We start from the raw sequence: 115,343 nt of genomic DNA on the forward strand, positions 1-115,343 counted from the left end.
AGGTGCGCAGCGCGCGGCGGGTGAGCAGGTAGCCGTCGGCGAACTGGTGCTGCGAGGGGCTGTCGCAGCGAGCGTCGGCGAGCGGGTAGTAGAGCAGCTGCGCGGCGATCCGCGGTCCGTGCCGGGCCTTGGCGAGCATCGTGACGGCGGTCGCCAGGGTGGCTCCCGCGCAGTCTCCGGCCACCGCCAGCCGGTCAGGGTCCAGGCCGAGTTCACCGGCCCGGCCGGCGGCCCAGCCGAGCAGGGCGTAGCACTCCTCCAGGGCCGTCGGGTAGCGGGCCTCGGGGGTGCGGCTGTACTCGGGGACCAGCGCGCACACGCCGGTGCCGGTGACGAGTTCGCTGATGAGGCGCGCGTGGGTCTGGGCGTCGCCGAGCGTCCACCGGCCGCCGTGCACGTACAGGAGGGCCGGGAGCGGGCCGGTGGCCGCCGCGGGGCGCACGGTCCAGAAGCCGAGCAGCCCGGACGGGCCGACGGGGGCCGCCTGGAAGACCGCGTCCACGTCGAAGTCCCCGAACCGGTCGGCCTGGGTCTCGCGCAGCGCCCGCCGTGCCGTGTCCGGCCCGAGGTCGTCGAGGGCGGGCGGGGCGGCGGACGCGGTGACCAGGCGCTGCACGACCCGGTCGAGGACGACGGCGGCGGTGGCGGTTCCGGCCCGCACGGGTGCTCCGGTGTCCTCCCGGCCTGACCCCCTCACCGGCCCTGCACCAGGTCGCGGAGCTGGTGACGGCTGCTGATGCCGAGTTTGGGATACACCTTGTAGAGGTGCGAGCCGACCGTGCGCGGCGAGAGGAAGAGGCGTTCCCCGATCTCCCGGTTGGACAGGCCGCTCGCCACCAGCTGGACGATCTGCCGCTGCTGCGCGGTCAGTTCCGCGAGCGGGCCGCCCGTCTGCGGGGCGGGTGCGGCCCCGCTGGCCCGCAGTTCGCGGCCGGCGGCGGCCGCGAGGGGGCCGGCGCCGAGGCGCTCGGCGGTCTCCAGGACGGTGGTCAGCTGGCCGCGCGCCTCCAGGGTCCGGCGGCAACGGCGCAGCCAGTGCGCGTAGTTGAGGCGGACGTGGGCGCACTCCCAGGGCCAGCGGTTCGAGGCGTGGTTGACCAGGGCGAGCTGGAAGTGTTCCTCGGCCTCCTCGTCGGGTCCGAGGACGGCGCTCGCGTGGTGCAGCAGCAGTGTCATCCGGGTGCTGGGCCGGTCGCCCTGGTCCGTGCGCACCCGGTCCAGGATCGGCAGGGCCTCGGCGGCCCGGCCGGTCCGCTGGGCCGTGACGGCGAGTTCGGCGATGCTCCGGGGCGCCAGGAAGGGGTGCAGCGGCGAGCCGTCGGCGGTGAACAGGCCGCGCAACCGCCGCCAGCCGTCGTCCCAGTCGCCGCGGGCCATGGCGGCGAGGCCGCGGGCGCGCAGCAGGCGGGCGTGGGTGGCCCGGTTCTCGTCCAGGGGGACGGCGCGCCAGACGGCGGGGGTGAGCACGGTCTCGGCGGGGTGGGTGTCGCGCAGCGCCCGCAGGGTCAGCGCCTGGGTCTCCAGGTCGGCGCGCAGGCGGGGCAGGCGCAGGACCGCCGCCTCGGTCATGGCGTGGTGGAGCACGGTCCGGGCCTCGGTGAACCGGCCGACGGCCAGGAGGGTGTCCACCAGGCCGAGCACCGACCGGCCGCGCGGGCCGAAGGCGCGGGCGGCGCGCAGCCGGTCGTCGTCCAGGCGGGCCTGTCCGAGGTCCAGGTCGGCCTCGTCGGCGTACTGGGCCACCAGGCCGGCCGGTGCGTCCCTGCCGCCGAGCGGGGTCCGGGCGGGCCGGCCGAGGCCGCGCAGCGCAGCGGTGGCGGTCTCCGGCCGCACCACCACGGCGACCAGCGCCTCCACCGCCCGCCACGCGCCGGGCCCGTCCAGGCCCTGGAGGATCCCCGTCACGCCCCGTCCGGCCCCGGCGTCCGCATGCTCCGCCCACCCGGCCGCCTCCGGGCCGCCGTCCCCGTCCGTTCCTCGGTCCCCGTCCCACGGGTCTCCCGGTCCACTGCCGTCGGGCCGTCCCTGCGTTCCGGGCTCGGCCGCGCGGGCGCCGGGCGGGGCGGCCGGTTCCGGGGGTTCGGGGGCGGTGGAGCGGCGGGCCCGGTCCAGGAGGAGGGGCAGGGCCGTGCGGTGTTCGGGGAGACCGGAGCGGTCGGCGACGTCCGCCGCCAGGGCGACCAGGTCGAGCGCGAGCCGCGGGCCGACCAGCGGAAGGTGCTCCGCGGCGGCGGCCAGCACCTCGAAGGCCTCGCGCTGGGCGGACTCGTGGCACAGCGCGGAGGCCAGGGCCGCGGCCGCCGTGCAGACGGACTCCGGCCCCGCGGACTCCTGGAGGAGACGGCCGTACAGGTCCCGTACCCAGCCGGGGTCGCCCACCGCGCGCGCCGCCGTGAGCGCCTCGGCCAGCCGTCGGGCCCGGTCCGTCCGCCGGGGGCTGAGCCGGGCTGCCTGCTCCAGGGCGCGGGCGGCCTGTACGGCGTCGCCCCGCCGCCAGGCGGAGGTCTCCAGCGCGGCGGCCACGCGCGCGTCGGCGCCCACGGTGGCCGCGGCCAGGTGCCGGGCCCTGGCCTCCGGCAGGACGGCCACCTCGGCGAGGTCCCGGTGGGCCCGCTGGCGCTCGCCCGCGGGATGCCGCACGTACGCGGCCGACCGTGCCAGCGGATGCCGGAAGACGAGCCGGTCCTCGGTCACCGAGACGAGTCCGGCCGCCTCCGCCGGGGCCCACACCGCCAGTTCACCGGTGCCCAGGGCCGTCATGACGGCGGCCACGGTCTCGCCGGGTCCGGCGGCGGCCGCGTACAGCAGGGCGCGCCGGGTGCCGGCCGGGAGCGCGTCCAGCCGTACGCCGAAGACCGGCTCGGCGGGCGCGTGCCGCACGGTTCCGGTGCGGCCCAGTTCGGCCAGGGCCAGCGGGTTGCCCTCGGCCTCCGTGAGGATGTCCAGCCGGTGCCGGCCGGTGGGCGGCGCGGGCTGCCGGTCCAGGAGCGCGGCGGCCGACGCGTCGTCCAGCGGGCCGAGGCTCAGGATCTCGGCGCCGGGCGGCAGGGCGGGCAGGGCGTTCTCGCGGCGGGCGGCGAGCAGGACCGTCAGCGGCCGGCCGGTCAGCCGGCGGGCGGCGGCGAACAGCGCGCCGACGGTGGCACGGTCGCACAGGTCGGCGTCGTCCACGCACACCAGGAGCGGCCGGGTGGCGGCGAGCCGGTCGAGCAGCGCGGTGAGCGCGGTCCGCAGCGCGTCCTCGTCCGGCCGCCCGGCTCCGTGGAGCACGGCCGTCAGGACCTGCCGGGGCGCCTCGGGCAGGGCGGCCGTCTCGTCCGGCGTCAGCGGCGCGAGGAGCTGCTGCAGACAGGCCCGCGCGTCCCGCGGGTCACCGGCCCAGCCCTGTGTGGAGAGCACCCGCACGCCCTGGCCCGCGGCCAGTTCGCGGACGCGCCCCAGCAGGGCGGTGCGCCCGATGCCCTCCTCGCCGAGGACCAGCAGGGTCTGGGGTGTGCCGGGGTCGCGTGCCACGCACCGCAGGATCCGCTCGATCTCGCCGTCCCGGCCCACGACGGAGGCCTCGGCGGTGACCGCGGACTGCTGGGGTGACTGGACCGGCATGCACATGCTCCCGCGATGATGGACGTTCTCCCTGGCCAAGCCATCATCGCCGAGACCGGGCGGCCACGCTTCTGTCACATGACCAGTCACCCGCGGTCGCGGCCGCCGGAGCGACCGCTGGCAGGATGGCGGTACCGGAACCCCGGCCCGGCGACCTCGGCGGTCCCGGAGTCCCCACGCCCCTGACGCCCCCCCCGACGCCCCCGACGCCCCCGACGACAAGGACACGCACCGCTCATGCGCACCGGCACCGACCGCCCCGCCGATCCGGTCGTCCTGGGCCGGGCCGCCGAACTGGCCCGGCTCGACGGGCTCCTCGGGGCCGTGGACGGCGGCGGCCCCCAGGTGCTGGTGCTGACCGGGGAGCCGGGGGCGGGCAAGAGCACCCTCGTGGACCGGGCCGCGGAACGCGGGCGTGAGCTGGGCTTCGGGATCCTGCGGGTGCGCGGCAGCGAGGGCGAGAGCGGCCTCGGCCTCTCGGGCGTGCACCAGCTGCTGCATCCGCTGCTGCCGGGCGACGGTCTGCCCGCGGCCCACCGGGACGCCCTGGACCGGGCGTTCGGCCCCGGCGCCGCGGAGTACGAACTGAGGCTCGACCAGTTGTCGCTGTGCGTCGGCGTGCTGGCGCTGATCGGCGCGGCCGCGGCACGGCGGCCGTTGCTCCTGCTGGTGGACGACGCCCAGTGGCTGGACCTCGGCTCGGTGGACGTGCTGGCCTTCCTCGCCCGGCGGTTGGAGGGCAGGCCCGTGGTGCTGCTGCTGGCCGCCCGCGAGGAGGGTGTGCCGGCCCGCTTCGACCGGGACTTCCCCCAGCTGACGGTGGGGCCGCTGAGCCGGACCGCGGCCGGACAGCTGCTGGACGCGCAGCCGGACCCGCCCCGCGGCAAGGCGCGCGCCGAGATCCTTGGGCAGGCGGCCGGCAATCCGCTGGCGCTGATCGAGCTGCCGCGGGCGCTGGCCCGGGGCCGTGTCGCGGGTGCCGTGGATGCCGGAGCGGGCGCCGGGGGCGCGGCTCTTCCGCTCACCGCGCGGCTGGAGAACCTGTTCGCCGCCGACCTGGCCGGCCTGCCCGCGCCCACCCGGCAGGCCCTGCTGCTGGTGGCCGCCGCGGGTACGGCGGACCTGACCGACCTCATCAGGGCCGCGCCGGAGCTGGACGTGGTCCGGGCCCTGGATCCGGCCGAGCGGGCGGCCCTGGTCAAGGTGGCGGACGGCCGGGTGCTGCCGCGGCACCCGCTGGTCCGCTCGGCCGTCTACCACGCGGCCTCCTTCCACGAGCGCAGGCAGGCCCACCTGGCCCTGGCCGCGGCGGTCGCGGGGGAACCGGACCGCCGCGCCTGGCACCTGGCCGCCGCGGCGACCGGCCAGGACGCGAAGGTCGCCGACGCCCTGGCGGAGAGCGCAGGACGGGCCCGGGGCCGGGGCGGGCACGCGGCGGCCGCGACCGCGCTGGAACGCGCCGCCGAGCTGACCCCGGATCCGCAGCTGCGGGCGCGGCGGCTGCTGACGGCCGCGCAGTCGGCGATGTTCGCCGGTCACCCGCAGTGGGTCGGCGAGATGAGCGGCCGGGCCGGCGAGCTGTCCGACGATCCCCGGCTGCGCGCCGAGGCCTCGCTGCTGGGCGGCTGGGCCCTCGGGGTCACGCTCCGCCACGAGGACGCGCTGGCGCTGCTGCTGGGCGTCGCCGAGGCCACCGCCGGCTCGGCTCCGGGCCTGGCGCTGGGCGCCCTGAGCACCGCCGCGACGTCCGTCTACAACACCGGCTCGCCCTACTACCGCGCCGAACTGGGCCGGATCGGCGCGCTGATCGAGGGCGACGGCGATCCGGCCGGCCGCGCCTGGGCCCTGGCGGTCGCCGAGCCGCACCGTGAACGGCCGCTTCTCATGGGCCACTTGGCACGGGCGTCGGCCGAACTGGGCCGGGAGGAGAGCCTCGGGAACCTCACCGCGGTGGGCGGCACGGCCTGGATCCTGGACGAGACCGAGCAGGCGGTGCGCGTCCTGGGACGGACCATCGACGTCCTGCACCGGGCGGGCAGCGCCGGTACGAACGCGACCGTGACCCAGGCGCTGGCGCTCGCCCTGTTCGAGAACGGCTCGTGGGCGGCGGCCGAGGAGGCGGCCGACGAGGCGTTCTGGATGGCGACGGAGGCCGGCGCCGACAACGTGACGGTGGGCGCCCGCATCCTGCGGGCCACGCTGTGCGCGCTGCGCGGCGACCCGGTGGCGGCCAGGACCCGGGCGGCCGAGGCGGTACGCGGAGTGGATCTGCGCAGGTCCGTGAGCCTGCAGGTCCGGCACCGGCACGCCGTGGGCATGGCCGCGTTCGCGGCGGGCGACCACGCGGGCGCCTACGAGCAGCTGCGGGCCGTGTTCACCCGCGATTTCCGGCCCGCACCCGTCCACTACCACGCCTCCCTCTACTACCTGGGCGACCTGGCCGCCGCCGCGGTCCGCGCCGGCCGGTCGGACGACGCCCGCACGGTCGTCGAGGCCGTGACGCGGGACCTGGCGCCCGACCCCTCGCCGCGCCTCGCGGCCGTCCTGCACCGGGCCACGGCTCTGCTGACCGACGGCGACGACGCCGAGCGGGGTTTCCGGGCCGCCGTCGACGGCCCCGGCACCGACTGCTGGCCCTTCGAGAAGGCGCTCGCCCACCTCGACCTCGGCGAGTGGCTGCGCAGGCGCCGCCGCGGAGCGGAGGCCCGTCGGCATCTGGGGGCGGCGCTGGAGTGCTTCGAGCGGCTGGACGCCCGCCCCTGGACCGAGCGGGCGGCGGCGGAGCTGCGGGCGGCGGGTACCGCGGGGGCCGGCGCACCGGCCGGTGAACTCACCCCGCAGGAACGTCAGATCGCCGAACTGGCCGCCCAGGGCCTGACCAACCGCGACATCGCGGCCCGGCTCTTCCTGTCGCCGCGCACGGTCGGCTACCACCTGCACAAGGTCTTTCCGAAGCTGGGCATCACCGCCAGGGCCCAGCTCCGGGACGCCCTCACCACGGAGCCGGAGACCCCGCGGTGACCGTCCACCCGGCGTGAGCCGTTCGCTGCGGGAGGCGAGGTGCCGGCCCTGCGGGACGGCGGCGCCGACGCGTGCGGTTGTCGTCCTCCGTGCGGCACGGGATCCTGAGGGAGCACGAAGGGAAGCGGTGCCCATGGATCGTTTTCCGAATGCTGCCGACGTCGAATTCCACAGCCCCCTGGATCTCACCAGGGCCGCGGCCGCGGTGCTGGACGAGGACGGCCGCGTCTCCGGCTGGAGTGCCGCCGCCGAGCTGCTCCTCGGCCTTCCGTCGCGGGAGGTGCTCGGCCGGCCCGCCAAGCGGCTCCTGGCGGCGGATCCCGGTCCCCGGCTGTCCGCCTTCTGCCGGGCGCACCGGCCGCGCAGCGCGGTCCTGGACCTGCGCCGCGGGGACGGACACACCGTGCGCGCCGCGGTGACGCTGAGTCCGCTCACCCACCGGGGTGCGGCCGCGACCGTGGTGGTGGCGGCGGAGCTGACGGCGCTGCGCGGCTGGGAGGCCCAGCTGGCGATGCTGGAAGGGCTCGCGACCGAGTCCTCCGTGGGCCTGACCATCTTCGACACCGACATGCGCGTGGTCTGGGGAAACGTCTCCACCGACCTGGAGCTGGACGGGATCGCCCAGTACGTCGGCCGGCCCGCCGCCGACCTCTTCCCCGAGGGCGAGTTCATCTCCCGCCACCACCCTCCGGACGAGGACCAGGTCATGGAGCAGGTGCTGAAGACGGGCGAACCGATCCTCGGCATGCACTACCGCGGCCGTGCCCCCGCCGACCCGGTGCGCGAGCACGTCTGGTCCTGCTCGTACTACCGGCTGGTGGACGCCCGGGGCGAACCGCTGGGGCTGTTCGAGGAGTCCCTGGACATCACCGACCGCTACCGCGCCCAGGAACGGCTGTCGCTGCTGGTCCGGGCGGGAAAGCGGATCGGTGCCTCGCTGGACGTGCGGCGCACGGCGGCCGAGCTGGCCGACGTGGCGGTGCCGCAGCTGGCCGACGAGGTGCTGGTGGACCTGCCGCCCGCGGTCATCGAGGGACGGCAGCCGCCGACCCGGTCGGCGCCGGGGCACAGCCTGCTGCGGATGCACGGCCGCACCCCGGAGGAGTTCGGGACCAGCCCGGTCTCCTATCCGCCGTCGTCGCCGCAGGCGCTGAGCCTGGCCACCAACCGGCCCGTCGTGGACACCTCGCCGTCACCGGGCGAGCAGGTCACGGCCGCCCGGCACGCCGACCTCTTCGTGCCGCTGCTCGCCCGTGACGCGGTCCTCGGCCTGGTCACCTTCCGGCGCGTCGACAACCCGGACCCCTTCGGGCCCGAGGAGCAGACGCTCGCCGTGGAACTGGCCGAGCGCGCCGCCGTCGGCATCGACAACGCCCGCCGCTACACCAGCCAGCACGCGGCCGCCCTGGTACTGCAGCGCAGCCTGCTGCCCCGGCGGCTGCCCGAGCAGAGCGCGGTCGAGGTGGCGTACCGCTACCTGCCCGCCGACAGCCGGGTGGGGGTGGGCGGCGACTGGTTCGACCTGATCCCGCTGTCCGGCGCCCGGGTGGGGCTGACGGTCGGCGACGTGGTCGGCCACGGGGTGCACGCGGCCGCGACCATGGGCCGGCTGCGCGCCACCGTACGGACTTTGGCACTGCTGGACCTGGACCCGGCCGAGCTGCTGACCAGGCTGGACGGTCTGGTGGCGCAGGACTGCGAACCCGACGCGGCCGACACCCTGAGCGACGAGGCGCTCGGCGTGACCTGCCTCTACGCGATCTACGACCCGGTCGGCGGCCGCTGCGTGTGGGCGAGCGCGGGCCACCCGCCGCCGATCGTGGCCGACGCGAGCGGCTCGGTGGCGCTGTCCGCGCCGGCACCGGGGCCGCCTCTGGGCCTGGGCAGCCTGCCGTACGAGAACGTCGAGCTGAGCCTGTCCGACGGCAGCGTGGTGGCGTTCTTCACCGACGGTGTCGTGGAGGACCGGCGCACCGACATCGACAGCGGCATCGACCGGCTCGCCCATGTGCTCACCTGGCAGCGCTGCCCGCTGGAGGAGCTGTGCGACCGGGCGATGTCGACGCTGCCGCCGGGGCCGCAGGCGGACGACGCCACGCTGCTGCTGGTGCGCACGCGGCGGCTGGGCCCCGATCACGTGGCGGACCTGGAACTGCCGCCGGATCCGGCCACGGTGGCGGACGCCCGCACGGACACCGAGCGCCAGCTGGACGTCTGGGGGCTGTCCGACCTGTCCTTCACCGCCGCGCTGGTGGTCAGCGAGCTGGTCACCAACAGCATCCGGTACGCGACCGGTCCGGTGATGCTGCGGCTGATCAGGGACCGCAGCCTGCTCTGCGAGGTCTCCGACAACGCGCACACGGCGCCCCATCTGCGACGCGCCCGCCGCGACGACGAAGGCGGCCGCGGCCTGTTCCTGGTCGCGCAGGTCTCCCAGCGCTGGGGCACCCGCTACACCGCGTCCGGGAAGACCATCTGGGCGGAGCTGGCCATCCCCTGACGGCCGGACCCCGCGCGTCCGGCGCCTCCGCCCGCCGGCCGCCGACCGGTCAGTCCTGCGCGGCCGCCGCCACGGGCGCGACGAACAGGGCGCGGACGGCCGCGCGCACCTGGGCGGCGACCAGCTCGGGGGCGGAGGCGTCGAGCTTGCCGTCGAGGTGCAGGAACGCCAGGCCGTGGACGAGGGCCCACACGGTGGTGGACAGCGCGTCCGCGTCGGCGTCCGGGAAGGCGCCGCGCACGATGCCGTGGACGTACGCGGAGATCGCGGCGGTCGCGGCGACCCGTTCCTCGCTGTCCGGGTCGCAGGGCTCCGCGAACATGACCCGGAACAGGGCCGGGTGGTCCAGGGCGAAGCGGACGTAGGCGACGGCGACCGCGGCCAGTTCGTCGGGGGTCGTGGGCGAGGGGTGCGCGGCGAGCAGGTGGCCGGCGAGTTCGCGGTAGCCCTGCGCGGCGACCGCGGAGACCAGCGCGTCACGGTCCGCGTAGTGGCGGTAGGGGGCCGTCGCCGAGACGCCGGCCCGGCGTGCCACCGCCCGCAGCGAGAGTCCGGCGCTGCCGTCCTCCTCCAGCAGCTCCCGGGCCGCGCGCAGACAGGCGGCGCGCAGGTCGCCGTGGTGATAGGTGCTGCCCGCCTGCGACATACGCCACACTCCCTCATGTTTGCATCGCTCACATCACTCCTCTAATGTGAACGCTGCACACATTGTACGGGATCGAGATCGAGAGGGGAACCCGGATGACCAGCGAGTTGTTCTCGCCGTTGTCCCTGCGCTCCGGGCAGGTGCTGGACAACCGGATCGCCAAGGCGGCCATGGAGGAGAACATGGCCGGCGCCGGCCAGCTCCCCGACGAGGTGCTGTTCGGCCTGTACCGGCGCTGGGCCACGGGCGGCACCGGCCTCCTGATCACCGGCAACGTCATGGTCCACGCCGAGGCGCTGACCGGCCCCGCGGGCGTGGTGCTCGACGAGGCCGCGCCGCTGGAGCCGTTCGCCGAGTGGGCCAGGGCCGCCAAGTCGGGCGGCGGAGCTGTGTGGATGCAGATCAACCACCCGGGCCGGCAGATCGGCTCCGACATGCCCGGCGTGGTGTGGGGACCGTCCGCGGTCGCCGTGGACCTGGGCCGGCACAGCGGCCGTTTCGGCCGGCCCGTCGCCATGTCGCCGGAGCAGATCGGGGCCACCGTGACCCGGTACGCGGTCACCGCCCGGCGCGCCGAGCAGGCGGGCTTCGACGGCGTGGAGATCCACGCCGCGCACGGCTACCTGCTCTCGCAGTTCCTGTCCCCGCTGGTCAACCGGCGGACCGACGAGTGGGGCGGGTCGCTGGAGAACCGGGCCCGGATGCTGCTGGACGTCGTCCGCGCGGTGCGCGCCGCCGTCTCCCCGTCGTTCGCGGTCGCCGTGAAGCTGAACTCGGCCGACTTCCAGCGCGGCGGGTTCGACGCCGACGACGCCCGCCAGGTGATCGAGATGCTCGCCCCGCTCGGCGTCGACCTGGTCGAACTGTCCGGCGGCAGCTACGAGAGCCCGGCGATGTCCGGCCGCCCCGCCGACGCCCGCACCCAGGCCCGCGAGGCCTACTTCCTCGACCTCGCGCGGGACCTGGCCGGGACCAGCCCGCTGCCGCTGATGCTCACCGGCGGCATCACCCGGCGCGAGACCGCCGAGCGGGTCCTCGACGGCGGCGTGGCGGTCGTCGGGATGGGCACGGCCCTCGCCGTCACCCCCGACCTGCCCGACCGCTGGCGCCGGGGCCGCGAGGCGGACGCCCGGCTCCGCCCGGTGACGTGGTCCGACAAGTCCCTCGCCGCGGCGGCCTCCATGGCCCAGGTCCGCCACCAGATGCGCCGCATCGCCCGCGGCAGCCGCCCCGCACCGCACACCCACCCGGCATTGGCCCTCCTCGCCGAGCACCGCACGCAACGCCGGGCCCTGCGCCGCTACCGCACCTGGCTCTCGACCACCCGCCGGCCGGTGTAGCCGGACCGGACGGCGGCGAGAGCCCGCGAGGGCCGCGGACGCGACCGCGACTGCCCGCCGGTCCGCGCGCCGGTCCGCCCGCCCGTGCGCGCGGCGCGGACGCGTACCGGTTCCCTGCCGAACCCGCCTCAGCTCTTCCTGTCGTGGCGGCTGACGACCACGGTGACGGGTCCTCCGTCCGCCTCGGCCTCGACCAGCCGCACGATCACGACGCTCCTGCCGTCCGGGCTCCGGACGCAGAAGGGACGCTCGTCGGCCAGCTCGTCGAACGGGAGCGTGGTCACCGGCTCCGTCTCGATGCCCCGCACGCAGTCGGCGGGGCTCAGCACGTATCCGGCGGCGGCGAAGGCGTCGCTGTCCTCCGGCAGGACGAACTCGCCGTCGTCCACCGCCAGATACCAGGTGGCGGTCTCGGCCGGTACGACCTTCCCGGCCGCGAGATCGAATTCGTAGTCGGCGTCGGGAGCGGTGAGTTCGGCGTCCGCGTAGTCCGGCACGTACCGGGGCCCGGCCGGAGACCCGGAGGGCACGGAAGGGTGCGGCGAGGACGGCCGGGGCGCGGGGCGGTGCGGTCGCCCGGAGACGTCCGAGGAGTCCCCCGCCGCGGTCTCGCGACGCTCCAGCAGGTAGCAGGCCGTGCCGGCGAGGACCACGAGCAGCGCGACCGCGAGCACCCCCACGGCCCGCCGCCGGCGGCGTCCGCGGGCAGGGCGCGGGGCATGGTCCGCCCGGTCACCGCCGTCGGCGGCCGCCCGGCCGCCGGCCGGCACCGTGGGAGTCCGTGCCGCGCGCGTCGGCTGGGCGTGGATCCGTTCCGCTGTACGGCCGTACGCCGCGACCTCGTGGCTGACACCGCTCGGAAGCCAGCCGTCGGTGAACTCCAGGCGCCCGCCCAGGGCGGGGTGGGTCCGCACGGCGTCGATCAGCTCGCTCGGGGCGGGCCGGTCCCCGGGGTGCTTGGCCAGACAGCACCGCAGCAGCCCGGTCAGGCCCGGAGCGGTCCGGGACAGGTCGGGCTCCTCGTGGACCACCCGGTACAGCGCGGCGGACTCGGGGCCGCTTCCGAAGGGCAGCACGCCGCCGGACACGTAGGCGGCGAGCACGCCGAGGGCGAAGACATCGGTCGCCGGGGTCACCGTCCGGCCCGTCGCCTGCTCCGGCGCCATGTACGCGGCGGTGCCGATCCGGAGCCCGGTGCCGGTCAGCCCGGTGGCGTCGGCGGCGCGGGCGATACCGAAGTCGATGACGCGGGGCCCGTCCTCGGCGATGAGCACGTTGGCCGGCTTGAGGTCCCGGTGCACGACCCCCGCCCCGTGGACGGCCTGCAGCGCCTCCGCGATGCCCGCCACGAGCAGCAGCACCGTGCGCTCCGGCAGCGGGCCGTGCCGCTCCACCACCTGCTGGAGCGAGGGACCGGGGACGTAGGAGGTGGCCAGCCACGGCGTGGGGGCGTCCACACCGGAGTCCACCACCTGCGCGGTGAACAGGCCGTGGATGCTCCGGGCACTGGCGACCTCGCCGGCGAAGCGCCGCCGGAACTCCGGGTCCGCGGCGAACTCGTCCCGGACCGCCTTCAGGGCGATGGGCCGCCCGCCCGGCGTGTGCGCCAGGTACACGACCCCCATGCCACCGGCGCCGAGCCGCGCGTGCAGGCGGTATCCCCCGATCTCACGGGGGTCGTCGGCCGTGAGATCGGCATGGGCGGACCGCGCCCCGAAGGACTGAGTGGACATGCGGTGACTCTTTCGGCGAGAGGGACCGAGGCGGCGTACGGGCAGCGGCCGACGCCGCGCGGCACGGCACGGCGGCCGTCGGGACGGTTCGAGGGAACGATCGTGCCGTCTACTGAAGTTTCAGTCAATACGGTGCCTCGACGGCCGGATCAGCGCACCTTGCGCCATCCGAGCGCGACGGGCCCGCGGCACAGAGCGCCCATATGCCCTGTGAGCGCAGAACACCACCCACTTTCTTTGACTGAATTTTCAGTCTGTGCCAGAGTCGAGGAAACGCGACCGGATCCGTCCGGCACCACCCCGCCAAGCCCGCCGTGCGGCCCGACCCGCCGGCGGCTAGCTTGGCCCCAACACCATCCCCGGAGCTCACCGTGCCTCCTCTTCCCCCCACGCGCCGCACCGCCCTCCGCACGCTCACCGGAATCGGTGCCGCCGTCCTCGGCGCCTCGGCCTGCGGTCCCGGCGACGACGCTGCGGGGACCGCGGGCACCTCCGACGACCAGGGCACGGCGAGGAAGGGACCGCGCATGGGCGCCGAGTGGGAGAGTCACGCACGCACCTTCATGTCATGGCCCGCCCTGGAGTCGGTATGGGGCGAGGACCTCCCCTACGTGCGCGAGGACATCGCCCGCGTCGCCCGTGCCGTCGCGGAGTACGAGTACGTCGTGATGATGGCCAGGCCCGACCAGCACAAGGCCGCCCAGAAGGCGTGCGGGCGTGCCGTCGAGGTCGTCCCGCTGGAGGTCGACGACCTGTGGGCCCGCGACACCGTGCCGCTGTTCGTGACGGACGGCGGCCGGGTCACCGGCGTCGACCTCGGCTTCAGCGGCTGGGGCGGCAAGCAGGTCCACACCCACGACGCCCGCGTCGGAGCCACGCTCCTGGCGAAGTACGGCGTCCCGCGCCGGCAGGCTCCCTTCGTCGCCGAGGGCGGCTCCTTCGAGACCGACGGCGAGGGCACGCTCCTCATCACCGAGAGCTCGATCGTCAACGACAACCGCAATCCCGGGAAGAGCCGGGACCGGATCGAGGCCGAGATCAAGGAGACGCTGGGCATCGAGAAGGTGATCTGGCTGGCCGGCGTGCGCGGCCAGGACATCACGGACGCGCACGTGGACAGCCTCGTACGGTTCGCCGCCCCCGGCGTGGTGCTGCTGGACACGGCGCACCCCGACACTCCCCCGGACTCCTGGTCCCGCTCGTCCGACCAGGCGAGGTCCGTGCTGAGCAGGGCGACCGACGCCAAGGGCCGGCCCTTCGAGATCATCGACCTGCCGCAGCCCGACCTGTACGAGATCACCGGCGAGGGCGACGACTTCGTGTCGACGTACGCCAACTTCTACGTCGCCAACGACTCCGTGTTCATGCCCAGGTTCGGTGACCGCAAGGCCGACAAGCGGGCCCGGAGCATCCTCCAGGAGCACTTCCCCGACCGCGACGTCGTGCAGGTCCGGATCGACACCATCGCCTCCGGCGGCGGCGGGATCCACTGCTCGACACACGAGGAGCCCGGCAAGCCGGCCGACTGACCGGAAGTCCGCCGGCACGCGTGGTGCGCGTGCCGGCCGGACTTCCGGACGTCCGCCGGTGCGGACGACGGACGGGGCCGGGACCGGCGGTCAGGCGGCCGGCTGCTGCTGGGTGACGCAGTGGACTCCGCCGCCTCCGGTGCCGAGGCTGTCGATGTCGAGCTGCTCGATCGTACGGCCGGGGTAGAGGCGGGCCAGGGTCGCCTTCGCGGCCTGGTCCGCCGACGTGTCCCCGAACTGGGCGGAGACGACGGCCCCGTTGCAGACGTAGTAGTTGGCGTAGGCGGCGAGGAAGTTCCGGTCGGTGGACCGGATCCGGTCGTAGTCGGGGCCCTGGAGCTTCGTCACCGCCATCGCGGTACCGGTGGCCGACCTGGCCGTGGAGAGGATCTGGTACTGCTGGCGGGCGTCCTTCGCGAACGCGTCGGTGTCCGACGCGAGGGGCATCTGGACGAGCGCCCTGCCGGGGGCGAGGAAACGGGACGTGGCGTCGACGTGGTCGTCGGTGATGTCCTGGCCCTTGACGCCGTCGAACCAGATGACCTTCGTGGCGCCGTACGCGTCGCACATCGCGCTCTCCACCTCGCTCTGCGACATCCCGGGGTTGCGGTTGCCGTTCACGAGGCTGCTGCGGGTGGCCATCAGGGTCCCGGCACCGTCCTGCTCGACGGCGCCGCCCTCGCCGACGAGGTCGGCGTAGGTGAAGGGCACGCCCGCGTAGGCGGCGATCCGCTCGGCGACGAGGGCGTCCTTGGCGTGGGTCTGCTTGTTGCCCCAGCCGTTGAAGTTGAGGCCCACGGCGTCCAGGCCGCCGGAACCGTCGGTACGGAAGACGGGCCCCGTGTCGCGCATCCAGCAGTCGTCGACGGGAACGGAACCGATGACGGTGACCGTGGAGCCGCACATCGAGCGGGCCTTGGCGACGGCGGCCGAGTTGGCGCACATGACGACCGGTTCGTACTTCGCGATCGTGCGGGCGATCAGGGCGATGTCGGCCTGGACGCCGCTCAGGTCCCTGCCCCAGATCGCGGTGCGGTCCGGCCAGGCCATCCACGTACGGGTGTGCCGCACGTCCTCGGCGGGGGCCCGGAAGGCGCCCGCGGCCCTGGCGGACCCGGCCAGGCCCTGGGCGGTCGTGGCGACGGCGGCGCCGACGGCGGTCAGACCGGCCGCCGCGAGGAATCCGCGCCGGTTCAGGCCCGGACGTGCGTGGCGGCCGGCGGTGTGATCGTTCATGGTGAGCCTCCTGCTTCGACTGGTTCTGCTGGTCTGCTGGTCTGCTGGTCTGCTCGTTCGGCTGGTCTGCTGGTTCTTCTGGTGCGCGAGGTGCGGCTGGTGCGGCTGAGTGGTGCGGTGGCACCGGTGGGCGGGCGCGTGCGGGCAGGTGTCCGCCCACCGGAGGACATGAGGGCGCCGCCGGGGAGCGTCAGAGCGCGCGGCGGGCGGCGGCGATCGCCCGGGGGTCCCAGCCGGGGCGGGGCACCGACTCCAGCAGGAGCCGGGTGTACGGGTGCTGCGGCGCGGCGAGCACCTCGGTCGTGGGGCCCGCCTCGACGACACGGCCTCGGCGCATGACGACGACCTCGTCGGTGACGCACCGGACCACGCCGAGGTCGTGGGTGATGAACAGGTATCCGGTCCGGGTCTCCTCCCGGATGTCGGCCAGCAGGTTGAGGATCTGCGCCTGGACGGAGACGTCGAGGGCGGCGACCGCTTCGTCGAGGACGAGGACGGCCGGTTCCACGGCGAGGGCTCGGGCGATGGCGACGCGCTGGCGCTGGCCGCCGGAGAGCTGCCCCGGCCGGGCGTCGGCGGCACGGGTGCCCAGGCCGACCTGGTCGAGGAGCCCGCGGATGCGCCGGTCGTGGTCGGTGCCGGGGAAGTGCAGGCGCAGGGTCTCGCGCAGGACCTGTTCGACGCTGGTCCGGGGATCGAGGGAGAGGTAGGGGTCCTGGAAGACCATCTGGACCTCTCGGGCCCGCGCCAGGCGCTGGGCCCGGCCGCGGGGGCCGCGCGTGCCGCGGTCCCGGCCGTGGACGCGGACCTGGCCGGCGTCGGCCCGTTCCAGTCCGACGACGATGCGGGCGGTGGTGGTCTTGCCGGAACCGGATTCCCCGACGATGCCCAGGGAGCCGCCCTCGGGCAGGGTGAAGGACACGTCGTCGACGGCGCGGACGTCGGCGAAGGCGCGGTGCAGGCCGGTGACCTCGAGGACGGGTTCAGGCATCGACGGGGCTCCCTTCGAGACGGCCGGTGTGGTGGCAGGCGGCCCGGTGGTCCGGCAGACCGGGTGCCGGTACCGGCTCGGGGACCTGCCGGTCGCAGACCTCGGTGGCCAGCGGGCAGCGGGCGGCGAACGGGCAGCCGCGCAGCTCCTGGCGCAGGTCGGGAGGCCGGCCGTCGATGGCGGCGAGCCTGGCCGCGGGTGACGCCAGGCGCGGGGTGGAGGCGAGCAGCGCCGCGGTGTAGGGGTGCCGGGGGCGCGCGAACAGGGCGTGCGCGGGGCCGCTCTCGGCGATCCGTCCGGCGTACATGACGTAGACGCGGTCGCCGATGGCGGCGGCGAGGTCGAGGTCGTGGGTGACGAAGAGCAGTCCGGTGCCGAAGCGTTCGCGGAGTTCGGCCAGGAGCGCGACGACCTCGGCCTGGGTGGTGACGTCGAGGGCGGTGGTCGGTTCGTCGGCGAGCAGGAGGGCCGGGTCTCCCATCAACGCGGCCGCGATCATGACGCGTTGCAGCATGCCGCCGGAGACCTGACCGGGGTATTTGCGCAGCGCGGAGGCGTCGAGGCCGACGGCCGCGAGGAGTTCGGCGGCCCGCGCGACGGCGTCCGGCCGGCTCATGCTCCGGGTCAGGGTCACGCTTTCGACGAGGAAGTCACCGATGCGGCGCAGCGGGTTGAGAGCGGCGCGGGGGTCCTGGAAGATCATGGCCACCGTGCCGGTGCGCAGGGCGCGCAGCTGGCCGGCGTTCATGGTGAGGACGTCCCGGCCGCCCACGCGGACGGTGCCTTCGACGGTGGCGCCGGGCGGCAGCAGGTTCAGGGCGCTGCGCGAGGTGAGGGTCTTGCCGGAACCGGACTCTCCGACGAGGGCTACGGTCTCGCCCGTGCCGACGTGCAGGTCGACGCCGTCCAGGACCGGGCGGGCGGTGCCGGGCAGGCTGATCCGCAGCCCCCGGATGTCGAGTGTGTACGGGGATGCGGTCGGGTCCACCGGGTTCACGGGGTCCTCCTGGCGACGCGGTCGGCCCAGCGTTCGCCCACCACGTTGAAGGCGACGACGGTCAGCACGATGAACACGCACGGCCAGATCGCCGACAGCGGGTAGCCGTTCTGGACGGCGGTCTGGCCGTCGAAGACCATGCGGCCCCAGTCCGGGGTGAGCGCGGGGATGCCGAGGCCGAGGAAGGACAGGCCGGCGAGGTCCATGAGGGCGTATCCGAAGTTGATGGTGGACTGGGCGAGGACGACGGGGGCGATGTTGGGCAGGACGTGGCGCAGGCAGATCTGGAGCGCCGAATGGCCCTGGACCCGGTAGGCGTTGACGTAGGGGCGTTCGCGTTCGGCCAGGACGAGGGAGCGGGTGAGCCGGCTGACGTAGGGCAGGTAGGCGATGGAGAGGGCGACGACGGGGGCCGTCAGGCCTTCTCCGTAGACGGCGACTACGAGGATCGCGAGGAGCATCCCGGGGAACGCGAAGACCAGTTCGGTGGTGCGTGACAGCACCGAGTCGAGCCAGCCGCCGCGCCAGCCCGCCGCCGTACCGACCGCGACACCGGCGGCCGTGGAGAAGACCACGACCCCGAGCGGTCCCAGCAGCGAGGTGCGGGCGCCGAGAAGGAGCCGGGAGAAGGTGTCGCGCCCGGCGGCGTCGACGCCGAGCCAGTGATCCGCGGACGGAGCGGCCATCGCGTTGCCGAGGTCGACGGCGTTGGGATCGTGGGGAGCCACCCACGAGGCGAGGACCGCGGCCGTGGTGACCAGGGCGACGAAGACGAGGCAGACCAGGTACAGCGGGGATCCGGCGGCGTGGATCCTGGCGAGGCCGGGGCGGCGGGTCAGGACGGCGGTCATACCTGGGTACTCCTCGTTCCGAGGGCGATCCGCGGGTCGACCAGGGGCAGCAGCAGGTCGACGATCAGGTTCACGGCCATGAAGAGGGCGACGACGATCAGGGAGACGGCCTGGACGGTCGGGAAGTCCTTGGTCGTGGTGGACAGTTCGAGGAGCTGGCCGACGCCGCCGATGCTGAAGGCGGTCTCCACGAGGATCGTGCAGATCAGAAGGGTGGAGACGATCAGTCCGCCGGTGGTGAGGACGGTCCCGAGGGAGTTGCGGAAGACGTGGCGCCTGATGACGTCCCGTTCCGGGACGCCGCGGCTGCGGGCGACGGTGACGTGTTCGCTGTGGAGGACGTCGAGCATGGTGGAGCGCGTCACCCGGGCGAGCATGCCGATCAGGTAGAGCGCGAGGGCGACCGCGGGGAGCGTCAGGTGCCAGAGCCGGTCCGCGAAGCCGTCACCGGCGCCGCTGGTGGGGAACCATCCGAGCTTCACGGCGAACAGGCCCTGCAGCACCACGGCGGCCACGAAGGACGGCGTCCCGACCGCGAGCGTGGTGCCGACCAGGACGGCGGAGTCGATGCCGCCGCCGCGGACGGCGGCGATCCAGCCCAGCCCGAGGCCGATCACCGCGACCACGGCCAGCGCGGCCGCGACGAGCAGCAGGGTGGTGGGGAGGCGGTCGGCCAGCAGTCGTGAGACGTCGGTGCGGTAGGTGATGGACCGCCCGAAGTCGCCGCGCAGGACGTCGCCGAGCCAGTCCAGGTAGCGGACGAAGAACGGGTCGTCCAGGTGGTACTGGGCCCTGACCGCGGCGAGCGCCTGCGGTGAGGCGGAACGCCCCGAGAGCAGGAAGTCGGCGGGGTCGCCGGGCGCCAGGTACGTGGCGCCGAACACCAGGAAGGACGCGCCGAGCAGGGTGGCCGCCATCTCCGCGAGCCGGCGGACGGCGAATCTCAGGAAGCTCACTTCGCGGCCCCCACATCGGCGGCCCACGGGTAGTACATGTACGCGATGGTGGTGGGGGCTCCGGTGATCCTCTTGTTGAGGAAGACCGACGTCGGCCACTCGGCGACCGGGATCCACAGCACCTCGTCGGCGGCCTGCCGCTGCAGCTCGGCCTCGATCCGCATCCGGGGCTCCCGCGGGTAGACGGCGGTGGCCCGGTCGACGAGTCCGTCGTAGCGCCTGTCGCTGTAGCCGGCGAAGTTCAGGTAGGCGCCGGTCCGGAAGTTCGCCAGCAGGTCCAGCGGGTCGCTGATGTTGTAGTACGAGGTGTACGGGAACAGGTCGATGCCCTCGCGTGCCCCGGGGTCGGTGAACAGCGCCGTGAAGGCGTTCGGTGCGATGGTCCGCAGCCGCATGTTCAGGCCGATCCGGGTGCCGGCCGCCTGCACGGCGGTGGCGAGGAGGGAGACGTCCTGGCCGATGGGGCTGGTGGCGACGGTCAGGGTCTTGCCGGTGGCACCGGCCTGCTTGATCAGCGCCTTGGCCTTCTCGATGTCCGGCTTCGCCGACGGCAGCCCGTCGAGGGCGGCCCTGCGGGTCGGCTCCGAGGCCCCGGCCCAGACGGCCCGCGGGGTGATCGAGCCGGTGCTGGTGCCCGCGCCGCCGAGTCCTGCCCTGACGAACCCGGACCGGTCCAGGGCCAGCGACAGCGCGCGGCGGACGCGGACGTCGCCCAGCGGGCCCCGCATGTCGGTGACGTCGACGTTGACCGTGGTCAGTCCCTCGCCGAAGTACAGCGAGCCCGCGCCGCTGCCGCGCAGGCGGCCGTAGCTCTCGGTGGGGATCAGGTAGCCGCCGTCGGCCTCGCCGCTGAGCAGGGCGTTGGTGCGTGCGGACGGGTCGGTCAGGATCCGGAAGACGACCTTCCGGGACTTGGCCTTCCTGCCCCAGTAGCCGTCGAAGCGGTCGAGCTCGATGGACTGTCCCTTGCGCCAGGCGCCGAGCCGGAACGGCCCGGTGCAGTCGAGTCCGCCGGAGGTGCCGTAGTCCCGGCCGGCCGCCTCGACGCCCGCCTTGGAGGCGACGACGCCCGCGGCGGTCGCCATGTACTGCGGGAACTGGGAGTCGGGCCGCTTCAGCCTGACCGTGACCTGGAGCGGTCCGGTCTTCCGTACGGAGGCGACGTTCTGGAAGACCTGGGCCCAGGCCGCGGCGTTCCTGGGATCGCGCTGGCGGCCGAGGCTGTAGACGACGTCGTCTGCGGTCATCGTCCCGCCGTTGTGGAACCGCACTCCGGCGCGCAGGTCGTAGACCCAGGTCTCGGGGTCGGGGTTGGACGCCTTCCGGGCCAGGCCGGGCTCCATGGTGAGCCCCGGTGTCCAGCGCATCAGGCTCTCGCACACGTTGGACAGGACGGTGTTCTGCGGGTAGTCGAACGCCGCCGTGTAGTCGAGCGTGGGAGGTTCCGCGTAGACGGCCCAGGTGAACGAGTCGATGTCGCCGCGGGCCGCGGGCGTGCCGGCCAGGAGCCTGAACTCGCCGCCGGCGCCGGGGTCCCGGGGCGGGCCGGAGCAGGCCGGGAGGGCGGCCAGACAGGTCAGGGCGGCCGTCGCCATGGCCGTCCGCCGGCGTCTGCCGGGGAGACGTCTCCTGCCGCGGAGTCGGGGTGTGGTCATCGTCGCGCTCTCATTCCGGGGGCGAGGGCCGGCGGACCGCCGCAGCGGACCGCCGGGAGCAGTACGTGCGGTTCAGGAGGTGGCGGGTACGGCGGGGAACTGCTGGGTGATGCAGTGGACACCGCCGCCGCCGAAGGCGATCACGGGCGCCCGCACCCCGACGACCTTGCGCCCGGGGTACGCGTCGGCGATGACCGCCAGGGCGTCGTCGTCCTGGGGGACGCCGGCCACCGGGACGACGACACCTCCGTTCGCCACGTAGTAGTTCAGGTACGACACCTCGACGCGGCCCTCGGCCAGGTCGACGAACGCGGTCTGCGGGACGTCGACGATCTCCAGGGAGCGGCCCCGGGCGTCGGTGGTGGCCTCCAGCACGGCCCGGTTGGCCCGCATCCTGGCGTAGTCGGGATGGCCGGGGTCGTCGGGCAGGGAGACGACGACCTTGCCGGGAGCGGCGAACGCGCAGACGCCGTCCACGTGGCCGTCGGTCTCCGTGTCCAGGAGACCGCCGTAGGGAAGCCACACGACCTTCTCGACGCCGAGCCGGGACTTCAGCTCGGCCTCGATCTCGTCCCGGCCCAGCCCCGGGTTCCGGTTGGGATGCAGCAGGCACTGCTCGGTGGTGATCAGGGTGCCCTCGCCGTCGACGGTGATCGCCCCGCCTTCGAGGATCATGTCGGAGGCGATGCGTTCGACACCGAGGTGGGCGAGCAGCAGGGCGCTCACCCGGTCGTCGGAGTCGTACGGCCGGTGCTTGCGGCCCCAGGCGTTGAAGCGGAAGTCCACCCCGGCGCGGTTGCCGTCGCCGTCGAGCACGAAGAGCGGGGCGGAGTCGCGGAACCACGAGTCGTCCTGCGCCAGCTCGACCACGGCGACCTCCTCGCCGCACCTCGACCGGGCGTCCGCGCCGTGGCCGGGCGGCGCGACCATGGTCACGGGCTCGAACCCGGCGATGGCGCGGGCGACGTCCGCGTACTCCTCCTTCACGTCGTCCAGCACGCTGCCCCACAGGTCCTCACGGACGGGCCAGGCCATCAGACACGCCTCGTGCGCGGACCATTCGGCGGGCATACGGAATGCAGTCATCACGGATCTCTCTTCTCGGTCCAGACTGAAAATTCAGTCAAGACAATGGGCAGGCCTGTGCCAGGACGCCGGGAGCGGCGTCAGAGGAAGTACAGGCGGTTCAGGGAGACCTCCTGCGCCGGCCCGGAGCGGACCGGCTCGCGATCGAGGGTCACGAGACCGTCGCGCGGGTCGACGTCCACCCGCCCGAGGCGGGCGTTGCGGATCATGTCGGCCGGGCCGATTCCGCGGGTTCCCCGTACGGCCACGCGCCGGCGCCGGGTGGTCAGCGCGTCGTACGGCGAGCCGGACGACCCCGCCTCCGCGGCCGCGCGGCTGACGAAGGCGACGGACAGGTCGGCGGGAGCGGCCCCGTGGGCGCCGAACAGCGGGCCCAGGACGAGCGGTTCACAGGTGTCGGTGGCGGCGTTCGGATCGCCCGTGACCCCGTAGGCGGGGAAGCCGTTCTTGATGACCATCTGCGGCTTCGCGCCGAAGAACGGCGGACGCCAGAGCACGATGTCCGCCATCTTGCCGACCTCGATGGAGCCGACCTCGTGGGCGAGGCCGTGGGCGATGGCGGGATTGATGGTGAGCTTGGCGATGTAGCGCAGGACGCGGGCGTTGTCGTCGTCCGGGCCGTCGCCGTCGAGGGGGCCGAGTTCGGCCTTCATCTTCGCGGCCGTCGCGAAGGTGCGCCGTACGGTCTCGCCCGCCCGGCCCATGCCCTGCGCGTCGGAGGAGGTGATGCCGATCACCCCGAGGTCGTGCAGGACGTCCTCCGCGCCCATCGTCCCGGCACGGATCCGGTCACGGGCCATCGCCGCGTCGCCCGGCAGGTCCGTCTTGAGCGCGTGGACGGAGACGATCATCCCGTAGTGCTCGGCGACGGCGTCCCGGCCGAACGGCAGGGTCGGATTGGTCGAGGAGCCGATGACGTTCGCGACGCCCGCCATCTTCAGCACGTTCGGTACGTGCCCGCCGCCGCAGCCCTCGATGTGGAAGGCGTGGATCGTGCGGCCCTCCAGCACGCTCAGGGTGTCCTCCACCGACAGGCACTCGTTCAACCCGTCGCTGTGCAGGGCGACTTGCACGTCGTGGTCCTCGGCCACCCGCAACGCCGTGTCGAGCGCCCGGGTGTGCGCGCCCATGTCCTCGTGCACCTTGAAGCCGCAGGCCCCGCCCTCGGCCAGCGCCTCGACCAGGGGCGCCTCGCGGGAGGCGGATCCCCGGGCCAGGAAGCCGACGTTGACCGGCCAGGAGTCGAAGGCACCGAAGCCGAGCCCGAGCGCCCAGGGCGAGTTGACGCCGACGCCCCAGGTCGGCCCGATCTCCTGGCCGATGACCGTGGTGACGCCGGAGGCCAGTGACGCCTCCATGATCCGCGGGGAGAGCAGGTGGACGTGCGTGTCGATCGCGCCGGCGGTGGCGATCAGCCCCTCGCCGGGGATCATCGTGGTGCCGGTGCCGACCACCACGTCGACGCCGTCCAGGGTGTCGGGGTTGCCGGCCCGCCCGATCGCGTGGATCCGGCCCTCACGGATGCCGACGGACACCTTGCGGACGCCGAGCACGGCGTCGATCACCAGGACATTGGTGATGACGACATCGCAGGTGTCACGGACGGCCGCGGCCTTCAGGTGCATGCCGTCCCGGGCGGTCTTGCCGAATCCGGCCAGGAACTCGTCGCCGTACGCCTGCGCGTCCGACTCCACCCGTACGACGAGTCCCGAATCCCCCAGCCTGACCCGGTCCCCCGCACGCGGTCCGTGCACGGTGGCGTACTCGTGCGGGTCGATGTGCCGGCTGCTGCCCGGCGCGCAGTGGTCGCTGTGCCTGCCGGGCCGGCTCACCGCCCCGCTCCTTCCGGCACCACGGCGCCCAGGTAGCCGCCGGCGACGGCGCGCCGCAGGGCCTCCGCCTTCGCGCCGGGCGCGTCCAGATCCCCGTCGACCAGGCCCGCGAACCCGATCGCGATCCGGCTCCCGCCCATCGGCACGAGACCGACCTCGACGACGGCGCCGGGGTCGAAGCGGGTGGACGACCCGGCCGGGGCGGCCAGCCGCATGCCGTACGCGGCCGCGCGGTCGAAGTCCAGGCGGGGATTCGCCTCGAAGAAGTGGAAGTGGGAGGTCACGCTCACCGGGACCGCGGCCGTGTTGCGGACCGCCAGGACGACGCCCGGCTCCGGCCGGGAAAGGACGTCCGTGTGGGGCAGGACGGCGCCGGGTGCACCGTCTTGGTGCTCCACGTCGCCGAACGGAGCGCTGATCACGGCTAGGCGGGTACCGTCCTCGAACACCGCCTCGACCTGGATCTCCGTCACGACGTCGGTGACGCCGGGGAGCACGTCGTCCGGGCGGAGCACACCGCGGCCGCGCGCGACGGCCTCCGCCAGCCGCACGCCGTCGCGGGCGGCCTCGCACACCGTGTCGGCGATCAGCGCGGTCGCCTCCGGCACGTTGAGGCGCAGCCCGCGCGCCAGACGCGTCCGCGCGAGTTCGGCGGCCGTGAAGAGCAGCAGCCGGTCCCGCTCGGTGGGAGTCAGAGGCATGCCGTCCCCCGGCTCTCGGACCTGGTCACACGCATGAGGTCCCGTCCCTTCTCAGGAGTGTCGGACGTGGGGTACGCCGCCCACAGTGACACTGACTGAAATTCCAGTCAAGATTCCGGTCACGGGGATGTGTTTTTCTCCGGGAACCTCGCGCCGGGTCTCCCCCACCCTTGGACGGGAGGCCGCGCCACGGCCGAACGGGCACGCACAGATCCCCCCTCGGGGGTTGGCATCTCCTCGCCCTCGCCCTCGCCTCAGCGGAAAGCCGGGAGGGCGGCGGACGACCGACGGCGGCCGGATCACCCCGGCCGGCCCCGACAGCACAGCGCGGGTACCGGCACGGGACCGGTGCCGGTGCGGGTGCGGGTGCGGGTGCCGATACGGGCGGTCAGCGGCCCAGTCGGTCGACCTCGGCTTCGACGGCCTCGCTCATCAGGGTCCGCGCGTGGGCGATCGGGAGCATGCCGCTGAGCCAGCGCATGCTCAGCCCTTCCATCAAGGCGGTGAGCCGCTCGGCGGCGGCCGCGAGGGCGGCCGCCGAGGCCATGGGCCGCACCTGGCCGAGCAGGGCCGCCACGTCCTGGACCCACACCAGGGTGGCCCGCGCCAGGTCCTCGCGCAGGACCTCGTCGAAGACGGCGCTCGCCCGCAACTCGCCCCAGGCGCTGCTGTTCTCGCGGACCTCGGTCGTGTCCTGGAGCTCCAGCAGGAGCGTCTGCTCCAGCTCCTCCCGCGGGCTGAGCGGCTTCCCGTCCGGATCGACGTGGGTCGTGTAGCGCTCCGCCCGGTCGCTGATGAACTCGAGCGTGCGGCGCAGCACTCCGGTGCGGTCCTTGAAGTGGTAGTAGATCAGCGCGGTGGAGACGCCCGCCTCTTCGGCCAGTTCCTCCACGCGCAGTCCACGGACCCCGCGCCGGGCGATCACCCGGGCCGCGGCTTCCAGGATCTGAGTGCTGCGAGATGCCATGGCCTGAACCTTATCCGGCGCCTTTCCCCGCACGGAATCACGCCCGGCGGCGCATGCAGCGATCTCTAACTAAGAATTCAGTCAGTATGCGACACTGGCATGGTTCAGACCACTCTGGAGAGGATCACGTGGCGACGGACCGCCGTAAGGCCATCTTGGAAGGCGCGGCCCGCCTCATAGCCAGGCGAGGGGTCCGCGGGCTGCGCATGGAGGAACTGGCAGCCGAGGCCGGGGTCTCCACCGCGCTGATCTACTACTACTTCAAGGACCGGGCCGGCACCCTGCGTCACACGCTGGAGTTCATCAGCGACCGCGCCGAACGCTACACGTCCGACGAGGACTTCACCGCCGATCCGCACGACGCCCGCCACGAACTCGAACAGTCGCTGCTGCTGGAGTTCCAGGACACTCCCGAGGTCCGCGAGAACAGCACCGCGTGGGGCGAGCTGCGCGCCAGCGCGATCTTCGAGCCGGACCTGCGCGGCGATCTGGCCGGGGCCACGCTGACCTGGATCCACGAGGTCGCGGCGCTCCTGGGCCGCATCAGCCCGACGGCCGCCGCACCGACCCTCACGGCGTCCGCGGAACGACTCACCGGACTCCTGGAGGGACTCAGCACCCGCTGGCTGAGCGGCGCCCTCCCCCTGCCGCACGCCCACCGCCTGGTACGAGAGGCGGTGTCCGTCGAGATCCGGCACCTGAACCGGCAGGAGGACGCCTGAGCAGGGCCTCAGACGCCCTTCGCCACCGGCTCCAGAATCGCCACGCACTCCACATGATGCGTCGTCGGAAAGGTGTCGGCCTGAGCGAGTCACGGGAAAGACCAGGTCAGAGCAGCTTTCTCGGCTCGCCGCGCAGGGTGAGTGCGCCCGGAGCGTCAAACGAGCGTCACGGTCGACAGCCCATCCCGCCCACACTCCAGACCAACTGGCTCGCAAGGAATCTGCCTCATGTACTGATCTACGAGTACTGCGGTTCAGCTCAGTGGCTCGAAGAACGGGCGACCTGGCGCGAAGTTGCGAGAACACACCGTCACGTCCTCGCGCCTGAAGTAGGCCAGCAGCCATTCGCCGAACGTCATCTCGTGCAGTGTCCATGCCGGACTGTCAAGTTCCGCCACCACGGGCATCAACTCACCCCGGAAAGAGCCGAATTGCCTGACCGTCACCCTGCCTGACCGTCCGGATTTCCTCACACCTCAGCGGGCCACACCGTCTCCATCGCGCCGCAGTCGGCGTCGTACACCCCATCCGCCAGAACGGCGAGTTGCGCGTCTTCAGCCGCCGGTGCCGTCCTGGCGATGCGAGCAACCCTGAAGCGCATGACGGCTTCGGGGTCGCGCAACCACTGCTTCACCCGGCCGGGGAGCCTGGCAGCAGGGGCACGAAGGGCGAGGGTCACCGCCGCCTCGACCAGGCAGGCACGTGCGAGTGCGTGTGGCTCAGCTGCTTCGGCTGCGAGTAGCAGGTCCACGTCGGCCGTCCACTCGACGGACGCGTCGCCCATCAGGGCCGCGGCCATGGACCGCACCTCCGGGTCACCGTCCGTCAGCGAGGGGCGGACAGCGCTGAGGCCCTGGGCCAGGAGTTCCGCCACGGCGGTCTCCCAACCGACCTCGGCGTCGTACAGCCAGGGCTTGGAACTCCATTGTTGTTGCGCTTCCCACTCGCCCAGAGCACAAGCGGTCGCATCGAGAACGCCCAACACATCGGCCACCCATTCGGTACCGCTCTGTCCCAGCAATCGCAGAAGTCCCTGCACCGCTTCCGCTGCCGTGGCCTCGATCGACGTTCCGCCGGCCACGCAGGCCTCTTGCAGTACGCTCCAGGCCGCACGCCTGGCCGCGGCCCGATCGTCCGCCTCGGCCAAGGTGCGCAGGAGGCTCGGGACGTCTGTTGGCGTCACACTCTCTCCGTCTCTCCGTCCGAGGTGCTGTCGGCACAGCCGCTTTAGAAGCTGATACCGAAGTGATTCAGAACGTCTTGACACATGGCACATGGACTGGCCGCAGTCGCATGCAGATCGGCGGTCTCGGACACCACAGATTTCACGAACTGAGTCCTCATCGAGCCACCGCGGATTCCTGCTTCGCCCTCGTTGTTGAACGCATCGATCAGACAGCCGATCTCAGCGCAGCCGCGAGTTTTGAGGCCAGCATCGTCAAGGAGTTTCTGAAACTCCGCCGAAGACAGTCCGTGCTGGTTCGTGCAGTAGTACACCTCTCCGGAGGGAGAGGTGTACTCCGAAGCGTATTGCACGCTCTTCTGGCCCGCCCGGCCCCGCATGGAGTCGGAGAAATTCGTCAGCGGATCGACGTCAGGGCCCGCCGGTGCGCGGTCGCAGCCGCCGTTCGCGCCCTTCGGCTTACGCCCCTTGCCGCTGCCGCCGCCGTTCCCGGCGATCGCGGTCTGCGGCGTGTTCGTGGTCCCTTGGGGCAGGGCGCCGCCCCTTGGCAGGCAGCTGCCCGGGGTGCCGCCGCTGCCGCACCGGCCACCTTCCGGTGCGCTGCCGTTGATCTGCGGAGCCGTCGGCTTGGCCGCCGCGTCCGTGTACACCTTGACCGTGCGGCCGAGGTCGATCAGCGGCTGGGCGTCGATCTTCCAGGTGTGCTTGGTGGGACTGTTCCACCACCTGTAGGCGGTGGTGCCGTTGTCGTAGTAGGTCCACTGGCGGGTGGTGGTGTAGCTGTAGGAGTCGGTGCGGGTGTACAGATAGGTGTCGTCGAACCACTTGGTTGTGGTCTGCCAGGCGGTGGTGGACTGCGTCGTCTTGGTGCCGGTGACAATCGGCTTGGTGGGATGAGGCGGCTGCTCGGTCGGGGTTTTGTCGGGCTTGGTGCCGTCGGCAGGCGGGACGACGTACGGATCGTCTGAGTAGTCGCCGAGTGACGTGCCCGACGCGGCGGCCTGTCCGAGCAGGTACGTCCCCCCGACCACGACGGCCACCCCGGCGATGAACACGACCTCTTCGGGGATGCCGGCCACCACGACGACGCCCTCGACGACCTCCGGCGCCACATCGGCGACGGCCCCCGCCGCCGCTCGGGTGAGGGCTTCGGCGGCTTCGACGACGTCACTGCCGGTCACCGCTTTCAGCGGATTCAACAGGGTGCCCAGGCTGAAGCGTCCGGTGGGGTCGGAGAGGCTGGTCGGGTTGGCGTTGCCGTAGAGATACGCATTGGTCGACGTGGCGGAGGTGAGGTGGGTCGTCTCCGGATCGTGGGAGGCGAACGTGCCGGTGGTGGGGTCGTACCAACGGGCCTCGGCAGCGACTCTGCCCGTGGTGTCCGTCCAGCTGCCCTGGTAGCCGACGCTCGGCTGGGACCCGGACGTCTGGGCGGTCACGTTGCCGAAGGCGTCGTAGGCTCGCGAGGAGGAGACGTCGCCGAAGTCCAGGCCCAGTTCGGCCACCACGTCGCCGTGGCTGTCCTGCATCAGACGCTGGGCGGAGTCGGTGCCCTTCTTCGCGGACAGCAGCGAGCCGTCCTGGGACCGGGCGTAGCTCCAGGTGCCGTCGCTGCTCGGTTCCGCGTCGGTGCCGCCGTAGGTCAGGTGCTGGGTGCTGGTTCCGGTCGCGGCGGTCAGCAGCCGGTCGAGGCTGTCGTAGGAGTAGGTGTGCTGCCCGTCGCCGACCAGCCGGTCGAAGGAGTCGAAGAGCGACGCCGTGTCGGTGGTGGTGCCGTCGCTGGTGGTGCTGGTACGGGAGAGGGTGTCGCGCGCGGTCCAGGTGTAGTGGGTGCTGGTGTCGCCGGGTCCGGCGGCGGAGGTGACACGGTTGCGTTCGTCGTAACTCGCGGTGGCCTTGCCGGTTGTGGTGTCGGCGGTGCCGGTCCAAGAGGTACTGGCCGTGCGGTTGCCGACCGCGTCCCAGGTGTAGTCGGTGCCGGTCGGGGTGGATCCGGCGGCCGAGGCGAGGGTGGCGGAGCGGGTGAGCCGGTTGTCCTCGTCGTAGGTGTTGGTGGTGGTGCCGGTGGCGGTCAGATGACCCGAGCGTGTGGTGGTGAGCAGGTTGCCGTTCTTGTCCCAGGTGTAGGCGATGGAGCTCTGCTGGTCCTGGAAGGGCGCAGCGGGGACCACGGTCTCGGACTTGAGCCGGCCGAGCCCGTCGTAGGCGAGGTTCCGTGTCGGGTAGGAGCCCTCGCCCGCGGCGGTGCCCGTGATCTGCCTCACCTGGCCGGCGGCGTCCCGGTCGTAGGAGACAGTGTCGCCGGTGACGCTGTCGGTGAGGCTGCCAACGTCCTCCAGGCCGTTGTAGCCGTAGGTGACGGTGGAACCGGGGTCCTGCTGCACGCTGAGCCGGCCGAGCGAGTCGTAGCGGTAGCTGGAGCTGCCCTGCGGTCCGTTCGCGCTGAGCAGCAGGTTCCGATCGTCGTAGGAGTAGGTCTCGTTGCCACCGGACGTGCCGGCTGTGATCGTGCGCCCGTCGGCGTCGTAGGCGAAGGTGCGGCTCGCGTCCCCGCCCTCGGCGCCGGTGGCGGTCTCACCGGTGATCCGGCTGAAGCCGTCGTAGGTGTAGGTGGTGGTGACGCCGCCCGGCTCGGTGACGGTTTCCGGGCGCTTGAAGTCGTCGTAGGTGTAGCTCGTGGTGCGGTCGGCCGTGGTGGTCTGACCGGTGGTGGCGGGCTCGACCCTGGTCAGCGGCAGTCCGTTGGTGCCGTAGGTCTCATAGGTCGTGTGGGTGTCGGCGTCGGTGACCCGGGTGGCGTCGCCGAGGACGTCGTAGCCTACGGCGGTGACCGGCGCCGCGGCCTTGGTCCCGTCGGCTGCGGTCGGCGCCGGGTCGGTCAGGGACGTCAGCCGGTTCTCGGCGTCGTAGGCGGCCTGCCAGACGTTGCGGTTGGGATCGACGACTGCGGTGGCGTTGCCGGCGGCGTCCATCGTGTAGTCGGTACGGGCGAGTTCGGTGCCGTCCTGGTCGTAGTTGACGACGGCGCTCGGGCGGCCGGCCAGGTCGTACTCGTTCTCCGTGTACCGGCCCAGCGGGTCCGTGGTCCGGATCAGCCGGCCAGCCAGGTCGTACCTGTAGTTGGTGCTGTCCCGGCCCGTCTCGGACTGCGAGGACAGTTCACCGGCCGCGTCGTAACCGTACTTGGCCTCGAAAGTGGTCCCGGAGATCGTCTGCCAGCTGCGCAGCAGCTCACCGAAGTCGTCGTAGCTGTACTGCGTGATGTCCTGGTCGGGCGTGGCGGTCCCGTTGCGGACGACCTCGTCCAGGGTTTGCGCCCGGTCCATGTCGTCGTAGGTGTGAAGGGTCTGCGCGCCGGTGGGGGTGATGCTGGACAGCAGGTTGGAGTCGTCGTCCCAGGCATAGGTGTAGCCGCCGTAGGACAGGTTGGTGTTCTTGTCGTACGGGGTAGCGGTGTGGACGCGGTTACGGGAGTCGTACGTGTACACCGTCCTGCCGGACCGTACGTTGTCGGTGAGCACGTTGCCCGCCCAGTCGTACGACCAGTTGCCGCTGTTGCCGTCCGGACTGCTGCGCGATGTCAGGTCGCCCCGGGTGTCGTAGTACATCGTGGTGGTGGCGCCCGCGGGATTGCGTATGCCGGTGGTCTCGCTGAAGGCGTTGTAGGCGTAGGTGGTGACCGGGGAGGTCCGGACGGCCGCCGCGCCGGTGCCGCTCTCGGTCATCACCGGCGGGTCCGTCTTGGTGGCCAGCCGGCCCATGGCGTCATAGGTGAAGACCGTGGTGTACGCCGGGTTCGGTGCGGCGGTGGAGGTAAGGGACGCCACCCCGCGCGGGTCGGTGACGGTCAGCACCCGGCCGAAGGCGTCCCGGGTGTACTGGGTGACCAGGTCCTTGCCGGCGGCCAGGTGCACGCCCGACTTCAGCAGCGCCCCGGTGCTGGTGTCGTAGACGTTGGTGGCCGACTCGGTGCGGGTACCGTTGGTGACGGAGGTGCCGGTGAGCAGCCCGGCGGGGTCGTAGCTGTAGGTGGTGGCCCGCTTCAGACCGGCCGGATCGACGGTGGTCTTGGTGTTCTCGTTGGCCGCGTCGTACCCGTAGGTGGTGGTGCGGGCGGCGCTTCCGCCGCCCTCTGTGTCACTGGTGAGGTTGCCGGCAAGGTCGTAGTCGTAGCTGTGGAGCAGGACGTCGCGGCTGGACGTCGGGGTGTCCGGGTCGACGTGGGCGATGTAGGTCTGGGTGAGCGGCAGGTCGTCGTGGGTGTAGGTGTACGAGACGACGTGGCCCTTGGCATCCCAGTAGTCCGACAGGCGGCCGGCGTTGTCGTAGTCGTACGCACTCAGCCGCACGTTGCGGGTGGCCGCGCCGGAGACGCCGGGGGTGTCGGAGTACGCGGGCATGTTGACCGCGGAAAGCTGACCGTGCGAGTCGTACGTGTAGTGGGTCTGCACACCATTGCCGTCCCAGGCGTCCGCAACATGGCCCACGCCGTCGTAGAGCCGCCGGGAGAGTACGTGGCCCTCCTGGACGATGCTGGTCAGGCGGTCCTGGGCGTCGTAGGTGTAGGTCTGGGCCCGGGCGTCGTCAGGATCACCCTCCGCTACCAGGATGTCGTCGGACTTGAGGGAGGCGAGGTTGCCGTCCTCGTCGTAGGTCCGGGTCACGTCGGACTGGTCAAACAGCCCGAGGATCGGGTTGTAGACGTAGGCGCCGACTTCCGCGGTCACGCGGCTGTGCGTGTCGTACGCGTAGGACGTTGAGTATCCCGTACCGCCCACGGTGGTGGACACCGTCTGGTGGTTGACCGTCCCGAGCGGGTTGTAATAGCTGTTCACGACGCCACCACCCGGCGTCTGCTCCATGGTGCGGTCGCCGTAGCGGTCATAGCCGTAGCGGGTGACATGCCCGTCCGGGTCGGTCACGGTGGCGAGCAGGTCGCACGGCTGGGTGCTGCCCGCCGGCGCGGAGGGGTCGTTGACGACCGCGGGTGCCGTGCCACCGTCGCAGGTGTACGCGTATGTCGTCTTCGCGCCGTTCGGGGCAGAGGCGGTGGGCGGCGTGGTGCGGCTGCGCAGCAGCTCACCGTCGTACGTCATCGTCGTGGCATGGTGGTTTCCGTCCGCGACGGACAGCGGGTTGTGGTACGCCGTCGAGTCGTACTCGTAGTGGGTGTTGACGATCGTCCCGCCGGTGTCGCGGTAGCGGTTCTCGTCCTGGAGGCGGCCGCTGATCGAGTCCCACAGGTACTCGGTGATGTTGTCGTTCTCGTCCATCAGTGAGGTGACTCGACCGAGAATGTCGTACTGCCAGCTTCTGGTGTTCCCGTGCGTCGGGGTCGTGCCGCCCCTCCAGCGCGACCACAGCCGACCCAGGTCGTCGAACTCGTACCAGAGGTTGACGCCCGTCGGGTCTGAAGTCTCCACCACCGCAGTGGCGTTGGTGTCGCCGGCCGGCGGGTCCATGCGATGGTAGAACCAGGTGTCCCAGCCACCGCTGACCAGGTCGGAAGGGGTGCTGAGGGTGTAGAGGTAGTCACCCTGGTAGGTGAGCTTGGTGGTGTTGCCGGCCTTGGGGCGGTCGACCTGGGTCAGCCGGGGGACGATGTGGGTGGAGTCAGTGGCACCGTAGGTGTAGGAGGTGCAGCGCGGGGTGGGCTCCGCGTCGCAGACCGTCTTGAGCTGGTTGCCGCTGTAGGTGTAGTTCCAGGTGTTGTAGCGGTCCGTTCCCGTGAGGGAAGTGCCCGCCGACACAGCGGTGATGTGGCTGCCGGTCCAGGTCAGGTAGATCGACCGCTGCGAGGGCGTCTGGTGGATCTCGGTGATGTGGCCGCCGCTGGAGGTGAACTGGAGCTTGCTCCCGTCCGCTGAGAAGAAGGCGGCGATGGGCGACTTGCCGGTGCTGCCGGCGAACTCCGCGGAACTTCCGTCGGAGAAACGCAGCCACGTGACGGTGGTGCCGAGCGTCCCCTCGAACTTCACCGAATCGCCCTCACCGTACGAGGGGGCCCACGTGCCGTCAGGGTCCTTGCCGAACTGGATCTGCTTGCCGTCCTTGAACGTCGCCTTGGCCCACCCCTCCGCGGCGGGCTGGACCGCCATGTCCAGGAGCGACGACCACCCGGTACCGAAGGCGCCCGAGGCGGTTGCGGCGCTGTTGTACACCCGTCTGACGGCCAGCGGTTGTTCGCCGCCGGGGACGGGCACGCTGAGATCGGTTTCGTCTCTGGTGTAGTTGCCGGCGAAGAGCCTGACGCCGGCCGGATCCAGGCTCGCAGAGTCGACGCCGTACTGTGCGCCGCCCGTGGCCGGAGGGACGACCGGGGTGAACGGGCTGGCAGCGGACCAGGGGGCGGTCACCGAGTCCTTGAACCTGGCCCGCCAGTAATAGGTGGTGTTCCACTTCAGGTAACCGGCGGGAACCGGCCAGTAGGAGGCGGCGTCGAAGCTGTCTCCCATGGCGACGGCCTGCCAGCCGGAGTCATGGCAGCCGGTGGTGGCCGCGGCGTTCGCGCACACCTGGAACTGGGAGTAGACGGTCGCGGTCTTGTCCGCAGAGAGATTGGCGTCCAGTTCGGGGGTGAGCGTGGCGACGGTCGCGTCCCACTGCGGGTAGGCGAGTTTGCCGCTGGGTGCGCTGTGCGGGATGGTGAACGACAGGGCCGCGGAGGCCGGAACGCCGTGCGCGGTGAACCACTTGGAGTCGTCGTACACCGTACTGACCGCGAGGTCCCACGCCAGTTTGAAGGCGCCAGCCGGAAGTGGCTCGACATAGGCGAGGACGCGTACGGAGGCACCGACCTTCACGGTGGTGGTGATGTCCGCGCCGTAACCGTTGAAGCTGTAGACGGAGTTGTCTGACCTATACAGGTGATAGCCCAGGTAGACGCTGTTCGCGGCCCAGTTCGTGGTCGAGGTGTTCTTGACCGTCACCCACATGTACCCGTCGACATCGTGCGCGGGCTGCACGGCGAACGGTGCCTCCGGCACGTAGGTGGCGCCGTAGATCGTGGTCGCGGCGGCGACCGCCCGACCGGACGCGGGGTCGGCGGCCACGGCCGCGACGGCTCCGGTCACCGCCGTGGCGTCGGCCCCCTTGGCGGTCGACGTCCCTGTGGTCGCCGTGCCGGAAGCCGACGCCGCGGGCTCCGGAGCATCAGCCTTGGAATCCCCGGCCGGTGCGGAGGCATGGGGCAGCCGGTCCAGCGTCGGCCCCGTCGTCATCCGCTTCAGACCGGAAGGGTGTTTCGGCAGCAGATGCGCCGTGCGCAGCTCGGCGGTTTTCGACGCGGCCCTGCGCCCGGCGGCGGATGCGGGCGTCCGGCTTGGCGCGTGCGCGGTGTTACGTTCCTTCAGCCCGTCTTCGAACGACGAAACCGCCTTGTGCCAGGCATCGTCCGCCTTTCCCTGACTCTGCGTCGGGCGGTCGGGGTCAGGACGCGGGGTCGCCGACACCTGACCCGGCGGCAGCGGATCGGAGACCGTGGGAACCGCCGACGCGGTACCCGGATACAACCCCAGCAGGCCGCCCACCAGGGCGAACACCACTGCGAAAACAAGACGTGCACGGCCGACCGTCCGACGCACGGGTAGCCCCCCCCAGAACACAGTGATCCCGAACGCGGGGAGCCAATCACCGCATGTACATGTGCAGAGAGGTATTGATCGCCCACCAAGTGAACAGACTTCGAACAACCGTTGGGGATCCTGAGGACGGCCGGCCCCGAGCGACGTCAGGCCAATGAAGGGGCACCTCATCGGGACGAGCGTCAGGAAATCGCCCGTAGTGCGCACACGCAAAACGGCAGGTCAGCGGCCCTTTTCGGCAGGCTCCAGAATCGCCACGCACTCCACATGATGCGTCATCGGGAAGATGCACAAATTGGGCCAGCCCGGAGAACATACATACGTGCGTCACCGCCGCAGACGTGCGCCAGGGACACCAGGACCACCACCACATCCCTGGCCGCAGCGTACTCGGCGGCAACCCGAGCAGCCCACGGCGGCGCGAAACGCTCGCAATGCGGTCGCAGCGCTGCGGCGCCTCGACGAACGGCGCTCCCGCTGCCCGCCTCACGCCCGCTGCGCTCCTGCCGCCAGCACCCGCCGATTCCCGATAACGGCGCCGGTGACGGCGTTGATTCGCTCACGCGCGTCGTGCGTCCGCCTGCGTCAGGGAGTAGCGCACCGTGTGCGAGTCGAACACCCGCCGCGAGCCACCGTTGCGTGCTGGGGCATCGTGGGTTCGAGGGCACCTTTGGGGCTCCTGTTTTCAGTCATCCTATTGAGGTGTGGTCCGTGTCGCACCACTGGATGAAGGCCGTTGATACGCAACTGATCAGCCACACCTTACTTCCCCTTAAGTATCTCTTTATGTTTCGATTACTCACGCGCGGTTTATATGCCACCTCTCGACTTTCCCTTGGCATTTTCTTTGTTCAATCGCTTTCGGCCGTGGGGGCGTCGACTCACGGTCAATCCCTGCGAAAAGTTCCACGCCGCGACTACCTTGGCGTCGGCGTTCCGAACGTGTGCGCGAACCGGCAGGGGCGATGGCTCCTCTCCCGGCACTCCGCAGCCGGCTGGGAGCGCGCTGCGAGCGGTGGGGGAGATCGTGCTGGAACGGCGCCATCTACCCACCTGTGACGTGCTTTCCGAGGGGGGTTTCACGCATGTCGAAACTGAGAGCAAACCTGCGTGCTGTCACGGCTGCTGCGGTCCTGACCCTAGGCGCGATGGCCGCGCCGCAGGCGGTGGCCGTCGGCCAGCCCGCCGTTTCGGTCTCGCAGAGAGCCGACGCGGCCACACGGGCTCTTGTCCGGGCCGCCCCACAAGCCGCGGTCGCGGCCGCTACCGTCTGCGGATCCGGTTACACGCTGTTCCGAGCTGTTGCTCTTCCCCAGGATGTGGATCCCAGCCTGCGGCTGGCAACGCTGTACTCCTACGAGAACGCCGGCAAGGGATGCGCCATCCTCGACAACAACGTCGGGAAGTCGCAGTACATGTACCTGCACGTGTGCAAGGTGGACGGCACCGGTTGCGACACGGACTCCGGGAGCTTCAGCGAGTACGCCGGCCCCGTCAACGTCGCCAGCTCTGTCTGTGCGCCCGTGACAGCGAAAATGGGCCAGAGCTCCAGCAGTTTGTACATCAACTTCACGTCCGAGTATATGTTCAGCTGTGACTGACCACCTGCCCGGAAAGAACCGGGCCTCCGCGCAATTCCTGTTAATAGTCCTGGCAGTGGCACCACTTACTCTGACTGCCTGCGGTACCCAGACGAGCCACCAGCCCGACGGCTCCTCCTCGCTGCGGTCCTCGGTAACTGCCGGGGCGGCACCCAAGCCGTCGGCCACGGCCGACAACCTCAGCAAGGCAGCACAGAAAGCAGCTGCCCAGCGCGCGGCCGCCGCCCCCAGCGGAGATCCCGTCAGCCCGACGAACACCGCTGTCCCGGGCCCCGGTGACTACGGGTTCGGCAAGGCCGCGGCCGCAGCAGCGGGGGGCGAGGTCATCGCGTACACGCCGCGTTTGGAGTCGGGACGGGTCGTCGTGCCGCTGACCATTCAGAACACCGACGACAAACGGATGACTTACACAGTCACCGTGACAGTCGTGGGCGGCAAGCGAACATCCCCCTTCTCCGTGACCACGAAGGCTGACGGCATTTGGCCGGGAACCACGTGGCCGACCAAGGTGGACATCACAGCTTCCGGCCTCAAGGAGGCGGCGAAGGGTTCGAAGTTCAGCTTGAAAGTCGTCAAGGGCGACCCGTTCGGCAACGCCCAATGACTCGTCATGCGCGCCTCGCACCTGGCGCCTGCCACGGGCGCTCCACCCCTTCGTAGTTCCGCAACCGGCCAAGGAACCCGAGCAGCCGAGTGCGTCATTGCCCTCGGCTGCGTCCAGGGAGCCATTACAGGCGTCGGAGCCGACAGTCTCGTTGTCGCAGCACGGTAAGACCAGGGTCTTGTGCTACGGCAAGACGGAAGTGGATGTCATGTCCGAGGGCGACGGCGTGTTCACGACCGTCACAGTTGTCAACTGCGTGCACGGACCAGTCCGTTACGACATCGATGTCAGCATCGACGGCGCTGTCGACTGGGTCGCCTCAAACAAGTCTCTAGCCGAAGGCCTGTCCACCCACAACGTCAAAAGCCAGGCCACTACTGCGGGCGGACCACACCTCGGACACCCATTCCGCAGCAATCAGAGATCCAAGCCAACAACTGCAACGGCTGTACTGACCACTTACTGGAAGGACAAACCGGTAGATCATGCGCTCCGCATCACAGGGAAGAAGACGGTGGGGACAGTCATCCGCACTGGTTATCGCCGCAGCAACCGCGTTGATCGCTTCCACCTTCACCACGGGCGCCGCACAGGCGGCGATACCGAACCGGCTGAACAAGTCAGCGCAGAAACAGGCCGTCACACCAGAGAAGGAGTCCACGTCGGCGGTCCCCCTGAAGGATCGTGACACCGTTCTTGGAAGGGGCTGGAAAACCTCCGCAGACCGGGCCGTGACCGCTGTCGCCGACAGCGACGGCCTCCATCTCTTAGTTGCCGACAGCAGGAACGGCTACAGCTGGAAGACGGCAGCCGTACTCAGTGAGCCCCAACTGCCGGCCGACACCTGGATCGGCAACAGTTGCGTCATGGACGATGCCTACGCGGCCGTCGTCTACGCGCCCCGCACCTTCACGAACAAGCCCGACCTGATGATGGGCGGTGCGTTCACCGCGATCGTCGACCTGGACGACGGCAGCGTCACCAAACTGTCGTTCACCGCGTCCCTGGCCTACTTCGACCCCACGTGCAACCCGGCCACGCACACCGCCGTCTTCACCGCACTGCGCGACACCAAGACCCGCCTGGTCACGGTGAACACGAAGGGCACCACGATCGCGGACACCACCGCCGAGGGCGAGATAACCTCCGCCGTCCCCACTGGGGACGGTGAAGTCGCCGCCGCCGGGAACCGGCTCGTGCACGTCGACCGCAAGGGCACGACAGCACAACTCGCGACCACGAAACACGCTCCGTACGGCATCCATGTGACCGGTGACGGTGCGGTCGATTACATCGACCGCACCAGCGGCACCGACGCCCGCATACAGACCTACGCGCACGGCAAGAAGACGACTGTCGCGAGCGGCAGACTCGACGCGATGAACCTGCGTCAGGGCACCGACGGCACGGTCTACCTCATGGGAAAGGCCCGCCACCGGAAGAACTACGCGGCCAGCGGCATCAAGGCACTGAACGTCTCGCCCGACGCGGAACTCTCCACCCGCGGGCGCCTCGCAGTCGACCCGGTCGTCTCCCCGGCCGTGCGGGCGGGCGTCGACAACGTCAAGAACGCCGGTGGCGACTCCACCGGCACCTCAGCCAGGGAACCCGCGGCTAAGACGACTTCGGGCCACAGCAGCCATGCTCTGACCGTCACGGGTACGGTTGCAGGCACGAGCCGACACACGAAACAGCAGATCGCCGAACCCGGCAGCACCGCGGGCGGTAGGCCGTCACCGGCACTGACCGGCTCCCCGAAACCTCAGCTGTCCACGATGAGCATGCTGACCACGGCCGACGACGATGCCAGGGCGCACGACCCCGTCGACACCGATGCCTGGTGCTCAGTGCCCCGCAATGACGTCAAGACCCAGGCCCTCCAACCGACACCGAACCAGGTCGAATGGGCCGTGGACATGGCCGTCCGGAACGATCTGCGCTCCGGCTACCTCACGCAGGGCGGCTGGCGCTCGCAGACGGGGCTCGGCACCATCGACCCGCAGGGCATGTTCCCCGCACCGACACTGACCGGAGGCGGACGAATACCCGCCCAGGTCCAGTTGGGCATCCTCGCCCAGGAGTCGAACCTGTGGCAGGCCGAATCCGGCGCCATCCCCGGCCAGACGGGCAGCCCGCTCGCCGCCGTCGACGGCTACTACGGCCACCAGACAGGGGGAACCCTCGACGAGTTCTGGACCATCCACTGGGACAAGTCCGACTGCGGATACGGCGTCGGCCAGGTCACCGACGGCATGCGCAAGGCCGGCTACGAGAAGCCGGGCGAGACCTCCCGCCCGGTCAGTACGCAGCGCGCGATCGCCATCGACTACACCACCAACATCGCGGCCTCCCTCTACATTCTCGCCGACAAGTGGAACGAGGTGCACCAGTCCGGTCAGACGATCGCCGTCAACAACGACGACCCGGCCAAGCCCGAGAACTGGTTCACCGCCGTGTGGAACTACAACCTCGGCTTCAACAAGAAGGCTGACGCCGGAACCAACGGCAACTGGGGCCTGGGCTGGTACAACAACCCCGCCAACCCCGTCTATCCCGCCTCCCGGCTTGCCTTTCTGAACACCGACCTCGACCCTCTGGCCGCCCGGGACGCCGCGCATCCCCAGAACTGGCCCTACGAGGAGAAGGTGATGGGGTGGGCCGCCTGGTCGCAGGACACCGGCCACTCCTATGCCACCTCGGGCCGCCAGGACTGGCCCGGTGAGTCCGGCTTCTCCTCCGCCGGGTTCTACCCCGCCACCTGGAACGGCACCACCGGGACCGTCATCGACCCGGCCAGCGGCAAGTACCGCCGGGCACGCATCTCACCGCCGCTCGACGCGTTCTGCAACACCAAGAACAACTGCGACGCGGCCAACCCACCCGACTGCCCCGACGCCGCCTGCTACGCCCAGTACTGGTGGCACGAGTCCAACGTCACCTGGAAGTCCGACTGCGCCTCCAGTTGCGGCTTCGAGCACATCAAGTACCTGACTCTGGTCAGTGAGCCCGGCCGCGGTTACCGCCTCCAGTACGGCACACCCGTGTGCTCCGGCGCCCCCTCGGGAGCGAAGGTCGTCGAGTCCGTGCCGGCAGGAACCGACACCTGGAGCGACTGCGGAACGACCGGGACGGACGGCTCTTTCCAGTTCACCTTCTATCCCGACCCGAACGCGACCGGGCCAGGCCTCGGGCAGTACGCAGCGAAGGCCGACCTGCACCAGATCGGTGGCGGCTACGACGGCCACTTCTGGTACGCCCATGAGCGTTCCGCCGATCAACTGGGCGGGGAGCAGGGCAAGATGACCGTCGACGGCTCGTGGAAGCTGAGCGGGCCTCTCGGCAAGAACCAGGCCATGGTCTATGTGAACATCCCAGATACGGGAGCGCAGACCCAGGGAGCGGTCTACGAAGTCGTCACCGCGCTGGGCATCGAGAAGGTGACGATCGATCAGTCCGCGAACTCGTCGAACAAGTGGGTCGCCCTCGGCGCCTTCCGCTTCAACGGCATGACCCCCGAGGTAAGGCTTTCGAACACGACCAGCAATGGAACCGCGGACAAGGACATAGCCTGGGGTGCGGTCGCATTCGTTCCCGGTGACTTCGACGTGCCCGGGGGCAGGATCGCAGGTCTGGAACTACCTGATCCGGACGACAATGCACCGGACGTCGACTTCATCGATGACGACCAGCAGAAGCAGCCCACCCCCGTCGGTCTGGAGTCCAATCCGCTGTTCCGCTCGCTCACGGGGGACGACTCGTGTTCCGGAAGTCCGGGAAGCGGTCAGGGCCGCCAATGCGTCACTTTCAAGCCGCTGGCCAAGCCGACGGCAACGGTGGGAGTCACCCCTGCCGTCAGTGTTCCCTCCACGACGCTGGTCACATGGTGCGCTCAGGCAGGTCTGACACAGACCTACACGATTGAACGCCGTGAGGGGTGTCTGGCGTTCACCACGTTGGTCCACTGGACGAAGAAGGACCCGGACGGAGCCGTGGAGACCGCTTCCGCCGCATTCAACGTGTTCGTCGAAACCCAGACGGCGAACTCGGCGACGTTCACGGAACGCATGTCGATCGTTCCCGTTGATATGGATGCCGTTCTCGGCGGCGTATCAGTGGACTACTGGGACAGCCCGTGCACTCCTGACTGCGACACGGCATACACGACGAACTGGAGTAACGCTACGTGGGCCAGTGTGCTTGACAACCACTGGGCCAGTGCGACAAAGACAAACACGTGGAACGCACCGACAGCCGGCACCTCCCAGGAGTTCGATCGTGGCGTGTATCTGAGCTTCAAGGCCGAAAGTCCCGATTGGAAGGGCCTTGTTCCGGTCGACAAGCCCGAGGTGGCCCTGTTTGACCAGGTCCGCTGTGACAACGGGGTGTCAGTTCCGAACTCAACCGGTTGCATCTTCGCCAAGCACATTCCGACCTTCACTCTGAACACCGCGAAATACCCTGCTGCTGCCGCTTACTACTGGCTGCTGAGGGAGGAGTTGCCGTCGCACCCGGGCAGTGAGGAACACAGGACGCCGCTCCACAGAGAGAGGGACGGAACAGTGCGGGAAGCGAACAGGCGGAAGGTGTGCCCCGCGTCCTTCACGCCCAACACCAAGGCGACACCCCAGGCGACGAAGAACAGTCCCGACGGCCGACAGTGTGACGAGTTTCCGTTTGCCGCGACGAAGGAGAGCGGTGGCCAGATCATAGATAATGGTAAGGAATGCGTCCAACTGTATGCCCAGAAGAGCGACAGTGACGGGAAGTGGCGCCTGTACCCGGACGAAGGCTACCCGCCGCCGACATGGAAGGAAGTCTGTGGCCGGGCTTCGATGTCGGCGAAACAGAACGAGGACGCGGGGCGGGGCCTCTCAGCCTTCTATACGATGGCGCGCATGGCCGACAATGACGCTTTCTACATCAAGGCGCCGTCAGTGGAGGGCTGCCGACCCGATGAGATCTGCGTGGTCACCCCGTAATTCCTGACCCGCTTGGCAGGGCGGCGGTCCGGCGCGTACACGCATCGGACCGCCGCTCACTTCTACGCCCACCTCACGAAGGCTTGGTCATCGCTGCCGGAGAGGCGAGGTGTTACCGGATCGGCATAGCCGTTCAGGCGGATTTCCGTCCCGTCGGTCAGGGCGGAGAGGAGATCCTGGAACATGTGCGCCAGGCTGTCCCACACCTTCACCGGGCCGTCTGTGTCACCGGCTTGCAGGCCATAGAGCACGTTTCCGAACCGGTCTCCATCGCGGTGATCGACGATGAGCTTGCCTCCGGTGATGTCCGTGGCGATGGGAACCCATCGGACGTGGAAGACGTATCCATACATCCCGTCATAGATGTCACGCAAGCCGGGATCTTCCGACTCGTTCTCGTCGATCCACTCCGCGATCGCTTCTTCCAGCGCTCGTTGACCTGCACACATCGCCGTCGCGTCGTGCAATACGAACCCTTCGGGGAGAATGACGCCGGGGCCGTTATGGCCCTTCGCGGCCGTGACGCCGTCGTGACGTTCCAGCCACGCCACCAGATCGGGATGCAGAGGGAACCGGTAGCCGGCGATGGCATCGATGTCCTCCCGCGTAGCCGGTGAGTTCAGGGCGGCGTGGTCAGCGGGTGCGTTTTCCTCCAGCCATGCGTCGAGGCGGTCGAGCACAACGTTGAGGTCGTCAGTCATGTGCGAACTCTACGAGTTGCAGGTGTGGTTCACCCTTGTTCCTGGCCCCGCGGTGCCGTGGCACCCATGCTCAGCTCGCCACCGGGTCCGGGAAAGCGATGACGACCGCTTGTCGCTCAAGGGGAAGCCGACGGACATGCCTGCGTTCTGCTCATAGTCGCGAAGGATGACACCGTGGAGGGTCGACCGCCGCTCGACACCGTGTCCTTTATGTCCGGGTGGACGCTTGTCCGATAAGCGCCGCAGGGTCTGGCGTGGTCCACAGCGGGTCGCGGCGACGACCGAAGAGGCGTTCCGTATCCCTGGACGACTACTACGCGTCCGGCGCTCCGGGCCGGAGACCTTCACCCTGCATGTGTGACGGCGGACAGCATCTGCGGCACCCGCAGTTGCCCGACCTGCCGCTGCCCGGACCTCGAGGCGGCCGCAGGCCGCATGCTTCGGGCGGAGGCAGCCTGGGAATCCTCGCGGGATCTCGCGGGGGGGGGCTCAGGGAATGCGATGCGTACGTTGCGTCAGCGCACGCATCACGTCCTGTGGACATTCCTCGAAGCATCTCGTCACGCTGGGTGCCGCCGGGCGTGGGGCGACGGACAGTGCGTGACGTATGTACGGAACGAGAGGTGGCCGCGCATGACGGGCGGTATCGACATCATGGCCGATGCATCGACGGGTAGCCGGCCGGCGGTGAGCTGGATCGTGAGCCCGATCCCTCGGACAGTCTGCGGACATTCGGTGCGGTGGCCCGGGCGCTGCGCGAGCATGCGGGGTACAGCAGGGCCGAGTTCGCGGAGCCGGTCCGGTACTCCAAACACAAGGTCACGTCCTTGGAGTTGGGGCGGCGGCTGGCGGTCGAGTCGTATGTGGAGCGGTCCGAGGAACTGCTGGGGAACACCGGGGCGCTGGGATGCGGGGCTGGCCGGCCTGGTTCCGGCAGTGGGCCCGCTGCGCGGGGAGCCAAAGGCGATCCTGCCGGCCTCCCAGATGGTCAAGATGCCGGTCCCGGGCTATGTCATCGAGGACCCCACGCTCGCGGCAGTGGTCGACGAGCAGCATGCCGACCGGCTGTGCCAGGCGCTGGCCGGACGCCACGTCGGCGACTACCTCCCCCATACGGCGACCGCATCTCCCATCGCCGACCCGGACGACAACGCACTGGAGGTCGCCGCGCTGACGACGCAGGTGCGCAGCCCCCTGCTCTCCACCGCGCCGCCCGCGACAAGCCAGGCCAAGAGACCCAAACCACGTGGGCTGCCCTGCTGCGGCCCAGCAGCAAGGAAACGTGAGAATACGAGGAAGCCGGCCAGCTCGCCTCCGCACCTGTTCCAGGCCCTCCAACGTGCGCATGTCATCCGGCATCGTCCGCCTTGACCCGTTCCCACCTCCCAAACAGGTCGAGCCGAAAAGAAATATCAGAAGGCTGCAGGTCAAGGGCGTTTTCCAGTGGGCTCCAGAATCGCCACGCACTCCACATGATGCGTCATCGGAAACAGATCGAACGCCCGCAGCGTCCGCACCCGGTAACCGCCGTCCCGGAAGTACCCCAGGTCGCGGGCGAGGGCGGCCGGGTCGCAGGCCACGTAAGCGATGCGGCGGGCGTTCAGGGACGTCAGGTGGGCCACCGTCTGGCGGCCGGCGCCCGCGCGGGGCGGGTCGAGGACGATGAGGTCGACCTCGGTGATGCCGGTGCGGGGCAGGACCGACTCGACCTTGCCCTGTTCGACGCGGACCCGCGGGAAGCCCGCGAGGTTGTGGCGGGCGTCCTCCACCGCTCGCTTGCCGGACTCGATGCCCAGCACCGCGCCCTTCTCGCCGAGGCGGTCGGCGAGGGCGCCGGCGAACAGGCCGACGCCGCAGTAGAGGTCGAGGGCCATCTCGCCCTTGCGCGGGAGGAGGCCCTGCATGACCGCGGTGACCAGGGTGTCCGCTGCCTTCGGGTGGACCTGCCAGAAGCCGCCGCTGCCGACCCGGTGGGTGCGGCCGTCGGCGCGCTCGCGCACGAAGCCGCGGCCGTGGACGCGGTGGATGCCGCCGTCGTTCTCGTCGACCCGCATGACGGAGACCGGCCGGTCGAGTTCGACCAGGGGCAGGCGGGCGCCGGGGCGGGGCTCCAGGATCACCATGCGGTCCTGCGACCCGGTCGCGGCGATCGCGTCCACCGACGCCATGCCCGACCAGTCGCGCTCCTCGATGCCGAGTTCGGTGACGCCCGGCGCCGCGATCATGCAGTGCTCGATCGGCTCCACCTCGTGCGAGCGGTGCCGGCGCAGCCCCGCGTTGCCGTCGGCGTCGACCGCGTACTGCACGCGCGTGCGCCACTGCGGCACCTCGCCCGGCGGCAGCTTGTCGCCCTCGGCGGGCATCACCGTGCCGTCCCAGCCAGCTTCCTCCGGGGTGAGGCCGGCCAGCCGCTGCAGCTGCTCGGCGATCACCTCGCCCTTGAGCCGGCGCTGGGCGCCCGGCTTGGCGTGCTGCCAGTCGCAGCCGCCGCACCGGCCGGGGCCCGCGTAGGGGCAGGGGGCCTCGACACGGTCCTTGGACGCGTCCACGATGTCGACCGCGTCGGCGCGCAGGAAGCGCGCCCCCTCCTCGCCCTCGGTCACCCGGGCCACCACCCGCTCGCCGGGCAGCGCGTGCCGGACGAAGAGCACCTGGCCCTCGGCGGTCCTGGCGATGCAGTGCCCGCCGTGCGCGACCGGGCCCACCTCGACCTCGTACTCCGTCCCCACCAGAGATTTCTTCGGTTCTGCCTGCATGGCGGGGTGACTCCAGATCAGCGAGAGGGGGTACGGCCGCGCGCGGGCCGACGACAGCCCACCAGTCTACGTGCTCGCGGCGGGCGCCGACCCCGGCGCGGGCGCCCCGCCCGGTTCACCCGCCGCTGTGCTCCTTCGCCCGGTGTTCCGCCGGACCGCGCCGGACGGCACCCGGGGCGTTCCAGTCCTGCCGCTTGCGGGCCCGGTTCCTGGCGGCCTCCGAGGACGCCAGCTGGTAGGGCACCGAGGTGACCATCACACCGGGGGTGAACAGCAGCCGGCCCTTGAGGCGCAGGGCGCTCTGGTTGTGGAGCAGGTGCTCGTACCAGTGACCGACCACGTACTCGGGGATGATCACGGAGACCGCGTCCCGCGGGGACTTGGCGCGCAGGCCCTTGACGTACTCGATGATGGGCCGGGTGATCTCGCGGTAGGGCGAGTCCAGGACCTTCAGCGGTACGTCTATGCCGCGCCGCTCCCACTCCTCGCGCAGCGCCTTCGTCTCGGCCGGGTCGACGTTGACGGTGAGCGCCTCCAGGGTGTCCGAGCGCATCAGCTTGGCGTAGGCGAGGGCGCGCAGGGTGGGGCGGTGGATCTTGGAGATCAGGACGACGGAGTGCACGCGCGACGGCCGGACCAGGTCGTCGTCGGGTTCCGGGGGAGCCGAGATCTCCTCGGAGACCCGGTCGTAGTGCTTACGGATCGCGGTCATCGTGGCGTAGAAGATGCACATGCCGAGCAGCGCCACCCAGGCGCCGTGCGTGAACTTCGTGACCAGGACGACGACCAGCACCAGGCCGGTGAAGAAGGCGCCGAACGCGTTGATCGCGCGGGAGCGGGTCATGTGGCTGCGCTTGGCCGGGTCCTTCTCGGCCGCCAGGTGGCGGTTCCAGTGCCGGACCATGCCGGTCTGGCTGAGCGTGAAGGACACGAACACGCCGACGATGTACAGCTGGATGAGGCGGGTCGAGTCGGCGCCGTAGATGACCACCAGCAGGGCGGCGGTGCCGGCGAGCAGCACGATGCCGTTGGAGAAGGCGAGGCGGTCGCCGCGGGTGTGCAGCTGGCGCGGCAGGTAGCGGTCCTGGGCGAGGATCGAGCCGAGCAGCGGGAAGCCGTTGTACGCGGTGTTCGCGGCCAGGAACAGGACCAGGGCGGTGGCGGCGGCGAGCACGATGAACAGGAAGCTGCCCTTGCCGAACACGGCCTCGGCGACCTGGGAGATGACCGGGTTCTGGACGTAGCCGGAGCCGACCCCGACGCCGTTGTGGATCAGGTCGGTGGCCGGGTTCTCGGCCATGCGGACCTTGGTGACCATGGCGAGCGCGATGATGCCGCAGAACATGGTGACCGCCAGCAGGCCCATCATGGCCAGCGTGGTCGCCGCGTTCTTCGACTTGGGCTTGCGGAAGGCCGGCACGCCGTTGGAGATCGCCTCGACGCCGGTCAGGGCCGCGCAGCCGGAGGAGAAGGCGCGCAGCAGGAGGAAGACGAGCGCGAAGCCCGCCAGGCCCTGGTGCTCGGCCTTGATGTGGAAGTCGGCGGTCGGCGCCCGCATGGTGTCCCCGAGGACCAGGCCCCGGAAGGCGCCCCACGCGATCATGATGAAGACGCCGCCGACGAACACGTACGTCGGGATCGCGAAGAGCTTGCCGGACTCCTTCACGCCGCGCAGGTTCATCAGGGTCAGCAGCACGATCACGGTGACCGCGCAGAAGACCTTGTGCTCCACGACGAAGGGGATCGCCGAGCCGAGGTTCTCGATGCCGGAGGCGATGGAGACGGCGACGGTCAGGACGTAGTCGACGAGCAGGGCGCTCGCCACGGTGAGGCCGGCCTTGTTGCCGAGGTTGGTGGTGGCGACCTCGTAGTCGCCGCCGCCGCTCGGGTAGGCGTGCACGTTCTGCCGGTAGGAGGCGACGACGGTGAACATCAGCACGATGACCGCGAGCGCGATCCAGGGGCTGAAGTGGTAGGCCGACACACCCGCGATGGACAGGACCAGCAGGACCTCCCCCGGCGCGTAGGCGACGGAGGACAGCGGGTCGGAGGCGAAGACGGGGAGGGCGATGCGCTTCGGCAGGAGCGTCTCGCCCAGCCGGTCACTGCGCAGAGCGCGCCCGATCAGAATCCGTTTGGGCACGTCGGTCAGTTTGGACACGAGAGAGGATCGTAGGCCTTTCACCTGCCAGGTCTCCAGCCGCAGGGCGGGATCTGCCTCCCGAGTGAAAAAGGTGACGGCTGGAACTGCGGATTCCGCAGCTTACGCCCGATCCGTGCCTAGATGACAGATCCCGCCTGTCATCGCACTTCGGAGGTCCCATGCCCGCGACCGCAGAACTGATCGGTGCCGCGGTGACCCTGCTCGGCCTCGGAATCCTCACCGCCTGGAGCGTGCGCAGCATCACTCGGCGATGACCTTCGCCGAGGGGTGCCCGGCCGGGACGGTGCGTGTGTAGCTTGGGCGTCGGTCTGAGACCCTGATGGGGCTGAGCAGTAACTTTTGGACACCGGAAGGACGGTCGTGCACATCGTCATCATGGGCTGCGGCAGAGTGGGTTCCGCTCTCGCCCAGACCCTGGAGCAACAGGGGCACACGGTCGCCGTGATCGACCAGGACCCCACCGCCTTCCGCAGGCTGGGCCCGGGATTCGGCGGCCGCCGGGTCACCGGGGTCGGCTTCGACCAGGACACCCTGCGCGAAGCGGGCATCGAGGAGGCCGGCGCCTTCGCGGCCGTCTCCAGCGGCGACAACTCGAACATCATCTCGGCCCGGGTGGCCCGCGAGATGTTCGGCGTGGAGAACGTCGCGGCCCGCATCTACGACCCGCGCCGTGCCGAGGTCTACCAGCGCCTCGGCATCCCGACCGTCGCCACGGTCCGCTGGACCGCCGACCAGATGCTGCGCCGGCTGCTGCCCTCGGGCGCGGAGCCGCTGTGGCGCGACCCCACCGGCGGTGTGCAGCTCGCCGAGGTGCACGCGTCCCCGAAGTGGGTCGGCCACAAGATCAGCACGCTCCAGGAGGAGACCGGTGTCCGGGTCGCGTTCCTGACCCGGCTCGGCGAGGCGATGCTGCCGACCTCGCAGACGGTGCTGCAGGAGGGCGACCTCGTGCACGTGATGATGCGCACGGACGACGTCGACAAGGTCGAGGCCGCCTTCGCCGGGGGTCCGGAAGAGGAGAGCGGTCACTGATGAGGGTCGCCATTGCCGGAGCCGGCGCCGTCGGCCGCTCGATCGCGGGCGAGCTGCTGGAGAACGGCCACGAGGTCCTGCTGATCGACAAGGCCCCCACCGCCATCTCGGTGGAGCGGGTCCCGCAGGCGGAGTGGCTGCTCGCCGACGCCTGTGAGATCACCTCCCTGGACGAGGCGGCGCTGCAGCGCTGCAACGTCGTGATCGCCGCGACGGGCGACGACAAGGTGAACCTGGTCGTCTCGCTCCTGGCGAAGACGGAGTACGGCGTTCCGCGCGTCGTCGCCCGGGTCAACAACCCGAAGAACGAGTGGCTCTTCAACGAGTCCTGGGGCGTGGACGTCGCCGTCTCCACCCCGCGTCTGATGTCCGCCCTGGTCGAGGAGGCGGTGAGCGTCGGCGACCTGGTCCGGCTGCTGCGCTTCAGCCACGGGGACGCGAACCTGGTGGAGCTGACGCTGCCCGAGGAGTCGGCCCTGGCCGGTACCCAGGTCGGCGACGTGGAGTGGCCCGAGGACACCTCGCTGGTCACGATCATCCGCGGCACCCGGGTCCTGACCCCGTCCCGCGAGGACTCCCTGGAGGCCGGCGACGAACTCCTGTTCGTGGCGGCCCAGGCCCGCGAGGAGCAGCTGGAGGACCTGCTGTCGGTGCGGCGGGAAGACGTCTGACACGGCGGTACGCACGAAGGGCGCCCTCCGTGGTGGAGGGCGCCCTTCGTGCGTTGACAACCCGGCGCTACCTGCGGTGGCGTCCGCCGGAGGGCTCGCCGTTCTCCGCGGCCAGTGCGGCCTTGCGCTCCTCCTCGGCCTTCTCCTCCGCCTCCATCTCGGCGAAGACGTCGATCGGCGGCGGCGCCTTCGCGAGGAAGACCCAGGTGAGCCAGACCGCGAGCAGGAACGGCGGGATCTTCAGCGCGACCAGCACCCAGCCGAGCTGGGCGGTGTTCGCCCACCAGTACAGCGGGAAGAGGACCGCGCACTTGGCGAGCAGGATCAGGCCCCAGGCCCAGCTGGCCTTGGCGTACGCCTTCTTGCGGCCGGGGTTGCGGGTGCGCCAGGAGAGGTTCTCCTTGAATACCGGACCGAGGATCAGGCCGATCAGCGGCACCCCGCACAGCGTGGTGATGATGTAGGCCACCGCCAGACCCAGCGTGTAGAGCATGCCGGGCAGGTAGAAGTCCTTGGCGTTGCCGGTCATCATCGCGAAGACGACGCCGAAGGCCACGCCGAAGACGCCGCTGAAGGCGTGCTTGACGGTGTCCTTCATGACCAGGCGCACCACGACCAGCACCACCGAGACCGCGAGGGCGGCGATGGCCGACCAGTGCAGGTCCTTGTTGATGGTGAAGATCGTGACGAACAGCAGGCCGGGCAGCACCGTCTCGACCATGCCGCGCACGCCGCCGAAGGCCTCGAACAGCGCGGCCTCGGTCACCGCCCGCGCGTCGTCCGTGGCCTGGGTGTCTTCGGTCGGCTTGTCGAGCGACGTCACCGGCTACTCCCTACCGAGGGGTCTCAGTTCGTACTTGGGGTTGAACAGCACCCGGCGGCCCCGGCTCAGCGAGATCCGGCCCGACGCGATCAGCCTGCGCCCCGGTTCTATGCCCACGATGGAGCGCCTGCCGAGCCACACCACGTCCAGCGCCGCGGAGCCGTCGAACAGCTCGGCCTCCAGGGCCGGGACTCCGGCGCGCGGTCGCAGGGTGACCGTGCGCAAGGTACCAGTAACGGTGACGATCTGCCGGTCCTGGCAGTCGCCGATCCGGATGCAGCCCGCCGTGTCTGCGTCCTCGCGAAGCTCCTCGGACTCCAGGTCCTCCTGCGACGAGGACAGCCGGCCCAGCATGCGCCGGAACCGGCCGGCCGGCTTTTCGGAACGAGGGACAGCACTCATGTCTGAAAGCCTACCGGGGCTCGCCGGCACCGCCGTAGCGCAGCTCACGTCCCGGCTCACTTCTCGAAGCGGTAGCCCATTCCCGGTTCGGTGATGAAGTGCTCGGGGTGCGAGGGATCCGCCTCCAGCTTGCGGCGCAGCTGCGCCATGTACACCCGGAGGTAGTTGGTCTCCGTCCCGTACGACGGCCCCCACACCTCCTGCAGCAGCTGCTTCTGGCTGACCAGCCGGCCGGTGTTGCGGACCAGCACCTCCAGCAGGTGCCACTCGGTGGGGGTCAGCCGGACGTCCTTGCCCGCCCGGTTGACCTTCTTGGCGGCCAGGTCGACGGTGAAACCCGCGGTCTCCACCAGCACGTCGTCCTCGCCGCCTCCGGCGACCGGCTCGGCGCGGCGGACGGCGGCCCGCAGCCGGGCCAGCAGTTCGTCCATGCCGAAGGGCTTGGTGACGTAGTCGTCGGCGCCCGCGTCGAGCGCCTCGACCTTCTCGTCGGAGGAGTGCCGGGCGGACAGCACCAGGATCGGCACCCGGGTCCAGCCGCGCAGCCCCCTGATCACCTCGACGCCGTCCATGTCGGGCAGACCGAGGTCGAGGACGACCACGTCGGGGTGGCGGGAGGCGGCCAGTTCCAGGGCGGTACGGCCGTCGGGGGCCGCGTCGACCTCGTACTTGCGCGCCTTGAGGTTGATCACGAGGGCGCGCACGATCTGCGGCTCGTCGTCGACCACGAGCACACGGGTCATGAGGCCTGCCTTTCCGGTTCCGCCCCGGCTTCCGCCACGGGTCGTGCTGCCGCGCCGGCCGGTCCTGCCGCGCGGAGGGTGAGGACCATGGTCAGGCCGCCACCGGGCGTGTCCTCGGCGTCGAGGGTGCCGCCCATCGCCTCGGCGAAGCCCCGGGCGACCGCGAGCCCCAGGCCGACCCCGGCGCCGCGCGGAGCGTCACCGTAGCGCTGGAAGGGCTCGAAGATGCGTTCTTTGGCCTCGTCGGGCACGCCGGGCCCGCGGTCCACGATCCGCAGCTCCACGCGGTCGGCGATGGCGCTGGCGGAGACGGCGACCACATGGCCGGGCCGGTCGGCCGGGCTGTACTTGACGGCGTTCTCGACCAGGTTGGCCACCGACCGCTCCAGGAGGCCGGCGTCGGCCTCGACCATCGGCAGGGTCTCGGGGACGTCCAGTTCGACGCTGCCCTCGGGCACCCCGACCAGTGCCATCGGGACCACCTCGTCGAGGTCGGTCTCCCGGACGATCGGGGTGACGGTGCCGGTCTGCAGGCGGGACATGTCGAGGAGGTTGCCCACCAGGTGGTCCAGCCGGTCGGCGCCCTCCTCGATGCCCTCCAGCAGCTCCGCCCGGTCCTCGTCGGACCACTCGACGTCGTCCGAACGCAGCGAGGACACCGCCGCCTTGATCCCGGCGAGCGGGGTGCGCAGGTCGTGGCTGACAGCGGCCAGCAGGGCGGTGCGGATCCGGTTGCCCTCGGCGAGCGCGCGGGCCCGCTCGGCCTCCTCCTGGAGCCGCCTGCGGTCCAGGACGACGGCCGCCTGGGCGGCGAAGGCGGCGAGCACCCGGCGGTTCTCGGCGGGCAGCACCCGGCCGGTCAGGGCGAGGGCCATGTGGTCGCCTATGGGTACGTCGACGTCGGCGTCCTCGGGCCGCGCCAGGGCGGGTCCGACGCCGGCCCGGCCCGCGCAGCTCCACGGCTCGACGTCGCCGGCCCGCTCCAGGAGGGCGGCGGACTCCATGCCGAAGGTCTCCCGCACCCGCTCCAGGAGTTCTTCGAGGCCCGTCTCGCCTCTGAGCACGTTGCCGGCGAGGAAGGAGAGGATCTCGGACTCGGCGCGCAGCCGGGCGGCCTGGTGGGTGCGGCGGGCGGCGAGGTCGACGACGGAGGCGACGGACAGCGCCACTCCGAAGAAGACCACGATGGCCACGATGTTCTTCGGGTCGGCGATGGTCAGCCGGTGCAGGGGCGGGGTGTAGAAGTAGTTCAGCAGCAGGGACCCGAAGGCGGCCGAGGCGAGTGCCGGGAAGAGGCCGCCGAGCAGCGCCGCCGCGACCGTGAAGGTCAGGAAGATCAGCATGTCGTTGGCGAGGCCGAGGTCCACGGTGTTCAGGACCACCGCCATGACGGCCGGGCCGGCCAGGCCGAACAGCCAGCCGGCGATGATCCGGCCGCGGCCGAGCCGGGCGCCGCGGGCCACCGGCAGGCCGCGTCCCTTGGCGACCTCGCCGTGGGTGACGATGTGGACGTCGAGGTCGGGGCCCGACTCGCGGGCGACGGTGGCACCGACGCCGGGCCCCAGTACGTACTGCCAGGCCTTGCGCCGGGAGGAGCCGAGGACGATCTGGGTGGCGTTGACACCGCGCGCGAAGTCCAGGAGGGCCGCCGGGACGTCCTCACCGACCACCTGGTGGAAGGTCCCGCCGAGATCCTCCACCAGGGTGCGCTGGACGGCGAGTTCCTTCGGGGAGGCCGAGGTCAGACCGTCGCTGCGGGAGATGTAGACGGCGAGCACCTCACCGCCCGCGCCCTTCTCCGCCAGCCGCGCCGCCCGCCGGATCAGCGTCCGGCCCTCGGGACCGCCGGTCAGCCCGACCACGATCCGCTCCCGCGAACCCCAGATCGCCGACACCCGGTGCTCACTGCGGTACTGCTTCAGATACGCGTCCACACGGTCCGCGACCCACAGCAGCGCCAGTTCCCGCAGAGCGGTCAGATTGCCCGGCCGGAAGTAGTTCGACAGCGCCGCGTCCACCTTGTCCGACTGGTAGATGTTCCCGTGCGCCATACGCCGCCGCAGCGCCTCGGGAGACATGTCGACCAGCTCGATCTGGTCCGCCCGCCGCACCACCTCGTCCGGCACCGTCTCCCGCTGGCGTACGCCCGTGATGGACTCCACGACGTCACCCAGGGACTCCAGGTGCTGGATGTTGACGGTGGAGACCACGTCGATCCCCGCCGCCAGCAGCTCTTCGACGTCCTGCCAGCGCTTGGCGTTGCGCGAGCCGGGGATGTTGGTGTGGGCGAGTTCGTCCACCAGGGCGACGGCGGGGGCGCGGCGCAGGACGGCGTCGACGTCCATCTCCGTGAAGGCGGTGTCCCGGTACTCCAGTTCCTGGCGCGGGATCTGCTCCAGGCCGTGCAGCATCACCTCGGTGCGCGCCCGGCCGTGGTGCTCGACGAACGCGACCACGCAGTCCGTGCCGCGCTCCACGCGCCGGTGGGCCTCCGCGAGCATGGCGTAGGTCTTGCCCACGCCCGGTGCCGCACCGAGATAGATCCGAAGCTTGCCGCGTGCCATGGTCCCATTGTCTTCCGCTTACCGCCGCCTACGCAGCGTCGACCTTACGGCCAACGGTCCCGGTCAGCGGGTCCGGCGGTCCGGCGGCGGGCATCTTTGACAGAACCCTGATGGTGCCCCGCGGGCCTCCCGGCACCGGCCGCGGGGCACCGGGGCGGCTCAGTTGGGGTTGTCGCCGTGGGTGAGGGTCTCCCAGGCGACGAACAGGTTGTTGCTGCCCGCGGGGCGCTGGTTCTGGGTGAGCGTCTGGGTGTTGGTCATGGCGATGCCCAGCCGGTTGTGGAGGGCGTTGTAGCCGACCTCGGTGACGGGTCCGAGCCCGAGGTTCAGCGAGCCGCCGCAGAGCCAGCTCGGGACGGCGGTGCCCAGCTGGTACTTGGCCTGGAAGCCGAGCGCCTGCCGCAGCCGCTCGCCGACGTCCGTGCCGTACAGGTCCTGGCCCTGGATCCGGCTGGTCTCGGCGACGTGCGAGATCGAGGAGATGCCGTAGCCGGTGTGCGTGAAGTCCCGGCAGGTCTCCTGGGTGAGGCCGGTGACGAAGGTGGACTGGCCCTGCCAGTAGGAGACGATCTTGGCGGTGGTGTCGAGGTTCTGGCTGGGCACGGTCTTGGGCACCGACCCGTCGGAGGCGAGGTAGACGTAGGCGGCCGTGCGGGTGCGGAACCTGGCCATGGCCGAGTCGTACGACGCCTTGTCCTCCAGGAAGACGGAGATGCCGACGGCGGCCTCCGTCATCGTCAGCTCCCAGTTGCCGTTGGAGTTGGAGCCCTTGATGACGGTGGGGAGGTAGACGTTGCGCAGCATGGTGGCGAACCGGCCCTCGTTCGCCCAGCCGCCGGTGTACGTGTACCGGATGATCTCGGCGGCCTTGGGCCAGGAGGAGCCGGCCCAGCCGGTCTGCAGGGGCGCGTTGCTGTTGGTGTGGCTGGTGATGGTGGCCGACCAGGCGTCCATGATCTGGATCGCCTTCTGGGCGTAGCGGGCGTCCTTGGTGATGTACCAGGCGAGGGCGTCGGTGTAGGCGGCGATCGCGTCCTCGCGCTCGTCGGTGCACCCGTAGTTGGGGTTCGAGTAGGACCCGCACTCGACGGTCGCCCGGGGCTTGGGCGTCCGGTTCAGGTCGGCGTACTTGCTCGCCATCATCTGGTCGTAGGCCGACTTCCAGGGCTGGGCGCCGGCCAGCACCTCGGTGCGGGCGAAGTCCAGCTGCGCCTTGGAGACGGTGACTCCGGGGTGCACGAAGGTGCTGGGGGCCGAATGGGCGGCGGGGGCCGTGAAGACTCCCAGGAGCAGGGCTCCCGCGGCCGCGAGCAGGGGGATGCGACGCACAGCGACTCCGTTCTACGTTCTCGTATGTGAACCTGGAGCGCCTCTGTGAACGAAGGCGTGCCGAGACCGTAGGTACGGACCAGACTTCCGTCAAGGTGTGAAGGAAGGGTCGGCCGTTCACACCCGCGCCTGCGGGCATGTGAAAGGGCCGCACCCGCAAGGGGTACGGCCCTCCGTCGCGCGTCGCGCCGTCAGCGGACCTCGGTGATCTCCGGTCCGCGCTGGAGCTGGCCCATGCCGCCGGAGAAGCGCGAGGACTCCTCCTGCTGAACGCCCTCGGGAACCATCTGGGCGTCGTTCGGCAGCTTGAGGACGATCGGGTCGCGGGGGGCCATCGGGCCCTCGCCACGGACCACGACGGTGTCCCGGAAGATCTGCTCCAGGAGCCCGGCGGCCTGCGGCTGCACCGCGCCCTGCCCGGAGATCACACCGCGCAGGAACCAGCGCGGACCGTCCACACCGACGAACCGCACGACCTGGTAGCCGCCCGTGCCGTCGGGCAGCTGGACCGGCACCTGGGCACGCAGCTCCCAGCCGAGCGGGCCCTCGACCTCGTCGACGATGCCACCCTGCTGGGTGATGCCGGAGCCGATCTCCTCGCGCACCTCGCCCCAGATGCCCTCGCGCTTGGGCGCGGCGAAGGCCTGCAGCTGCACGGCGCTGTCCTTGAGGACCACGGTGGCCGCGACGATCGCGTCGCCCGCGACCTCGACCCGCAGTTCCATGCCGTCGACGCCGGGCACGAACAGCCCGCCGAGGTCCACCCGGCCCTCGCCCGGCTCACGCACCTCGGTGGCGTCCCACGGCCCGTCGGGCCGGGGCTCCGGCTCCAGGCGTACGCGCTCGCGCTCGCCCTCGTCCGCCTGGGTGTCGATGCTGTCGACGACCTGCTCGGCCTCGCCGGCCGCGTCCTCGGCGGCACCCTTCTTGTTGCGACGTCCGAACACGTCACTGTCCTTCCCGGTCGGATACGACCGAAGCGTATCGATTCCCACCCGTCCGACCGCCCTCGGCGGCCTGACCGCTTGTGCCGCTCACGTCGCCCACCGCGGCATGCCCGCCGGTGGACCCGAAGCCCCCCTCGGCCCGCGCCGAATCGGGAAGCTCCGCCACCTCCTGGAAGCGGACCCTCTCGACCTGCTGGACGACCAGTTGGGCAATCCGGTCGAAGCGCTCGAACCGTACGGCCTCGTACGGGTCGAGATTCACCACGATCACCTTGATCTCCCCACGGTACCCGGCATCAATCGTCCCCGGGGCATTCACGAGGGCCACACCGCACCGGGCGGCGAGCCCCGAACGGGGATGCACGAAGGCCGCGTACCCCTCCGGGAGGGCGATCGACACCCCCGTGGGCAGTACGGCCCGCTCACCGGGCTTCAGCTCGCGCGCCTCGGTGGTCCGCAGATCGGCTCCCGCGTCACCGGGGTGCTCGTACGCCGGAAGCGGTACGTCCGGGTCGACGCGGCGGATGAGGACGTCGAGAGGGTTCACGCGGGGTGCGGGGTTCACGGGTTCACCTCGAAGGCGCGGGTGCGCCGGATCCGGTCCGGGTCGTTCATGGCGGCCTTGATCTCTTCCTCGCGGCCGTGGTCGGTGAAGTGCTCGACCGGGACCTCCACGAAGAGGGCCTCGGCACGGACGGCGACGGGTCCGTCGGGGGCGTCCAGGCGCCCGGTGGCGGTCGAGTAGATCTTCCGGCCGGACACCGCGGCGACCTCGGCCGCCAGGTACAGCGTGGTGCCCACGGGCACCGGCCGTACGAAGTCCGTCTCCAGCCGTCCGGTGACGGCGATCTTCCGCAGCAGCCAGTTCAGCGAGCCGAGCGTCTCGTCGAGCGCCGTGGCCAGCACACCGCCGTGCGCCAGGCCCGGAGCACCCTGGTGGGCGGCCCGGACGGTGAACTCGGCGGTGAGGGAGACCCCCTCGCCGGCCCGCACCTCCAGGTGCAGCCCGTGCGACTGCCCGTGGCCGCACCCGAAACAATGTTCGTAGTGGGCGCCGATGAGCTCGCCGGGCGCGGGGGCGTCGGGGTGCCGCACCGGTTTCCGGGCACTGGCTGGAGGCTGAAGAGCTGCGGAACTACCACTCACAGGCGCAGACCTTACCCGCGCGTCCGGTGAATCAGGACACCGTGCCAAGCTTGGCTCCATGCAGCTCTCCGCCACCCCGTACGAAGAACGCCTCACGGCCCCCCGGTCGTGGTGGTTCCTCAGCTTCCTGATCGGCGTCTCGTGCGCCCTGGTCCTGCTGCCGTTCGGCACCCTGCCGACGCTCGGCGGCCTGGTCGGCGGCACGGCGGCGGCGGCGGTGGTGGCCAGTTCGTACGGCTCCCCGCGCATCCGCGTGGTGGGTGACCAGCTGATCGCGGGCGAGGCGAAGATCCCGGTGTCCGCGCTCGGCACGTCGGAGATCCTGGACCCGGAGGAGGCACGCGCCTGGCGCACGTACAAGGCCGACGTCCGCGCCTTCCTCCTGCTGCGCGCCTACATCCCGAGGGCGCTGCGCGTGGAGGTCACCGACCCGGCGGACTCGACGCCGTACCTGTACCTGTCGACGCGGGAGCCGGAGGCCCTGGCGGCGGCGATCGAGGCGGCGAAGCGGGACCGGTAGGTCCCGGCCGCACGAGCGCCGGCCGCCGTCAGCCTCCGAAGTCCTCCGGCAGCTCGGCGATCGGCAGCGGCCGCGCCGGTTCCTCCAGCGGCGGCAGCTCGGGCAGTTCGTCCCAGGGCACCTGGATCTTTCTCAGGTCCGCCCGGATCCGCGCCGCGAGCTTCTTGGTGTCCCGGCGGTTCATGACCGCGCCCACCGCGGCGCCGACCATGAACGGCATCAGGTTGGGCAGGTCCCGCACCATGCGCTTCATGATCTGCTGGCGCAGCTCGCGCTTCATGTGCCCGCCGAGGGCGCCGTTGATCGTCGACGGTTTCATCACGTCGATCCCGCGCTCCCCCGACCAGGAGGCCAGGTACGCGGTGCTGCGGTCCTTCAGGTTTCCCGGCGGCCGTACGCCGTAGACCTCGTGGAGTTCGGCGATCAGCTTCAGCTCGATGGCCGCGACCCCGGTGATCTCCGCGGCCAGTTCGGTCGGCATCGCGGGCGGCACCGGCAGCATCGCCGCCGCGCCCACACCGGCACCGACCGCCGAGGTCCCGCCCGCCGCACCCGCCACGAGCTTGTCGGCGAGCTGCTCGGGTCCGAGATCCGGGAACTGCCGGCGCAGGGTCGCGAGGTCGCGTACGGGGACACGAGGGGCGATCTCGATGATCCGGTCCGCGAGGTAGGCCAGCCCCGCTCTCGCCCGGCTGCCGCCCTTACGGGCGCCTTCCCGGGCCAGATTCACGGCCTTGTCGCGGATGCCCCCGGCCCGTCGCCTGGCGACGGGCGCGGGCTGCTCCGCCGGCGCCGGGAGGTCACCCCGGTCGGCCGCCGGTTCGAGCGAGGCTCCCGGATCGGATGAGCCTCGCCCGTCGTCACGCGCGCGCGGGCCGTCGGACGGCCCCGAGTCCGCTCCCTTCAGGGGGAAGCGGCGCTTCCGGGGTGGGGTCGAGCCAGTCATGCCCGACCCCTCCTCAGTCGCAGTCGCGGCAGATCGGCTGACCGTTCTTCTCCCGGGCCAGCTGGCTGCGGTGGTGCACCAGGAAGCAGCTCATGCAGGTGAACTCGTCCTGCTGCTTGGGCAGCACCCGGACGGCCAGCTCCTCGTTCGAGAGGTCCGCGCCGGGCAGCTCCAGGCCTTCGGCGGCCTCGAACTCGTCCACGTCCACGGCGGACGTGGACTTGTCGTTCCTCCGTGCCTTCAGCTCTTCAAGACTGTCCGAGTCGACGTCGTCGTCGGTCTTGCGTGGAGTGTCGTAATCGGTTGCCATGGTCGCTCTCCCCCTCTGGGTGTCTGCGGTGTCTCCAGCGCACGTAACGCGTGAGAGGCCGGACTTGTGCCCGACCTGAGGCGGAGATTTTGCCTCACATCAAGGTCTGTTACTCAATCGACACCCAACCGGATCCCCCGAGAGTGATCGGGTTGAATGGCGATGGGGACCGTACACGGTCCTCACGAGGCACCTCAAAGGCGCCTCACCCTGTACTTCCCGTGATCAAGACACGTGAAAACAGGGATTTTCCCGGCTTTATTCCCCCAGCCATGATCACGGAGAGTGGATGACCGGAAATCCGCCCTTGTGATCGATCACACATGGGGTACCACGACGCACCGACCGAAAATTCCGCGCAAAGCGAACATCCGCCGCGTGTGTCGCGATCTTGTAACACGTCAGACCGGCAAGGTGACCCTCATCACGAGACCACCGCCCTCGCGGGGCCGTGCCGCGATGTGGCCGCCGTGCGCCCGGGCCACGGACCGGACGATGGACAGGCCGAGGCCGACGCCCTTGTCGCTGCCCGTGCGTTCGGTACGGAGCCGCCGGAACGGCTCGAACAGGTTGTCGATCTCATAGGCCGGCACCACCGGACCGGTGTTCGACACGGACAGTACCGCCTGGCCGTGCTGGATATCGGTGTCGACCTCGACCCAGCCGTCCTCGGGCACGTTGTAGCGCACCGCGTTCTGCACCAGGTTCAGCGCGATCCGCTCCAGCAGGACGCCGTTGCCCTGCACGACCGCCGGCTTGCGTACGCCTCGGATGGTCACGCCCTTGGCCGCCGCCTCGGCGAGCACCTGGTCGACGGCCTGGGTGGCCACCTCGGCCAGGTCGACCGGTTTGCGCTCGACGATCTGGTTGTCGCTGCGGGCGAGCAGCAGCAGGCCCTCCACGAGCTGCTCGCTGCGTTCGTTGGTCGCCAGCAGGGTCTTGCCGAGCTGCTGCAGTTCCACCGGCGCGCCCGGGTCCGAGAGGTGCACCTCCAGGAGCGTGCGGTTGATCGCCAGCGGCGTGCGCAGCTCGTGGGAGGCGTTGCCGACGAAGCGCTGCTGGGCGGTGAAGGCCCGCTGCAGCCGCTCCAGCATGTCGTCGAAGGTGTCCGCCAGCTCCTTGAGCTCGTCGTCCGGGCCGTCCAGTTCGATCCGGCGGGACAGGTCCGAGCCGGCCACCGCGCGGGCGGTGCGGGTGATCCGGCCGAGCGGGGACAGCACCCGTCCGGCCATCGCGTAACCGAACGCGAAGGCGATCACGGCCAGGCCCAGCAGGGCCAGCAGCGAACGGCTCAGCAGGTCGTCCAGGGCCGCCTGGCGCTGGCGGTCGACGCACTGGGCGATCGCGGCGTTGAACTCCGAGATCTGCAGGTTGGGCGTGCCCGTGATCGCCGCGCAGTTGTCGCTGGAGACCCTGATGTTGGAACCGTCGATGATCTTGAAGAAGGGCTGGTTGCCGGTGCTGATCGCCTGCGCGGCGAGCAGGTAGATGATCGACAGCAGCAGGATGCCGGCGATCAGGAACATGCCGCCGTACAGCAGCGTCAGCCGTATCCGGATGGTGGGCCGCAGCCACGGGAAGACCGGCTGCGGCCTTCTCGGGTCCCAGGTCGGCTTCGGGGGTGCCTGCGGAGGTGCGGGAGTGGTCGCCACGGCCGTCAGATCCGGTAGCCGGAACCGGGGACGGTGACGATGACGGGGGGCTCACCGAGCTTGCGGCGCAGCGTCATCACGGTCACCCGCACGACGTTGGTGAACGGGTCCGTGTTCTCGTCCCAGGCCTTCTCCAGGAGCTGCTCGGCGGAGACCACCGCGCCCTCGCTGCGCATCAGCACCTCCAGGACCGCGAACTCCTTGGGCGCGAGCTGGACCTCCTTGCCGTCGCGGAAGACCTCGCGGCGGTTGGGGTCGAGCTTGATGCCGGCGCGCTCCAGGACCGGAGGCAGCGGCACGCTGGTGCGGCGGCCGAGGGCGCGCACGCGGGCGATCAGCTCGCTGAACGCGAAGGGCTTGGGAAGGTAGTCGTCGGCGCCGATCTCCAGGCCCTCCACGCGGTCGCTGACGTCACCGGACGCGGTGAGCATCAGCACGCGCGTGGGCATGCCCAGCTCGACGATCTTGCGGCAGACGTCGTCGCCGTGCACGAGGGGCAGGTCGCGGTCGAGGACGACCACGTCGTAGTCGTTGACGCCGATGCGCTCCAGGGCGGCCGCACCGTCGTACACGACGTCGACGGCCATGGCCTCCCGGCGCAGTCCGGTGGCCACCGCATCGGCGAGCAGTTGCTCGTCCTCGACGACGAGTACGCGCACGTCGCTTGTCCTTCCTCTGTCCACCCGCGTAGCGCGCACCGGCGCACGCGGGCAGGGGTCTGCTCGGGGTGTAGGACCTCCATCCTGCCCTTTTCGGCCATAAGTCGGCAGTAAGGCAGGGACGGCGACGGCGGGATCCGCGCCGCCGGACGGGAATGCGCGATTTTCTCTTCGGGTTGAGGTTTCCAGCGAAGGGAGCGGGGGGAGGACGGCATGTACACCCCGCGATCACGCTCTGCATGTGCCGCAGCACCATGCGGTACGTACGTCGCCGCTACAGCAGAGTGGACGATGGGGGTGTCCGGCACCGTCGCCGCCCAGCCGGGCAGCGCTGGGCACCCGCGTGAGACGTGATCGCCCCTTCAACGGCACACCCCCGTGCCACCGACCCACGACCCAGGACGAGGGGGCGCAGCATGGACGCATTCACCACAGGACTTCTGCAGCGCATAAAGGCGACCGAGTCCGACATCACCCGGGCTCGTGACGAGGGCGACGACTTCCTTGTCGAGGTGGAGCAGGCCGAGCTCGACGACCTGCACCGCCTTGCCGCCGAACATGGCGTGGAAGTCGGCGTGACCAGCGTCTGACAGTCCCGCATCAGCAGCTCACCGGCACAGGAGCAGGGCCCCGGCGAATCCAGCGCCGGGGCCCTGCTTATGGGGTGACCCCTACCCGCGCTGACACGTTCGACTCATCGGGATCGCGGAAACCGGGAAACCGGCCGGTCTCCCCGCCTCCGGCGTCCCGGTCTCGGTTGGGGTCAGGCGTCCGGGACTCCGTCGTGCCAGGCGCCGAAGGTGTCCAGCAGCCGCTGGAGCGGCTCGAAGACCCCGGGGGTGGCCGCCACCGTCAGGTCGCGGGACGGACGCTCCCCCGGCCGGCCGCCCGTGAGGGCGCCCGCCTCGCGCGCGATCAGGTCGCCCGCGCCCCAGTCCCAGGCGTTCAGCCCGCGCTCGTAGTACCCGTCCAGCCGTCCGCAGGCGACGTCGCACAGGTCGATCGCCGCCGACCCGCTCCGCCGCACGTCCCGCAGCAGCGGGATCAGCCGGGCGGCGACCTCGGCCTGGTGGGTGCGGACCTCGGTGACGTAGTTGAAGCCGGTCGACACCAGTGCCTGGTCCAGGGGCGGCGCCGGGCGGCAGCGCAGCTCCCGCTCGCCCTCCCAGGCGCCGGTCGCCCAGGCCCCGCCGCCCCGTACCGCGTGGTACGTCTCGCCGCGCACCGGTGCCGCCACGACCCCGGCCACGGTCTCGCCGTCCTGCTCGGCCGCGATGGAGACCGCCCAGGTCGGCAGCCCGTACAGGTAGTTCACCGTGCCGTCGAGCGGGTCGATCACCCAGCGGATCCCGCTGCTGCCCTCGGTCGACGCGCCCTCCTCGCCGAGGAAGCCGTCGTCGGGGCGGTGAGCGGAGATCAGGTCGGTGATCAGCTTCTCCGCCGCGATGTCCATCTCGGTCACCACGTCGATCGGGCTGGACTTGGTCCGGGCCACGGCGAGGTCGGCCGGGCGGCCGTCCCGCAGCAGCTCGCCCGCGCGGGCGGCCGCCTCTCGGGCGAGCCGGAGCAGATCGGTGTGCAGGGCGTCGGTCACGGGGCTCCTCACGCGTAGGGGCTGTCGGCGCCGGCCGCGGCCGGACGGGGGGCGCGCGCCGGGCAGCAGCCGACCGGGCACAGGTTGTGGCTCGCGCCCAGCGCGCCGAGCGCGCACGGCGTGACCGCCCGCCCGCTCTCCACGCCCGCGCGCTCCAGGACCAGGTCCCGGACCGCGGCGGCGAACCGCGGGTCGTCCCCGACGGTCGCGGACCGCCGTACCGGCAGACCGAGCTCCTCGGCCTTGGCCGTGGCCTCGGTGTCGAGGTCGTAGAGGACCTCCATGTGGTCGGAGACGAAGCCGATCGGGGCCATCACGACGGCCGGGACCCCGGCGCCGTGCAGCGTCTCCAGGTGGTCGCAGATGTCGGGCTCCAGCCACGGGATGTGCGGGGCGCCGGAGCGGGACTGGTAGACGAGCCGCCAGGGGTGGTCGACGCCGGTGCGCTCGCGGACCGCGTCGGCGATCAGCTGGGCCACGTCCAGGTGCTCCTCGACGTACGCGCCGCCCTCGCCGTGGGCCTCCGGCGGACCGGAGGTGTCGGCGCCCGCGGTCGGGATGGAGTGAGTGGTGAAGGCGATGTGGGCGCCCGCGCGGACGTCCTCGGGGAGGTCGGCGAGGGACCGGAGCACCCCGTCGGTCATCGGGTCGAGGAAGCCGGGGTGGTTGAAGTAGTGCCGGAGCTTGTCGATCCGCGGCGGTTCGAGTCCCTCGGCCGCCAGTTCGGCCAGCGAGTCCGCGAGGTTCTCGCGGTACTGGCGGCAGCCCGAGTAGGAGGCGTAGGCGCTGGTGGTGAGCACCAGGACGCGGCGGCGCCCGTCGGCGACCATCTCGCGCAGGGTGTCCGTCAGGTACGGCGCCCAGTTCCGGTTGCCCCAGTAGATCGGCAGGTCCAGGCCGTGCTCGGCGAAGTCCTTGCGCAGGGCGTCCAGCAGGGCGCGGTTCTGGTCGTTGATCGGGCTGACCCCGCCGAACAGGAAGTAGTGCTGCCCGACCTCCTTGAGACGTTCCTTCGGGATACCGCGCCCGCGCGTCACGTTCTCCAGGAACGGAACCACGTCGTCCGGACCTTCCGGGCCGCCGAAGGAGAGCAGGAGCAGGGCGTCGTAGGGGGTGGCATCGAGCGCGTCTGACATGGGGCGATCCTGCCACCCGGCACTGACGGCCCGGAAACAGGAGGGTGAAGAGTCGGATTCAGGAGATTTATCCCCCGTACCGACGGGGTGTAACCGGGGCACCTCACTCGTAAGCTGTATCCACCGCATTCGCGCCTTACCCAGCCTGTCGGAGACCCACGTGCCCAGCCCCTATCGCGCCCTGTTCGCCGCTCCCGGCACCAAGGGCTTCTCCACCGCGGGCTTCGTCGGCAGGATGCCGCTGTCCATGATGGGCATCGGCGTGGTCACGATGATCTCGCAGATCAGCGGGCGGTACGGGCTGGCCGGCGCGCTCTCGGCCACCATCGCGCTGTCCGCCGCCGCGGTCGGCCCGCAGGTCTCCCGGCTGGTCGACCGGCACGGCCAGCGCCGTGTGCTGCGTCCCGCGACGCTGCTCGCGCTGGCGGCGGCGGCCGGGCTGCTCCTCGCCGCGCACTACGGGTGGCCGGACTGGGTGCTGTTCGTCTGCGCCGCCGGGATCGGCGCGGTGCCGAGCCTGGGCGCGATGATCAGGGCCCGCTGGGCGGCCCTGTACGGGGGCACGCCCCAGCTGCACACCGCGTATTCGTTCGAGTCCGTCGTCGACGAGGTCTGCTTCATCTTCGGGCCGATCATCTCCATCGGCCTGTCCACGGTCTGGTTCCCGGAGGCGGGGCCGCTGCTGGCCGCCTGCTTCCTGGCCGTCGGCGTCTTCTGGCTGACCGCCCAGCGCGCCACCGAGCCCGCGCCGCACCCGCGCGAGCACCACACCCGCGGTTCGGCACTGCGCGCGCCCGGCCTCCAGGTGCTGGTGGCGACCTTCACGGCCACGGGCGCGATCTTCGGGGCGGTGGACGTGGTGACCGTCGCCTTCGCCGACGAACGCGGCCACAAGGGGGCCGCCAGCGTGGTCCTGGCGCTGTACGCGGCGGGCTCCTGCCTCGCCGGCGCGGTCTTCGGTCTGATGCGGTTCGCGGGCAAGCCGGAACGCAGGTGGCTGCTGGGCATATGTGCGATGGCCGTGAGTATGATCCCCCTCCTACTGGTCGGAAACCTGCCGCTTCTGGCCGTGGCGCTGTTCGTTGCGGGCCTGTCCATCGCACCGACGATGATCACGACGATGTCCCTCATCGAAAAGCACGTACCTCGCGCGAAGCTCACCGAGGGCATGACCTGGGTGAGCACCGGCCTCGCGGTCGGGGTGGCGCTCGGCTCCTCGGTCGCCGGCTGGGTGATCGACGCGGCCGGGGCCCGCGCCGGGTACGGGGTTCCGGCCGTGTCCGGGGCCGTCGCGGTCGCGGTCGGTTTCCTCGGGTACCGCCGGCTCAACAGGCCGGTCACGGGTCGGGGAGGCACCGTTGAGCAGTACAGCGAGCGGGAAGAGCGGCACGTGGCGTAACTGGGGAGGGACCGTCACGGTCAGTCCCGCGCGGGAGGTCACGCCCGCCTCCGTGGACGAACTGGCGGCGGCGGTGCGGCAGGCGGCCGAGGACGGCCTGAAGGTGAAGGCGGTCGGCAGCGGCCACTCCTTCACCTCGATCGCCGCGACCGACGGCGTCTCGGTCCGCCCTCAGCTCCTCACCGGGATCCGCCGGATCGACCGCAAGGCCATGACCGTCACGGTCGAGGCGGGCACCCCGCTCAAGCGGCTCAACATCGCCCTGGCCCGCGAGGGCCTGTCGCTGACCAACATGGGCGACATCATGGAGCAGACGGTCTCCGGGGCCACCAGCACCGGCACCCACGGCACCGGCCGCACCTCCGCCTCGCTCGCCGCCCAGATCAGGGCACTCGAACTGGTCACCGCCGACGGCTCCGTGCTCACCTGCTCCGACCAGGGGACCGAGGAGGAGCGCGCGGTGTTCGCGGCCGCGCGGATCGGCCTCGGCGCGCTCGGGATCGTCACCGCGATCACCTTCGCCGTGGAGCCGCTCTTCCTGCTCAGCGCGCGCGAGGAGCCGATGCCGCTGGACCGGGTCCTCGCCGAGTTCGACCAGCTCTGGTCCGAGAACGAGCACTTCGAGTTCTACTGGTTCCCGCACACCGGCAACACCAACACCAAGCGCAACAACCGCAGCGCGGGGCCGGCACAGCCGGTGGGGCAGCTGGCCGGCTGGTTCGAGGACGAGTTCCTCTCCAACGGCCTCTTCCACGGCGTGCAGCTGCTCGGCCGCGCGGTGCCCGCCGTGGTGCCGACGGTCGCCCGGATCTCCAGCACGGCGCTGTCCGCGCGGTCCTACACGGACATCCCCTACAAGGTCTTCACGTCTCCGCGCCGGGTGCGGTTCGTGGAGATGGAGTACGCCGTGCCGCGCGAGGCCCTGGTGGAGACCGTGCGCGAACTGAGGGCGATGGTCGACCGGTCCGGCCTCCGGGTCAACTTCCCGGTCGAGGTGCGCACCGCCCCGGCCGACGACATCGCCCTGTCCACCGCCTCCGGCCGGGACAGCGCCTACGTCGCGGTGCACATGTTCCGGGGCACGCCTTATCAGGCGTACTTCACCGCCGCCGAGCGCATCTTCACCGCGCACGGGGGCCGTCCGCACTGGGGCAAGGTGCACACCAGGGACGCGGAGTACTTCGCGAAGGCCTACCCGCGGTTCGGCGAGTTCACCGCCCTGCGGGACCGGCTCGATCCGGACCGGCTGTTCCAGAACGACTACTTGCGGAGGGTTCTGGGGCAGTAGCCGGGGAACCGGTCGGCGACGGGACCGCGTCCGGCTGCTCGCCGACGGACCCGCTCGGGGACGGCGTGGGCGTGGTGGCCCCCTCGCTCGCGGGTGTCCCCGCCGGGTCCGGGGAGGACGAGGGCGACGGAGTGGGCGAAGCGTTTGTCCCGGCGCCGGACTTCGGGCCGGAGGAGTGGGACGGGCCGGGGGAGCCGGAGGGGGCCGACGGCTTCGACGGCCCGGCCTTGCCGCCGGTGACGGCGCCGCTGACGGTCGTACCGGAGCCGCCGCTGAAGCTGCTCCCGGAGACCAGTTCGTAGGTCGTGATGCCGGCCATGGCCACCGCGAACACCAGGGCCGCCGCGAGCACCGGACGGCGCCAGGTCCGGGCGCGGGCGCGGTAGACGGTGCCCGCCGTGAACTCGCCGGGCGCCGGGGCCGCTTGCTCCCGGGGCCGGGGCGTCACCGTCGCGTCGCGCAGCTGCTCCCCGGTGCGTCTGAGGAAGTGCTGGAACAGCGTGCCGCCGCAGGTGGCGATCACGCTGACGACGCCGGCGCCGAGGATCGTGCCGTACACCCCCACGGACGAGGCGAGTTTGGCGGCCACGACGGCGGCCACCGCGCTGCCCGCGACCTGGGCCACGCTCAGGTCGATCCGCTTGACACCTCCCGTCACCTCCTCTCCCGCACTGGTCTGGTCACCGGAACCGGGCCTTTCACGCATTCCCGAACCTTGCCTGCCCTTCCCGTACTTGTTCGACCGACTGCATGAGAAAGGGACGTACGGACGAAACCATTGGTTCCGTTTCTGCCGATTCCGTGAAGTACGCCACGTTCAAGATCGTCGGGAATGGGCAACCGGCGGCCGGGGAAGGCTCGTTGCCAGAAGTTGGGCGGCGCGCCAATCCACGCACGTGGCCCGAATGGAGTACTGTTGCGAGCCCTGGGTCCGGCCTCCCGCCAGGGCATCCGCGGCCTCGCAGGACCGCCGGGAGGGGGCTAGTTGCACAGGGTGACGGAGTTGGTCACTTAGCGTTGCGAATAGGTAACCGTGCCATAACGGCGGACCCGGGCCCATGCCCGACACGCCGGGCAACTCGGCAAGGTTGTGGCAGGCTGCACCCGGGCAGGCCACACTCGACTAGCGGAAGCAGCGACGCACGTGACGTCGGCAGGCACCACCCGGGAGGTCCCCATGCCCGAACTGCGTGTCGTGGCCGTCTCCAATGACGGCACACGGCTGGTGCTCAAGGCTGCCGACTCTACGGAATACACGCTTCCGATCGACGAACGGCTCCGTGCCGCCGTGCGCGGCGACCGGCCCCGGCTCGGCCAGATCGAGATCGAGGTCGAGAGCCATCTCCGGCCCCGAGACATCCAGGCGCGGATACGGGCGGGCGCGACCGCGGAAGAGGTCGCCCAGCTCGCCGGGATCCCCGTCGACCGGGTGCGGCGCTTCGAGGGTCCGGTACTGGCCGAGCGCGCCTTCATGGCCGAACGAGCCCGCAAGACACCCGTCCGCCGGCCCGGCGAGAACTCCGGTCCGCTGCTCGGCGAGGCCGTGCAGGAGCGGCTGGTGCTGCGCGGCGCCGACAAGGACACCGTGCAGTGGGACTCCTGGCGCCGCGACGACGGCACCTGGGAGGTCCTGCTCGTCTACCGGGTCGCGAGTGAACCGCACTCGGCGAGCTGGACCTACGACCCGCCCCGGCGGCTCGTGCAGGCCGTCGACGACGAGGCGCGCTCGCTGATCGGCGAGTCCGACGACCTCGCCGTGCCGGAGCCCAGCTTTCCGTTCGTACCGCGGATCGCGCGGCTGCCGCGTGACCGTCCGCTGGACCGTTCCGGCGACCGGGACCGGCCGAGCCTGCCCGCGCAGTCGTCCGAGCCTCTCGAGGAGACGACGAGCGAGCGGGACTCGCTGACCAGCCTGCTGGAGGCGGTGCCGAGCTTCCGTGGCGACATGGTGGTCCCGGAGCGGCCCGCCGAGGCCGTCCCGGAGGAGCCGCCCGCCCCGGAACCGGCGGCCGAGGAGCCCCCGGCTCCCGCGGCCTCCGCCGGCTCCGCCTACGCGGACGTCCTCATGCCCCGCTCGGTCGGCAGCCATCGCGACCGGCTGATCGGCGCCACCGACCGCCAGGCCGAGGCCGACGGCGTCCGCCCCGGCCGCCGGGCCGCGGTGCCGAGCTGGGACGAGATCGTCTTCGGCACGCGGCGCAAGAAGCAGGAGTAGCCGGGAGCGGCCCGCGCCGCACGACCGGCAGGAGGAGGGGGCACGCGCGCGTGCCCCCTCCGTCCGTCGTCCTACTGCGGGTCGGGGCCGACCGCGACCGGACGGGACGGGTCCGCCGACCACTCCGACCACGAACCGACGTACAGCGCCGCGTCGATGCCCGCCACGGCCAGCGCCAGCACCTCGTGCGCGGCCGAGACGCCGGAACCGCAGTAGACGCCCACCGGAGCAGCCTCCAGGGCGCCCAGCGCCTTGAAGCGGTCACGCAGTTCCGCCGCGGGCAGGAAACGGCCGTCCGGGCCGACGTTCTCGACGGTCGGCGCGGAGACGGCGCCCGGGATGTGCCCGCCGATCCGGTCGACCGGCTCCACCTCGCCCCGGTACCGCTCACCCGCACGGGCGTCCAGCAGCACACCCGCACGGGCCAGCGCCGCCGCCCCGTCCGCGTCGAGCAACTCCAGCGCGCCGGGCGCGGGTTCGAAGTCGCCCTCGGCCGGCTCCGCGGGCTCGGTCGAAAGGGCGCCCGCCCAGGACGGCAACCCGCCGTCCAGCACACGCACGTCCGGGTGACCCGTCCAGCGCAGCAGCCACCAGGCGCGCGCCGCCGCCCAGCCGTGCCCGCCGTCGTACACGACCACCGGCCGGCCGGCCGAGACACCCGCACGGCGCATCGCCGCCGCGAAGAGGGCCGGGTCGGGCAGGGGGTGCCGGCCGTGCTCGCCGGGCGCCGCGGCCAGTTCCGTGTCGAGGTCGACGTAGCGGGCGCCCGGCAGGTGCCCTGCGGCGTACTCGGCCGGGCCGTCGAAGGCCGCGCCACCCTTGGTGGTCAGCTGCCAGCGCACGTCCAGCAGCACGGGCGGGTTGGGCCCGGCCAGGTCGTCGGCGAGTTCGGTTGCGGTGATGATGGCTTCCATGGCCTCATCCTTACGCCAGGGGTGGCCGTGGCGTCCAGGTACGGCTACTCTGCTCGGCCGGACAGGCTCGATCACCCGGCGTGCGGGATCGGGCACATGCTGTACGGCTGATGGCCACCCGGCGGCAATCGACCGGAAACGGGCGAGAATCGGCAGACCAGGCATCCTCGCGGCGAAGGCCGCCGCCACCGCCTGGGCGCGAGCCGCCACGGAGGGTGCGAGCATCGGCACGGGGCGTGCCCGCGGCAGCGGCACCGCCGGTCCAGGGAGCGGAAGCGACACGGCCACCGCGAGGGGCCGAGGAGAGAGTGACGATGACCGAGGTAAGGGGATCGGCCGGCCCGAACGGCGGTGCGCACGCCCGGCGCGCGCCCGGCACCCCCTGCTGGGTGAGTCTGATGGTGCACGACTTGACCGCGACCGAGGAGTTCTACGAGGCGCTGTTCGGCTGGGAGTTCCAGCCCGGTCCGCAGCAACTCGGACCCTACGTCCGGGCGCTGCTCGACGGGCGGGAGGTCGCTGGCATCGGGCAGCTGCCGCCGGACCTGCACCTGCCGATCGCCTGGACGCCGTACTTCGCCTCGGAGGACGTGGACCAGACCGCGGAGACGGTCCGGCTGTGCGGCGGCACGGTGGGTGTCGGCCCGCTGGACGCGGCCGAGGCCGGGCGGATGGCGATCGGCTCCGATCCGTCGGGGGCGGTGTTCGGGATCTGGCAGGCCTCCGCCCACCTCGGCACGGCCGTCACCGGCGTCCCCGGCACGCCCGCCTGGAACGAACTGCTCACCTTCGAGACGGCGAGCGTCGCCAAGTTCTACGAAGCGGTCTTCGGCTACGAGGAGGAGCCGGTGGTGTCCGCCGACTTCGACTACGTGACCCTGCACGCCGAGGGCCGCCCCGTGGCCGGCATCCACGGCGTCGGCCTCGCACTCCCCCGCGACCGCGGGCCGCACTGGCTGACGTACTTCGAGGTGGCCGACGCCGACGCGGCCCTGCGCGAGGTCGCCGGACTCGGCGGACGGGTGCTGAGACCGGCCCGGGACAGCGACCACGGGCGGGTCGCGACGGTGGCGGATCCGGAGGGGGCGGTGTTCTCGGTGATCGAGGGGCCGCGCTGAGTCAGGTCGTGACCGGCAGGACGTCCGGGGACAGGGCCGCCGCGCGGGCCGACGCGGCGGTCATCCGGCGCCGGTGATGACGCCGGCACAGCACCTCGTAGCCGACCTTCCCGGCCGATCCGTTGACGTCACCCACCACCACCTGCGCCCCCTCGACGACCATCTCCCCGCCCACCGTGCGGGCGTTGTGGGTGGCGCGGGCGCCGCACCAGCACAGGGCCTCCACCTGGAGGACCTCGACGCGGTCGGCCAGCTCCACCAGTCGCTGGGAGCCGGGGAACAGCTTGGAGCGGAAGTCGGTGGTGATGCCGAAGGCGTAGACGTCCAGGCCCAGGTCGTCCACCACGCGGGCGAGCTGGTCGATCTGGCCGGGCGCCAGGAACTGGGCCTCGTCGGCGATGACGTAGTCCGCGCGGCCGCCCTGCGAGAGGTGGTCGACCAGGTAGGCGTAGAGGTCCTGGCCGTCCTCCACCTCCACGGCGTCGGTGACCAGGCCGAGGCGGGAGGACAGCTTGCCGTGGCCGGCGCGGTCGTCCCGGCTGAAGATCATGCCGACGAGACCGCGGGCCGACCGGTTGTGCTCGATCTGCAGAGCCAGCGTCGACTTCCCGCAGTCCATCGTTCCGGAGAAGAAGACCAGCTCGGGCATGGGGAGGTGAGCACCTTTCGGGGGCGGTGGGGTCAGGGGCGCTAGGAGCGTACTTCGAGCAGCGGGACGAGCTGTTCGACGGGGGTCATGGAGCCGTGGTTGCCGACCATCGCCGACTCCTTGGGCTCCCGCTCGGAGGCGATGATCAGGACGTCGTCGTGGGCGGCCGCGACGACGTCGCCGATCCGTCCGCGGACCCGCTCGTCGAACCGGTCCGGCGGGCCGAACCAGCCGGCCGCGATCGCCTCGTCCCGGGAGGCCACCCAGAACTGCTCGCCGAGCACCTCGCGCCAGCAGGTCAGCACGTCGTCCGCGGCGCCCGGGACGGCGTACACGTGCCGTGCCCGGCCCTCGCCGCCGAGCAGGGCGACACCGGCGCGCAGCTCCCAGTCCTCGTCGAAGTCGATGCGGTGCTGCTCGTCGAACGGCACGTCGAGCATGCCGTGGTCGGCGGTGACGTAGAGCGCGCTGCGCGGCGGGAGCTGCTCGGCGAGCCGCTGCACCAGCCGGTCGACGTGCATCAGCTGGCCGCGCCAGGTGTCGGAGTCGACGCCGTAGCGGTGCCCGGCGCCGTCCAGTTCGGCGTAGTAGGTGTACACCAGGGAGCGGTCGCCCGCGGCCAGTTGCTCCGCCGCGAAGTCCATCCGTTCCTCGCCGGTGAGCCGTCCGTGAAACGTTCCGCCGCTGAGCGCGACCTTGGTGAGCGGGGTGTGCTGGAAGGTCGGCGAGGAGACCTGGGCGGCGTGCACACCGGCGTCGGCGGCGAGCTGGAAGACGGTGGGGTACGGCTGCCAGGCGGCCGGGTCGGTCCACGGCTGCCAGCGCAGCTGGTTCATCAGCTGGCCCGTGGCCGGGTCGCGGACGGTGTAGCCGGGCAGGCCGTGCGCGCCGGGCGGCAGGCCGGTGCCGACGGAGGCGAGCGAGGTGGCGGTGGTCGCCGGGTAGCCGGCGGTGATCGGGCGTCCGGTGCCGCCGCGCGAACTGCCGAGCAGCGAGGCCAGGAAGGGCGCCTCGTCCGGGTGGGCCCGCAGCTGTTCCCAGCCCAGGCCGTCGACCAGGAAGACGCAGTTGCGGTCGGCCGCGGTCAGTTCCGTGATCGCCGCGGTCATTCCCGGTACGGCCATTCCGGCGGCCAGGGTGGGCAGCAGGTCGGAGAGGGAGCCGCTGCCGTACTCGGGCAGCGGGGCGGAGCCGAGGGCGAGCGGTTCCGGATGGTCCCAGGCGGCGTAGGCCATCAGTGCGCGACGTCCGCGGTCGCCTCGGAGATGGCCTGGGCGAAGACGAGCGCCTGGCGCACCGTCTCCGGGCCGTCCCCCGCCTCGCTGACGCGCAGGCTCAGGTCGTCCGCCGTGGAGTTGCCCGTGTAGCCGTGGTCGGCCTCGCAGTTGGGGTCGCCGCAGGCGGCGGGCTCCAGGTCGATGCGCGAGACGGCGCCCCAGCCGATGGTCAGCACGATCTCGCGGGGCAGGGTGCCGGGCGTGTACTGCTCCGGGTTGGCGACCACCCGGCTGACCACGACCGACGAGATCCGGCCGAGCTTGACCGACTCGGTGGAGGTGGTGGCGTACGGCGTCGGGGAGGTGCTGTCGGCGGCCTGCTCGTCGGTGTGGCTGACGATGAAACGGTTGCCGGTGAGGACGAGCACGGTCACGTGCCGCCGCACCTCGTTCTGGTCGAACGTCGTCTCCTGGTGGACCAGGTACGACCGGATCGGCTCGCCGCCCACGGCGGCCTCCACCGCCTCGGCCACGAGGGCCGGGTAGTAGCCGCTGCGCTCGATCGCGACGCGCAGCCCCTGGGTCGTCGTACTGGTCTTGGCCATGGCGTCCATCCTAATCCGTGGGCAAGGGGGGTCCGGGCCAGTCGGCGCACCCTGGTGCAAACCCACCACGGGGCCGGGTGCGGCGGTCAGTAGGCGGGCAGGGTCCGCGGCCCCAGGTCGTCGCGGGCCGGCGGGGGCGCCAGCCGGACGGTGGCACCGAGGACGCTGACGCCGTGCCGGGCGACCACGACCGGCTCCAGGGTGACCGCGACCACCTCGGGGTGGTCGTCGACCAGCCGGGAGACGCGCAGCAGCAGTTCCTCCAGGGCGGGCGTGTCCACGGGGGTCGAGCCGCGCCAGCCGAACAGCAGCGGCGCGGTGCGGATCGACCGCACCAGCGAGGTCGCGTCCCGGTCGGTCACCGGGACCAGCCGGTGGGCCGTGTCGCCGAGCAGCTGCGAGGCGGCGCCGGCCAGGCCGAAGGACAGCACGGCTCCGGCGGCCGGGTCGATCACGGCCCGTACGACGGTGTCGACACCGCGCGGTGCCATCCGCTGCACGACCGGGCGCAGTTCCCCGGGCGGCCCGAACAGCTCGGTCAACTCGGCGTACGCACGGCGCAGTTGCCCTTCGTCCGCCAGGTCGAGCCGGACGCCGCCGAGGTCGGCGCGGTGCCGCAGGTGCGGGGCGGTGGCCTTGAGGGCGACCGGGTAGCCGAGGTCGGCGGCGGCGCTCACGGCGGCCTCGGGGGTGGGCGAGGGCAGGGACTGGTGCACGGGGATGCCGTACCGGCCGAGGAGCGCGCAGGTCTCCTCGGTCCCGAGGGTGAGTCCCTCCCCGCGCTCCAGCAGCGTGCCGATCAGCTCGGCGGCCCCCTTCTCGTCGATGTCGTCGTACTCGGGCACCTTTCCGGGGTCCACCGACTCGCGCCGCCACTGGGCGTACTTCACGGCCTCGGCGAGCGCCCGGACGGCACGCTCGGCGGCCGGGTAGGCGGGGATCAGCCGGGAGCCGGGCTGGGCGGCGGGCGGCCGGACGTCCTCCGTGACGGCCGCGGGAGGGGTCCGGGCGGCGCCCGGTACGGCCGGTGCCGCGCCCGGCCGTACCGCGGACCCGACGGACGGGGAGGCGGGCGGCTGCACCGTCGGCGCCGCGGGCGGGGTGTCGGCGGCCGGCTGCGGGGTGGCGGTGCGGGGGCGCTGGGGGCCGCCGAAGGCGCCGGGTGCCATGACGTGCGGCTGCGGCGCGGTGCGGCCCGCGGCCGACAGCGCCTCAGCCAGCCCGCCGAGTTCGACGTGCACCACGAGCACCGGCTTCCCGTGCGCCCCCTCGGCCGCCGACCGCAGCGCCTCGGCCAGTTCGCCGTCCCCGACCGCGCCCTCGCCGATCGTGGGGATGGCCGTGACCACCACCGCGTCGCACGTGTCGTCCGCCAGCGCCCGCGACAGCGCCCGGTGGAAGTCCGCGGGGGTCGCCGTGGTCGTCAGGTCCAGCGGGGGTGCCGGGCGCAGGCCCTCGGCCAGACAGCGGTCGTAGGTCAGCAGTCCGAGGGACTCGGAGTTCCCGAGGATCGCCACCCGGGGGCCGGCCGGCAGCGGCTGCCGGGCGAGCAGCAGTCCCGCGTCGACCAGTTCCGTGATGGTGTCGACGCGGATCACCCCGGCCTGCCGCAGCAGCGCGGACACGGTGGCGTGCGGCAGCCGCGTGGCCCGCACCGCGTGGCCCTGCGGCGCCGATCCGGCGCTCTGCACCACCACCAGCGGCTTCGCCGCCGCCGTGCGCCGCGAGAGGCGGGTGAACTTGCGCGGGTTGCCGATGGACTCCAGGTACATGAGGACGACGTCGGTCTCCGTGTCGTCGTACCAGTACTGCAGGACGTCGTTGCCCGAGACGTCCGCGCGGTTGCCGGAGGACACGAAGGTCGAGACGCCCGTGGTCCCGGTGACACCGCCGCCGCGCCGGTGCAGCCGGGACAGCAGGGCGATCCCGATCGCGCCTGACTGGGCGAAGAGGCCGATGCGGCCGGGGCGGGGCATCTCGGGGGCGAGCGAGGCGTTCAGCCGAACGCCGGCGGCGGTGTTGATGACGCCGAAGGCGTTCGGGCCGATGATCCGCATGCCGTACGTGCGCGCGTGCCGGACGAGTTCGCGCTGGCGTTCTCGGCCGTCCGGGCCGCTCTCCGCGTAGCCGGCGGCCAGCACGACGAGACCCTGGACGCCGTGTTCGCCGCAGTCGGTGACGACGCCCGGGACCTGCTCGGCGGGGACGGCGACCACGGCGAGGTCGACCGGCCCGTCGATGTCGCGCACGGAGCGGTGCGCGGGCACGCCGTCGACCTCCTTGAGGTCGTCGGGGTAGGCCTGGTTCACGGCGTACAGGCGACCGGTGAAGCCGGCGTCGCGGAGGTTGCCGAGGACGCTGCGGCCGACGCCGCCGGGCGCCCGGCCGACCCCGATCACGGCCACGGAACCGGGGGTCAGGAGCCGTCGGACCGAGCGGGCCTCCGCGCGCTGCTCCCGCGCGCGCTGGACGGCGACCGAGCGGTCCGTGGGCTCCAGGTCGAACTCCAGCCGGACCACGCCGTCCTCGAAGCTGCGCTGCTGGGTGTAGCCGGCGTCCGTGAACACCTTGATCATCTTGTTGTTGGCGGGCAGCACCTCGGCGGCGAACCGGCGGATGCCGCGCTCGCGCGCGACGGCGGCGATGTGCTCCAGGAGGGCGGAGGCGACGCCCCGGCCCTGGTGGGCGTCCTGGACGAGGAAGGCGACCTCGGCCTCGTCGGCGGGCGCGGAGGCGGGCAGGCCGCCGGGGCCGATGCGGTCGTAGCGTACGGTGGCGACGAACTCGCCGCCGATGGTGGCCGCGAGTCCCACCCTGTCCACGAAGTCGTGGTGCGTGAAGCGGTGGACGTCCTTGGCGGAGAGCCGGGGGTAGGGCGCGAAGAAGCGGTAGTACTTCGACTCGTCCGAGACCTGCTCGTAGAAGCTGACCAGGCGGTCGGCGTCGTCGACCGTGATGGGCCTGACGCGCGCGGTACCCCCGTCGCGCAGCACGATGTCCGCCTCCCAGTGGGAGGGGTACACGTGCCGGTCCTGTCGGTCCGCCGGGGTCTGCATGGGCCCCAGAGTACGGCTCGCGTCCGACACGGGCGCGAGGCAGTCTGTGGGGGACGGGAGCCGGTCCGAGGCCGCGGTCCGGCTTCACGCCCGTGCGGGCTTCCGCCCGCTCCGGGCATGCTTCACGATATGGGAAACTGGTCTAGACAACCCTGAACACCGAAGGGCAGCATCACATGGCTGAGCGCCGCGTCAACGTCGGCTGGGCCGAGGGCCTCCACGCCCGCCCCGCTTCCATCTTCGTCCGAGCCGCCACGGCCACAGGCGTCCCGGTGACGATCGCCAAGGCCGGGGGCGACCCCGTCAACGCGGCCTCCATGCTGGCTGTGCTGGGCCTGGGCGCCCAGGGCGGCGAGGAGATCGTCCTCGCCTCCGACGCCGAGGGCGCGGACGCCGCCCTCGAACGCCTGGCCAAGCTGGTCGGCGAGGGTCTCGAGGAGCTCCCCGAGACCGTCTGAGCGCCACGGCGCCCGCACCACCGAGGCCGCGTCACCCCTGCGGGGGCGGCGCGGCCTCGCCGTTGCCGCAGCACTGTCCGTGGGCGGCCTCGCCGTGCCCGGCACGCCTTCCGCCGGCACGGCCTCGCCGTACCCGGCAGGCGCGCTTTTCACCGGGGGCGCCGGATTTCCCGCTCGGAGATCAGGTTCCGCGCCGGGCGCACGGAATTACAGGCAGGGCGCACTTCATTACGCGCCTGGGCACATCAAAGGCGCGCCCACGAAATTCCGGACGCGCACGAAATAAGGACGGCAGAGCCCGGCAGCGGGCGCCGGAAATACTGCTCCACCGAATAACATCTCTTTGTATACGGTGCCCGTGTTAATGCCGCGGGCCCGACATGTTTACGGGATGTTGCGAAGTCCTCACACCACCGGCCCGGTCCAGGCCGCCGGGAAAGCGCAGCCGGTGGGAGACGCCGGACCGCTCGGTGTGCAGCGCGGTGATCGCCCGCGCGCGCTCGCCGTCGCCGCGGGTCACCGCGTCCACGATGGCGCCGTGCTCGGCCCAGGACTCGACGGGATCGGGCGCGGCGTCGACCACGTACATCCAGGCGATCTTGTGCCGCAGCTGGGTGAGCGCCGAGGTCAGGGCCTGGCTGCCGGTGGCCTGGGCGAGCGTCTCGTGGAACCAGCCGCCCAGGGACCGCAGGTCCTCGCTGCCGCCCCGGCGGGCCCGCTCCTGACCCAGCCTGACCAGGCCGCGCAGGACCTTGAGGTGGGCCTCGGTACGGCGCTGGGCGGCCCGCAGGGCGCCGAGCGGCTCCAGGAGCAGACGCATCTCCAGCAGGTCGGCGGCCTCCTGCTCGCTCGGTTCCGCCACGCACGCGCCCGCGTGCCGGCGCGTCACCACGAACCCCTCGGCCTCCAAGGTGCGCAGGGCCTCGCGGACGGGGACGCGCGAGACGCCGTAGCGACGGGCCAGGAGTTCCTCGGTGAGCCGGCTGCCGCGCTCGTGGACGCCCGCGACGATGTCGTCCCGGATCGCCGTGCATACCGAGTGCGCCGGAATACGCATGTCCGACCTCCGCCTTAATCCCCGTGAAACGCCGTCGAGTGGCGCCCGTTCCGTGACTCTATTGCAATGAGCGGGAATTTCCGACGGCGGCCCTGAATCCATGCATATTTTTTGGACACCGGACCCACGAAAACGACGAAAGCCCCGGCTCGGCGGCCGGGGCTTCGGAGACTGTCGTCGGAACGCGTCAGACGTTCACACCGTGCTTGCGGAGGTAGGCGACCGGGTCGATGTCCGAGCCGTACTCCGGGGTCGTCCGGGCCTCGAAGTGGAGGTGGGGTCCGGTCACGTTGCCGGTCGCGCCGGAGAGGGCGATCCGCTCGCCGGGGGTGACCTTCTGGCCCACCGAGACGCCGATCGACGACAGGTGACCGTACTGGGTGTACATGCCGTCGGCCATCTTGATGACGATCTGGTTGCCGTACGAGCCGCCCCAGCCGGTGGAGACCACCGTGCCGGTGCCGACCGCGTGCACCTCCGTGCCGGAGGCGGCGTGGAAGTCGATGCCGGTGTGGGCGCCGGAGGACCACAGCGAGCCGCCGGTCTTGTAGCCGGTGGAGACGTACGAGTCGGATATCGGCACGACGAAGGCGTTGAGACGCTTGCGCTCGGCCTCCCGTGCCGCGCGCGCCTTCGCCTCGCGCTCCTTCTCGGCCTTCGCCGCGGCCTTCTTGCGCGCGGCCTCCTCGGCCGCCTTGCGCTCGGCGGCGGCCGTCTGCGCGGCGGCCTGGGCGTCGATCCGGTCGGCGACCGAGTCGCTGACCGTGATCACCGGAGTGAGGCCGGTCTGCTCGACGGAGTTCTCCGCGGCGAGCGCCGGGGCCGCCGAGACGGTGCCGATGACACCTGTGGTGGTGAGGGCCGCGATGCCGGCGGCCTGCGCGGTGGTGCGCTTCACCCGGCCGGGACGACGGTGCTTCCCGGAGGCGCACATGAACGCCATGTAGAGGCTGGTCCTTTCCTTCCCTCTCGCCTACCGGGTTAGCTGACGGGTTCGGAGCAGGAAGGTCTCCTACGGGCCCCCTCGCGGCTCGCGCGGGCGCCCGATTCACCCCAGGGACTGCATGGGTCCCCGGCTCCCCTGGCTCGCGCCGTACGGGGACTCGGCGATGACTGTCCGGTGCCGCGGGCGCGGCGCAGTTCGGCGGACAGCCCGGAAGAACCTACGAGGGCGTTCTCGCAATCCTCAAACGGATCAGGGTTTTTGTCGCGTATCCCACAGGGCAGACAGGCAACCTCCGCATCAATACGGACATTTCAGAGCCCTGGTGACCGGTGGGTCACCAGGGCTCCGGACGCGCGTGCCGTCACTCGGCGGCGACGACCGTCACTTCGCCGATGCCGAGGGCCTCGACGGGCTCCTTGATCTGGGCCGCGTCGCCGACCAGGACGGTCACCAGGTGGTCGCCGGGGAAGGCGTTCACGACGGCCGCGGTGGCCTCCACGGTGCCGGTGGCGGCCAGTTGCCGGTAGAGCGTGGCCTGGAAGTCGTCGGGCAGGTGCTGCTCGACCTGGTCGGCCAGGGTGCCGGCGACGGCCGCGGCCGTCTCGTACTTGAGCGGCGCCACGCCGACCAGGTTCTGCACGGCGACGTCCCGCTCGGCGTCCGTGAGGCCCCCGGAGGCGAGGGTGCGCAGCACCGTCCACAGGTCCTGGAGCGCCGGACCGGTGTTCGGGGTGTCCACGGAGCCGCTGATGGCGAGCATCGAGGCACCGCTGCCGTCGGGAGCCGACCGCAGCACCTGGCCGAAGGCGCGGACGCCGTAGGTGTAGCCCTTCTCCTCGCGCAGGACGCGGTCCAGGCGGGAGGTGAGGGTGCCGCCGAGGCAGTAGGTGCCGAGCACCTGGGCGGGCCAGACGCGGTCGTGCCGGTCGGCGCCGACGCGGCCGATGAGCAGCTGCGTCTGGACGGCGCCGGGACGGTCCACGATGACGACGCGGCCGGTGTCGTCGGCGGTGACCGCGGGCACCGGGCGGGGCTCGGCGGCGGTGCCGCGCCAGGCGCCCAGGGTCTCGCCGAGCAGGTCGTCCAGGTCGATGCCGGTCAGGTCGCCGACGACGACCGCGGTGGCCGTGGCGGGCCGTACGTGCCGGTCGTAGAAGCCGCGCACGGCGGCCGCGTCGATCTTCTCGACGGTGTCCTCGGTGCCCTGGCGCGGCCGGGACATCCGCGCGGTCGCCGGGAACAGCTCCTTGTAGAGCTGCTTGGCGGCCCGGCGGCTGGGGTTGGCCAGCTCGTGCGGGATCTCGTCGAGGCGGTTGCGGACCAGCCGCTCGACCTCGCTGTCGGCGAAGGCGGGTGCCCTCAGCGCGTCGGAGAGCAGCCCGAGCCCCTTGCCCAGGCGGGAGGCGGGTACCTCCAGGCTGAGCCGGACACCGGGGTGGTCGGCGTGCGCGTCCAGGGTGGCGCCGGCCCGCTCCAGTTCGGCGGCGTACTCCTCGGCGGAGTGCTTGTCGGTGCCCTCGGAGAAGGCGCGCGCCATGATCGTGGCGACGCCGTCCAGGCCGGTCGGCTCGGCGTCCAGGGGGGCGTCCAGGAGCACCTCCACGGCGACGACCTGCTGGCCGGGGCGGTGGCAGCGCAGCACGGTCAGCCCGTTGTCCAGGGTGGAGCGCTCGGGGGCGGGGAAGGCCCACGGCCGCGCCTCGCCCGGCTGGGGCTGCGGATGGAAGTCCATGGTGGCGAGCTCGGTCACTTGGCCGTCTCCTCGTTGTTGTCGCCGGCTTCGACCGTGGCCTCGGCCTCGGGGTCCTCGGGAACGTCGGCGTCCTCGACGGTCTCCGGGGACTTGGGCTCGTAGACGAGCACCGCGCGGTTGTCGGGGCGCAGGCGCGCCGCGGCGACCTCCCGGACCTCCTCCGGGGTCACCGCGAGGACACGCTGGACGGCCGTCAGGGCGAGCTGCGGGTCGCCGAACAGCACGGCGAAGCGGCACAGTTCGTCCGCGCGGCCCGCGACCGTGCCGAGCCGGTCCAGCCACTCGCGCTCCAGCTGGGCCTGGGCGCGCTCCATCTCCTCGGGCGTCGGGCCCTCCTGGGCGAAGCGGGCCAGCTCCTCGTCGATGGCGGCCTCGATGACCGGGACCTCGACGTCGCCCGAGGTCTTCACGTCCAGCCAGCCCAGGGAGGGCGCGCCGGCCAGGCGCAGCAGGCCGAAGCCGGCGGCGACGGCCGTACGGTCGCGCCGGACGAGCCGGTTGTACAGGCGGGAGGACTCGCCGCCGCCGAGGACGGTCAGGGCCAGGTCGGCCGCGTCGGACGCGCGCGTGCCGTCCTCCGGGAGCCGGTAGGCGGCCATCAACGCGCGCGCGGGCACCTCCTCCACGACGACCTCGCGCAGCTGCTCGCCCATGACCTCGGGGAGCGAGCCGTCGCGCGGGGCGGGCTTGCCGTCGTGGGCCTCGATGGAGCCGAAGTACTTCTCGATCCAGGCGAGGGTCTCCTGGGGGTCGATGTCGCCGACCACCGAGAGCACGGCGTTGTTGGGCGCGTAGTAGGTGCGGAAGAACGCCCGCGCGTCCTCCAGGGTGGCCGCGTCCAGGTCCGCCATCGAGCCGATCGGCGTGTGGTGGTAGGGGTGGCCCTCCGGGTAGGCGAGCGCGGTGAGCTTCTCGAAGGCGGTGCCGTAGGGGACGTTGTCGTAGCGCTGGCGGCGCTCGTTCTTGACGACGTCGCGCTGGTTCTCCATCGACTCGTCGTCCAGGGCGGCGAGCAGCGAGCCCATGCGGTCGGCCTCCAGCCAGAGGGCGAGCTCCAGCTGGTGGGCGGGCATGGTCTCGAAGTAGTTGGTGCGCTCGAAGCTGGTGGTGCCGTTGAGCGAGCCGCCGGCGCCCTGGACTAGCTCGAAGTGCCCGTTGCCCTGCACCTGGGCGGAGCCCTGGAACATCAAGTGCTCGAAAAGGTGAGCCAGACCGGTACGTCCCTTGACTTCGTGCCGGGAACCGACGTCGTACCAGAGGCAGACCGCCGCGACCGGGGTCAGGTGGTCCTCGGAGAGCACCACGCGCAGACCGTTGGCCAAGCGGTGCTCGGTCGCTGTCAGGCCTCCGGAGCCTGTCTCGGCCGTGGTCGTGTGACCCATGGGCATGTACGTCCCTTCACTCGCGTCACTCACTCGCGGACGCCGTCTCGGACCGCGGTTCTTCTGCCAGTCCTGCCACTGTATGCAAGCGCGCGGGGACCGGGCGAAGTTCCCGCACCACGTACGCCCACAGCGGATCGCGTAGCCTGCGTCCGACTCGCCCGCGCACGCCACCGAGGCACCGGGGCGGGCCGCGGAGACCGGGTCCTGGCCCGGCCTGTCAGTACCGCGGTCCACAATGGTCAGCGTCAGATCCCGTTCACGCATGAGCAAGGAGCCGGCAGCGATGGCCCGCCGCAGCACGAAGACCCCGCCGCCCGACGACTCGTACGAGGAGAGGATCCTCGACATCGACGTCGTGGACGAGATGCGCGGCTCCTACCTCGAGTACGCGTACTCGGTCATCTACTCGCGCGCTCTGCCGGACGCCCGCGACGGCCTCAAGCCGGTGCACCGCCGCATCGTGTACCAGATGAACGAGATGGGCGTGCGCCCCGACCGCGCCTACGTGAAGTGCGCGCGCGTGGTCGGCGAGGTGATGGGCAAGCTGCACCCGCACGGCGACGCGTCGATCTACGACGCGCTGGTGCGCATGGCCCAGCCGTTCTCGATGCGGGTCCCGCTGGTCGACGGCCACGGCAACTTCGGCTCCCTGGGCAACGACGACCCGCCGGCCGCCATGCGGTACACCGAGTGCCGGATGGCCGAGGCGACCAGCCTGATGACCGAGTCCATCGACGAGGACACGGTCGACTTCACGCCGAACTACGACGGCCAGGAGCAGGAGCCGGTGGCGCTGCCCGCCGCCTTCCCCAACCTCCTGGTCAACGGCTCCTCGGGCATCGCGGTCGGCATGGCGACGAACATGCCGCCGCACAACCTGGGCGAGGTGATCGCGGCCGCGCGCCATCTGATCCGGTACCCGAACGCGGACCTGGACGCGCTGATGAAGCACGTGCCGGGCCCCGACCTGCCGACCGGCGGCCGGATCGTCGGCCTGGACGGCGTGCGGGACGCGTACGAGACGGGCCGCGGCACCTTCAAGATCCGTGCCACGGTGGCGGTGGAGACGGTCACGGCCCGCCGCAAGGGCCTGGTCATCACCGAACTGCCCTTCACGGTCGGCCCCGAGAAGGTCATCGCCAAGATCAAGGACCTGGTCAACTCCAAGAAGCTGCAGGGCATCGCGGACGTCAAGGACCTCACCGACCGCGAGCACGGGCTCCGCCTGGTCGTCGAGATCAAGAACGGCTTCGTGCCGGAGGCGGTCCTGGAGCAGCTCTACAAGCTGACGCCGATGGAGGAGTCCTTCGGCATCAACAACGTGGCCCTGGTCGACGGCCAGCCGCTCACGCTCGGCCTGAAGGAACTGCTGGAGGTCTACCTCGACCACCGGTTCGACGTGGTCCGCCGCCGCAGCGAGTTCCGCCGCACCAAGCGCCGCGACCGCCTCCACCTGGTCGAGGGCCTGCTGACGGCCCTGGTCGACATCGACGAGGTCATCCGGCTGATCCGCTCCAGCGAGAACAGCGCGGAGGCCAAGCAGCGCCTGATGGAGCGCTTCTCGCTGTCGGAGATCCAGACCCAGTACATCCTGGACACCCCCCTGCGGCGCCTGACCAGGTACGACCGCATCGAGCTGGAGGCGGAGAAGGAGAAGCTCACCGCGGAGATCGCCGAGCTGACCCGGATCCTGGAGTCGGACGCGGAGCTGCGCAAGCTGGTCTCGGGGGAACTGGCCGCGGTGGCGAAGAAGTTCGGCACCGAGCGGCGCACGGTGCTGCTGGAGGCCTCGGGCGCGCCGGCGGCCGTGGTTCCGCTGCAGGTGGCCGACGACCCGTGCCGGGTGCTGCTCTCCTCGACGGGCCTGCTGGCGCGCACGGCGAACGGCGAGCCGTTCCCGGAGGACAGCGACGGCAAGCGGGCCAAGCACGACGTGATCGTCTCGGCGGTCCAGGCGACCGCCCGCGGCGAGATCGGCGCGGTGACCTCCACCGGCCGTCTGCTCCGCGTCAACGTGGTCGACCTGCCGCAGCTCCCGGAGACGGCGAGCGCCCCGAACCTCGCGGGCGGCGCGCCCCTGTCGGAGTTCCTCTCCCTGGCCGACGGCGAGTCGGTGGTCTGCCTGACCACGCTGGACGAGTCCTCGCCGGGTCTCGCCCTCGGCACCGAGCAGGGCGTGGTCAAGCGCGTGGTCCCCGACTACCCGTCCAACAAGGACGAGCTGGAGGTCATCACCCTCAAGGAGGGCGACCGGATCGTCGGCGCGATCGAGCTGCGCACCGGCGAGGAGGACCTGGTGTTCATCGCGGACGACGCGCAGCTGCTGCGCTACCAGGCCTCCCAGGTGCGCCCGCAGGGCCGTCCGGCCGGCGGCATGGCGGGCATCAAGCTCACCGAGGGCGCCAAGGTCATCTCCTTCACGGCGGTGGACCCGGCGGCCGAAGCGGTGGTCTTCACGGTGGCCGGCTCGCGCGGCACGCTCGACGACTCGGTGCAGACGACGGCCAAGCTGACCCCGTTCGACCAGTACCCGCGCAAGGGCCGCGCCACCGGCGGGGTGCGCTGCCAGCGGTTCCTGAAGGGCGAGGACTGCCTGGCGTTCGCCTGGGCGGGACCGGTTCCGGCGAAGGCGGCCCAGAGGAACGGCACCCCGGCCGAGCTGCCGGAGATGGACCCGCGCCGGGACGGCTCCGGCGTGTCGCTGGCGAAGACGGTGTCGGTGGTGGCGGGGCCGGTCTAGGAGCCGTAGGCCTCGAAGTCCTCTTCGGGGCCCTCTTCCAGGCCCTGTACGTAGCGCAGGACGCCCCACATGCCGTGTTCGTCGGCGTGCGGGGCGTCGCTCGTGCAGGCGTCGAGTTCCTTGCGCAGGGCGGCGCCGTCGATGCCGGAGCCGATCAGCACGAGCTGGGTCAGCCGCTCCTCGTCGCGCGGCCAGGGCTCGGGGTAGAAGCGCAGGAACCGTCCCACGGCGTGCACGGCGTAGCGGTTCGCGCTGTCGTGGGGCCCGAAGTCGACGTATCCCTTGATCCGGTAGAGCCCTTCGGGCCTGCTGTCGAGGAAGGCCATGAGCCGGCGCGGGTCGAGGGGCCGGCCGGAGACGAAGGACAGCGTGTCGTAGCGGGTGTGCAGGTGTCCCGCGTGGTCCTCGCCGTCCCGGTGCGTGTGCAGGTCGTCGAAGGACAGCTGGCCGACGCGCTCCTCGCCGGGCCGGCAGTCGAAGAGGAACTCGGGGTCGACGCGGCCGTAGGTGGCCGGGACGACGGCCGCCCCCTGGTCGCTGAGCGACCGCACGAGCCCGAGGACCCGCTCGCCGCCCTGTCCGGCCCGGTCCAGCTTGTTCACGACGACCAGGTCGGCGAGGGCGAGGTGCCGGTCGATCTCGGGGTGCTTCGCGCGCGTGGCGTCGAACTCGGCTGCGTCGACGACCTCGACGAGGCCGCCGTAGACGATGCCGGGGTGTTCGCTGGCGAGCAGCATCCGGACGAGTTCCTCGGGCTCGGCGAGGCCGCTCGCCTCGATGACGATCACGTCGACGCCGGTGGCCGGGCCGGCGAGCCGTTCCAGGTAGTCGTCCAGTTCGCTCGCGTCGACCGCGCAGCACAGGCAGCCGTTGCCGAGCGAGACGGTCGAGTCGCCGAGGGCGCCGGCCACGGCCATCGCGTCGATCTCGATGGCCCCGAAGTCGTTGACGATCGCCCCGATCCGGCTGCCTCCGCTGCGGTGCAGCAGGTGGTTGAGCAGCGTGGTCTTCCCGGAGCCCAGGAATCCGGCGAGCACGACGACCGGGATCTGCTGGGGGCTGCGGCGGTGCTCCAACGGGGGCCTCTTTCGTGCGTACGGCGGTCCGGCCGGTCCAGGATAGGAAACGCCCGCCGCCATCGCGGCCCGCGCCCGCCGTGCCGCGCCCGCCGGGTCCGGGCGGGCCCGCCGTGTCCGGCTCGGCGGCGGTCCGTGCCTACCGGGTGGCGGCCGGCGTCCTCGGCTCCGGGCCCACGTACCGGGCAACCGGCCTGATGATCTTCGAGTCCGCCGCCTGCTCCAGGATGTTGGCGCTCCAGCCGACCACGCGGGCCGCCGCGAACGTCGGGGTGAACATCTCCCTCGGCAGGCCGCAGAGTTCCATGACCACGCCCGCGTAGAACTCGACGTTGGCGTGGAGTTCGCGGCCGGGCTTCAGTTCGGCGAGGATGCGCTCCACCCGGCGCTCGACCTCGACGGCGAACGCGACCCGGGGGCCGCCGAAGTCCTGTGCGATCCCACGCAGCATGCGCGAACGCGGATCCTCCGTACGGTAGACGGCGTGCCCGAAGCCCATGACGCGGTCTCCGGAGAGGACCCGGGCCCGGATCCAGGGGTCGATCCGGTCCGGCGTCCCGATGGCGTCCAGGGTGTCGAGCGCCCGGCTGGGCGCGCCGCCGTGCAGGGGCCCCGACAGCGCGCCGACCGCCCCCACGAGGCAGGCCGCGACGTCCGCGCCGGTGGAGGCGATGACCCGGGCGGTGAAGGTTGACGCGTTGAATCCGTGGTCAATGGTTGAGATCAGGTATTGCTCGACCGCACGGGCACGCCGGGGGTCGGGTTCGGAACCCGTCAGCATGTACAGGTAGTTGGCCGCGTACGACAGATCCGCGCGCGGCTCCACCGGGTCGAGTCCGCGCCCGAGCCGGTACAGCGCGGTCAGGAGCGTCGGTACGGCCGCACAGGCGGCGACCGTGTCGGCCCGCCGCAGGTCCGCGTCGATGTCGTACACCGGCCGGAACCCCCGCGCCGCGCCGAGCAGCGAGAGCGCGGTGCGCATCCCGGCCAGCGGCCCGGAGCCGCCGCTCGCCGCGGCCACCGCGGGCAGTGCCGTGCGGACCTCGTCGGGCAGGTGCCGCAGCGCGGCGGTCTCGGCGGCGAAGGCGGCGGAGCGTGCCGCGTCCGGCAGTCCGCCGTGGACCAGGAGGTGCCAGACGTCCTCGAAGCCGCGGGTGCGGGCGAGTTCGACGGCCGAGTACTGCCGGTAGTGGTAGAAGCCCTCGGCCCCCCGGACGTCCCCGACCTCGGTGTCCGCGACGACGACACCGGCGAGCCCGCGCGGCACCTCCACGAGGGTCGACGCGCTCCTGTTGACGGCCATGACGTGCCTCCGCTTTCTCTCCCTGAACTTGATCCGACTGTCCATGCTTGACTAGATCTCTGTCAATATTGATTGAATCAATACATATGGAACGCGGCTACGGTGGCGCCATGCGCGATCAACAACCCGCTCCCGGCAGCCCCGCCCGGCGGCTGAGCACCAAGGAGACCGCCGAGCTGCTCGGAGTGAAGCCCGAGACCGTGTACGCCTACGTGAGCCGCGGCCAGCTCAGCAGCGCGCGGGCGCCCGGCGGCCGCGCCAGCACCTTCGACGCCGCCGAGGTGGAGGCGCTCGCCCGGCGCAACAGGCGGGACGCCGCCGGGACTTCGGGCGCGGGCGCAGACCTGTCCGTGCGCACCCGGATCACGCTGATCGAGAAGGACGGCTACTTCTTCCGCGGCGTCGACGCCACCGAACTGGCCGTGCGGCACTCCTACGAGGAGGTGGCCGAGTGGCTGTGGACGGGCCGGATGACGCCGGGCGCCACCCTCACCGCCCCGCGGGCCGCCGTCGCCGTGGCCCGGCGGGCGGTCGACGCGCTGCCCGAGCACACCTCCCCCACCGACCGCCTGCGGGTCGCCACGATCGCCTCGGCCGCCGAGGACCCCCTGCGCTTCGACCTGTCCGAGGACGCCGTCCTCGGCACCGCGCGGGCGCTGATCCCCACCATGGTCGCGGCGCTGCCCGCATGGCGCGAGAACCGGCCCGACGACGGCCCGCTGGCCCTGCGGCTGTGGCACCGGCTGACCGGCATCGACCCCGGTGACACCGCGCTGCGCGTCCTGGACACGGCGCTCGCCCTGCTCGTCGACCACGACCTGGCCGCCTCCACCCTCGCGGTCCGGCTCGCCGCCTCCGCACGCGCCCACGCCTACGCGGCCGTCTCGGCCGGGCTCGGCGTCCTCGAAGGTCCGCTGCACGGCGCCTCCAGCGGCCTCGCCCACCGGATGCTGCTGGACGTCCTCGACCGGGGCACCGCGGTCCCGGTGATCGCGGACGAGCTCCGTGCGGGCCGCCGCGTCCCCGGCCTCGGCCACCGGCTCTACGAGGGCGAGGACCCGCGCGCGCGGGTCCTGTTCCGCCTCCTGGAGGACGTGCCCCGCGCGCAGCCCGCCCTGCTCGCGGCACGGGACGTGGTCGCCGTGACCGCCCGGCACGCTCCGCTGCACGCCAATGTGGACCTGGCGCTGGCCGTGTTCACGGCCTCCTGCGGCATGCCCGCCACCGCGGGCGAGACGATCTTCGCCGTCGCCCGCACGGCGGGGTGGATCGCCCACGCCCTGGAGGAGTACGGGGAACGCCCGCTGCGGATGCGCCCCAGCGGTCACTACGTCGGTCCGAGGCCGCCGCAGCCGCTGCCGGAATAGCCCGGGCGGGGCGCCCGGCGGGCGTGCCGGACGGGGCCGGAAGTCATCCGGGGCGAAGTCAGGTTAGGCTCACCTCTGTGAGTAGGTGCACAACCGTCTCCCGGCTGCTGGACGAGCCCGTTTCCGGCACCGCGGCCACCGCGACGACGTGGCTGCTGCTGGAACAGCCCGGCCCGTGGGGCGCCAAGGCGCTCACTTCGAGCCATCTGGACCCCTTGCTCGGCCGCGCCCTGGAGGCCGCCGCCCAGGGGACCGGCGTGCGGGTCGCGCTCATCCGCCGCCCCGGCCGCCACGCCGACCCGGGCACGCCCGCCGTACGCCGGGTCTACGCGGCCCACACGGTTCCCGGCAACGTCTGGCTGCACGCGGCCGCCATCCGCGACCCGGCGCGGCTGCTCGGCCTCGACCTCGCCGCGCTCGGCGCGGGCGACCACCGTTCGTTCGGCACGGCGCTCGGCGGCCGGCCGCACACGGGCGGCCCGCTCGCGCTCGTCTGCACCAACGGCAAGCGCGACCGCTGCTGCGCCCTGCTGGGCCGCCCGCTCGCCGCCGAACTGGCCGCGTCCGGCGTGCCGGGCATCTGGGAGGTCACCCATCTGGGTGGTCATCGCTTCTCGCCGACGGTCCTCGTGCTGCCGTACGGCTACGCGTACGGCCGTGCCGAGGCGCATGCCGTCAAGGAGGTCCTGCACGGCGCCCAGGAGGGCCGTGTGGTGCTGGACGGCTGCCGCGGCCGCTCCGCCTGGGAACGGCCCGCGCAGGCGGCCGAGCTGGCCGTGCGCGAGGCGGTGGGCGAGTACGCGGCGGGCGCGCTGAGCGTCGTACGGACCGAGGGGTCGGCTCCGCGCTGGGACGTCACCGTCGCCCACACCGACGGCCGTCGCTGGCGGGTCGGCGTGGCCCAGGGCGCCTCGCTGCCGCCCCGCGCGGAGAGCTGCGGGGTGTCGGTGCTCGGGTCGCCGGCCCGGATGGACGTGGTCTCGCTGCGGCAGGCCGGGACGGCGACGGCGCTGGCGAGCTGACGCGGCCGCGGAACCGGACGGCCCCGGCGGACGATTTCCCCAAGAAACAGTCAAGAGATCCGCGCCACACCCCCTGTGACCGGGCCCGCACCCCCACGTACCGTCATGGGCATGAGCCCCACTCCTCCCGCACGCCGCCTGCGCATCGGCCTGCCGCGACGGGCGTTCTCGCAGGTCCTGCTGATGCAGGTGGTGATCGCCGCCGGCGTCGCGGTGCTGGCGACCGGGCTCTTCCTGGCGCCGCTGAGCAAGCAGCTCGACCAGGAGGCGATGCGCCGGGCACTGGCGATCGCGCAGACCACCGCACAGGACCCGCAGATCGCCGAGGGCGTCCTCACCACGCGGCCGAGCACGACCGGCCCGGTGCAGCGGGAGGCGGAACGGATCCGGAAGGCCACCCACGCCGAGTACATCGTGGTGATGGACCTGCGGGGATTTCGCTGGTCGCACACCACGCCGTCGGAGATCGGCCGGCACGTCTCGACCGACCCCGGGGAGGCGCTGGCCGGGCAGGACGTCATGCAGATCGACAACGGCACCCTGGGCCGCTCCGCGCGCGGCAAGGTGCCGTTGTACGACGCGGAGCACCGGATCATCGGCGCGGTCTCGGTGGGCATCGCGTACGACAGCGTCCGGGCGCGCCTGCTCAGCGCCATCCCCGGGCTGCTCGCCTACGCGGGCGGTGCGCTCGCCGTCGGTGCGCTGGCCGCCTGGCTGATCTCCCGGCGGGTGCAGCGGCAGACCCGCGACCTGGCCTTCTCCGACATCTCGGCGCTGCTCGCGGAGCGCGAGGCGATGCTGCACGGCATCCGGGAGGGCGTCGTGGCGCTGGACCGCGGCGGCCGCATCCGGCTGCTGAACGACGAGGCCAGGCGCCTGCTCGGCATCGGCGACGAGGCCGTCGGCCGGTCCCCGGACGAGGCGCTCGGCGAGGGCCGTACGACCGACGTGCTGGCCGGCCGGGTGACCGGCACCGATCTGCTCACCGTGCGCGGCCACCGGGTCCTGGTCGCCAACCGCATGCCCACCGACGACGGCGGTGCCGTCGCCACCCTGCGCGACCGCACCGAACTGGAGCAGCTCGGCCGCGAACTGGACTCCACGCGCGGGCTGATCGACGCCCTGCGCGCCCAGGACCACGAACACGCCAACCGGATGCACACCCTGCTCGGACTGCTGGAGCTGGAGATGTTCGACGACGCCGTGGACTTCGTCGGAGAGGTGGTGGGCGACCACCGGGTCACCGCCGAACAGGTCACCGAGAAGATCCAGGACCCGCTGCTGGCCGCCCTGCTGGTCGGCAAGGCCACCGTCGCGGCGGAGCGCGGGGTCGCCCTGTGGGTGTCGGACCGCACCCGGCTCCCGGACCGGCTGGTCGACCCGAGAGGGCTGGTCACGGTCGTGGGCAATCTCGTGGACAACGCGCTGGACGCGGTGGCCGGCACTCCGCACGCGCGCGTGGAGGTCGAGTTGCGTGCCGAGGGCCGCGCGGTCGTCCTCACGGTGCGCGACACCGGGCCCGGAATCCCCGCGGAGCAGCGGGAACTGGTCTTCACCGAGGGGTGGTCCACGAAGAAGCCGCCCGCGCACGGCAAGCGCGGCATCGGGCTCTCGCTGGTGCGCAGGCTCGCCGAACGGCAGGGCGGCAGCGCGGTCGTGGGCGAGGCGGACGGCGGGGGCGCGCAGTTCACGGTCGCGCTCCCGGAGGCACTGACCGGGCCGGAACCCGTGCTCGTCCCGGCCGCCGAGGAGACACGATGATCGAGGTCCTGGTCGTGGACGACGACACCCGGGTCGCCCGCGTGAACGCCGCGTACGTCGAGAAGGTGCCCGGCTTCCGGGTGGCGGGCGAGGCCCACAACGCGGCCGAGGCGCTGCGGCAGCTGGGGGCGCTGCCCCGGCTCGACCTGGTCCTCATGGACCACTACCTGCCCGACGACACGGGTCTGGCGGTGGTCCGGGAGATGCGCAGGCGCGGCCACCAGACCGATGTGATCATGGTGACGGCGGCCCGGGACGTGTCGACCGTGCAGGCGGCGATGCGGCACGGGGCGCTGCAGTACCTCGTCAAGCCGTTCGCCTTCGCCGGGCTGCGCGCCAGGCTGGAGGCGTACGCCGACCTGCGGCGCACCCTGGACGGCGGCGGCGAGGCCGAACAGGCCGAGGTGGACCGGATCTTCGGGGCGCTGTCCACGACGTCCGAGCCGGACCTGCCCAAGGGGCACTCCCCCACCACCGCCGAGCTGGTGCGCCAGTCCCTGATGAACGCCTCCGGGCCGCTGTCGGCCCAGGAGATCGCCGAACGGACCGGCGTGAGCCGCCAGACCGCCCAGCGCTACCTGAAGCTCCTGGAGCGCACGGGACGGGCGCGGCTGACCCTCAAGTACGGCGACGCGGGCCGCCCGGAACACCGTTACGTGTGGGCGACCCGCGGCTGAGGCGTCCTACTTCGCAGCCTCGACGAACTCCGTGGTGTAGGTCTTGCTCAGGTCGACGTCGGCGTTTTGGATGTTGGTGTTGAACGCCTTGAGCACCTTCTCCACGGTCTCCGGGCCGTTCTCGGGCATCACGCCGTCGTCGGTGAACATCGGCAGCGTGCTCTTGATCGACTCCGTGTAGAGGGCCTTGTCGCCCTGGGCGTAGTCGGCGGGCATCCTGGCCGCGATGTCGGCGGCGCTGTGCGTGGACATCCACTTGAGCGTCTTGACGAATGCATTGACCAACTTCTGGACGGTCTCCTTGTGACCGTTGACCCAGTCCGTCTGCATGTACAGGCTTGACGACGGGTAGGGCCCGCCGAGCGCCTTCTGGGACCCTTCCGGCGTCCGCATGTCGACCAGGACCTTGCCCGCCTTCTTGTCCAGGATGGTCGCGACGGTCGGATCGGTGGTCATGCCGCCGTCGATGGAACCCTGCTGGAGCGCCGAGATGAAGGTGGCGCCCGCGCCGACCGCGACCGGCGAGAACTCGCTGACCTTCACGCCGTTCTTGACGGCGAGGTACTTGGTGAGGAAGTCGGTCGACGAGCCGAGGCTGGTGATGCCGAGCTTCTTGCCCTTGAAGTCCTTGGGCGAGGTGATGTCACCGGCCGCCTTGGCGGAGACGACCTCCACCTCACCGGGGGCGTGCGAGAACTGCACGACGGACTCCACCGCCTTGCCCTTGGTCTGGAGGTCGAGCGTGTGGTCGTAGAAGCCGACCGTCCCCTGGACCTGCCCGGCGACGAGCGCGGTCTCGGCCTGGACACCGGCCGGTTCGGTCAGCAGCTCGACGTCCAGGCCCTCGGCGTCGAAGTAGCCGAGCCGCTGGGTGAGCATGGCCGGCATGTAGATGACCTTGTCCAGGCCGCCGACCATGATCTTGACCTTCGTGCCCTTGCCGTCACCCTTGCCGGCGGAGCCGCTGGAGGTGGTGCTCGCCGCGTCGTTGGCGCAGGCGGTGAGGGAGGAGAGGGCGAGCAGGCCGGCGGCGGCCAGGGTGGAGTATCTGGCGGACTTGCGCATGACGGTTCACGTCCTTGTGAGAAGGCGGTGCGGGAGGTTCGGGGGGCGGGTCAGCTGTCGGAGTCCGACGGCTTCCAGCGGAAGATGCGGCGCTCGGCGAAGGTGAGCAGCCCCTCGGCGGCGAGCGCGACGACGGCGAGGATGACCATCGCCGCGTACACGCCGGCCGCGTTGAAGGTGCCCTGCGACTGCGCGACGAGCAGGCCGATGCCCTTGGTGGCGCCGATGTACTCGCCGACGATGGCGCCGATCAGGGCGAAACCGAAGCTGACGTGGAGGCTGGTGAAGATCCACGAGGTGGCCGACGGGATGACGACCTGGAGGGTCACCCTGCGGTCGCTGGCGCCGAGGATCCGGGCGTTGGCGACCAGGTTGCGGTCGACCTCGCGGGCGCCCTGGAAGGCGTTGAAGAACACCGGGAAGAAGACCAGGACGACGGCGGAGGCCACCTTGGAGGAGGCGCCGAGCCCGAACCAGATCACGAAGATCGGGGCGAGCACGATCCTGGGGATCGAGTTGAGCACCTTGATGTAGGGGCCGAGGACGTCGGCGAGGAAGGCGATACGGCCCAGGGCGATACCGCAGACCACACCGGCGACGACCCCGATGACCCAGCCGAGCAGCGCCTCGTACAGCGTGTACCAGATCTGCTCGCCCAGGGAGCCGAGGGCGGTGCCGTGGGTCACCCAGGTCCAGACCTGGTCCCAGATCTTCGAGGGCATCGAGAAGTTGAACGGGTCGATCACCTCGGCCCGGGACAGCACCTCCCACAGGCCGAGGACGGCCACCAGGAGCAGCACGCGCACGGCGAACACGACCGCCTTGCGTCTGCGGGCGGCCTGGGCCCGTGACCGGGCGCGGTCCGGGGTCTTGGCCGTGTCGACGACCGGTGTGCTGAGCGTCTCAGGCGACATGGGCGGCACCCCTCTCACGCGTGATGCGGACCTCTTCGCCGAGGGACTCCCAGATCTCGCGGTAGATCTCGATGAACCGCGGCTCCAGACGTACCGACTCGACCTTGCGGGGGCGGGGCAGGTCGATGTCGAAGACCTGCTTGACGGTCGCGGGCCCGGCGGTCATGACGACGACCTTGTCGGCCAGCGCGATGGACTCCTCCAGGTCGTGGGTGACGAACACGACGGAGGCGCCGGTGCCCTCCCACAGTTCCAGGAGTTCGTCCGACATCAGGGCCCGGGTCTGCACGTCGAGCGCGGAGAACGGCTCGTCCATGAGCAGGATCTCGGGGTCGTTGACGAAGGTCGCGGCGAGCGCGACGCGCTTGCGCTGGCCGCCGGAGAGCTGGTGGGGATAACGGTCCTCGAAGGCGGCGAGTCCGACCCGGGCCAGCCACTCGCGGGCCTTCTCCTTCGCCTCCGCCTTGGGCACGCCACGGAAACGGGGCCCGGCCATCACGTTGGACAGCACGGTCCGCCACGGGAAGGTGGCGTCCTGCTGGAAGACGAATCCGACCTTGTCACCGACGCCGGCCACCGGCGCACCGGCCACCAGAACCTCGCCCTGACTGGGCTCCTCCAGACCGCTGACCAGGGTCAGCGTGGTGGACTTGCCGCAACCCGTCGGCCCTACGACGGCCACGAACTCACCACGCCCCACGGTGAGGTCGAGGTCGCGGACCGCCGTGTGCAGACCCCCCGACGGGGTCTTGAAGATCTTGCTGGCGCCCCGCAGCTCGATGGCGGGGCTGGTGTCTGCGTTCATGGGCCGGGACGGTAGGTGTGACCCGGACCACGGCAGCAGTCTTCTGGGCGCAAGCCGTTCTTTTGCTCGCAAGCATCTGTTGTGCTCGTTTTGCGCGCGCTAGAACTGCGCAGACGAAACACGGGCTTAACGCTCGCCGGCCTTGAAGGAGAGGCCTGATGATTGACGTCCTGGTGGTCGACGACGACTTCCGCGTCGCAGAGATAAACGCCAAGTACGTGGGGAAGGTTCCCGGCTTCCGGGTGGCCGCCCGCGCGCACAGTGCCGCCCAGGCCCTCGCCGCGGTGGAACGCGGCACCATCGACCTGGTCCTGCTGGACCACTACCTGCCGGACCGGACCGGCCTCGAACTCGTCCACCTGATGCGGGAACAGGGCCACGGCACCGACGTCATCATGATCACGGCAGCCAGCGACGTGACCACCGTCCAGAAGGCGATGCGGCTGGGCGCCCTGCACTACCTGGTCAAGCCGTTCACCTTCGCGGCCCTGCGCACCCGCCTCGATTCCTACGCGGCCCTGCGCCGCACCGTCGACCGGGTCGGCGGCCGCGGGCTGACCGGCCAGGAACAGGTCGACCGGATCTTCGGCGCCCTGCGCACCTCACCGGCCCCGTCCGCGCCCGGCCTGCCCAGCGGCCACTCCGAACCGACCACCGACCTCATCTGCGGCGTCCTGCACCGCGCCGCGCACCCGCTCTCCGCTCACGAGGTCGCGGCCGAGACCGGCCTGAGCCGGTCCACGGCCCAGCGATACCTCCGTCACCTGGAGCAGGTGGGCCGGCTCCGCCTCTCCCTCAAGTACGGCGACACCGGCCGCCCGGAGCACCGGTACGCCTGGGTGGCGCCGTAGCGGCCGCGCGACGGGTCACACGGCGCCCGCCCCGGTCAGCGAGCGCACCTCGGTCTCGGCCTGCTTGGCCTCGTCCGGTACCTCGTCCGAGGTGACGGTGCCGAGCCAGCCGGCGAGGAAGCCGAGCGGGATGGAGACGATCCCCGGGTTCTGCAACGGGAAGTACTGGAAGTCCACGCCCGGGAACAGCGCTCCGGGACTTCCCGAGACCACCGGGGACAGCACCACCAGTCCCACGGCCGGCACCAGCCCGCCGTATACGGCCCACACCGCGCCGCGGGTCGTGAAACCTCGCCAGAACAGCGAGTACAGCAGCGCGGGCAGGTTCGCCGAGGCGGCCACCGCGAAGGCCAGCCCGACCAGGAAGGCGACGTTCATGTCGCGGGCCAGCAGGCCGAGGGCGATCGCCACCACTCCGATCACGACCGCGGCCTTCCGCGCCACCCCGACCTCGCTGCGCTGCTTGGCGTGCGGCCTGCGCAGCGAGGCGTACAGGTCATGGGCGACCGACGCCGACGAGGCGAGCGTGATCCCGCCGACCACGGCGAGAATCGTCGCGAAAGCGACCGCGGCGACGACCGCGAACAGAATGGTCCCCCCGGTGGAGCCCACGCCGCCGCCCAGATCGAGCGCCAGCAGCGGGACGGCCGTGTTGCCCGCCTCGTTCGACGCACGCACCGCGTCCGGGCCGACCACGGCGGCGGCCCCGAAGCCGAGCACGATCGCCATCAGGTAGAAGCCGCCGATCAGGCCGATCGACCAGACCGTGGAACGCCGGGCCGCACGGGCCGTCGGCACCGTGTAGAAGCGCGACAGGATGTGGGGCAGCCCGGCCGTGCCGAGCACCAGCCCCAGGCCGAGGCTGATGAAGTCCAGGCGTGCGCTCCACCCGCCGCCGTACTTGAGTCCCGGCGCCAGGAACGCCCTGCCGTGTCCGCTGCGGTCCGCCGCGGTGAGCAGCAGCCTGTCGACGTCGCCGTGGAAACGCAGCAGCACCAGCACGGTCAGGGCGACCGTCCCGCCCAGCAGCAGCACCGCCTTGACGATCTGGATCCAGGTGGTCGCCCGCATCCCTCCCAGCGACACGTAGATCACCATCAGCGCGCCGACCCCGATGACCGTCCACACCTGCGCCGCCTCGCTGGTCCGCCCGAGCAGCAGCGCCACCAGGCTTCCCGCGCCGACCATTTGCGCCACCAAATAAAAGACGGACACGGTGATCGAGGAAGTTCCCACCGCGATCCGCACCGGCCGTTCCCGCATCCGGGCCGCGATCACGTCGGCGAGCGTGAACCGTCCGCAGTTGCGCACCAGTTCGGCGACCAGGAACAGCACGACCAACCAGGCCACGAGGAAGCCCACCGCGTACAGCAGGCCGTCGTAGCCGAAGAGCGCGATGAGTCCGGTCACGCCGAGGAAGGAGGCCGCCGACATGTAGTCGCCCGCGATGGCGAAGCCGTTTTCCATCGGGGAGAAGAGCCGGCCGCCGGCGTAGAACTCCTCCGCCGAACCGTGCCGCCGCCGGCTCACCCACGTGGTGATCCCGAGCGTCACCGCGACGAACGCGCTGAACAGCAGAAGGGCCAGGGTCTGGTGATTTCCCGTCATGACACTCCACCCCGGGCGCCCCGGGTCAGCTCCTGGGTGTCCCACCGCAGTTCCAGCGCGGCGCGGTCCCTGCGCAACCGCGCGTGCCGTGAGTAGGCCCAGGCGAGCAGGAACGTGCTGAGGAACTGTCCGAGGCCCGCGACCATCGCCACGTTCACCGCCCCCGCGACGGGCTTGGCCATCAGTCCCGGCGCGGTCGTCGCCGTCACCACGTACCCCACGTACCAGGTGAGGAAGACGACCGTGCCCGGCACCACGAACCTCCGGTAGCGGCTGCGCACCTCCTGGAAGGCCGCACTGCGCTGCACCTCCAGGTACACGTCACGGGCGCGCACCGCGGCGCCCTCCCGCTCGGTCCGCGCGGCCGGCACGGCGGGCACCGGCACCCCCGGACCGTCCGACTCGCCCCAGCCGGAGGCCAACGCGTCGTACCAGGGATCCTCGTACGGGACCTCGCGGGGGGCCGCGCCGAAATCGCCCTGGTCGTGGTCGTGCTCGGCTGAACTCTCGGGACCGCCCCCGCCGTCGCGGTGGCGACCATTGCTTGACTGCATGCCCAAGGATGGACAGACCGGGAAGATCCCCGACACTTCTTCCCGGGGCTCTTCACCCCATCAGGTGACTCAATTCCCTGGTGGGCGCACCAGTCCCTTGCCATAGGCGTAACGCACGGCCTGCGCACGGTCCTTGAGGCCCGTCTTGGCGAACAGGTTGTTGATGTGCGTCTTCACCGTGGCGGTGGAGACATGCAGCCTGCGGGCGATCTCCTGGTTGCTGAGTCCCTCGGCGATCAGCACCAGCACCTCGGTCTCCCGCGCGGTCAGCCCGTCGGGCGCCTCCGTCGCCGCGACCGCCGGTTCGGGCTGCGACAGTCTCTCCAGCAGCCGCCGTTGGATGCTCGGCGACAGCCCGGCGTCTCCCGAGAGCACGCTGTGCACCGCCCGCACGATCTCGTCGCCGCCCGCGTCCTTGGTGAGATAGCCACGGGCACCGGCCTTCAGCGCCGGGAACAGCGACTCGTCGTCCGCGAAGGTGGTCAGCACCACGACCTGCGTCCCCGGATACTCGGACCGGATCCGCCGGGTCGCCTCCACCCCGTCGCAACGCGGCATCCGCAGATCCATCAGCACCACGTCCGGGGCGAGTTCGGCGACCAGCCGCACCGCTTCCTCCCCGTCCCCCGCCGCGCCGACGACCTCCACGCCGGACAGCAGCCCCAGAAGCATCACGATGCCTTCCCTGACCACGGTCTGATCGTCGGCGACCACCACCCGCGCGGTCTTCGTCTCGCCCTCTGTCATACGGGCACCCTCAACGTCACCGCGAACCCCTCGTCCTCACGCCCTGCCTCCAGCGACCCGCCCAGCAACTCCGCCCGCTCCCGCATACCGAGCAGACCGTATCCGCTGCCCGCGCCGGTGAGATCGCCGGGACGGCCGCCCGTGTCCCTGACGTTCAGGGTCACTTCGTGCTCCTGGTAGTCGAGCCGCACCTGGACCTTGGCGCCGTGGGCGTGCTTGCGGACGTTGGTCAGCGCCTCCTGCGCGACGCGTCGTACGGTCTGCGACGCCTCCGCCGGCAAGCCCCTGCGTTCGCCCGTGACGGTGACCTCAGCTCCGTCGGTCGACGCGACGATCTCCGTGAGGAAATCCTCCAGCGGGGTCATCTCGCCGCGCAGGGCGGACAGCGCCTGCCGGGTCTCGGCCAGTCCGTCCCTGGCCATCCCCCGGGCTGCCACCACCCGTTCGAGGATCTGCTCCCGGTCCGCCCCGCGCTCGATCAGCAGCCGCGCCGCCTCCAGGTGCACCATCTGGGCCGAAAGGCTGTGGGCCAGCACATCGTGGATCTCCCGCGCGATCCTGGTCCGCTCCGCGAGCGCAGCCGACTCCGCCTCGGCCGCTCTCGCCGCGCGCTCCTGGGTCAGCATCCGCTGCGCGTGCCCACGGGCCTCGGCATCGAGCCGCATCACGTAACCGGCGAGAGCCAGTCCGACGACCGTGGCCGCGGTGGTCAGCCACACGTCGTTGTTGAAGGCCGAGAACGAGGCCAGCGCCACCGATGTGACGGGTACCGCGACGGCGATCGGCAGCCGCTCCAGGGCGGAGATGCCGCATCCGCACCAGATCACCAGCGCGGGTCCCCGGAATCCGCTGGCCTCCGCCAGGACCGCGATGGCCAGGAGGACGCCGATGAGGACCAGGGAGGGCAGGAGCCGGTGGCTGTATGTGGTCCGGTAGAAGCCCCAGGAGGCCACCGCGGTCACGCCGACACCCGCCACCGCCGCGACGATCTCCCAGCCTCGGACGTGTGATCGGCTGAAAGCACCCCACAGCAGCAGTGCGAGGACCACCAGACGCACGGACCAGGCCAGCATGCGCCGGGGCTGGGAGATCCCCGCGCGGCCCAGCGCCTCGCGCGAGGGCCAGCGCGTCCAGACGTTCTCCGTCACACGCTTTCCTTCCTGGTGACCCGGGCCATGCCGTCACGGTACGCCCGGGCGGGTCCGCTCGCGGGGGTGGCGGAGGGGAGGGACTGCGCACGCCAGACGAGGATGCCGGCGCGGACGAGAAGGGTGACCGCCAGTCCGAGCATGAGGGCCGAGCTGTTCTGGTGGACGCCGATGAGCAGGCCGAGGCCGACGAGACCGACGCGCACGGCTATCCCGAGGAACCAGACCATCGCACTGGCCTTGGTGCTCTTGGTCCAGACAGCCCCGTCGGGCTCCGTCCACACGCGGGTGGTCCAGGCCCACGCGGCGCCCATACCGAGTGCCACCAGCAGTTCCGCACCGAGCAGCAGGGCGGACGCGGTGCGGTGGTGGTTCTCGAGTATGCCGGGGTCGCGCAGCGCGACGACCGCGAGGATCACGGGCAGCAGCCACCAGCGCCGGCCGGTGTCGATCCGGCGGGCGCGGAACTGGCGCACGATCACCACCACGACGACTGCCACGATCAGCAACGCGTTGACGAGCCCGGGCATCAGAGCCTCCGTGAGCGGGAAGGGGCGGCGCCGGGAGCGGGAGCTGCCGACACCACCGACGCTACGGAAACACGCAGGTCAGCAGATCGGAGTGTGGGTGGATCACGGGTGGAATCCAGCGAGCGGAATCCCTCCACCCGCGGGTGGAGAGCCAGGCGCGGAGCTGCACGGAGCCGTACGAGGACGCTGGCTCCGTGCGAGGACGCTGGCTCCGTGCGAGGGCTGCGCGGGCCCGACCCGGCAGGGCCGTGGCCAGATGTGCCACTCAGCGGATGGGCTGCTCATCGGACACCCCATGAGCAGCCCGGCGGGCAGGCGGTCGAGTACCGCCCGGGACACGGTCGTCTGCCGCCCGGGACACGGTTGTCCCACATGGCTCGGGCGGCGCCCGCCCCGTCACGGAGCGCACGCCGCCCTCGTCCCACATGCAGTGCCGACCGGCGTCCCGCCGCCCCGCCCGCCGTCACGGGCCGGACGCGGCGGGCGGCTACGCGTCGATCCGCGACCGGTCCAGCGTCGCCGCCGAGCCGGAGATGAACTCCTTCCGGGGCGCCACGTCGTTGCCCATCAGCAGGTCGAAGACCTGCTCGGCCGCTTCGAGGTCGGAGAGGTTGATCCGGCGCAGGGTGCGGTGGCGCGGGTCCATCGTCGTCTCCGCCAGCTGGTCGGCGTCCATCTCGCCGAGACCCTTGTAGCGCTGGATGGAGTCCTTGTACCGGACGCCCTTGCTCTGGAGCTCCATGAGCTTCTCGCGCAGCTCGCGGTCCGAGTACGTGTACACGTACTTGTCCTGGCCCTTCTTGGGCTGGACGATCTCGATGCGGTGCAGCGGAGGCACCGCGGCGAAGACCCGGCCGGCCTCGACCATGGGCCGCATGTAGCGCTGGAACAGCGTCAGCAGCAGGCAGCGGATGTGGGAGCCGTCCACATCGGCATCGGTCATCATGATGATCTTGCCGTAGCGGGCGGCGTCGATGTCGAAGGTGCGGCCGGAGCCAGCCCCTATGACCTGGATGATCGCGCCGCACTCGGCGTTCTTGAGCATGTCGGTCACCGAGGACCGCTGCACGTTGAGGATCTTGCCCCGGATCGGCAGCAGCGCCTGGAACTCGGAGTTCCGGGCCAGCTTCGCCGTACCGAGCGCGGAGTCCCCCTCGACGATGAAGAGCTCGCTGCGCTCGACGTCGTCGCTGCGGCAGTCGGCGAGCTTGGCCGGCAGGGACGAGGACTCCAGGGCCGTCTTCCGGCGCTGCGCGTCCTTGTGCTGGCGGGCGGCGATGCGGGTCCGGGCGGCCGCGACGACCTTCTCCATGACCACGCGGGCCTGGGCGGCCGAGTCCCGCTTGGTGGAGGTGAGGAACGCCTTCAGTTCCTTGGTGACCACGTTGTTCACGATCCGGCGGGCCGCCGAGGTGCCGAGGACCTCCTTGGTCTGGCCCTCGAACTGCGGCTCGGCGAGGCGGACGGTGACGACGGCGGTCAGGCCCTCCAGGGCGTCGTCCTTGACGATGTCGTCCTCGGCGACGCGGAGCAGCTTCTTGGCGCGCAGCACCTCGTTGAGGGTCTCGCGCACGGACTGCTCGAAGCCCGCCATGTGGGTGCCGCCCTTGGGCGTGGCGATGATGTTGACGAACGACCTGAGGGTCGTGTCGTAGCCGGTGCCCCAGCGCAACGCCACGTCGACGCCGAGTTCGCGGGTGACCTCGGTGGGGGTCATCTGGCCGTGGTCGTCCAGGACCGGGACGGTCTCCTTGAAGGTGCCCTGCCCGGAGAAACGGAGGACGTCGCAGACCGGCCGGTCGGTGGCCAGGTACTCGCAGAATTCACTGATGCCGCCGTCGAAGCGGAAGGATTCCTCGCCCTTGCTGCCGTCCGCGCCGAGACCGTACTCGTCCCGGACGACGATGGTCAGGCCCGGCACCAGGAAGGCGGTCTGGCGGGCCCGCTGGTGGAGGGTCTCCAGGGTGAGTTTGGCGTCCTTGAGGAAGATCTGGCGGTCGGCCCAGTAGCGCACGCGCGTGCCGCTGCGGGTCTTGGGGATCTTCTTGGTCTTGCGCAGCCCGCTCTTGGCCTCGAACTTCGCGTCCGGGCCCTCACCTGCGAAGGCGCCGGGGACGCCGCGGCGGAAGCTGATGGCGTGCACCTGGCCGCCGCGGTCCACCTCGACGTCGAGCCGCGCGGAGAGCGCGTTGACCACCGAGGCGCCGACGCCGTGCAGGCCGCCGGAGGCGGCGTAGGAGCCGCCGCCGAACTTGCCGCCGGCGTGCAGCTTGGTCATCACGACCTCGACGCCGGACAGACCCGTCTTGGGCTCGACGTCCACGGGGATGCCTCGGCCGTTGTCCCGGACCTCGACGGAGCCGTCGTCGTGGAGGATGACCTCGATGTGGTCGCCGTAGCCGCCCAGGGCTTCGTCCACGGCGTTGTCGATGATCTCCCACAGACAGTGCATCAGGCCGCGACTGTCGGTCGAGCCGATGTACATACCGGGGCGCTTGCGCACTGCCTCGAGGCCCTCGAGGACGAGCAGGTGCCGCGCGGTGTAGTTGGAGCCGTCCCGGTCTGCTCCTGCCAGCAGCGCTGTGGACGGCACGGACGTATCGGCGGTCACGCGGTTCGCTCCTCGCTGAATTTCAGTGGAGCCCCTTTTGGGTAAGGGGCCGGCTTCGGTCGCCGTTCAGAGGGTACCGAGGCCTGGTAGAGCCGTTGTAACGCCACCCTCGTCGCGAACTCACAGTAGTCCAGGGTCGCATACGTGTTCGATCCCTCGATGGAGTGAAGTACATATCACGTTCCCTTCGAGGCATGAACCATTTAGGCTCCGGGCACGTCCTCACAAACAACCGGCAACCCGGCCGGGAGGATGAGACCGACCGAACCGCGCGAACCCGTAAGCACCGAAGACGACGCAATACGGCACATTCGCCGCCAACCGGCAGCAGACGGCCACCTCGAAAGAAATTTTTCGAGGAGAAGCCCCGAGCGGGAACGTTTTCGGGCTGGTTGGATGTTGACCCTGGTACGACAGCTCGTCGAGCTAGAGAAGAGGCGACGTGACTACTGTTCTGACCCCCGCGAGCCACCTGACGGCCGCCGATCGCTGCGACCGCTGCGGCGCCCAGGCATACCTGCGCGTCGTGCTGCTCAGCGGCGGAGAACTGCTCTTCTGCGCCCACCACGGACGCAAGTTCGAGCCGGAACTCAAGAAGATCGCCGCTGAGATACAGGACGAGACGGAGCGGCTGACGTCCGTTCCGAACACCGCCTCCGAAGATGAGCGCTGACCTCTCGCACACACGACGAGCCAGCTCCGGCCCAGACCGGTGAACGGGCGGTCGCTCCCCCAGGGGAAGCGGCCGCCCGTCGTCATCTGCCCGCAGCGGCCCTCAGGAGGGCTCCTGCGGGCTTCGCGAGTCGTTGAAGGACCCGTCGGGCCCGAGCGCCCTCACGACCTCGGAGACGCGCGTGTAGACGCCGGGGCTCCCCGGGCGTCCACAGCCGCTGCCCCACGACACGAGCCCGATCAGCCGCCCCTTCGCCACCAGCGGTCCCCCGCTGTCGCCCTGACAGGCGTCGGGGCCGCCCAGCGCCTCTCCGGCGCACACCATCGAATCCCCCCGGTAGGTGCCGTCGGCTCCGCCGGGGTAGGCGCGCTCGCACGTCTCGTCGGGCAGCACGTGGACCTCCGCGGCGTAGAGCCGGCGCGCGTAGTCGCCGCCGCCCGTGATGTCGCCCCAGCCGGAGACCAGGGCGGTGGTGCCCGGCGAGTAGCCGGCGTCGCCATCGGCGGCCATCTTGACCACGGCGTCGGCCGGCAGCTGCCGCGCGAGCGTGAGGACGGCGAAGTCGCCGGTGTTCGCGTCGGCGTCGTACCGCGGATTGACCCGGGCGACGGTCACCGGGATCTCCTGGCCCTGTGTCGACAGCAGGTCCGTGCGGCCCGCGATGACCTTGAGGTCCCGCACCGGGCCGCCGGGCCCTCCGATCACGTCGTCGGCGAGGCAGTGGGCCGCGGTCAGGACCGTGGTCCGGCCGATCGCCACCCCGCCGCAGAACTGGCCCGCCCGGGTACCTCCGAACCGGTCACGACTGGACAGCGCGACCGTCCAGGGAGCCTGCGAGACGTCGACGGGGAACCCGCCGACGACCACGCTGTCGGCAACGGCAGGAGGTGGGCCGGCCAGCGGTATCACGGCGGCGACGGCCGCCAGGACCAGTGGTCGGATCAGGGCCGGGGCAATGGGACGGCGCATGCACGTTCCTCACTCTGAGTGGTGTCAGGACACCCAGAGTCATCCAGCGCAGCGCGGCCCGCAGCCCGAAGGCCCGGCCCCCCATGGGGAGACCGGGCCTTCGACGTCGTACGACCGCGACCTAGTCGAGGTAGTCGCGCAGCACCTGCGAACGCGACGGGTGGCGCAGCTTCGACATGGTCTTGGACTCGATCTGGCGGATGCGCTCACGCGTGACGCCGTAGACCTTGCCGATCTCGTCGAGGGTCTTCGGCTGGCCGTCGGTGAGACCGAACCGCATGGAGACGACTCCGGCCTCGCGCTCGGACAGGGTGTCCAGCACCGAGTGCAGCTGCTCCTGCAGGAGCGTGAAGCTGACGGCGTCGGCGGGGACGACGGCCTCGGAGTCCTCGATGAGGTCACCGAACTCGCTGTCGCCGTCCTCGCCCAGCGGGGTGTGCAGGGAGATGGGCTCACGGCCGTACTTCTGGACCTCGATGACCTTCTCGGGGGTCATGTCGAGTTCCTTGGCCAGCTCCTCCGGGGTGGGCTCGCGGCCCAGGTCCTGGAGCATCTGGCGCTGCACGCGCGCGAGCTTGTTGATGACCTCGACCATGTGCACCGGGATACGGATGGTGCGGGCCTGGTCGGCCATGGCGCGGGTGATCGCCTGGCGGATCCACCAGGTGGCGTACGTGGAGAACTTGTAGCCCTTGGTGTAGTCGAACTTCTCGACCGCGCGGATCAGACCGAGGTTGCCTTCCTGGATGAGGTCCAGGAAGAGCATGCCGCGGCCGGTGTAGCGCTTGGCGAGGGAGACCACCAGACGGAGGTTGGCCTCCAGGAGGTGGTTCTTCGCGCGGCGCCCGTCCTCGGCGATGATCTCCAGCTCGCGCTTGAGCTTGGGCGCGAGCTTGTCGGCGTTGGCCAGCTTGTCCTCGGCGAACAGACCGGCCTCGATGCGCTTGGCGAGCTCGACCTCCTGCTCGGCGTTGAGCAGCGGGACCTTGCCGATCTGCTTGAGGTAGTCCTTGACGGGGTCGGCGGTGGCGCCGGCCGCGGCGACCTGCTGCGCGGGCGCGTCGTCCTCGTCCTCGTCGGACAGGACGAAGCCCGCGCTCTCGGTGCCCTCGGGCTCCTCGGCACCCGCCTTCGCCTCTTCGAGGACCTCGTCCTCGAGAAGCTCGGCGTCGTCCTTCTTTGCGGCGGTCTTCTTCGCCGGCACCGCCTTCTTCGCGGCGGTCGCGGTCTTCTTCGCGGCGGCCTTCTTGGCGGTGGGGGCGGCCTTCTTGGCGGCGGCGGCCCGCTTCATGGGCGCCTCCTCCTCAGCCGGGTCGTCGGCTGCCGAGGGGGACACGGCGGGAGCGGCCGTGGCGGTGGCCTTCCTGGTGGTCACCGCCTTCGCCGCGACGGTCTTGGTGGCGGCGCGCTTGGCCGGACTCTTCGCTGCGACGCTCTTTCGGGTGCGCTTGGGCTCCGCGGCACTGACCATCAGCGTCACACCCTCTTCCTCAAGGATCTGGTTGAGGCTGCGCAGTACGTTCTTCCACTGAGTGGCCGGAATCTGGTCAGCTTCGAAGGCCCGACGCACATCGTCGCCGGCGATCTGCCCCTCAGCCTTTCCCCGCTCAATGAGAGCCATGACAGAGACGGACTCGGCGATCTCCGGCGGGAGCGTACGGGATGTGCTGGCCGACACGAACAACCTCTCGGAACGTTGGAAAACGGCTTCCGGCCCCGTCCTGGACGGACTGGAGCCGACCGCCGGCTTGGGGATGGGCCGACGGCGCGGGCGGGGGGCCGGGAAGATACACAGCGCCATGAATGGCGTCCGTATTCCCTCCGCGGCTGTCACCTATTAGGTCATCGCGCTGTTCGCAAGAGCGTTACGCCCAATCTACGTGGCCCGAGTCACACCCCGTAAGCGTTCAAAAACGGTCAGACATGGACAGAGGTTGTCGTTGATGATCTCTCCGGGCCGTTCGGACGCCTGCTCGCGCACCGTACGACCGCTCCGGAGCCCGCTGTCCCGGACCGCTCGACCGCTCTGGCTTCCGTCCCGCGGGTGCCGCGCCCGTCCCCCCGCCGGACCCCGCCGGAGCCCTGAGGGATCCGGCGGGGTCCGGCGGAAGCGGGATCCCGGGTAGACGGCGCCGCCGGAGCGCGGAGCCGACCGAGTGCACCGCTCTCAGCGCGGGTCAGTGCTCACGCGGGGCGGGAACCACGCGCTCGACCTCGGGGTGGACGGTGAGCAGCTGCCGCATGGCCGACTCGGCCGCCGTGCCGTCGCCGGTGCCGAGCGCGTCGACGATCCGCGCGTGCTGGGCCAGCGAGGTCTCGTTCGGCCGCTCGCAGCCGGTGACGGGGCCGCCGGAGACCTGGAGGGCCGACGTGACGATGCCGGAGAGGTGCTCCAGCATGCGGTTGCCCGCGATCTGGATGAGCATCGAGTGGAACTCGGCGTCCGCGCGCGAGAAGGTCAGGGCGTCGCCCTGCGCCATCGCGTGGCTCATGATCTCGACCATGTCGGACAGGCGCTGCTGGACGTCCTCGCGCCCGTGCCCGGCGGCGAGGCGGGCCGCGAGCGGCTCGATCGTCCAGCGCAGCTCGTTGAGCTCGCGGCGCTGGTCGTCACGCTGCGGTCCGAAGGCCCGCCACTCGATGATGTCGGGGTCCAGGAGGTTCCAGTCACTGACCGGACGCACGCGCGTGCCGACGTTCGGGCGCGCGCTGACCAGGCCCTTCGCCTCCAGGACCCGGAGGGACTCACGGACGACGGTACGGGAGACCTCGAATCGCTGGCCGATCTCCTCGGGCACCAGCGGGCGGTCCGCGCCCAGGTCGCCCGATACGATCATCTGACCGAGCTGTTGGACGAGCTGACCGTGCAGTCCGCGGCCGCGGCTGCCCGCGGCGCGCCGGCCCACACGGCCGAGCTCCGGTTCCGGGCCCTCCCAGGAGGGCGCACCGACCCGATCGGTGACGGGGGCATCCACGTACGGGTAGCGGTCGAGTTCGCCCGGGCCGACCAGACCAGAGTCTGCGGAGCGGGCGGCGGTCATCATGGTGTGCGCAAGGGTACTCACGGATCCTTTGTCGGCGTTGCCTCCAACTCCCTTGAGGTCTTTGGTGAAAAGCACACGAAAGGGTGATCGCTCACCCCATCGCAATTGACGCCTTATCAGAAAGAAATGGACTTTCTTCGGGGAGTTGTGCGCGCGGGAGGATCGGAAGCGCCCGGTCCGTGGTCATCGGAGCCTGGTTCGCAGGGTGGTGCACAGGTAGGCGCAGAGCAGCGCGGCAAGCGACAACGCCATTGCCCCGCCCACGGGTTGGGCCACCACCCGGACCGCCGCGACCAGATATCGCTCACCTCCGAAGGGCCACTGCAGCAGCAACATCTCCCGCATCCGCACCGGGAGTCCGGCCGCCATCCGCACACCTGACCCTTGCAGCGCCTTGTGTACGACGGGCACGACGAGTACGGGTACGGCGAGCACCGCGGCGAGGCCGGCCGTGGTGGACCGGAAGATGCCGGCCGCCAGTACGCCGGCCCAGGCGCAGCCGACGATCAGTCCGAACCAACTTGCGGTCATCGGAAGCCAGTCCGCGGGAACCTTCGCGAGTTCCCCGCCGTAGACGAGATAGAGCATTTCGGCGTCGCAGCCGAGGGTGAGGAACGAGAGCAGTACGGCGGTGGCTCCGGAGACCGTCAGTTTCGCGGTGAGCAGCCCGAGCCGACGGGGCACGGTGCCGCGGTCCGCCGCCAGCGCGGGGTGGCGGAACTCGTCTCCGAAGGCCAGCGCGCCGAGCAGCCCGGCGCCGAGCGCCGCGGGCGGCAGCGGCAGTTCCTGCGGCCAGGCGGCGAACAGCCGGGCCTGCGGGGTGTGCCCGAGCCGGGCGAGCAGCACGGCGATGAGGGCGGACACCATCAGGACGGCACCGCAGGTGACAAAGCCCGCGCCGATACCGGCGGCCCGGCGCAGTTCGTAACGCAGGGGACGGAGCGGTCCGGTGGCGGACCGTACGGCGATGGCCGGCGGGAGCTGGGAGGAGTCGCCCGGCGAGGCGGTCAGGGACCGCCACCCGGACCCGGCCGAAGCGGGGGTGGCCACACCTTCGCCGGTCGATGCCGTCTGCCGGGGCTTCCTGGTGAAGACCTTGGCGATCAGGGCTTCGCGACCGTGCGGCTGTTCGACGGGAGGCCGAGCGGGCCCGGCTTCGGAGGTTTCGGCGGGAGTCGGTGACTGCGAAGAGGCGGAACGGGCGGAGGAACCGTCCTGGAGCGGGCGGAACGACGATCGCGGGGACACCGCGGAGCCCTGCGGTCGGGTGGCCGCGGTGACTCCCGTCTGGTGAGCGGCGGAGACGGCGGCCGTCTGCGCGGCATCGGCGGCGGAGGGCGGCTGGGCGGGGACCGTGGCGGAGATCAGGTCGGGGGCCGAGGCATGGTTCGGGGGTTCGGGTGCCGTGGCCGACCCGGCGGGCGACGACGGTGCGCTCGACGCGGGCCGGGCAGCCGCGGAGGTGCCTGGCATCCGGGCGGCGACGGTGGCGGCCGGGGCCTCGGTGTCGTCGGCGGCGTCCGGACGTTCCGCGCGCGAAGACCCGGTCGCGGCCGCCGTGTCGTCGGCACGTACGACAGTGGTTCCGTGCGGCTGCCGCTCCGCTGCGACGGGGTCCTGCGCAGGATGCGAGGCCGGGTCGCTGCCCGGTTCCTGATCGGTCGTGCACGACGGGCCGACCGGCCTCGGCCCGTTCGACGCCCGAGGCTGCGGGGTGACCGGCGAACCGCCGGTGTCCTGCCGTCGATCGGTGCCGGGCGTCTCCCGTGGATCGGCCGCCCTCTCGCCGGCCGCCCGGCGCCCCTCCATCGCGGCCTGCTCGTCCGCAGCCGACTGCCGCGCGGCAGCCTCCGGTACGGCGTCCGACGGCGGCTCCACTCCCGCGCCCGCACCCATGTCACCCACCTCGTCGGCGAGTTGGTGAACGAGGATGCCGTGGCGGAACGCGGCCTCGCCGACCTCCGCCGTCGTGCTGCCGTACACCGAGAGGCGGTTGCCGCCTTCGCTGACGACCTCCACCGAGCGGTGGGCGGTACGGGCCTCCTTGGTGAGGAGGGCGGCGAGCCGCGCCGCGTGGGGGCTGCGGACCGCCACGCGCGGGCGCAGCCGGGTGCGTGCGAAGTCCGTGGCCTCCTGGTCGGCGACGAGCCTGCCGGCCTTCAGGGTGACCACGCGGTCGGCTGCGCGGGCGGCCTCCTTGGAGTCGGAGGTGGCGAACAGGACCGTGCCTCCCCGCGCGGCGTGCGCCCGGAGCATGCGGTGCAGCCACTGGCCCTCACGGCTGGAGAGGCCCTGCGCGGGTTCGTCCAGGACGAGGGTGTGCGGGTCGGGAAGCAGGGCGCACGCCAGGCCCAGCCGTCGGTCCACGCCGCGCGACAGCGTGCCCAGGCGCTCCTCGCGCAGGCTGACGAGCCCGACCGCTTCGAGTACTTCGTCGGCACGCCTGGCCGGAACTCCGGTCGCCGCGCACAGCATGCGCAGGTGCCCCCGGACGGAGCGGGCCGGATGTCCGGGAACGTCACCGAGGAGAACGCCGACCTCGCGTGAGGGGTGGGCGATGCGGTGCAGGGGACGGCCCTTGAAGTAGGTGAGTCCACGGCCCTGTTGGAGTTCGAGCATCAGTCTGAGCGCCGTGGTCTTTCCCGCGCCTGTCTCGCCCAGGAGTGCGGTGACGCGGCCCGCGCGCGCTTCGAAGGTCACGTCGTCGACGGCGGGCGGGTGCGCCTTGCGGGGATTGCTGGTCAGTCCGAAGGCCTCGATCACCTTAGGGAAGATAGCGTGGAATGACCGTTTTTCCAGTTATAGAGGGGTTTAACTCGGTGGTGTTCGCGCTGTCGGGCGGTCAGACCTCCGGTCGCAGCATCGGCGGGTTGAGGAGAGTCGCACCACCGGCGCGGAAAAGCTGGGCCGGACGGCCTCCCTGACGGGTCGTCGTACCGCCCGTGGGGACGAGGAAGCCGGGGGTTCCCGTCACCTTGCGGTGGAAGTTGCGCGGGTCGAGCGCCACGCCCCACACCGCCTCGTAGACCCGGCGCAGTTCACCGACCGTGAATTCGGACGTGCAGAACGCGGTGGCCAGGGACGAGTATTCAATCTTGGAACGGGCGCGCTCCACCCCGTCGGACAGAATCTGGGCGTGGTCGAAGGCGAGCGGCGCGACGGGCTCACCGTCGCGCTCGTAGCCGGTCTGCGCGAGCAGTTCCTCGACCGGCGCCCAGCGCGCGTTGCTGGCGTCGCCGCCCGCTCGGGGTGCGGGCAGGTCGGGGGCGAGGGCGAGATGGGCGACGCTGACCACCCGCATCCGGGGATCGCGCTTGGGATCGCCGTAGGTCGCCAGCTGTTCCAGATGGGCCCCGCCGTCCTGGGCGGAGGCTTCCGGGTCATGGGCGCGCAGCCCGGTCTCCTCCGCGAGTTCCCGCGCCGCCGCCTGCGAAAGGTCCTCATCGGCCCGTACGAAGCCGCCCGGCAGGGCCCAGCGCCCCTGGAAGGGCTGCTCGCCTCTGCGTACCGCCAGCGCGCACAGGGCGTGGCGGCGCACAGTCAGCACGACCAGGTCCACGGTGACGGCGAAGGGCGGAAAGGCTGACGGGTCGTAGGGCATGCGGTGATCATAGTCGTCTGCCTGACGATAAACACTCCCTTCGCAGCTCGCTTCGACAGCTGATCCACTTCGCTCCGGTATGCCCCGCGCGGTTCGTTCCCGCGGACGTCCGACGCCCGGCCGCCCGCTCGTCGCGGCGGTCGCGTCACACGCTCCGGCCCGGGTCACGCCCCCAACTGCAGGCCGTTCGCGGCCTCCTCGACCATGGCCAGACCGAGTCGGCTGACCCGTATCGAGAACGGTGCGCCGGCCACCCGCAGGCCGGTCAGCCCCAGTTCGCCCAGGGGTGCGCTGCGGACGGGTCGCAGGGTGACGGTCCCGGCCGGGGCATCGGGACGGATGCCGGCGAGCGTGGCGAGGAGCAGCACCCCGGAGGCGGCCGCCGTGGCCGCCGGGCGGCAGGCCGCGGGATGCGGAAGGGGCGCGCTCCCGTCGGTGCGCTGCTCACCGGCGAACATCTCGGGCAGCCGGTGGCCGAAGTGCTCGGCCGCCGCCAGCAGGCCGCGCAGCAGCCCGCCCGCCTCCTTCTCGTAGCCCGCTGCGGCCAGTCCGGCGACGGCGAGTGCCGTCTCCTGGACCCGGACGGCTCCGGACCGGTGGCCGAACGGATTGTGTCCCGTCTCCTTTGCGCCGAGTCCGCGCAGCCCCCATCCCGAGTCCATGGCCGGACTGCCGAGCAGCCGGGCGAGTTGCTCGGTCTGCACCTTGTCGAGCAGGCCGACGGCCGGTGCACCGGCGCCGAGCAGGCCGGTGTCGAGCAGGTGGACGGCGGCGGAGCCCAGGTGGGTCAGGGCCCGGCCGTCCGGTGTCAGCGCCGCCACCGGGCGGCCGCCGCCTGCGTCCGCGTTCCAGAAGTCCTTCCGGAACGCCGCTCTGAGCTCACTCGCCCACTGCCGCAGCCCGGTGCCGCCCGGACGGTCGTACGCGTCGAGGAGGTCCGCGCCGAGCAGCGCGGCCCGGTGGGCGTGGGCCTGGATCTCGCAGCGCACCGGGCCCTCCGGTTGCGGGTCGCCGAGGTAGGTGTGGTCGCCCGCCACGGTGCGCAGCCACGTCAGGCAGCGTTCGGCCGCGGGCAGCAGTTCCCGGATCTCCTGGTCCGGGAGCCCCCAGCGGCGGGCCTCCGCAAGGAGTACGGGGAAGAGCAGCGTGGCCTCCGTGCCCGTGCAGCCAGGGGGCAGATGGGTTCCGGCGTCGCGGCGCGGGCCGGGGATCATTCCGGCCTGCGATTCCGGTCCGCGCAGCTGGGTGCGGGCGAGGGTGCGCAGGGTGCCCGCGGCGAGGCGGGTGCCGAGGGGCAGAGTCATCCGGGCGGCGGCCAGTGCCTCGGCCGGGGCCAGGCCGCAGCGCCAGGGCGCCCCGGCCCCGAGGTAGGTGTCGGAAGGATGGGCGGGGTCGCGGAGCAGCAGTGCCTGAAGATCCTCGATGCCGGTCCTGAGCAGCGCCACGGCTCTCGGGTCGTCACCGGTGGCCCTGGCGGGTGCCAGCGGGCTGGTGGCGGCGCGTCCCACGGCGCGCAGCGGACCTGTGCGGTCCGCACGGACTCGCAGTTCCACGCTCACCGTGCCGCCCGGGGGCAGGTCGAACTCCCAGCGCAGCAGTCCCGCGGAGGCCAGTGCGTCGGCCGGTGACGGGTGCGCCGTGACGGACGACGTGGCGGTGGGCGTGGTCCAGCGCAGTCCGGAGTCGTGGACGCCGGCGGCGACTTCGGGGCCGGAGCTGCCGGAGGCGATGGCACTCAGCTCCGCCAGGTCGGTGCCGAGGGCCACCTCCAGGGGCAGACGCAGGGGGTGTCGCGCGGAGCTGCGCAGGGTGATGCGCTCGGTGCCCTCTGCGTGGCGGACCCGCTCCACGACGACGTCCGGATCCGGGCCTGCCGCCGGAGATACCCGCAGGGCACCTACGAAACGGGCGCTGTCGGCGCCCGTCATGCGCGCCAGCACGGGGAGCGGTTCGCGGCCCGCGACCCGGACCTGGCAGCGTGCGAGCAGTCGCCGGCCGGCCCGGTAGAACCCGTCCAGGCCGCGGCCGTTCAACTGGCCCTGTTCCGTGGAGATGGCGAGGCCGGGCAGCGCGACGCAGATCAGCGCGGCGTGCGTCGGCGGCAGCCCCTCGGCCGGCCCCGGACTCTGGGCACCTGATGGGGATCGCGGAGGTCCGGGTCGAGCCGTGCGGTCGCGCGGCTGTCCCGGCAGACCCTCCGCGACTGGAAATCGCGGCGAGGGGCCGTCTCGGAATCGGTGCGCGTCGTCGGCGACGGAGGACTGAGTCAGGTGCTGCATGGAAGGCTCCTTCCGCGCTCCGTGCGCCCGGGACGTGCCGGGCGACGGGCGGAGGGCTCCGGAGGGACAGGGGACGGGCGGCGGCACGACCCGTCCAGGCGTTCCGCCACTCAGGTGAACGGAGCAGGACTCCTCCTGGTCACGCATCCGCCCGCCGAACCCGGTCGGACGGCGGTGCGAGACCGCACCCGGCTCGTCGCCCCGCCGGCGCCTGCGGGCGCCGAGGACCGACGATCCGCTGCCGGGCCGGCCAAGAGGTGAGCGGTCGCGGAACCGCTCCAGTCCGACGAGGATCCGTGCCCAGCGCCGGACAGCACCGCCCCGAATCCGTCCCTGTGCCGCCAGTGATCGGCCCCCGTTCACTCGTCGTCCTCGCCGCGGCCCTTGCGGGCGGGTGAGTCCTCCCGCGCGGTCCGGCCGCCCCGGAGGCGGGTCCTGTCCGCATCTCGGGTGCGCTTGCCCGCGCCGGGTCCGGACACCCCGGGGCGGGTCCGGGCGGGTCCCGCTTCTGTCGGGCGCGGACGGGACCTCTGCGGCCGCGGCAGCCGCAGGTCGGGGCCGCCCTCCGGGCGTGGGCGGCGACGGCGTCGGGTTCCGGGCGCGGCAGGCGCGGTCGGTTCGAGGCCGTCGGCCGGGTCGACCGGGCCGATCTGTCCGAGGCCGTCGATCGGGTCGATCGGGTCTTGGGGGTCGCTCACATCGTCCGCGGCGGTGGCGCCGATGGCTGCCGGGCTTTCCGCCGGCTCGCGGACCATAGAACCGGTGGACTGTGTGGATCCCGCGCGCAGGCAGCGGCGGATCGACTCCGGGTCCAGGCCCTCGTTGCAGGCGCGGTGCAGCAGGCGGGCGAAGAGGTACTCGGGATCCGCGCCCAAGGCCATCGCCAGCGCCTCCCGCGCCTCCAGTTCGTCGCCGGTCGACCATGCGACCCAGCCGGCCAGGGTCAGGGGCGCGGCGGCGTGTTCGCCGTACGAGCCGACACAGCGGCGGGCGAGGGCTCGCCACAGGCGCAGGGCGGGTCCGGCCTGGTCGCCCTCCATCCAGGCGGCCGCCCGGTCGCGGGTGACGCGGTCCTGCAGCCCGAGGATCAGCCGCGCGGCCTCACCGTGGTCCAGCAGGGCGTCGTCGCGGAGGTCTGCCTGGTGGATGCCGGACACCGGGACGGCCGCGGCATAGCGGTCCTTGAGCTGCTCGGCGAGGGCGAGTGTCTCCTCGGCCACTTCCGCGCGCGACACCTCGTCGAGAATGCGCGGCACCATGGCCATTCCGGCGCGGTCCAGGGCGGCCTCCTGTTCCGGCGCCGCGCCGCTCTCCCAGGGCTGCAGCCTGGCTCGCAGCTCGCGCAGGGTGCCGCGCACCTGGATCCCGGCGTAGGTGGCGGCTGCCGCGAGGACGGAGGTGCCGGGCAGGCCCATGGGCGAGCCCTCCGCAGGACAGCACTCGTCCGCAGGGCAGCAGTACGACCAGAAGCGGCCCTCGGACACGCACAGCGCCTCGATCACCGGCACGTCGAGGCGACCGCACTCG

Annotated in this window: 87 protein-coding genes, 1 pseudogene and 1 riboswitch (2 of these 89 cut by a window edge); of the genes and pseudogenes, 27 read left to right on the forward strand and 61 right to left on the reverse strand. The window is 71.6% G+C overall.

The window, feature by feature from the left end; genetic code table 11:
* A protein-coding gene (locus tag ACIQOE_RS12890; protein ID WP_401411364.1) for an alpha/beta hydrolase crosses the window boundary here: on the reverse strand, positions 1–661 show its 5' portion. The gene continues 305 nt to the left of window position 1, outside the view; 661 of the gene's 966 nt are visible here — the first part of the coding sequence; it begins with the start codon at positions 659–661; the stop codon falls past the left edge of the window.
* 32 nt (positions 662–693) lie between these two features.
* Positions 694–3,603: an AAA family ATPase gene (locus ACIQOE_RS12895; RefSeq protein WP_401411366.1), complete on the reverse strand. Its 2,910-nt coding sequence runs from the start codon at positions 3,601–3,603 to the stop codon at positions 694–696.
* A 237-nt stretch (positions 3,604–3,840) separates the two neighbouring features.
* On the opposite strand from ACIQOE_RS12895, the gene ACIQOE_RS12900 reads away from it, so the two are divergent.
* Positions 3,841–6,624, forward strand: coding sequence for an AAA family ATPase (locus ACIQOE_RS12900; RefSeq protein ID WP_401411369.1), 2,784 nt, complete (start codon positions 3,841–3,843; stop codon positions 6,622–6,624).
* A gap of 133 nt (positions 6,625–6,757) precedes the next feature.
* On the forward strand, positions 6,758–9,124 hold the full coding sequence (locus ACIQOE_RS12905; protein WP_401411371.1) for a SpoIIE family protein phosphatase: 2,367 nt from the start codon (positions 6,758–6,760) through the stop codon (positions 9,122–9,124).
* A 49-nt stretch (positions 9,125–9,173) separates the two neighbouring features.
* Here the strand turns inward: ACIQOE_RS12905 and ACIQOE_RS12910 are convergent, their stop codons facing one another.
* Positions 9,174–9,770: a TetR/AcrR family transcriptional regulator gene (locus ACIQOE_RS12910; protein ID WP_401411373.1), complete on the reverse strand. Its 597-nt coding sequence runs from the start codon at positions 9,768–9,770 to the stop codon at positions 9,174–9,176.
* 95 nt (positions 9,771–9,865) lie between these two features.
* Here ACIQOE_RS12910 and ACIQOE_RS12915 point away from each other — a divergent pair, with 95 nt between their 5' ends.
* Positions 9,866–11,110 (forward strand): NADH:flavin oxidoreductase/NADH oxidase family protein, encoded by a 1,245-nt coding sequence (locus ACIQOE_RS12915; RefSeq protein WP_401411375.1) that lies wholly within the window; start codon positions 9,866–9,868, stop codon positions 11,108–11,110.
* Between the two features lie 128 nt (positions 11,111–11,238).
* Here ACIQOE_RS12915 and ACIQOE_RS12920 read toward each other — a convergent pair whose 3' ends face one another.
* Entirely contained in the window at positions 11,239–12,843 is a 1,605-nt protein-coding gene (locus tag ACIQOE_RS12920) for a serine/threonine-protein kinase (RefSeq protein ID WP_401411377.1), read from the reverse strand.
* A gap of 371 nt (positions 12,844–13,214) precedes the next feature.
* Between ACIQOE_RS12920 and ACIQOE_RS12925 the strand changes: the two genes are divergently transcribed.
* On the forward strand, positions 13,215–14,372 hold the full coding sequence (locus ACIQOE_RS12925; RefSeq protein ID WP_365575772.1) for an agmatine deiminase family protein: 1,158 nt from the start codon (positions 13,215–13,217) through the stop codon (positions 14,370–14,372).
* 90 nt (positions 14,373–14,462) lie between these two features.
* Here the strand turns inward: ACIQOE_RS12925 and ACIQOE_RS12930 are convergent, their stop codons facing one another.
* The 10 genes from ACIQOE_RS12930 to ACIQOE_RS12975 all read right to left on the reverse strand — a co-directional run bounded on the left by ACIQOE_RS12930 (position 14,463) and on the right by ACIQOE_RS12975 (position 25,644).
* Positions 14,463–15,608 carry an agmatine/peptidylarginine deiminase gene (locus ACIQOE_RS12930; RefSeq protein WP_401411379.1) on the reverse strand — a complete coding sequence of 382 codons (1,146 nt, stop codon included), beginning with the start codon at positions 15,606–15,608 and terminating at the stop codon, positions 14,463–14,465.
* 190 nt (positions 15,609–15,798) lie between these two features.
* A complete protein-coding gene (locus tag ACIQOE_RS12935; protein WP_401411380.1) occupies positions 15,799–16,599 on the reverse strand; it encodes an ABC transporter ATP-binding protein in 801 nt (266 codons plus the stop codon).
* Positions 16,592–17,596: an ABC transporter ATP-binding protein gene (locus tag ACIQOE_RS12940; protein WP_401411382.1), complete on the reverse strand. Its 1,005-nt coding sequence runs from the start codon at positions 17,594–17,596 to the stop codon at positions 16,592–16,594. The genes ACIQOE_RS12935 and ACIQOE_RS12940 overlap by 8 nt, the downstream gene beginning before the upstream one ends.
* Positions 17,593–18,447: an ABC transporter permease gene (locus ACIQOE_RS12945; protein ID WP_401411384.1), complete on the reverse strand. Its 855-nt coding sequence runs from the start codon at positions 18,445–18,447 to the stop codon at positions 17,593–17,595. Before ACIQOE_RS12945 ends, ACIQOE_RS12940 begins: the two co-directional genes overlap by 4 nt.
* Entirely contained in the window at positions 18,444–19,403 is a 960-nt protein-coding gene (locus ACIQOE_RS12950) for an ABC transporter permease (protein WP_365560300.1), read from the reverse strand. The genes ACIQOE_RS12945 and ACIQOE_RS12950 overlap by 4 nt, the downstream gene beginning before the upstream one ends.
* On the reverse strand, positions 19,400–21,058 hold the full coding sequence (locus ACIQOE_RS12955; RefSeq protein WP_365560302.1) for an ABC transporter substrate-binding protein: 1,659 nt from the start codon (positions 21,056–21,058) through the stop codon (positions 19,400–19,402). The genes ACIQOE_RS12950 and ACIQOE_RS12955 overlap by 4 nt, the downstream gene beginning before the upstream one ends.
* 72 nt (positions 21,059–21,130) lie before the next feature.
* The gene (locus ACIQOE_RS12960) at positions 21,131–22,144 is read right to left on the reverse strand and encodes an agmatine/peptidylarginine deiminase (protein ID WP_401411386.1); all 1,014 of its coding nucleotides are present in this window, start codon (positions 22,142–22,144) and stop codon (positions 21,131–21,133) included.
* Positions 22,145–22,224: 80 nt separating this feature from the next.
* The gene (locus ACIQOE_RS12965) at positions 22,225–23,976 is read right to left on the reverse strand and encodes an urease subunit alpha (protein ID WP_365560306.1); all 1,752 of its coding nucleotides are present in this window, start codon (positions 23,974–23,976) and stop codon (positions 22,225–22,227) included.
* On the reverse strand, positions 23,973–24,677 hold the full coding sequence (gene ureA / locus ACIQOE_RS12970) for an urease subunit gamma (RefSeq protein ID WP_401411388.1): 705 nt from the start codon (positions 24,675–24,677) through the stop codon (positions 23,973–23,975). The genes ACIQOE_RS12965 and ureA overlap by 4 nt, the downstream gene beginning before the upstream one ends.
* Before the next feature lie 388 nt (positions 24,678–25,065).
* On the reverse strand, positions 25,066–25,644 hold the full coding sequence (locus ACIQOE_RS12975) for a helix-turn-helix domain-containing protein (protein ID WP_365560311.1): 579 nt from the start codon (positions 25,642–25,644) through the stop codon (positions 25,066–25,068).
* Between the two features lie 206 nt (positions 25,645–25,850).
* Between ACIQOE_RS12975 and ACIQOE_RS12980 the strand changes: the two genes are divergently transcribed.
* A complete protein-coding gene (locus tag ACIQOE_RS12980; protein WP_401411390.1) occupies positions 25,851–26,366 on the forward strand; it encodes a TetR family transcriptional regulator C-terminal domain-containing protein in 516 nt (171 codons plus the stop codon).
* 469 nt (positions 26,367–26,835) lie between these two features.
* Here ACIQOE_RS12980 and ACIQOE_RS12985 read toward each other — a convergent pair whose 3' ends face one another.
* Both ACIQOE_RS12985 and ACIQOE_RS12990 read right to left on the reverse strand, forming a co-directional pair.
* The gene (locus ACIQOE_RS12985; protein ID WP_401411392.1) at positions 26,836–27,549 is read right to left on the reverse strand and encodes a hypothetical protein; all 714 of its coding nucleotides are present in this window, start codon (positions 27,547–27,549) and stop codon (positions 26,836–26,838) included.
* Between the two features lie 44 nt (positions 27,550–27,593).
* Entirely contained in the window at positions 27,594–34,769 is a 7,176-nt protein-coding gene (locus ACIQOE_RS12990; RefSeq protein ID WP_401411394.1) for an RHS repeat-associated core domain-containing protein, read from the reverse strand.
* Positions 34,770–36,217: 1,448 nt separating this feature from the next.
* Here ACIQOE_RS12990 and ACIQOE_RS12995 point away from each other — a divergent pair.
* The 4 genes from ACIQOE_RS12995 (at position 36,218) to ACIQOE_RS13010 (ending at position 42,316) form a co-directional block, all read left to right on the forward strand.
* Positions 36,218–36,733: a hypothetical protein gene (locus ACIQOE_RS12995; RefSeq protein ID WP_365560326.1), complete on the forward strand. Its 516-nt coding sequence runs from the start codon at positions 36,218–36,220 to the stop codon at positions 36,731–36,733.
* Positions 36,726–37,337 (forward strand): hypothetical protein, encoded by a 612-nt coding sequence (locus ACIQOE_RS13000; protein ID WP_401411396.1) that lies wholly within the window; start codon positions 36,726–36,728, stop codon positions 37,335–37,337. Before ACIQOE_RS12995 ends, ACIQOE_RS13000 begins: the two co-directional genes overlap by 8 nt.
* Positions 37,338–37,545: 208 nt before the next feature.
* Positions 37,546–38,025, forward strand: a complete 480-nt coding sequence (locus ACIQOE_RS13005) for a hypothetical protein (RefSeq protein WP_365560331.1) — start codon at positions 37,546–37,548, stop codon at positions 38,023–38,025.
* A gap of 43 nt (positions 38,026–38,068) precedes the next feature.
* Entirely contained in the window at positions 38,069–42,316 is a 4,248-nt protein-coding gene (locus ACIQOE_RS13010) for a Tat pathway signal protein (protein WP_401411399.1), read from the forward strand.
* A 62-nt stretch (positions 42,317–42,378) separates the two neighbouring features.
* Here the strand turns inward: ACIQOE_RS13010 and ACIQOE_RS13015 are convergent, their stop codons facing one another.
* On the reverse strand, positions 42,379–43,017 hold the full coding sequence (locus ACIQOE_RS13015) for an SMI1/KNR4 family protein (RefSeq protein ID WP_365560336.1): 639 nt from the start codon (positions 43,015–43,017) through the stop codon (positions 42,379–42,381).
* 692 nt (positions 43,018–43,709) lie between these two features.
* Between ACIQOE_RS13015 and ACIQOE_RS13020 the strand changes: the two are divergent.
* Both ACIQOE_RS13020 and ACIQOE_RS13025 read left to right on the forward strand, forming a co-directional pair.
* Positions 43,710–43,963, forward strand: a pseudogene (locus ACIQOE_RS13020) (helix-turn-helix domain-containing protein); the annotation flags it as partial.
* 38 nt (positions 43,964–44,001) lie between these two features.
* Positions 44,002–44,388, forward strand: a complete 387-nt coding sequence (locus ACIQOE_RS13025; protein WP_401411401.1) for a hypothetical protein — start codon at positions 44,002–44,004, stop codon at positions 44,386–44,388.
* Positions 44,389–44,444: 56 nt separating this feature from the next.
* Here the strand turns inward: ACIQOE_RS13025 and ACIQOE_RS13030 are convergent, their stop codons facing one another.
* Together ACIQOE_RS13030 and ACIQOE_RS13035 are read right to left on the reverse strand one after the other, a co-directional pair.
* On the reverse strand, positions 44,445–45,773 hold the full coding sequence (locus ACIQOE_RS13030) for a class I SAM-dependent RNA methyltransferase (RefSeq protein WP_401411403.1): 1,329 nt from the start codon (positions 45,771–45,773) through the stop codon (positions 44,445–44,447).
* Positions 45,774–45,888: 115 nt separating this feature from the next.
* The gene (locus ACIQOE_RS13035; RefSeq protein WP_351325779.1) at positions 45,889–47,934 is read right to left on the reverse strand and encodes an APC family permease; all 2,046 of its coding nucleotides are present in this window, start codon (positions 47,932–47,934) and stop codon (positions 45,889–45,891) included.
* 363 nt (positions 47,935–48,297) lie between these two features.
* Between ACIQOE_RS13035 and ACIQOE_RS13040 the strand changes: the two genes are divergently transcribed.
* Positions 48,298–48,969 (forward strand): TrkA family potassium uptake protein, encoded by a 672-nt coding sequence (locus ACIQOE_RS13040; RefSeq protein WP_351325777.1) that lies wholly within the window; start codon positions 48,298–48,300, stop codon positions 48,967–48,969.
* Positions 48,969–49,640 carry a TrkA family potassium uptake protein gene (locus tag ACIQOE_RS13045; RefSeq protein WP_351325775.1) on the forward strand — a complete coding sequence of 224 codons (672 nt, stop codon included), beginning with the start codon at positions 48,969–48,971 and terminating at the stop codon, positions 49,638–49,640. Before ACIQOE_RS13040 ends, ACIQOE_RS13045 begins: the two co-directional genes overlap by 1 nt.
* Before the next feature lie 67 nt (positions 49,641–49,707).
* Here ACIQOE_RS13045 and ACIQOE_RS13050 read toward each other — a convergent pair whose 3' ends face one another.
* The 8 genes from ACIQOE_RS13050 to ACIQOE_RS13085 form a co-directional block, all read right to left on the reverse strand.
* Positions 49,708–50,463 (reverse strand): DUF3159 domain-containing protein, encoded by a 756-nt coding sequence (locus ACIQOE_RS13050; protein WP_399011041.1) that lies wholly within the window; start codon positions 50,461–50,463, stop codon positions 49,708–49,710.
* A gap of 3 nt (positions 50,464–50,466) precedes the next feature.
* Positions 50,467–50,865, reverse strand: coding sequence for an OB-fold nucleic acid binding domain-containing protein (locus ACIQOE_RS13055; protein ID WP_351325771.1), 399 nt, complete (start codon positions 50,863–50,865; stop codon positions 50,467–50,469).
* Positions 50,866–50,921: 56 nt separating this feature from the next.
* A complete protein-coding gene (locus tag ACIQOE_RS13060) occupies positions 50,922–51,608 on the reverse strand; it encodes a response regulator (RefSeq protein ID WP_351325769.1) in 687 nt (228 codons plus the stop codon).
* Entirely contained in the window at positions 51,605–54,172 is a 2,568-nt protein-coding gene (locus ACIQOE_RS13065; protein WP_401411407.1) for an ATP-binding protein, read from the reverse strand. Before ACIQOE_RS13065 ends, ACIQOE_RS13060 begins: the two co-directional genes overlap by 4 nt.
* Positions 54,173–54,331: 159 nt before the next feature.
* Entirely contained in the window at positions 54,332–55,501 is a 1,170-nt protein-coding gene (locus tag ACIQOE_RS13070) for an alginate lyase family protein (RefSeq protein ID WP_351326807.1), read from the reverse strand.
* A gap of 191 nt (positions 55,502–55,692) precedes the next feature.
* Positions 55,693–56,448 (reverse strand): DUF3710 domain-containing protein, encoded by a 756-nt coding sequence (locus ACIQOE_RS13075; protein ID WP_401411409.1) that lies wholly within the window; start codon positions 56,446–56,448, stop codon positions 55,693–55,695.
* Between the two features lies 1 nt (position 56,449).
* Positions 56,450–57,013, reverse strand: coding sequence for a dUTP diphosphatase (gene dut / locus ACIQOE_RS13080; RefSeq protein WP_351326804.1), 564 nt, complete (start codon positions 57,011–57,013; stop codon positions 56,450–56,452).
* Positions 57,010–57,594, reverse strand: a complete 585-nt coding sequence (locus ACIQOE_RS13085; protein WP_399011036.1) for a PaaI family thioesterase — start codon at positions 57,592–57,594, stop codon at positions 57,010–57,012. The genes dut and ACIQOE_RS13085 overlap by 4 nt, the downstream gene beginning before the upstream one ends.
* 58 nt (positions 57,595–57,652) lie before the next feature.
* Here ACIQOE_RS13085 and ACIQOE_RS13090 point away from each other — a divergent pair, with 58 nt between their 5' ends.
* Positions 57,653–58,114 carry a DUF3093 domain-containing protein gene (locus ACIQOE_RS13090; RefSeq protein WP_401411412.1) on the forward strand — a complete coding sequence of 154 codons (462 nt, stop codon included), beginning with the start codon at positions 57,653–57,655 and terminating at the stop codon, positions 58,112–58,114.
* A gap of 28 nt (positions 58,115–58,142) precedes the next feature.
* Here the strand turns inward: ACIQOE_RS13090 and ACIQOE_RS13095 are convergent, their stop codons facing one another.
* From ACIQOE_RS13095 to ACIQOE_RS13110, 4 genes are all read right to left on the reverse strand, one after another.
* The gene (locus tag ACIQOE_RS13095; RefSeq protein WP_401411414.1) at positions 58,143–59,060 is read right to left on the reverse strand and encodes a hypothetical protein; all 918 of its coding nucleotides are present in this window, start codon (positions 59,058–59,060) and stop codon (positions 58,143–58,145) included.
* A gap of 13 nt (positions 59,061–59,073) precedes the next feature.
* A complete protein-coding gene (locus ACIQOE_RS13100; protein WP_005481602.1) occupies positions 59,074–59,370 on the reverse strand; it encodes a DUF4193 domain-containing protein in 297 nt (98 codons plus the stop codon).
* A 401-nt stretch (positions 59,371–59,771) separates the two neighbouring features.
* Positions 59,772–61,022: a HAMP domain-containing sensor histidine kinase gene (locus ACIQOE_RS13105; protein ID WP_362644242.1), complete on the reverse strand. Its 1,251-nt coding sequence runs from the start codon at positions 61,020–61,022 to the stop codon at positions 59,772–59,774.
* 5 nt (positions 61,023–61,027) lie between these two features.
* A complete protein-coding gene (locus tag ACIQOE_RS13110) occupies positions 61,028–61,681 on the reverse strand; it encodes a response regulator transcription factor (protein WP_003993508.1) in 654 nt (217 codons plus the stop codon).
* A 416-nt stretch (positions 61,682–62,097) separates the two neighbouring features.
* Here ACIQOE_RS13110 and ACIQOE_RS13115 point away from each other — a divergent pair, with 416 nt between their 5' ends.
* A complete protein-coding gene (locus tag ACIQOE_RS13115; protein ID WP_351326796.1) occupies positions 62,098–62,271 on the forward strand; it encodes a hypothetical protein in 174 nt (57 codons plus the stop codon).
* Positions 62,272–62,444: 173 nt separating this feature from the next.
* Here ACIQOE_RS13115 and ACIQOE_RS13120 read toward each other — a convergent pair whose 3' ends face one another.
* Both ACIQOE_RS13120 and ACIQOE_RS13125 read right to left on the reverse strand, forming a co-directional pair.
* A complete protein-coding gene (locus ACIQOE_RS13120) occupies positions 62,445–63,275 on the reverse strand; it encodes an inositol monophosphatase family protein (RefSeq protein WP_365560356.1) in 831 nt (276 codons plus the stop codon).
* An 8-nt stretch (positions 63,276–63,283) separates the two neighbouring features.
* Positions 63,284–64,411, reverse strand: coding sequence for a ferrochelatase (locus ACIQOE_RS13125; RefSeq protein ID WP_351326792.1), 1,128 nt, complete (start codon positions 64,409–64,411; stop codon positions 63,284–63,286).
* Between the two features lie 160 nt (positions 64,412–64,571).
* Here ACIQOE_RS13125 and ACIQOE_RS13130 point away from each other — a divergent pair, with 160 nt between their 5' ends.
* Positions 64,572–65,810, forward strand: a complete 1,239-nt coding sequence (locus ACIQOE_RS13130) for an MFS transporter (RefSeq protein WP_351326790.1) — start codon at positions 64,572–64,574, stop codon at positions 65,808–65,810.
* A complete protein-coding gene (locus ACIQOE_RS13135; protein ID WP_351326788.1) occupies positions 65,770–67,098 on the forward strand; it encodes a D-arabinono-1,4-lactone oxidase in 1,329 nt (442 codons plus the stop codon). Before ACIQOE_RS13130 ends, ACIQOE_RS13135 begins: the two co-directional genes overlap by 41 nt.
* Here ACIQOE_RS13135 and ACIQOE_RS13140 read toward each other — a convergent pair.
* Complete coding sequence (locus ACIQOE_RS13140) at positions 67,022–67,804, reverse strand: hypothetical protein (protein WP_399011028.1); 783 nt, start codon at positions 67,802–67,804, stop codon at positions 67,022–67,024. The two genes, ACIQOE_RS13135 and ACIQOE_RS13140, sit on opposite strands and share 77 nt — an antisense overlap.
* Positions 67,805–68,275: 471 nt before the next feature.
* Between ACIQOE_RS13140 and sepH the strand changes: the two genes are divergently transcribed.
* Positions 68,276–69,313 carry a septation protein SepH gene (sepH, locus tag ACIQOE_RS13145; RefSeq protein WP_351326784.1) on the forward strand — a complete coding sequence of 346 codons (1,038 nt, stop codon included), beginning with the start codon at positions 68,276–68,278 and terminating at the stop codon, positions 69,311–69,313.
* A 71-nt stretch (positions 69,314–69,384) separates the two neighbouring features.
* Here the strand turns inward: sepH and ACIQOE_RS13150 are convergent, their stop codons facing one another.
* On the reverse strand, positions 69,385–70,227 hold the full coding sequence (locus ACIQOE_RS13150; RefSeq protein WP_401411418.1) for a sulfurtransferase: 843 nt from the start codon (positions 70,225–70,227) through the stop codon (positions 69,385–69,387).
* A 314-nt stretch (positions 70,228–70,541) separates the two neighbouring features.
* Between ACIQOE_RS13150 and ACIQOE_RS13155 the strand changes: the two genes are divergently transcribed.
* The gene (locus ACIQOE_RS13155; RefSeq protein ID WP_365575793.1) at positions 70,542–71,345 is read left to right on the forward strand and encodes a VOC family protein; all 804 of its coding nucleotides are present in this window, start codon (positions 70,542–70,544) and stop codon (positions 71,343–71,345) included.
* A 1-nt stretch (position 71,346) separates the two neighbouring features.
* Here ACIQOE_RS13155 and ACIQOE_RS13160 read toward each other — a convergent pair whose 3' ends face one another.
* The 4 genes from ACIQOE_RS13160 to ACIQOE_RS13175 all read right to left on the reverse strand — a co-directional run bounded on the left by ACIQOE_RS13160 (position 71,347) and on the right by ACIQOE_RS13175 (position 76,872).
* Positions 71,347–71,994, reverse strand: coding sequence for a thymidine kinase (locus ACIQOE_RS13160; protein ID WP_351326777.1), 648 nt, complete (start codon positions 71,992–71,994; stop codon positions 71,347–71,349).
* 41 nt (positions 71,995–72,035) lie between these two features.
* On the reverse strand, positions 72,036–73,229 hold the full coding sequence (locus ACIQOE_RS13165; RefSeq protein ID WP_401411421.1) for an alkaline phosphatase family protein: 1,194 nt from the start codon (positions 73,227–73,229) through the stop codon (positions 72,036–72,038).
* Complete coding sequence (locus ACIQOE_RS13170) at positions 73,229–73,816, reverse strand: DUF5998 family protein (protein ID WP_351326774.1); 588 nt, start codon at positions 73,814–73,816, stop codon at positions 73,229–73,231. The genes ACIQOE_RS13165 and ACIQOE_RS13170 overlap by 1 nt, the downstream gene beginning before the upstream one ends.
* Before the next feature lie 86 nt (positions 73,817–73,902).
* Positions 73,903–76,872 (reverse strand): GNAT family N-acetyltransferase, encoded by a 2,970-nt coding sequence (locus tag ACIQOE_RS13175; protein ID WP_401411423.1) that lies wholly within the window; start codon positions 76,870–76,872, stop codon positions 73,903–73,905.
* Positions 76,873–77,048: 176 nt separating this feature from the next.
* Here ACIQOE_RS13175 and ACIQOE_RS13180 point away from each other — a divergent pair, with 176 nt between their 5' ends.
* Entirely contained in the window at positions 77,049–77,330 is a 282-nt protein-coding gene (locus tag ACIQOE_RS13180) for an HPr family phosphocarrier protein (protein WP_351326770.1), read from the forward strand.
* A 361-nt stretch (positions 77,331–77,691) separates the two neighbouring features.
* Here the strand turns inward: ACIQOE_RS13180 and ACIQOE_RS13185 are convergent, their stop codons facing one another.
* The 4 genes from ACIQOE_RS13185 to ACIQOE_RS13200 all read right to left on the reverse strand — a co-directional run bounded on the left by ACIQOE_RS13185 (position 77,692) and on the right by ACIQOE_RS13200 (position 82,474).
* Positions 77,692–78,387: a GntR family transcriptional regulator gene (locus tag ACIQOE_RS13185; protein ID WP_351326768.1), complete on the reverse strand. Its 696-nt coding sequence runs from the start codon at positions 78,385–78,387 to the stop codon at positions 77,692–77,694.
* Positions 78,388–78,574: 187 nt separating this feature from the next.
* Positions 78,575–79,330, reverse strand: a complete 756-nt coding sequence (locus ACIQOE_RS13190; protein WP_365575819.1) for a M23 family metallopeptidase — start codon at positions 79,328–79,330, stop codon at positions 78,575–78,577.
* A gap of 12 nt (positions 79,331–79,342) precedes the next feature.
* Positions 79,343–79,506, reverse strand: a riboswitch (cyclic di-AMP (ydaO/yuaA leader).
* Positions 79,507–79,694: 188 nt separating this feature from the next.
* A complete protein-coding gene (locus tag ACIQOE_RS13195; RefSeq protein ID WP_401411426.1) occupies positions 79,695–81,083 on the reverse strand; it encodes a M16 family metallopeptidase in 1,389 nt (462 codons plus the stop codon).
* Positions 81,080–82,474, reverse strand: a complete 1,395-nt coding sequence (locus ACIQOE_RS13200; protein ID WP_365560379.1) for a pitrilysin family protein — start codon at positions 82,472–82,474, stop codon at positions 81,080–81,082. Before ACIQOE_RS13200 ends, ACIQOE_RS13195 begins: the two co-directional genes overlap by 4 nt.
* Positions 82,475–82,754: 280 nt before the next feature.
* Between ACIQOE_RS13200 and ACIQOE_RS13205 the strand changes: the two genes are divergently transcribed.
* Positions 82,755–85,211: a DNA topoisomerase IV subunit A gene (locus ACIQOE_RS13205; RefSeq protein ID WP_365560525.1), complete on the forward strand. Its 2,457-nt coding sequence runs from the start codon at positions 82,755–82,757 to the stop codon at positions 85,209–85,211.
* Here ACIQOE_RS13205 and ACIQOE_RS13210 read toward each other — a convergent pair.
* Complete coding sequence (locus tag ACIQOE_RS13210) at positions 85,208–86,287, reverse strand: GTP-binding protein (RefSeq protein ID WP_365560382.1); 1,080 nt, start codon at positions 86,285–86,287, stop codon at positions 85,208–85,210. The genes ACIQOE_RS13205 and ACIQOE_RS13210 overlap by 4 nt on opposite strands.
* A 139-nt stretch (positions 86,288–86,426) precedes the next feature.
* The gene (locus tag ACIQOE_RS13215) at positions 86,427–87,590 is read right to left on the reverse strand and encodes a citrate synthase/methylcitrate synthase (protein WP_365560384.1); all 1,164 of its coding nucleotides are present in this window, start codon (positions 87,588–87,590) and stop codon (positions 86,427–86,429) included.
* A 110-nt stretch (positions 87,591–87,700) separates the two neighbouring features.
* On the opposite strand from ACIQOE_RS13215, the gene ACIQOE_RS13220 reads away from it, so the two are divergent.
* The 4 genes from ACIQOE_RS13220 (at position 87,701) to ACIQOE_RS13235 (ending at position 92,417) form a co-directional block, all read left to right on the forward strand.
* Positions 87,701–88,957: a citrate/2-methylcitrate synthase gene (locus tag ACIQOE_RS13220; RefSeq protein ID WP_401411429.1), complete on the forward strand. Its 1,257-nt coding sequence runs from the start codon at positions 87,701–87,703 to the stop codon at positions 88,955–88,957.
* Positions 88,958–89,034: 77 nt separating this feature from the next.
* Positions 89,035–89,979, forward strand: coding sequence for a sucrase ferredoxin (locus ACIQOE_RS13225; protein ID WP_401411431.1), 945 nt, complete (start codon positions 89,035–89,037; stop codon positions 89,977–89,979).
* Positions 89,980–90,090: 111 nt separating this feature from the next.
* Positions 90,091–91,740, forward strand: a complete 1,650-nt coding sequence (locus ACIQOE_RS13230; RefSeq protein ID WP_401411433.1) for an ATP-binding protein — start codon at positions 90,091–90,093, stop codon at positions 91,738–91,740.
* Positions 91,737–92,417: a response regulator gene (locus tag ACIQOE_RS13235; RefSeq protein WP_362644271.1), complete on the forward strand. Its 681-nt coding sequence runs from the start codon at positions 91,737–91,739 to the stop codon at positions 92,415–92,417. The genes ACIQOE_RS13230 and ACIQOE_RS13235 overlap by 4 nt, the downstream gene beginning before the upstream one ends.
* A 6-nt stretch (positions 92,418–92,423) precedes the next feature.
* On the opposite strand, the gene ACIQOE_RS13240 is transcribed toward ACIQOE_RS13235, so the two are convergent.
* Genes ACIQOE_RS13240 through ACIQOE_RS13250 form a run of 3 tightly spaced genes read right to left on the reverse strand, consistent with a single transcriptional unit; the run spans position 92,424 to position 95,201 of the window.
* Positions 92,424–93,482, reverse strand: a complete 1,059-nt coding sequence (locus ACIQOE_RS13240) for an ABC transporter substrate-binding protein (RefSeq protein ID WP_399011007.1) — start codon at positions 93,480–93,482, stop codon at positions 92,424–92,426.
* A 50-nt stretch (positions 93,483–93,532) separates the two neighbouring features.
* Positions 93,533–94,396, reverse strand: coding sequence for an ABC transporter permease (locus ACIQOE_RS13245; RefSeq protein WP_351326752.1), 864 nt, complete (start codon positions 94,394–94,396; stop codon positions 93,533–93,535).
* Entirely contained in the window at positions 94,386–95,201 is an 816-nt protein-coding gene (locus tag ACIQOE_RS13250) for an ABC transporter ATP-binding protein (protein WP_351935162.1), read from the reverse strand. Before ACIQOE_RS13250 ends, ACIQOE_RS13245 begins: the two co-directional genes overlap by 11 nt.
* Before the next feature lie 158 nt (positions 95,202–95,359).
* Between ACIQOE_RS13250 and ACIQOE_RS13255 the strand changes: the two genes are divergently transcribed.
* On the forward strand, positions 95,360–96,052 hold the full coding sequence (locus ACIQOE_RS13255; protein ID WP_351326749.1) for a response regulator: 693 nt from the start codon (positions 95,360–95,362) through the stop codon (positions 96,050–96,052).
* A gap of 15 nt (positions 96,053–96,067) precedes the next feature.
* Here the strand turns inward: ACIQOE_RS13255 and ACIQOE_RS13260 are convergent, their stop codons facing one another.
* From ACIQOE_RS13260 to ACIQOE_RS13285, 6 genes are all read right to left on the reverse strand, one after another.
* Positions 96,068–97,660, reverse strand: a complete 1,593-nt coding sequence (locus tag ACIQOE_RS13260) for a cation acetate symporter (RefSeq protein WP_351326748.1) — start codon at positions 97,658–97,660, stop codon at positions 96,068–96,070.
* On the reverse strand, positions 97,657–98,214 hold the full coding sequence (locus ACIQOE_RS13265; RefSeq protein ID WP_401411437.1) for a DUF485 domain-containing protein: 558 nt from the start codon (positions 98,212–98,214) through the stop codon (positions 97,657–97,659). Before ACIQOE_RS13265 ends, ACIQOE_RS13260 begins: the two co-directional genes overlap by 4 nt.
* 69 nt (positions 98,215–98,283) lie before the next feature.
* Positions 98,284–98,961 (reverse strand): response regulator transcription factor, encoded by a 678-nt coding sequence (locus ACIQOE_RS13270; protein ID WP_362644276.1) that lies wholly within the window; start codon positions 98,959–98,961, stop codon positions 98,284–98,286.
* Positions 98,958–100,109, reverse strand: coding sequence for a histidine kinase (locus ACIQOE_RS13275; protein ID WP_351326743.1), 1,152 nt, complete (start codon positions 100,107–100,109; stop codon positions 98,958–98,960). The genes ACIQOE_RS13270 and ACIQOE_RS13275 overlap by 4 nt, the downstream gene beginning before the upstream one ends.
* Positions 100,106–100,639, reverse strand: coding sequence for a DUF1453 domain-containing protein (locus tag ACIQOE_RS13280; RefSeq protein ID WP_351326742.1), 534 nt, complete (start codon positions 100,637–100,639; stop codon positions 100,106–100,108). The genes ACIQOE_RS13275 and ACIQOE_RS13280 overlap by 4 nt, the downstream gene beginning before the upstream one ends.
* 487 nt (positions 100,640–101,126) lie before the next feature.
* Positions 101,127–103,250 carry a DNA topoisomerase IV subunit B gene (locus ACIQOE_RS13285; RefSeq protein ID WP_351326740.1) on the reverse strand — a complete coding sequence of 708 codons (2,124 nt, stop codon included), beginning with the start codon at positions 103,248–103,250 and terminating at the stop codon, positions 101,127–101,129.
* Between the two features lie 442 nt (positions 103,251–103,692).
* Here ACIQOE_RS13285 and ACIQOE_RS13290 point away from each other — a divergent pair, with 442 nt between their 5' ends.
* The gene (locus ACIQOE_RS13290; RefSeq protein ID WP_351326738.1) at positions 103,693–103,923 is read left to right on the forward strand and encodes a hypothetical protein; all 231 of its coding nucleotides are present in this window, start codon (positions 103,693–103,695) and stop codon (positions 103,921–103,923) included.
* A 102-nt stretch (positions 103,924–104,025) separates the two neighbouring features.
* Here ACIQOE_RS13290 and ACIQOE_RS13295 read toward each other — a convergent pair whose 3' ends face one another.
* The 7 genes from ACIQOE_RS13295 to ACIQOE_RS13325 all read right to left on the reverse strand — a co-directional run.
* Positions 104,026–104,892 (reverse strand): serine protease, encoded by an 867-nt coding sequence (locus ACIQOE_RS13295; protein ID WP_399011000.1) that lies wholly within the window; start codon positions 104,890–104,892, stop codon positions 104,026–104,028.
* Between the two features lie 121 nt (positions 104,893–105,013).
* Positions 105,014–106,570 carry an RNA polymerase sigma factor gene (locus ACIQOE_RS13300; RefSeq protein WP_401411440.1) on the reverse strand — a complete coding sequence of 519 codons (1,557 nt, stop codon included), beginning with the start codon at positions 106,568–106,570 and terminating at the stop codon, positions 105,014–105,016.
* Positions 106,571–107,069: 499 nt separating this feature from the next.
* Positions 107,070–107,957 carry a FadR/GntR family transcriptional regulator gene (locus ACIQOE_RS13305; RefSeq protein WP_351326734.1) on the reverse strand — a complete coding sequence of 296 codons (888 nt, stop codon included), beginning with the start codon at positions 107,955–107,957 and terminating at the stop codon, positions 107,070–107,072.
* A gap of 162 nt (positions 107,958–108,119) precedes the next feature.
* On the reverse strand, positions 108,120–110,699 hold the full coding sequence (locus tag ACIQOE_RS13310) for an ATP-binding cassette domain-containing protein (protein ID WP_401411442.1): 2,580 nt from the start codon (positions 110,697–110,699) through the stop codon (positions 108,120–108,122).
* Between the two features lie 79 nt (positions 110,700–110,778).
* Entirely contained in the window at positions 110,779–111,537 is a 759-nt protein-coding gene (locus tag ACIQOE_RS13315) for an NUDIX hydrolase (protein WP_351326732.1), read from the reverse strand.
* A gap of 164 nt (positions 111,538–111,701) precedes the next feature.
* Positions 111,702–113,816 (reverse strand): glycogen debranching N-terminal domain-containing protein, encoded by a 2,115-nt coding sequence (locus tag ACIQOE_RS13320; RefSeq protein WP_401411444.1) that lies wholly within the window; start codon positions 113,814–113,816, stop codon positions 111,702–111,704.
* Between the two features lie 359 nt (positions 113,817–114,175).
* Positions 114,176–115,343, reverse strand: partial view of a DUF4192 domain-containing protein gene (locus ACIQOE_RS13325; protein ID WP_401411446.1) — the 3' portion only. The gene runs 419 nt beyond the window's last position; only the last 1,168 of its 1,587 coding nucleotides appear in the window; the start codon falls outside the window, past its right edge — the gene reads right to left on this strand; the stop codon is at positions 114,176–114,178.

The sequence above is a fragment of the Streptomyces sp. NPDC091282 genome (assembly GCF_044757385.1).
In the GTDB taxonomy this organism is placed as follows: domain Bacteria; phylum Actinomycetota; class Actinomycetes; order Streptomycetales; family Streptomycetaceae; genus Streptomyces; species Streptomyces gramineus.

Coding starts and splice junctions, on each gene's coding strand:
- ACIQOE_RS12895 (WP_401411366.1), bottom strand. CDS start 3,603: ATGCCGGTCCAGTCACCCCAGCAGTCCGCGGTCACCGCCGAGGCCTCC.
- ACIQOE_RS12900 (WP_401411369.1), top strand. CDS start 3,841: ATGCGCACCGGCACCGACCGCCCCGCCGATCCGGTCGTCCTGGGCCGG.
- ACIQOE_RS12905 (WP_401411371.1), top strand. CDS start 6,758: ATGGATCGTTTTCCGAATGCTGCCGACGTCGAATTCCACAGCCCCCTG.
- ACIQOE_RS12910 (WP_401411373.1), bottom strand. CDS start 9,770: ATGTCGCAGGCGGGCAGCACCTATCACCACGGCGACCTGCGCGCCGCC.
- ACIQOE_RS12915 (WP_401411375.1), top strand. CDS start 9,866: ATGACCAGCGAGTTGTTCTCGCCGTTGTCCCTGCGCTCCGGGCAGGTG.
- ACIQOE_RS12920 (WP_401411377.1), bottom strand. CDS start 12,843: ATGTCCACTCAGTCCTTCGGGGCGCGGTCCGCCCATGCCGATCTCACG.
- ACIQOE_RS12930 (WP_401411379.1), bottom strand. CDS start 15,608: ATGAACGATCACACCGCCGGCCGCCACGCACGTCCGGGCCTGAACCGG.
- ACIQOE_RS12935 (WP_401411380.1), bottom strand. CDS start 16,599: ATGCCTGAACCCGTCCTCGAGGTCACCGGCCTGCACCGCGCCTTCGCC.
- ACIQOE_RS12945 (WP_401411384.1), bottom strand. CDS start 18,447: ATGACCGCCGTCCTGACCCGCCGCCCCGGCCTCGCCAGGATCCACGCC.
- ACIQOE_RS12955 (WP_365560302.1), bottom strand. CDS start 21,058: ATGACCACACCCCGACTCCGCGGCAGGAGACGTCTCCCCGGCAGACGC.
- ACIQOE_RS12960 (WP_401411386.1), bottom strand. CDS start 22,144: ATGACTGCATTCCGTATGCCCGCCGAATGGTCCGCGCACGAGGCGTGT.
- ureA (WP_401411388.1), bottom strand. CDS start 24,677: ATGCCTCTGACTCCCACCGAGCGGGACCGGCTGCTGCTCTTCACGGCC.
- ACIQOE_RS12975 (WP_365560311.1), bottom strand. CDS start 25,644: ATGGCATCTCGCAGCACTCAGATCCTGGAAGCCGCGGCCCGGGTGATC.
- ACIQOE_RS12980 (WP_401411390.1), top strand. CDS start 25,851: ATGGAGGAACTGGCAGCCGAGGCCGGGGTCTCCACCGCGCTGATCTAC.
- ACIQOE_RS12990 (WP_401411394.1), bottom strand. CDS start 34,769: ATGACGACGGGGCCGACGCTGGACCGGCTGCCCCATGCCTCCGCACCG.
- ACIQOE_RS12995 (WP_365560326.1), top strand. CDS start 36,218: ATGTCGAAACTGAGAGCAAACCTGCGTGCTGTCACGGCTGCTGCGGTC.
- ACIQOE_RS13005 (WP_365560331.1), top strand. CDS start 37,546: ATGTCCGAGGGCGACGGCGTGTTCACGACCGTCACAGTTGTCAACTGC.
- ACIQOE_RS13015 (WP_365560336.1), bottom strand. CDS start 43,017: ATGACTGACGACCTCAACGTTGTGCTCGACCGCCTCGACGCATGGCTG.
- ACIQOE_RS13025 (WP_401411401.1), top strand. CDS start 44,002: ATGGTCAAGATGCCGGTCCCGGGCTATGTCATCGAGGACCCCACGCTC.
- ACIQOE_RS13030 (WP_401411403.1), bottom strand. CDS start 45,773: ATGCAGGCAGAACCGAAGAAATCTCTGGTGGGGACGGAGTACGAGGTC.
- ACIQOE_RS13045 (WP_351325775.1), top strand. CDS start 48,969: ATGAGGGTCGCCATTGCCGGAGCCGGCGCCGTCGGCCGCTCGATCGCG.
- ACIQOE_RS13055 (WP_351325771.1), bottom strand. CDS start 50,865: ATGAGTGCTGTCCCTCGTTCCGAAAAGCCGGCCGGCCGGTTCCGGCGC.
- ACIQOE_RS13060 (WP_351325769.1), bottom strand. CDS start 51,608: ATGACCCGTGTGCTCGTGGTCGACGACGAGCCGCAGATCGTGCGCGCC.
- ACIQOE_RS13065 (WP_401411407.1), bottom strand. CDS start 54,172: ATGGCACGCGGCAAGCTTCGGATCTATCTCGGTGCGGCACCGGGCGTG.
- ACIQOE_RS13090 (WP_401411412.1), top strand. CDS start 57,653: ATGCAGCTCTCCGCCACCCCGTACGAAGAACGCCTCACGGCCCCCCGG.
- ACIQOE_RS13095 (WP_401411414.1), bottom strand. CDS start 59,060: ATGACTGGCTCGACCCCACCCCGGAAGCGCCGCTTCCCCCTGAAGGGA.
- ACIQOE_RS13100 (WP_005481602.1), bottom strand. CDS start 59,370: ATGGCAACCGATTACGACACTCCACGCAAGACCGACGACGACGTCGAC.
- ACIQOE_RS13115 (WP_351326796.1), top strand. CDS start 62,098: ATGGACGCATTCACCACAGGACTTCTGCAGCGCATAAAGGCGACCGAG.
- ACIQOE_RS13125 (WP_351326792.1), bottom strand. CDS start 64,411: ATGTCAGACGCGCTCGATGCCACCCCCTACGACGCCCTGCTCCTGCTC.
- ACIQOE_RS13140 (WP_399011028.1), bottom strand. CDS start 67,804: ATGCGTGAAAGGCCCGGTTCCGGTGACCAGACCAGTGCGGGAGAGGAG.
- sepH (WP_351326784.1), top strand. CDS start 68,276: ATGCCCGAACTGCGTGTCGTGGCCGTCTCCAATGACGGCACACGGCTG.
- ACIQOE_RS13150 (WP_401411418.1), bottom strand. CDS start 70,227: ATGGAAGCCATCATCACCGCAACCGAACTCGCCGACGACCTGGCCGGG.
- ACIQOE_RS13155 (WP_365575793.1), top strand. CDS start 70,542: ATGACCGAGGTAAGGGGATCGGCCGGCCCGAACGGCGGTGCGCACGCC.
- ACIQOE_RS13160 (WP_351326777.1), bottom strand. CDS start 71,994: ATGCCCGAGCTGGTCTTCTTCTCCGGAACGATGGACTGCGGGAAGTCG.
- ACIQOE_RS13165 (WP_401411421.1), bottom strand. CDS start 73,229: ATGGCCTACGCCGCCTGGGACCATCCGGAACCGCTCGCCCTCGGCTCC.
- ACIQOE_RS13170 (WP_351326774.1), bottom strand. CDS start 73,816: ATGGCCAAGACCAGTACGACGACCCAGGGGCTGCGCGTCGCGATCGAG.
- ACIQOE_RS13175 (WP_401411423.1), bottom strand. CDS start 76,872: ATGCAGACCCCGGCGGACCGACAGGACCGGCACGTGTACCCCTCCCAC.
- ACIQOE_RS13180 (WP_351326770.1), top strand. CDS start 77,049: ATGGCTGAGCGCCGCGTCAACGTCGGCTGGGCCGAGGGCCTCCACGCC.
- ACIQOE_RS13185 (WP_351326768.1), bottom strand. CDS start 78,387: ATGCGTATTCCGGCGCACTCGGTATGCACGGCGATCCGGGACGACATC.
- ACIQOE_RS13190 (WP_365575819.1), bottom strand. CDS start 79,330: ATGGCGTTCATGTGCGCCTCCGGGAAGCACCGTCGTCCCGGCCGGGTG.
- ACIQOE_RS13200 (WP_365560379.1), bottom strand. CDS start 82,474: ATGCCCATGGGTCACACGACCACGGCCGAGACAGGCTCCGGAGGCCTG.
- ACIQOE_RS13205 (WP_365560525.1), top strand. CDS start 82,755: ATGGCCCGCCGCAGCACGAAGACCCCGCCGCCCGACGACTCGTACGAG.
- ACIQOE_RS13215 (WP_365560384.1), bottom strand. CDS start 87,590: ATGGCCGTCAACAGGAGCGCGTCGACCCTCGTGGAGGTGCCGCGCGGG.
- ACIQOE_RS13220 (WP_401411429.1), top strand. CDS start 87,701: ATGCGCGATCAACAACCCGCTCCCGGCAGCCCCGCCCGGCGGCTGAGC.
- ACIQOE_RS13230 (WP_401411433.1), top strand. CDS start 90,091: ATGAGCCCCACTCCTCCCGCACGCCGCCTGCGCATCGGCCTGCCGCGA.
- ACIQOE_RS13235 (WP_362644271.1), top strand. CDS start 91,737: ATGATCGAGGTCCTGGTCGTGGACGACGACACCCGGGTCGCCCGCGTG.
- ACIQOE_RS13240 (WP_399011007.1), bottom strand. CDS start 93,482: ATGCGCAAGTCCGCCAGATACTCCACCCTGGCCGCCGCCGGCCTGCTC.
- ACIQOE_RS13245 (WP_351326752.1), bottom strand. CDS start 94,396: ATGTCGCCTGAGACGCTCAGCACACCGGTCGTCGACACGGCCAAGACC.
- ACIQOE_RS13250 (WP_351935162.1), bottom strand. CDS start 95,201: ATGAACGCAGACACCAGCCCCGCCATCGAGCTGCGGGGCGCCAGCAAG.
- ACIQOE_RS13255 (WP_351326749.1), top strand. CDS start 95,360: ATGATTGACGTCCTGGTGGTCGACGACGACTTCCGCGTCGCAGAGATA.
- ACIQOE_RS13260 (WP_351326748.1), bottom strand. CDS start 97,660: ATGACGGGAAATCACCAGACCCTGGCCCTTCTGCTGTTCAGCGCGTTC.
- ACIQOE_RS13265 (WP_401411437.1), bottom strand. CDS start 98,214: ATGCAGTCAAGCAATGGTCGCCACCGCGACGGCGGGGGCGGTCCCGAG.
- ACIQOE_RS13270 (WP_362644276.1), bottom strand. CDS start 98,961: ATGACAGAGGGCGAGACGAAGACCGCGCGGGTGGTGGTCGCCGACGAT.
- ACIQOE_RS13280 (WP_351326742.1), bottom strand. CDS start 100,639: ATGCCCGGGCTCGTCAACGCGTTGCTGATCGTGGCAGTCGTCGTGGTG.
- ACIQOE_RS13295 (WP_399011000.1), bottom strand. CDS start 104,892: ATGCGCCGTCCCATTGCCCCGGCCCTGATCCGACCACTGGTCCTGGCG.
- ACIQOE_RS13315 (WP_351326732.1), bottom strand. CDS start 111,537: ATGCCCTACGACCCGTCAGCCTTTCCGCCCTTCGCCGTCACCGTGGAC.
- ACIQOE_RS13320 (WP_401411444.1), bottom strand. CDS start 113,816: ATGCAGCACCTGACTCAGTCCTCCGTCGCCGACGACGCGCACCGATTC.